Genomic DNA, 112,664 nt, shown 5'->3' on the forward strand with positions numbered 1-112,664 from the left:
ACGGACGCACCTTCGTGAAGATCGACCGCTGGTTCCCGTCGAGCCAGACGTGCTCGGCGTGGGGAGTGGTCGACGGGCCGAAGCCGCTCTCGATTCGAGAGTGGACGTGTGCAGCGTGTGGTGCGGTCCACGACCGCGACCTCAACGCCGCAATCAACATCCTCGCCGCCGGACGGGCGGAGAGACGAAACGCCCGTGGAGGGACCGTAAGCCCTGCCGCGTAGCGGAAGGCAGGTCCCGGTGAAACAGGAACCCACCGAAGCGGCACGACGTGCCGCTGTAGGAATCCCGGTCGTTCACGGCCGGGGGGACGTCAAGTGAGCGATTCCAGCTGCCCGAAAACAGGGTCGTCGCCGCTATCGAATCGTTATCCTCGCGTCATGGCTATGCGCAACGGTGTCCGGAAACTGACCCGCTACGCGCCGGTGCTCGTCGCCGGTGCGCTGTTGCTCGGCACCGCGGGGGTTGCGGGCGCCGAACCCGTGCGTGGCCCCGATGTCGCGTCGTGGCAACACCCGAACGGCATCTCGATCGACTGGTTCGCGGTGCGCAATGCGGGGCAGGACTTCGCGATGGTCAAGGCGACCGAAGGTCTCGACTACGTCAACCCGTTCTTCGTGCAGGACTGCGTCACGATGCGCCTCGCGCACCTGGCGCGCGGCGCGTACCACTACGCCGATCCGACGCAGTCGCCCGAGGCGCAGGCCGCGTTCTACGCGACGATCGTGCTCGGCATGAACGGCCCCGGCGACCTGCCGCCCGTCCTCGACCTCGAGCACAGCGGTGGTCTCGCGCCCGCGCAGCTGATCGACTGGACGCACCGGTACCTGAATGCTGTGCAGTCGCTCACCGGCAGGCAGCCGATCATCTACACGTATCCGCAGTTCTGGCGCACCGCGATGGCCGACACGCACGAGTTCAGCCACTACCCGCTGTGGATCGCCGACTACAACGGGCAGAACACGCCCGGTCCGCTGCCGGGCGGCTGGAACACATGGTCGTTCTGGCAGTACACCGATTCGGGCCAGCTGCCCGGCATCGGCGCGCCGGTCGACCTCAATGTCTACAGCGGAGCGCAGGGCGACTTCACGAGATACTCGAACGGTCCGGTGTGACAGCCGGTTCCGGGCGCGGCCACGGCCGCCCTTCGAGACGTTCGATGTCGCGGTTGAATCGGCGCAGATAGGCAGCGAAGGCGGCACGGTCGTCGTCGCTCCATTCCGCCGCGACGCGTTCGACCCCATGCACATTGCGCTCGCGGTCGACCTCGAGTCGCACGCGACCCTCGTCGGTGATGCGGAACTTGCGCGCGATCCCGCCGTCCGGATCGGCGATGCGCTCGACCAGCCCGGCGGAGAGCATCGCGGCCGTCTGCCGGTTGAGCGTCGACGAGTCGAGCCCGAGCGCGTCTGCCAGTTGCCCGATCGACATCGGTCCGGCGATCAGGATGCGGCTCAGGAGCGTGTAGGCGCTGCGCTCGAGGTGTTCGCCGTCGCGGTGCGGACGCGGGTTGTACAGGTTGAGGTGCCGCCCGAGCAGCATCATCTCGAACTCGATCGACTCCACTGGTGTGGTCATGCGGCCCTTCCGGAAATCGGGCTGAGCGGACTTTTGGTGCATAGTACACGTGTTGTGCACTATGCACCTCGACTGTACTGTGCATAAAAGTAGGTCTTTTCTCTCTTGTGTTCTAGTCATCGAAGGAGTCCCGGTGGACGGTTCGACACGAGTGCGTCCCGGGGCGCTGGTCGGGGTGCTGGCGTTCGCCGGCATCGTGGCCGCGCTCATGCAGACGCTCGTGGTTCCCCTGATCGCGCAGTTTCCCGAACTGCTCGACACGACGGCCTCCAATGCCACCTGGATCGTCACGGCCACGCTCCTGTGCGGCGCCGTCGCGATGCCCGTCACGGGCCGTCTCGGCGACATGTACGGCAAGAAGCGTGTGCTGCTCGCGTGCACCGTCCCGCTCGTGGTCGGCTCGGTGCTGTGCGCCCTCGCGTCGTCGTTGCTGCCGATGATCGTCGGACGCGGATTGCAGGGGCTCGGCATGGGCATCATCCCGCTCGGGATCAGCGCGCTGCGCGAGTTGCTGCCCCCCGAGAAGCTCGGCACCGCGATCGCGATGATGAGCTCGTCGATGGGCATCGGCGGCGCGCTCGGCCTGCCCGTCGCCGCCGCAGTCGCCGAGAACGCCAGCTGGCGTGCGCTGTTCTGGGGCACCGCCGCGCTGTGCGTCGTCATCGCCCTGCTCGTGCAGTTCGTCGTGCCGTCGACGCCCACCGCCACCGAACGCGCCCGCTTCGACGCTGTCGGCGCGGTCGGCCTCGGCGTGGCCCTCGTGTGCTTCCTGCTCGCCGTCTCGAAGGGCGGCGACTGGGGCTGGGCGAGCCCCACGATCGTCGGGCTGTTCGTCGCGACCGTCGTCGTGCTCGGGCTGTGGGGTTGGTACGAGCTGCGCCGCACCGATCCGCTCGTCGACCTGCGCGTCACCGCGCGTCGGCAGGTGCTGCTCACCAACATCGCGTCGATCGTCGTCGGCTTCTCGATGTACGCGCAGTCGCTCATCGTGCCGCAGCTGCTGCAGCTGCCCGAGGGCACCGGATACGGTCTCGGCCAGTCGATGCTCGCGATGGGTCTGTGGATGGCACCCGGCGGCATCATGATGATGGCCGTCTCGCCCCTCGGCGCCAAGCTGTCCGCACTGCGGGGGCCCAAGACGACGCTGCTGCTCGGCAGCCTGATCATCGCGGCAGGCTACGCGTCGTCGATGGTGCTGATGGGCTCGGCGATCGGCCTCGTCGTGGTGGTGTGCGTGTGCAGCATCGGCGTCGGCTTCGCGTACGGCGCGATGCCCGCTCTCATCATGGGTGCGGTGCCGATGTCGGAAACCGGCGCCGCCAACAGCTTCAACTCGCTCATGCGCTCGATCGGCACGTCCGTGTCCGCCGCCGTCGTCGGCCTCGTGCTCTCGCAGATGAGCATCGACTTCGCGGGTCACACGCTGCCGTCGGAGAACGGCTTCCGCACCGGCATGCTCATCGGCTGCGGGGTCGCACTCGTCGCCGCGGCCGTCACCGCCGCGATTCCGCATGCGCGTTCGGTGCCGTTGCATTCGCACACCAGTCCTGCCCCTCGGCCGAAGGCCGACGCGACGGTCTGAGGTCTCATCCGTGGTCGGGCGCGTCCGCCTCCTGCGCGGCGCGCTCGACACGAGCGAGATGGCGCGACCACCAGGCGTCGTCGACGGCGGGCAGGTTCCGGGCCGAGGCTCGCATCCCCACCTCGCCGTCGACCAGCTCGCGCACGATGTCGGCGTGCCCCGCGTGCCGGTGCGTTTCGGCGATCATGTGCACCAGGACCGCATGCAGCGTGACGTCCGGGGTGCTCCACGGCTCGATGCGGCCGGGCGCATCGAGGTCCAGCGCCTCGATCGTGGTGTCCGCATGGCGGCATGCGCGCCGGTAGTCCGCCACGATCTGCGCGCGCGACTCGTCGGCCGTCGCCCACAGGTCGACATTGGGCTCCTCGCTGGTGAGCCACCCGGGCGGATCGGGCATGGGACGTCCGAACGACTCGCCGAAGTACCCGATCTCGCACCCTGTGAGGTGTTTGACCAGCCCGAGCAGGTTGGTCCCCGTCGGTGTCATCGGACGGCGGATGCCGAACTCGGACAGTGCGTCCAGCTTCCACGCCACCGCGTCGCGGCCGTGCTGCAGGTAGCGGCGCAGATCGTCTTTCGGTCCGGTCATGGCTGCACCCAATCAGATCCGCGCCGCGAAATCACTCTCCGATGCGGCCGCCCGGCTTCCACGCGACGACCACCGCAGGTCGCGGCTGCGCGTCGCCGCCGTCCGGCCAGTGCGACGCCGGCGCGTCGGCGGAGGCGTCGTCGAGCTCGCCGGGATGCTGGACGCACACCACGACCCGATCGTCGGTCACGATCGGCCCGCATGTCTCGGCTCCCTTCGGCACCGTCAGGAACTGTTTCGTCTCACCACGATTCGGGCCGTCGAGTACGACGCTGAACAGTCCGTCGTTCGACTTCAGCGCGTTGCCGTCGGTCGAGATCCACAGGTTGCCGTGCGGGTCGAAGGCGAGATTGTCGGGGCACGAGATCGGGCTGACCGCGCTCTTGTCGAAGCCCCCGAAGTAGGTGTCCGCTGCCTGCGGGTCGCCGCACACGAGCAGCAGGTTCCAGTCGAAGGTGGTGCCCGCGTGGTCGTCGACGAGCTCGAGTACCTGCCCGTTCTTGTTGCCGTTGCGCGGGTTCGCCTCGTCGGCGGGGGCCTTGCCCTCGGCCCCGCGGTTGCTGTTGTTGGTCAACGCGACGTACACGCGGCCGGTCTTCGGGTTCGGCTCGAAATCCTCGGGGCGATCCATCTTGGTGGCGCCCACCTCGTCGCCCGCGAGTCGCGTGAACACCGCGACGTCCTCGGCGCTCATGCCGTCGACGAGCGACTCGCCGCGGCCGTCCTCGCCGGTGCGCAGCAACGGGATCCACTCGCCCGAGCCGTCGAATGCGCCGTCCGCAGGTAGCGCGCCCGTGCCGTCGATCTCGCCCGCCGAGTTGCCCGTGAGCTTCGCGACGTACAGGGTGCCGGCGTCGAGCAGCGTGAGGTTGTGCCGCATCGCCGACGCGCTGCCGCCACTCTGCATCCGCCGGCTGGACACGAACTTGTACATGTAGTCGAATCGTTCGTCGTCGCCGCTGTACGCGACGACGGTGCCGTCGTCCGTCACGTGGATCGTCGCGGCCTCGTGCTTGAACCGGCCCAGCGCGGTGTGCTTGACGGGTGTCGACGCCGGGTCCCACGGATCGATCTCGACGACCCAGCCGAAGCGGTGCACCTCGTTCGGCTCCGCCATGATGTCGAAACGTCTGTCGAAACGTTCCCACTTACGTTCGGACGCACCGCCTTCGATTCCGTAGCGGGCGAGTCGCTCGGCCGCGGCCGGGTCGGCCACGGACTCGGCGTTCGCGAAGTACTGGTTGAAGTTCTCCTCGCCCGACAGCACGGTGCCCCACGGCGTCAGTCCGCCCGAGCAGTTGTTGAGGGTGCCGAGCACCGTGCGCCCCTCGGGATCCGCCGACGTCTTCAGCAGCTCGCTGCCCGCGGCCGGGCCGGTGACGGTGAACGGTGTCGCCGCGGTGATCCGGCGGTTGTATCGCCCGAACTCGGGCGTGAGCGTGCCTCCGTGACCCTTGACCTGGACGACCGAGAGGCCGTGCGCCGCAAGGGCGATTGCGAACTGCTCGCGCGTCGGGTTGTCGGCGTCGTAGCCGGTGAACATGAACGGCTCGGTCGTGTACTCGTGGTTGACCACGAGGAGAGAGGTGTCGGGGCTACCGTCGATCGGCAACAGACCCGCGAAGTCGTTGTTGAAGCCGAACTGCTTCTCCTGGGCGACGGCGCTCTGGTGCGCGAAGTCGAAGGCGGGCGCATCGGGCAGCACCGCGTCACCCCACCGGATCACCACGGCCTGCTCGTAGCCCGCGGGCACGACCACGGCGTCCTCGGTGTTGGGCGCGACCGCGTCGAATGCGGTGCCGCGCGGAATGTCTCCGTTCTCGCCGCCGCCGGGCGCGGTGGCCTGCGCGTCGTTGTCCGAGCACGCCGCGAGCACGCTGCCCGCACCGACCGCGAGCACCGCCATCGCACCGCCCCGCAGCACGCTGCGACGCCGCAGCGCCGTGCGCGCGAGGTCGCGGAAGTACGTGCCGTCCGACGTGTTCGGCACCGCGTGCGCACACGCGTCGCCGCACTTGTAGCGGCACGTGACCGACTGGCGCGACGACTGCCCGTCGTGTGTGACGAACAGCGATAGAGGATCGAGAACGCTCACCTGATGACTCCCGAGTTCTGCGAGTAGCGACTCGGGCACCATAGGAATGCCGATCGCCCCCGAGGCGTCCATTGCGTGAACGCTCGGGGGCGACGAGGTGACAGCTGTGCCGCCTGCTACGTGAGCGCGATGGCGGCGTCGGGTTCGAGCACGCGGAAGGTGAACGATTCCTCGATGTAGAGGTGGACGGCCTCGGCGTCGTGGTGGCTGTAGCCGACCGACAGGTCCTCGCCGACGTCGAGCACGAAGTCGCCACCGCGCTCGCTCACGACGACGGCGCCGGTGACCCCGGGCACGCGCAGGATCTTGCCGTCGAGGATGTGCTCGAGATGTTCGAACAACGGGTACCCGCCGTGCTCGGTGGTCTCGACGATGCGGGTGTATCCCTCGACGGACAATGCGAGCGTGTACGGACCGTCGATGCCGTTGCCGCGCAGCACGTTCACCGCGCGGGCGACGATGCCCGGGTACTGCTTGCAGTCCTGGCCGAGCGTGAGCGGCTCGTACGGCGACACCTCGGTGAGGCCGACGATGCCCGCGTCGTTCCACCCGTGGAAGACCGAACTGTTCTCGATCTCCGCGGCCTGGCGGGCGGCCCGCGCGAGGTCGTCGAACTCGGGATCGGAGGCTCCGCGCTGGATGTCGCCGATCTCGTGCCGGGACACCGTGAACGGCACCCGCACCTCGACGAGCGGCTGCACGCGCCGCTGGCGCACGCGCGCGTCGGTGTTGGTGATGTTGGTGGGCAGCGTGTCGAGCACGGTCGTGCGGCCCAGGTCGACGGCGCTGCGCCGCCACCCGCCCTCGCCACCGTCCCAGTCGACGAACTTGCGTGCCGCGAGCAGCGGGGTGAGACGTTCGCGGGCCTCGTCGTCGATGGCGCTCCACGCGAGCGTCGGGATGGGCGCGTGGTCGCGCAGCAGGTGATTGGAGCTCACGTCACTCACTGTCCTTTCAAGCTTCCGATACCGAGGCCGCCGGCCTCGGGGGTGCGTTCGGGCCCCGCACTGCTGCCCGTGTCTTCGTTGGCCTCAACGTACTCTTCGGGGTCCTTGTCGGACGTGTCCACCGTGGCCCTGCTCGGATGTTCGGCGAAGTACGCGGCGAACCTCCGTCCGAGTGCCTCACGCAGGCCCGACGGCGCCGTGCGGCGGAAGTTCGCGAGACCTTCGCGTTCCTCCTCCGCCCTGTGCTCGTCGTTCGCGAGTCGCGCCCGGTCGACCGCCGCCCACCACTCGTCCGACCCGACGTCGACGTTCTCGGCGTCGCGCACGCCGTCGCGGATGTCGTTGTGGTCGCCGATGGCGTCGAGCGTCTCGTCCTCGGGATCCTCGCCGACCCGCAGCAACTGCGGGTAGAAGATCTCCTCTTCGGCGACGGCGTGCACGTCGAGGCGGTCGGCGAGCGGACGCCACACGCGCTCGAGTTCGGCCGTGCCTGCCTGCGTGGTGGTGCGGGTCGCCCGCAGGTCGTCGAGCACCGCGAACTGTTCGCGAAACCACGTGTGGTCCTCGAAGATCAGATCGGTGATGTCGCTCATGCTCCCGACGGTAGCGGCTGCGCGGGCCGCTGGGGGGTCATCTGCTCGTCTACCCTGACGGCATGATCGACCCCGCCTCCGACCGAGCGATTCACGCAGTCCTGTTCGACTTCTCCGGCACGTTGTTCCGGCTCGAGGCGAACGATCGGTGGGACGCGCTGTTCACCACCGCGGAGGGGTCGTCGCTCGATGCCGACGAGCGGTCGCTGGTGATGACGCGCATGACCGCGCCGGTCGGCTCGGACGTCCCGATGGACGCCGAGCAGCAGCGCGCGTGGGAGCGCCGCGATCTCGATCCCGCGATGCACCGGGCTGCCTACCTGCACGTGCTCGAGTCCTCGGGTGTCACCGACGCAGCCGCGCGGGACGCCCTGTACGCGCTCGCCGTCGACCCCGACGGGTGGACGCCCTATCCGGACACGGGCGAGGTGTTGGCGCGCCTGCACGCGCGTGGCGTGCGCGTCGGGGTGCTGAGCAACATCGCGTTCGACGCCCGCGCAGCGTTCGCGTCGCGCGGTTGGGACCGGTTCGTCGGGGCGTTCGTGCTGTCCTTCGAGGTGGGCGTGGTCAAGCCGGACCTCGCGATCTTCGAGATCGCGATGCGTGAGCTCGGAGTCACCCCGGAACACACCCTGATGGTGGGCGACAGCGCGCACGCCGACGGGGCCGCGACCGAACTGGGATGCGCGTTCACCCAGGTCGACCCGCTGCCGACGGCGCAGCGGCCGACCGCCCTGCTCGACGGCGTGCGTGCGTACGTGCCGATCGGATAACGACTCCACCGATTTCCGCGGTGGCGTGACGCGTCGTTCGCCACGATGAGCGCATGACGTGGAAGCGGCTCGCGGTGCTGTTCGCAGGGCTGCTCGCGCTGTTCACGTTCGCCGGCCCCGCGCAGGCCGCACCGCCCGCCCCGTGGTTCGCCGACTCCGCCGGCTCCGCCGTCCAGGTCGTCGAGGTCGACGGGCACGGCGACGGCACGGCGTCGGTGTCCCTGTGGGTGCGCTCGCCGCTCGGCTGGTCGCGGGTGCTCGGTCCGGTGCCCGGCTTCGTCGGCTCCGACGGCATCACCGACGGCCCGGCGCGCGACGGCGTGCCCGCGACGCCCGCCGGGGTGTTCACGCTGGACTCGGCGTTCGGCACCGACCCCGCGCCCGGCGGCGTACTCCCGTACCGGCAGGTCGACGGCGACGACTGGTGGGTCGGCGACGCGGACAGCGCGGCATTCGACACCCATCAGCGGTGTGCGCCGGGCACGTGCGGCTTCGACGAGTCCGCGAGCGAGAACCTCGCGATCCCGCAGTACGCACTCTCGGTGGTGATGGGCGTGAACCCGGAGCACACGCCCGGCGCGGGCTCCGCGTTCTTCCTGCACGTCTCCGACGGCACGCCCACCGAGGGGTGCGTGGCGATCGCGAAGGAACCGCTCACGCAGATCGTGCGGTCGCTGCTCCCCGGCGCGGTCGTGGCGATCCGCAGCTGAGGCTGCTGCCCGGTCCGCGAGTCAGGACGCCGTCAGCAGCGGCCACAGTCCGTCCCCGCCCGCCGCGAGTGCCGCACGCGTGAGCCGCTCGTCCCACTCTCGCGTCGACCCGTACTCCGACCGCCACGCGAGCGCGCGAGTGGTGTACCGGTGCAGCGCGTGTTCGCGCGTGAACCCGATCGCGCCGAACGCCTGGTGAGCTGCCCGCGTGACCGTCGAGGCACCGTGTCCGGCAGTCGATTTCGCGGCAGCGACCGCAAACGTCGTGGTATCGGTGCCGAAGCCGTCGCGTAGTGCGGTCGCCACCGCCGCGTCGACGGTCGCCTGGACGAGGGCGGTCTCGGTCGCGATGTCCGCGGCCAGGAACTGCACCGCCTGGAAGCGCGCGAGTGGGCGGCCGAACTGGGTACGGGCCGTCGTGTGTTCGACGACGAGTTCGAGGATCCGGTCCAGTGCGCCCGCGACGGCGGCGGCCCGCGCGAGTGCCCCCTTCAGTCGGAGCTCGCCGACGAGCGTGGCGTCGATCCGGGTGGCCGATTCCAGCGCCGCGGCGTCGACGTGCAGGTGATCGCGCGGTTCGCCCGCGTAGTTCTCGGCGTCGGTGACGCTCACGGAGGCGCGCGGCAGATCCGCGACGTGCCACTGCGAATCATGCTGGAACACAACGACGATACGGTCGACGTCGCGGGCCCAGGGGACACTGCGAGCCTGGAAACCGCCGGGAGTTTCCTCGGCCACCGCGACGGTGCGGATGCCGTCGCTCGGTGCGACCGGCAGACGGGCCGCCGCGAGGAGCGGCAGTGCCAGCAGGTCGTTCTCGGCGAGGGGAAGGCTCACCGCGTGTGCGCCCGCGGCGCCGAGCAACACTGCCGCCTCGTCCCACGTCGCGCCGCTGCCGCCGACCGACTCGTCGGCCGTCAGCCACGTCGCGCCGACCTCGTCGAGTGTCGACCACAGCGTGCGGTCGAGCCGCGGGCTGTCGTCGGCCGCGCCTCGGGCGAACAGGCCGTCCAGCATGTCCGCGAACTCGCGGTGCCGGGTGCCGCCTCGAGCGCTCATCACCGCATCCCCAATCCCCGCGCGATCACGCCGCGCAGAATCTCCGTCGTTCCGCCTCGCAGAGTGAAGCCCGGGCGCTGCATGACCCCCGCACGCACCATGGCATCGAATTCTTCGCCGTCGAACCGTGTTTCGCCGTGCATCTCGTCGGCGAGCTCGGCGACGTCGCCCTCGGTTTCGGTGCCGAGCACCTTGACGACCGCGGCCGCGAGGTCGGCGTCCTCGCCGCGCGCCAGTGACCCCGCGACGGCCGACGACATGTGATGCAGCCCGTACATACGGCCGATCAGCCGGCCGATGCCCGGATCGGCCGGGACATGATCTGCGGCCGCCTCGTCACACAGGGCACCGAGCAGTGCGAACGTCGACAGGAACCGTTCGGGCCCGCTGCGCTCGTAGCCGAGCTCCGACGTCACCTGGACCCAGCCGTCGCCGATGGTGCCGAGCACGAGCTCGTCCGGCACGAACACGCCGTCGAGGATCACCTCGTTGAAGTGGTGCGCCCCGGTCATCGACAGGATCGGCCTGATCGTGATGCCCGGCGAATCGAGCAGCACCACGAACTGGCTCAGCCCGTCGTGCCGGTGCGCCGGGTCGAGGGGCGACGAACGCGCGAGACAGAAGAATCCGTCGGCGTGGTGCGCGCCGGACGTCCACAGCTTGGTGCCGTCGATGCGCCACCCGCCGTCGACACGGGTCGCCTTCGTTCGCACGCTCGCGAGGTCCGAGCCGGATTCGGGCTCGGACATCCCGATGGCCCAGCAGATCTCGCCGCGCGCGATGCCGGGCAGGAAGCGCTGCTTCTGTTCCTCGGAGCCGAACTTCAGCAGCGACGGCGCTGCCTGCCGGTCGGCCACCCATTGCCCGGCGACCGGTGCACCGACCGCGAGCAGTTCCTCGGTGACGACGAACCGTTCGAGGAAGCTGCGGCCGTGCCCACCGTACTCGCGGGGAATGGTCATGCCGATCCAGCCGCGCTCGGCGAGGGCCTTGGTGAACGCCTCGTCGCGTCGCGTGAGCCACGAATCGACCGCGGGAACGAAAGCGCCCGAGTCGATCTGTTCGCGCAGGAACTCGCGTACCTCGGCGCGCAGGCCGTCCAGTCCGTCCGGTGGCTCGGTCGCGGGGGGAACAAGTCGTGTCATCGGCTGCCGTCCTTCTGTGTCGTCATGCCCGTGTACCCCCCTGTGTCGTCCCCGTGTACCCCACGAGGCTCAAGGCGAGATACCGGTATCGTTCGGCGATGTCGTCGACGGTGTCGGGACCCTCGGGCGAATACCAGTACGCGATCGAGTTGCACATCGCGACGATCGCGCGCCGCGCGTCGTCCGGGTACGGGGTGCGGAACACACCGGTCCGCACCCCGTCGGCGACGGCGGTGCGCAACGGATCGATCGACGCGTGCTGGCGCTGCTGGTAGTCGGCGAGATGCGCGGGTTCGAGATTGCGCACCTCGGTCTGTACGAGCCGGCTCTGCTGCTGGTGCAGCGTGCGGAATCGCACCAGCCCGGTGACGACTGCGCACAACCGGGCGTCGGGTTCGTCTGTCGCACGGTCGAGTTCGGCGGTACACACGTCGACGAACGTCGCGAGCCCGTCGTCGAGGATCGCCCGCAGCAGATCCTGCTTGCTCGCGTAGTAGTAGTACAGCGCCGACAGGCTCACGTCTGCGTGCTGCGCGATCGCGCGGATCGATGCGCCGCCGTATCCGCGGTCGACGAACTCGCGGCGGGCGACGTCGACCAGCTCACGCTGCCGGGCGCCGATCGTTGCTGTGCTCACGAGTGCTCCACGAGTGCGGCGACCTCGCTCTTGACGAGCTTGCCGGTCGGTGTCCGGGGCAACGAGTGCACGAAGACGACCTGCCGCGGACACTTGTAGTGCGCCATCGTGTTGCGACAGTGCGTCATCAGTTCGTCGGCCAGCGCCTGCGTCGGCGCGGCGCCGTCGGCAGGATGTACGACGGCCGTCACCACCTGGCCCATCTCGGGATCCGGCGTGCCGATCACGGCGACGTCGTGCACGAACGGATGGAAGCCGAGTGCGTTCTCCACTTCCTGGGGGTAGATGTTGACGCCGCCCGAGATGATGGTGAACTTGGCCCGGTCGGTGAGGAACAGGTAGTCGTCCTCGTCGAGGTACCCGATGTCGCCGGTCGTGTTCCATCCGGGCCGTGTCGGGTGTCGAGCCTCCGCGGTCTTCGCCGGGTCGTTGTGGTACTCGAAGCTGTAGTCGTGCCGCTCGAAGTACACGAGCCCGATCTCGCCGCGCGGAAGCTCGTTTCCCGTCTCGTCGCAGATGTGGGCGACTCCGGTGGAGTCCGGTCCGCTGCGACCGACACTGCCCGGCTTCCGTAGCCACTCGGCTGGAGAGATGTTCGTGCCGCCGCACGATTCGGTCGACGAGTAGTACTCGTAGAGGACTTCGCCCCACCACTCGAACATTGCACGTTTGACGTCCACCGGACACGGCGCGGCCGAGTGGATCGCGACCCGCAGCGTCGACAAGTCGTATCGTGCGCGCACGTCCGCGGGCAGTCGCAGCATTCGGACGAAATGCGTGGGGACCCACTGACTGTGGGTGACCCCGTACTTCTCGATCGTCGCAAGCGCGTTCTCGGCGTCGAACCGCGACACCATCACCACGGTCCCTCCCAGCGCGAGCGCGCCTGCCCCGTAGCGCAGCGGCGCCGCGTGGTAGACGGGCGCGGGTGAGAAGTACACACTGGCGGCGTCGAATCCGAACCGTCGACGCATCAGCTCGGTGACGTGTGGGCCTGGCTCGTCGGCGACACCGGCGCCGTTGAGCGCGGGTTTGATTCCCTTGGGCCGTCCGGTGGTTCCGGACGAGTAGAGCATGTCGGTACCGCGTGGTTGGTCCTCGGGCTCGTCCTGCGGCATCGTCGCGAGCTCGGCCGCGTAGTCGCGATGTCCGGCGACCGCACCGGAGAATGCGGCACGGACCCGCACGCCCGGAGTGTCCGCGACGATCTCGGCGGCGAGTTCGGCCAGTGTCGCGGAGACCAGCAGAACCGATGCACCGCAGTCGTTCACGATGTAGCTGATCTCGGGCGCCGACAGATGCGTGTTGACGAGCGTGACGTACATGCCGGAGCGGACGGCTCCCCAGTAGATCTCGTACACCGTCGGGTCGTTCGTCGACAGTACCGCGATGTGGTCCCCCGGCCCGAGCCCGTGCGCGCGCAGCCAGTGGGCGCAACGGATCGCGCCGTCCTCCAGCTCGGCGTAGGTGACGACGCGGCCACTGTGCGCGTCGACGACGGCGGGCTTGTCGGGCGTTCGTGCCGCGTGGATTCCCGGATACATGTCGCGGCCCCTACAGGCCCGCGCTCTTGGCGACGATCGTCTTCATGACCTCGCTCGTGCCGCCGTAGATGCGGGTGACGCGTGTGTCGGCGTAGAGCCGGGCGACGGGGTACTCGGTGATGTACCCGTAGCCGCCGTGCAGCTGGAGGCACTTGTCGATCACGCGGCCCGCCATCTCGGTGCAGTGCAACTTCGCCATCGCTGCGTCGGACACCGTGAGCTCGCCGCGGTCGAGGAGTTCGAGGCAGTGATCGACGAATACGCGCGCCGCGGTGGCGTCGGTGACGCACTCCGCGACGACGAACTTCGAGTTCTGGAAAGACGCGACGGGCTTGCCGAACACACTGCGTTCCTTGATGTATGCCGTCGCGTGTGCGATCGCGGCCTCGGCCTGCGCGACGCTGTTGAGCGCGATGCTCAGCCGTTCCTGCGGCAGATTGTGCGTGAGATAGCCGAATGCGTCGCCCTCGGTGCCGAGAAGGTTCTCGACCGGTACCGCGACGTCCTCGAACACGAGCTCGGCGGTGTCCTGCTGATGCAGGCCGAGCTTGTCGAGCTTGCGGCCGACGCTGAAGCCCGGGCTGTCGGTGGGCACGCAGAGGATCGACAGGCCCGCGCGGCGGTTGTCCGGGTCGAAGGGCGCGGTGCGGCACACCGTGAGCACGAGGTCGGCCGTCACACCGCCGGTGATGAACGTCTTGGCACCGTTGACCACGTAGTGCGTGCCGTCGGCCGACAGCGTGGCCGAGGTCGAGATGTTCGCGAGGTCCGAGCCGGTGCCGGGCTCGGTCATCGCGATCGCGGTCATGAGCTCGCCCGACGCGAACTTCGGCAGCCAGCGCTGCTTCTGTTCGTCGGTCGCGTACTCGAGCAGGTACGGCAGGATCAGGCAGCAGTGCACGGTGTACGAGCCGAACGAGACACCGGCCCGCGCAACCTCTTCGAACACGATCGCCGAGTACGCGAAGCTCTTCTCGCCCGCGCCGCCGTACTGCTCGGGTACCTGGATCCCGAGGATTCCGAGCTCGCCGAGGCGCAGGAAGAAGTCGCGATCGGGGCGCCCGAGTTCGTCCCACTTCTCCCGCTGGGGAACCACTTCCTTCTCGATGAAATCGCGTACCATCGAACGGAACTCGTCGTGCTCGGCATGGAAGATCGTGCGTTTCACGTGGGTGCTCCTGTCGGCAGTTCGGGGACGATCGGGAGGGGGCGGGTCAGCGCCCGGTGAAGTCGCCCGTGCGCTTCGACAGCATCGCGTCGAGCGCCTCGCGGTGATCGTCGGTGTGGTGGGAGATCGCCTGCAGCGCCGCAGACAGTTCGAGAAGCCCTGCGAGGTCCTGCTTCTCGGACTGGCGCAGCAGCTTCTTGGTCATCCGCAGGGTGTGCGGCGGGTTGACGGCAACACGCCGGGCCAATGCGTAGGCGGCGTCGAGGAGGCCGTCCGGCTCGGTCACCTCGGACACGAGACCCCACTCGAGCGCCTTGTGTGCGTCGATGCGGTCCCCCGTGAACGCCATCTCGGCCGCACGCGCGGGCCCGATCACGCGTGGCAGGAACCACGCGCCGCCGTCGCCGGGGATGATGCCGAGCTTGACGAAGCTCTCGGCGAAGAACGCGGTGCTCGAGGCGATCCGCATGTCGGCCATGAGTGCGAGATCGCAGCCGGCGCCCACGGCGGGGCCGTTGACGGCCGCGACGACCGGCACCTCGCAGTGGTACAGCGCGAGCGGAATGCGCTGGATGCCCGAACGATAGCCGTCGCGCAGTTCGCGCGGGCTGCCGCCGAACATCCCCGCGCGATCGGCCATGTCCTTGATGTTTCCCCCGGCCGAGAACGCCGAGCCGGCGCCCGTGAGGACGACGACGCGCGTGTCGGGGTCGGCGTTGACGTCGTCGACGAGCTGCACGATGCGGTCCACCATCGCGGGGCCCGAGATGGGATTGCGGGCGTCGGGCAGGTTGAGCGTCCACGTCGTGACGTGACCGTCGGTGGTGGACAGGACGGCACTTTCGGAGCTGGACATCGGCGCCTTTCGATCGGTCGCGCGGCGTGGTGCCGCTCACTGTTCGAACGATCGTTAAGTTAGCCGCGCCGTGGCACGCCGTCCAGAGGCGGCGCGAGTGGCAATCGCTGTCGGTGCGATAGGCGAAACCTCTGCGTACCCGGCCGGCACTGCGTACCCGGCCGGCGCTGCGTACCCGAATGCCTGACACGCGAGCACGAGCCGGGCACACTCTTCCTATGGGCGAACTCGTCTACTCCGCACTGGCGTCGCTCGACGGCCACACCGCCGACGTGTACGGCGGATTCGACTGGGCTGCACCCGACGCCGAGGTCCACGCGTTCGTCAACGAATGCGAGCGCGACGTCGGCACCTATTACTTCGGTCGCCGCATGTACCACACGATGGCCGTGTGGGAGGAGATGGACGTCGCGGACGAACCCGCCCCGGTGCGGGAGTACGCCCGCATGTGGCGCGGCGCCGACAAGGTCGTGTTCTCGTCGACGCTGCCCGAGGTGTGGACGCCGAACACCCGCCTCGAACGGCACTTCGATCCCGATGTCGTGGCGCGCGAGGTCGCGGCGTCCGACCGCGACGTGTCGATCGGCGGGCCGACCGTGGCCGCCGCAGCCGACGACGCGGGCCTGATCGATCGATACCGGCTGTTCGTGATGCCGGTACTCGTCGGCGGCGGCCTCCGGGTGTGGCAGGGCGTGCGACGGCACGACCTCGAACTCGTGGGCCACCGTTCGTTCGCGAGCGGCGTGGTGTTCCTCGACTACCGTCGCGTGCGGGCCTGAATCACAGGACCTGCGACAGGAACTGTTGCAGGCGTTCGGTCTCCGGCTTCTCGAACAGCTGCTCCGGCTTGCCGGTCTCCACGACCGCGCCGTGGTCCATGAAGAGCACCGTGTCCGACACCTGACGTGCGAAGCCCATCTCGTGCGTCACCACGACCATCGTCATGCCGCCACCGGCGAGATCGGCCATGACCGCGAGGATGCCCTTGACCAGCTCCGGGTCGAGCGCCGAGGTCGCCTCGTCGAAGAACATGACCTGCGGCTTCATCGCGAGCGCCCGCGCGATCGCGACACGCTGCTGTTGACCGCCCGACAGATTGCCGGGACGCGAATCGGCCTTCGCGGTGAGCCCGACGAGCTCGAGCTGCTCCAGCGCGAGTGCGCGCGCCTCGTCCTTCGACATGCCCTTGAGCTTGCGCGGTGCGAGCGCGACGTTGTCGGCGACCGTCTTGTGCGGGAACAGGTTGAAGTGCTGGAACACCATGCCGATGCGTTGACGCAATCGGTCGGGATCGTCCTTCGACACCGACTTGCCGTCGAGCAGGATGTCGCCCTGGTCGGGTTCGTGCAGGCGGTTGAGGACGCGCAGCAGCGTCGACTTGCCGGAGCCGGACGGCCCGATGACGGTGACGGCGTGGCCGGCGTCGACGTGGATGTCGACGCCGCGCAGCACCTTGTTCGCGCCGAACGCGAGGTGCAGGTCCTTGCCGGTGAGCGAGACGGATTCGGTGGCTGCGACGGTCATCGCGTCAGCCCCTTTCCACGACGATCGACTGTTCGACCGGATCGAGCGCGCCGGAGCGGTCCTCGCGGCCGGTGCGCAGCCGGTTGTCGATGTAGTTGACGAGGTGCGTCAGCGGGATCGTGAGTACCAGGTAGAACAGGCCGGCGGCGACGAGCGGCGACAGATTGCCGGTCTGCGCGTTGAGGTCGCGGCCGACCGCGAACAGTTCGCGCTGGCTCACGAGCAGGCCGAGGAAGTAGATCAGCGACGAGTCCTTGATGAGCGAGATGAACTGGTTCATCAGCGCAGGAAGCACGCGCCGCACGCCCTGCGGGATGACGACGAGCGACATCGAGCGCCGGTAGCTGAACCCGAGGGCGCGGGAGGCTTCGAGCTGGCCCGGTTCGACGCTCTGGATGCCGGAGCGGAAGATCTCGCCGATGTAGGCGGACGCGAGCAGCGCGAGCGCCGCCGCGCCGAGCCAGTACGGGTTGTTGCCGGTGATGCCCTTCACGACGGGGCCGACGCCGAGGCCGACGATGAGGATGATGACGACCGCGGGCAGTCCGCGGAAGATGTCGGTGTAGATGCGTGCGGGCCAGCGCAGCCAACGGGTGCGCGAGATGCCCGCGACCGCGAGCAGCATGCCGATGATCGTGCCCGCGATGCCCGACGTGAGCGCGAGGATCAGCGTGTTGGGCAGGCCCGTCTTCAACAGGTCGGGGAACGCCCGCTTGTAGAGCTCCCAGTCGAAGAAGGTGTCGCCGAGTTGCTGCAGTGTCGATTTGGGTGCGGCCGCCGTGGTCGGCTGTCCTTGGTCGTTCGCGGCATTCTCGGCCGCGATCGCCGCGAAATCGGGTAGCTCGGGCGCGGGTGCCGCCTTGCTGCCGGGCTTCCAGCCCTCGGGAAGCTCACGCGGCACCCAGTCCGAGTACAGCTGGGCCCACGTGCCGTCCGCGATCACCGCGTCGAGCCCGGAGTTGAGCGCGTCGATGAGCGGCTGGTTCTCCTTCGCGACCGCCCACCCGACGTAGTTGTTGACGCTGAACGTGTTCTGCACGATCGACGTCGGATCCCCCGGTGCGATGGCACCTTCCGCCTGCTGCGACGGCGCCACCCACGCGTCGATCTGTCCGGACTTCAGGTTCGCGTACGCGGTGGCGTAGTCGGGGAACTTGACGGCGTCGAGGTGCAGGGTGTTGACGACGTAGTCGTCCTGCACGGTGCCCTGCACGACGCCGATCCGCGTCGACGCGTCGAGTTGGTCGAACGCCTGGATCGCGCTGCCGTCGGGCACCACCAGGGAGAAGTAGCCGAAGTCGTAGCCGTTGGTGAATCCGACGGTGTTCCGGCGTTCGTCGGTGGTGGTGATCGACGACGAGCCGACGTCGAAACGCTTGCCTGCCACCTGCGCGAGCAGACCCGCGAACTCGGTGCCGACGAAATCGACACGCAATCCGAGCTTTTCGCCGATCGCGCGAAGTACCTCGTTGTCGTACCCGGTGAACTGGTTGTTCGAGTCGACGCAGATGCTCGGCGGGGCGTCGGACAGCGTGCCGACGGTGAGCACACCCGGCTCGACGAGGCCCAACCGGGACGTGTCGATCTGATCGAGCGGCGTCGTGTCGGGCGTCGTGTACCGGTCGGGTTCCGCCGCCGCGGCTCCCGAGTCGAAATTGGGTGGCGTCGCTTGCGCCGACGCGAGACCGGGTGGCGCACACAGATCGGACACCGGCGCTTCGGCACCCTGGTCGGTGCCGGAATCGCTTCCGCACGACGCGAGGGTGAACGCGAGTAGCGCGGCGGCGACGAGCGCGACGACAACGCGCAGGCGTGATCGGACCCGCGCGCGTGCCCGGGCTGGTGAAGACATGGAGAAAAGCGTATCGCGCGCCCTGGCTCCTCCTGGCGATAAGGATCAGCCCGATCGCGCGGTGCGAATCTTGCGTGAGCTACCTCTCGCGAATATTGTTTGTCATACAACAAACTGTGCTGCGAACGAGGGAGACGTCGTGGGTGTACGCGGGAGTCGCGAAGGCGGGCGGCAGACGCGCCGCGCGTTGCTCGACGCGGCCACCGGGCTCTTCCTCGCCCAGGGCGTCGGCGTGTCCGTCGCGCAGATCGCCGCGGCCGCGGACGCGTACCCGAACCAGGTCACGTACTACTTCGGGTCCAAGGAGAGCCTGTTCGTCGAGGCCGCGTGCGCGGCCGTCCTACGCGCAGGCCAGGCGGCCGAGGATGCCGCGGCGCATGCCGACACCGTCCGCGACTACACCGAGCAACTCGTCGGCTCGCTGCTCGGGCCGGCCGCGCCGAGCGTCGAACTGTTCACGTCGGCGATGCTCCTCGCGGGCCGCAAGCCCGAGTTGCGGCAGCGCATCACCGACACTCTCCGCACGCTGCACGTGCGCGGCGAGGCGGCGCTGCTGCGCACCCTCGTGCGCACCGGCTGGAAGTTGCGTACCGACATCGACGTCGAGGCGAAGGCATTCTGGTCGGCGATCTTCGGCCTCGTGATCCAGAAGGCCGCCACCGGCGAGAGTTTCGGCTACTCGCTCGAAGAGGCCGTCGCCGTCATCTTCGCGGGCCTGCAGATTCCCGACACCGTGCTCGACACCGCGCTCGGGTCCGCCTCCTGAACCCGCCCCAGCTCTCCGCAGACACCGAAAGGCACGACATGACCGACACCTTCAGCAGCCGGCGGGTCACCCACCCGCAGCCCCACGCGACACACACGGTGCTCAACCAGTCGACACCGCGCGTCGACGTCGACGAGTACGGCGAGGACATCGTCCTGCGCGAAGCGGTCCAGCGCCACGACGGGGCGTGGGGCGAGGCCGAACTGCACGAGATCGGCACCCTCGTCGGCAGCGCGCAGTTCCAGCACGACGCGCAGCTCGCCAACACGCACACCCCCGAGCTGCACACCTTCGACCAGTGGGGGCACCGCGTCGACGAGGTCGAATACCACCCGTCGTACCACCGGATCATCGCGGCGGCCGTCGCGCACGGTGCGCACACCCGCTCGTGGGCGGATCCGCAGCCCGGCTCGAACGTCGTGCGTGCCGCGGCATTCATGAAGTTCGGGCAGATCGAGGCGGGGCACGCATGCCCGGTGTCGATGACGCACGCCGTCGTCCCATCGCTCGAGCTGCAGCCCGACGTCGCCGCCGACTGGGTGCCGCGGGCGCTCTCGCGTGCGTACGACCCGGCGCTCGGCGCGGGCGACAAGCAGTCCGCGATCTTCGGGATGTCGATGACCGAGAAGCAGGGCGGCTCGGACGTGCGCGCGAACACCACCGTCGCGCGGCCTGCGGGCAGGGGCGGTCCGGGCCAGGACTACCTGCTCACCGGGCACAAGTGGTTCTGCTCGGCCCCGATGTCCGACGCCTTCCTCGTGCTCGCGCAAGCCGAGGGCGCGGGCGGCGAGGGCCTGTCGTGTTTCCTGCTGCCCCGCGTGCTGCCCGACGGCACCCGCAATGTGTTCCGCATCCAGCGGCTCAAGGACAAGCTCGGCAACAAGTCGAACGCGTCGAGCGAGATCGAGCTCGACGGCACCGTCGCCACGATGGTCGGTGAGCCCGGCCGCGGCGTGCGCACGATCATCGAGATGGTCGCGCGCACGCGGCTCGACTGCATCCTCGGCAGCGCCGCCGGTATGCGGCAGTCCGTCGCGGAGGCCGCATGGCACGCACGGCACCGCTCCGCGTTCGGCGGTGTGCTCGTCGAACAGCCCGCGATGACGGCGGTGCTCGCCGATCTCGCGCTCGAATCCGAGGCCGCGACGGTCACCGCGATCCGGCTCGCCCGCGCGCACGACGAGGATGCGTCGGACCAGGAGAAGGCGTTCCGCCGGCTCGCGACCGCCGTCGCGAAGTACTGGATCTGCAAGCGCGGGCCGCACCACGCGTACGAGTCACTCGAGTGCCTCGGCGGCAACGGCTACACCGAGGACTTCCCGCTCGCGCGGCGGTATCGCGAACAGCCCGTCATGGCCGTGTGGGAAGGCTCGGGCAATGTGATCGCGCTCGACGTGCTGCGCGCGATGACCCGTGAACCCGAGTGCGTCGCGGCGTTCGATGCCGAGCTGTCGCTCGCGCGGGGTGCGCACTCGGTGCTCGACGCGCACCACGACCGCGTGCGTCGTCAGCTCGGCGAGCTCGCGACGTGCTCGCCGGTCGACGCGCAGCGCCGTGCTCGGGTCGTCGTCGAGTCGATGGCACTCGCGCTCGAAGCATCACTGCTCGTGCGCTTTTCGCCCGCCGCGGTGTCCGATGCGTTCGTCGCGGCACGGCTCGGCGACGACCGAGCGTTCGAGTACGGCGCACTGCCCACCGGACTCGACCTGGACGCGATCGTCACCCGCGCCTGACCCGTGAGCACTTGACGAGTCCAGGTACGCCTTTTTCACTCACGGGACGGTTCAGCTCAGGCCGGACAGCGGCGGTGGCGTGAACTCGTCCCGCCATTCGATCGCCTCACGCAACTGGGTGAGGTCGTAGTCGGGGCCGCCGGTGCCGACGGTGAACAGTGACACTCCCTGGTCGACCAGGGCCTGCGCACCGTCGACACCCGGCCACGACGTCGAATGCACGATGGCGGCGGGATCGCGGCCGACGTCGGCGCAGCGGTCCGCGAGGATGCCCGCCTTGCGTTCGTGTTCGCCGAGATCGCTGAAGCTGTGCCAGATGTCGCCGTGACGCGCGACGAGCGGCAGCGTCTTCTTCTCCCCGCCGCCGCCGATCAGGATCGGAATGTGCCTCGTCGGTGCGGGATTGAGCTTGTCGAAGCGGCTCGTGATGCGCGGCAGGTATTCGCCGAGCAGATCGAGCCGCGAACCCTTCGTGCCGAAGTCGTAGCCGTACTCGTCGTAGTCCTTCTCGAACCAGCCCGAGCCGATCCCCAGGATCAGCCGGCCGCCGCTCATGTGGTCGACGGTGCGCGCCATGTCGGCGAGCAGCTCGGGATTGCGGTAGCCGCCGCCCGTGACGAGCGCGCCGATCTCGACGTTCTCGGTCTGTTCGGCCCATGCGCCGAGCATGGTCCAGCATTCGAAGTGCGCGCCGTCGGGGTCGCCGTAGAGCGGATAGAAGTGGTCCCAGTTGAACACGATGTCGACGCCCAGATCCTCGGCGCGCAGGACCGCGTCGCGGATCAGGCCGTAGTCGGGCGCGTGCTGCGGCTGGAGTTGGACACCGATGCGGACGGGACGGCTCATTCGTTCTCCTCACAGGCAGGTCTGTCGGCCGTGCTGGCCTCCCCCATCCTGCGCGCGTCGCCGCCGGTGCGCCACCGACTCGGCTCACGCGCCCCCGGTGAGTGTCGCGAGGACGCGAGCGACGTACTGCTCGACGGCGTCCGTCGTGACGCCGAGCCCGGTGAGTGTTCCGTCTTCGTTTTCGTTCTCGAGCAGCGCGAGGAGCACGTGCTCGGTGCCGACGTAGTTGTGGCCGAGTCGTAGCGCGGTCCGGAAGGTCAACTCGAGCGCCTTGCGTGCGTCGGCGTCGAACGGGATCAGCGCGGGCGGCTCGCCGACGCGCGGCGGCAGTGCGACGAGAGCACGCTCGCGCACCGCGTCGAGCGTCGTACCGCCGTCGACGAGGGCCTTCGCGGCGAGCCCGTCGGGGTCGACGATCAGGCCGAGGATCAGGTGGTCGGGCGTGATGGTGTCGTTTCCTGCGGCACGCGCGGCATTCTGGGATTCGACGACGACATTGCGGGCACGGGGCGTGAAGCGTGAGAAATCTTGTGCTCCTTCGCTTCCCTTCGCGACGAACCGCTTCTGCGCGGCCTGCTTGCTCACGCCCATCGCCTGTCCGATGTCGGTCCAGGACGCCCCGGAGCGACGGGCCTGGTCGACGAAATGGCCGATGAGGTGGTCTGCGACGTCGCCGAGGTGTTCCGCGGTGAGCACCGCATCGCTGACGCGCTCGAGTGCGTCGTCGTGGACGGATTGGATGGCTTCGATGAGGTCGCCGAGCCGGACTTTGCCGGTGGCGGGCACGGGATCGGTCATGCGTCAACTTTAGGTTGACGAATCCCGCTTCGTCAACCATCAGTTGACGACACGTGTCACCCCCGTGCGTGAAACACGCGTGCGGGGACTCGCACAGTGCTCACGGCGGCGATGCCCCGGCGCTCACGGGGGTGATACCCCGCCCGCGTGGTACATCGCGCGCAACACGAAAGCGGCTTCGGGACCCACGATCTCGCCGACGAGCGCCAGGAATCGTGCCGTGAACTCGGGCCCGTGTGCGGAGGTGGTGTCGGGTTCGTCGCCGTCGGCGAGCGGATCGAGGTGGTGCGCGAGCTCGTGCAACACGACGAGTTCGCGGAACGCCCACGCGGTGCCACCGCGATGCTCGGGCACGGCGATCGTGGCACAGTCGCCCTCGTAGTGGGCCGCGGCGGAGCCGGCCCGTGCACGCACCCGCACCGGGACGGCTGCGCGCGGCCACGTCGCGCGCACCCACCGCAGCGCGAGCACCTTGTCGACGTAGTCCTGCACCGAGTCGATCGACGCGAACTTGCGCTCGATCGGAAGCGTCACGTGCGAGCCGAGCACCTCGACCGTGCGGAGGCCGCGTTCGTCGGCGCGGTCGAACATGGTGCGCACCAACTGTTCCGCGTCGTACACTGCCGAACGTCCGCTGTCGCGGGTACGCCGCGCCATCACTTCTCCCGCAACTGCCTGCGCGCCCCCGGCAACTCGTCGGCCGGCCCGAGCCGCGCGGTGCGCGCCGCGCGATCGCCTGCCCGGCGCGCGTGCGACGAATGGCCCGCACTCGCCCGAGTGCCGCGCCAGCTGCCGCGCGCATCGGAGTGTTCGCGGTAGTAGTCGCGTAACTCGAGTTGCTTGTCGCGTAGTGCGAGCGCGGTCTCCTGTGACGTCTCGGGCGCGGCGGTGGCCTGCGCCTCGGTCTCGGCCTTCGCGTCGGCGAGCCGCGCGCCGATGCGCGCGGCGTAGGCCGTCTGGAATTCGAGCCGGGCCGTGACTCCCGCGACGGGGCGATGCTCGAGGCGCACGGTGCGTCGCCGCCGGTCGACGACGCGGCGCGGTGTGGTCTCGGAGCGGTACGCGCCGGACTTGACGTACGCGTCGGACGCCCGAACCATCTGGATCAGCAGGCTCGAGTACAGCCGTTCGCACACGTCGAGGTCGGACGCGAACCCGTACGCGAAGATCGTGGTGGACGTCTGGGTGATGTCGCACTGCACGTCGTTGGCCGCCGCGATCGCGATGTAGAGATGCGCGTACGTGCGCAGTCCCTTCTTGCCGGCCTCGCCGATGTGCACGACGCGCTGTGTGGGCGTCTGCCGCCGCTCGCGGCCGCGCGTGTGCGACCGCGCGACCGCCAGGTCGATCGACGACGCCGTCGCGAGCCGCTGCGCCGCCGCCATGAACGCTTCGGCTTCGTGCTCGTTATCCGTCGACTCGGCCTGGCGCAACAGCCCGCCGATCCGCGTGAGCAGCTTGTCGGAATCCACTCCCGCGAGGCTACGCCGGGGCTGTGACCGGAGAACGTAGCGTGCAAGCCCGGTCCTTCAGGGCCGGGTTAGCGCATCAAGTGTGTCGGTGGTCAGGAATAGGGTTTGCCTGTGCAGTTGCGATACCAGTTCCGCGTCTATCCGACGCCCGGCCAGCAGAACATGCTGGCCCGGTCGTTTGGGAGTGCGCGGGTGGTATTCAACGATGCACTGCGCGCCCGGCAGGACGCATACGAGACCGGGGTGAAGCTCTCGGACACCGACGTACAGAAACAGGTAGTCACCGCAGCGAAGAAGACTCCACAGCGGGCGTGGCTGGCCGAGGTGGCGTCGGTGGTGCTGGTGCAGGCCTGCCAAGATGCGCGGCGCGCCTATCGGAACTGGTTCGACTCGATGTCGGGGAAGCGTAAGGGCCGCAGGGTCGGGGCGCCGCGGTTCCGGTCTCGCAAGGACAACCGGCAGGCGATCCGACTCACCCGCAACGGCTTCACGATCCGCCCGAACCGGAAGCTGTATGTCGCGAAGATCGGCGAACTGAAGGTGGCATGGTCGCGCGACCTGCCGTCCGACCCGTCGTCGGTCACGATCATCAAAGACTCTGCCGGCCGGTACTTCGCCTCGTTCGTCGTCGAGGTCGACCAGGCGCCGCTGCCGGAGATCAACACCGAAGTGGGTATCGACCTGGGGCTCACCACGTTCGCTGTCCTGTCGAATGGCAAAACGATCACGTCGCAGAAGTTTCTGCGACGCGCGGAGCGCACGCTCCGCAAGGCTCAGCAGAACCTCTCCCGCAAGGAGAAGGGCAGCAACAACCGGGCCAAGGCGCGCCTGCGTGTCGCCAAGGCACACGCCAAGGTGGCCGATTCGCGTCGCAACTTCGCGCACCAGCAGTCCACGGCGATCATCCGCGACAACCAAGCGGTGTACGTCGAAGACCTGGCGGTGTCCGGGTTGGTGCGAACACGGTTGGCGAAGTCGGTACACGACGCCGGGTGGGCGATGTTCACCACCATGCTCGAGGAGAAAGCCGCACGATATGGGCGGACCTTCGTGAAGATCGACCGCTGGTTCCCGTCGTCGCAGCTCTGCTCGGCGTGTGGAGTGGTCGACGGGCCGAAGCCGCTCTCGATTCGACAGTGGACGTGTGCAGCGTGTGGTGCGGTCCACGACCGCGACCTCAACGCCGCAATCAACATCCTCGCCGCAGGACGTGCGGAGAGGTTAAACGCCTGCGGAGGGACCGTAAGTCCTGCCGCCTAGCGGAAGGCAGGTCCCGGTGAAACAGGAACCCACCGAAGCGGCACGACGTGCCGCTGTAGGAATCCCGGTCGTTCACGGCCGGGAGGACGTCAAGAGTTTGGTGAGAAACACCTGGATCTCGTGCGGAGGTATCGACGTGCCGATCGCGAACAGCGCGGCGAGCGATTCGCGCAAGGTGTCGAGGTCGTACATCTCCCATCGCGTCGGCGCGCCGGGTGCGGGCATCATCAGGTCGTCGCCGTTCGGGCGTGCGAACCGGAATCCGCCTGCCGCGACGAGATTGTCGAGCACTCCGTTCGCATTGCCCGCGAACGGGATGCGCCGCATGGTGTCCGGAATGTGCTGGTAGAAGCCGGGGAAGAAACGAAAGCCGTGCTCGCCCGGCAGGTCGCCGCGGCCGCCGGCTCCGGTGCCGCCGACGGTGATGCTGCGCGCCTTGCCGCCGAGCGCGGTCGGCTCGTGCACGGTCACGTCGAACCCACGCTCGGCGAGTTCGTGCGCCACGGTGAGGCCGGCCATGCCGCCTCCGAACACGGCAACGGAGCGCCGGGTCGAGGGTGTGGGCGCCGTCGCGCGGACAGTGCCTGCCGTCGCAGCGAGCAGCCCCGCGGCGCCCATCCCGGCGAGCACCGTGCGCCGCGGCAGTGCAGTGGTGGAGTGCGGATTCCGCGTGTCGCGCATCGAGCCCCCTGATCGTCGCGTTCTGACAATGAGTGTTGTCAGTCGACAGGTATATCCCGGATCCGCCGATCGCGAGCGCATTTCGCGGCAATCTCTCCGAAGAACGGACGGGGCGCGATGCCCCGCGTCCGGCGGGCGACAACGCACCCGCCTGTTCAACTGCGTTTCCCTCCCGGTTACCTCGCGGGCGGTTGTCCGTACAACTGCGGCCGCGACAGTGCTGGACATGACGCAGCAGCGGTACCGGCAGATTGCCGACGCGCTCGAACGCGAGATCGCCGGGCTCGCGCCCGGCGCCCGCATCGAGAGCGAGTTCGCGCTCGGCGCGCGCTTCGGTGTCGGACGCTCCGCCGCGCGCGCCGCGGTGCAAGAGCTCGAACGACGGCAGCTCGTGCGGAGGATCCAGGGCGCGGGCACCTTCGTCGGGCGGCGCATCGACTACGTCCTCTCGCGCGAGCGCAGGCCGTCCTGGCACCACACGATCGAAGCGGCAGGCGCGCGGGCCCGATCGGTCGTGCTCGCGCACAGCACCGAGCCGGTCGACGCCGCGGTCGGCGAACTGCTCGAGCTGCCCGTCGGCGCCCACGCCCATCGCATGGAACGGCTCAGCCATATCGACGATCTCGTCGCGAGCTACGGCATCGAGTGGGTGTCCTCGGACGCCGTGCCCGACCTCGCCCGCGGCATGCGCGTCGAGGAATCGCTCGACGAGGTGCTGCGACAGATGGGGTCGGTGCGCGCGGTGCGGGCGTGGTGCCGCACCGCATCCGACATCCCCGGCCGCGTCGTCCAGGACCACCTCCAGCTCGTGACGGCCGTGCCGGTGTGGGTGGTCGAGAGCGTCAACCGCGACGTCGCGTCGGGGCGTCCCCTCACCTACAGCAAGGCCTGGATGCGCGGCGACGCCGTACGCGTCGTCATGGAGATCGACGATCCGCACTCCTCCGATCAACCGAAAGGGGTTGACCAATAGTGACTTTCGCAGGACTCACGCGCGAACGCGTGACCGAGTTGCTCGCGCGTGCCACCGAAGACGAACTCGTCGAGGTCGCCGACCGCGTCCTCGCCGACCCCGCCCTCGACGACCGAGCCGAGTTCATCGTGCTGACCCCGCCCGAGCTCGGCGCGATCTCCGCGCGGGTGCGCGAACCGATCGCGCACGACCAGTTCTTCCTCGGCGACGTCCTCGCGTGCCGCGCCGAGGTGTCGCTCGCCGGTGAGCGTGGCTGGGCGATACGGCTCGGCGACGAACGCGCCGCCACACTCGCGGCGGCGATCTGCGACGCCGCTCTGCACGCCGACAGGCCGGCGGCGCCGCTCGTCCTCGATCTGTGTGTGCGTGTCGAGGAGCGGCTGCGCACCGAGGACCGCGATGAATGGGCACGCATCGCCCCCACGACCGTCCGATTCGAGGAGCTGTGAACACCACCTCTCCGGTCGCAGGGCCGACCGAATCCCACGCCGCCGGCCTCACCCCCGCGGTCGCGGGCAGCGTGTATCGCGCGATGCTCGAAGCGCTGTCGCGGCCGGGGACGCGGGTCACGCTGCCGCACAGCGGCTTTCCTCCGGTGTTGTTGCCGGTGCTCGCGCTCGCCGATCTCGAGACTCCGGTGCACCTCACCGCCGCCGGCACGCCGTGGCGCGACGTCGTGACGACCGCGACCGGCGCACCGCACGTGTCGGTCGCCCGCGCGCGATTCGTCACGGCACTCGAGGCCCTCACGCCGGAGACCGTCGTGGCCACCCATCCCGGCACCCCGCTCGCGCCCGAGGCTGCGGCACTGGTGATCGCACCCGTCGAATCGCTCGACGACGGCCCGGCACTCACCTTCCGTGGCCCCGGAGTCGACGGCGTCCGCACGGTGTTCGCCGCCGTCGACGCGGCCGTCTGGCCCGCGCGCGACGAGCACGCCGCCTTCCCGGCGGGAATCGACTTGCTGTTCGTCACGCCCGACGGCGACGCGCTCGGCGTGCCACGCACGACGCGCATCGCACGAAAGGAGAACTGACATGGGGTATTCGGGAGCACGTGGGGGGCTCGACGCGATCCTCGCCGCAGAGGCGCTGGTGCGCGGTGCCCGCGAGCACGACCCCGCGCCGCCGATCACGACCGAACAGGTCACCGGACGGATGCGCCTCGCCGTCGATCGCGTGATGGGTGAAGGAAGCCTCTATCACGAAGAGACCGCGGCCGATGCGCTGCGCCAGGCGGAAGGCGACGTGATCGAGGCGACGCACCTCGTCCGCGCACACCAGTCGACCCTCCCGCGGCTCGCGGTGAGCGAGCCGGTCGACCCCGACGACATGGTCGTGCTGCGCCGTGTCGTGCCGGCGCACCGCACGCCGGACGGGCCGCAGTTGCTCGGCCGCACGAGCGACTACACCGGGCGCATGCTCGACCGCACCGACACGCCTGCGCCACCACCGCCCACGGCGCCACCTGTCGAGCGCACCGAATCGGAGCGGCACCCGCGACGGTTCTCGGAACTGCTGCGCGACATGGACCTTCTCGTCGACAGCCGGCCCGGCAGTGACGCCGCCGAGCCGGTGCCGTTCGACCTCACCCGCCATCCGGCGCGACCGCCCGCACCCCGGTCGGCGGTCCTCGCGAGCATGGCGCGTGCCGAGACGGGTGCGCTGATCGGCACGTGGTACCGGTCGATCCGCGGCACCGACGGCAACATCCACGAGGTGACACTCGGTGAGGTCCGGCACGGCCGGGTGCCGCTGCGAGTGTGCCACCCGCACACCGGAACCGCCGTCGAGGTCGGAGAGGTCCGGGTGACCGAGTGCGAGGCGATCGAAGACCTCGACGGGCCCGACGAGGACCGCGGCCGCTTCGACGTCGGATACGGGTTGTGCTTCGGACACAACGAACGCAAGGCGATCGCGATGGCGAATCTCGACATCGCGTGCCGCAGATTCGGTGATCGCGACGGTCTCGAACAGGTACTGCTGCTGACCACCGACGGTCTCGACTCGTGCGGCTTCCTCGAACACCTCAAGCTTCCGCACTACGTGACATTCCGCTCGATGATCGACCGCAAACGCGCCGTCCGCAGTGCGGGCGACGCCCCGCCGCGCGTCGACGAATCTCTCGGAAGGACCTGCTGATGACCGCCCCCGCGCACACGATCGCTGCAGCGGAAAACCGCACGACCGCAGACATTGTCGCCGCCCACACACGCGACGCCCGCGGAATACTCGACGAGGGCTCGAAGCGTGAGATCCGGCGCGCGACACTCGCCGCCGTGTGCGTGCCGGGGTACCAGGTGCCGTTCGGATCCCGCGAGATGCCCGTGGCCCGCGGGTGGGGCTCGGGCGGGCTGCAGGTGACGCTCGGCCTGTTGGGGGCGGACGACGCCGTCAAGGTCATCGATCAGGGCGACGACGACGGCGTCAACGCGACCAACCTGCGCCGGCTGATCGTCGACAGCGAGGGGAGCGAGCAGACGCAGGACACCCGCGAGTGCACCGTCGTGCAGAGCCGCCACCGCATCCCGGAGGAGCCGCTGGCCGACGGCCAGACTCTCGTGCTCCAGGTTCCGGTGGCCGAACCACTTCGGGGCGTGGAGAAGTCGGTGCGCGAGTGCGCCCGGATGCACGCCGAGGCCGACTACTCGATGATGTGGGTGAGCCTGTACGAGGATCTCGTGCGCAACGGTGTCGTCACCAAGACGACCGGGTACCCGGTGCTCGTCGACGGCCGGTACGTCATGGTCACCACGCCGATTCCGCGCTGGGACGTCCCGCGGTTGCACGGCGCGGCGAACCTGACCCTGTTCGGGGCGGGCCGGGAGAAGCGCATCTTCGCGGTGCCCCCGCACACCGACGTCGCGCCGCTGACCTTCGACGACGTGCCGTTCGAGGTCGAAGGAGTATCGGGACAGTGCTGTGTGCGTTGCGGTTCCGCAGACACCTTTCTTGTCGAAGCATCGGGCGGTGCGCTCGCGTGCAGCGACGTCGAGTGGTGCACCCGCGTGCGGGACGGGGACGCGGATCTGACGCGGCACCACGCGTGTGCCCCGCTGCGGTTCCTGCCCGATCCGTCCGCCCGGGTCCGCGTCACCGTCGCGGACGTGCGCGAGCGCCGCGATCCGGGTACCCGCTCGGTCCCGGTGGTGGCCGACGGGTGGACACTCGCCGCCCGTGGCCTCGGCAAGATCCACGGCCCCGGCGACGAGCGTGCCGTCGTGGGCACGGGGCCGGCCGCGGGCACTGCGATCAGCCCGCTCACCGGCGCGGTCGTCGCGGCCTGGGACGTCGACTTCGACGTCGCGCCGGGCGAAGCACTCGGGGTGATCGGCGAATCCGGCTCGGGCAAGTCCACCGTGCTGCGCTGCCTCGTCGGCGAGGAACGTGCCACGACCGGCGCGATGTACCTCGCCGGGGTCGACGCCGGGCAGCGCGATGTGTTCGGACTCGACGACGCGTCGCGTCGTGCGCTGCGCATCGACACGATCGGCCTCGTGCACCAGAACCCGGCCGACGGCCTCACGATGCCGGTGTCGGCGGGCGGAAACATCGCGGAGCGGCTGACTGCCGCGGGGTGGCGCAACTATCACGAGATCCGCGACCGCGCAGCATGGTTGCTCGAACAGGTCGAGGTACCGCTCGACCGCATGGACGACCCGGTGCGGACGTTCTCGGGCGGTATGCGCCAGCGCGTGCAGATCGCCAAGGCGCTCGCGACCGACCCGGGCGTGCTGCTGCTCGACGAACCGACCACCGGCCTCGACGCGTCCGTCGCGGCGGGCGTACTCGATCTGCTCCGTACCCTGCTCGCCGAACGTGACACGGCGGCCGTCGTCGTCAGTCACGACTTCGCGGTGATCGAAGCGCTCACCGACCGCTCGCTCGTGATGAACGTCGGGCGCGTCGTCGAGACGGGGCTCACCGACCAGTTGTTCCAGGATCCGCACCATCCCTACACGCAGCGGCTCGTCGCGGCCGCCCGTCGTTGATCCCAGCAGTCAGGAGCCACCATGAATCACATTCTGGCCGTGCGTGATCTGCGCAAGCAGTTCACGCTCCACACGATCGACGGTCGCACCGTCACGTCGTTGCGCGGGGTCGACGTCGACGTCCGCGCCGGCGAACATGTCGCGCTCGCCGGGCCGTCGGGTGCCGGTAAGTCGAGCCTGCTGCGCTGCATCCATCGCAGCTACCTGCCGGACTCGGGATCGATCCAGCTCACGACACCGGACGGCACCCTGGAGCTCACGGGGCTCGCAGACCGCGAGATGGCCCGTGTGCGCGGGCGCGAACTCGGCTACGTGGCGCAGTTCCTGTCGGCCCCGCCGCGCACCGGCCCGTGGGAGGTGGTCGCCGCGGCCGCGCGCAGGCGCGGGCTGAGCGGCGACGCGGCACGCGACGCGGCGGCCGACTCGCTGCGCCGTCTCGCGCTCGACGAGGCGCTGTGGGACGTGGACTGCAGCGTCCTGTCCGGTGGGGAGCGCCAGCGGGTCAACATCGCGGCAGGCACCGTCGCGCCGCCGCGACTGTTGCTGCTCGACGAGCCGGTGTCGGCACTCGACCCGGACAACCGCGAGCGGGCGCTCGAGCTGATCGCGTCGCTGTCGGCGCGGGGCGTCGCGGTGCTCGCGGTGTTCCACGATCTCGACGCGATCTGCCGCCTCGCGTCGCGTGTGTTGGTGTTCGCCGACGGACGGATCGCGGCCGAGGGTGCCCCGTCGGACGTGTTGGAGGTGGCGGCGTGAGCGTGGACACCGCAGCGACGGTCGCACCGGGCGCGGCGTGGTCGCTCGGCGAGCCGCCGAACGACTACGTGCTGGGCAATGTGCGGGCCGTGCTGCCGGACCGGGTGCTCGACGACGCCCGCGTCGTGGTGCGCGACGGCCTGATTGCCGCCGTCGACACCGGACGTGGGCGATTCGACGTCGACGGCGCCGGTGCGTTCTGCCTGCCCGGGCTCGTGGACGTGCACTCCGACGGGCTCGAGAAGGAACGCATGCCTCGGCCGGGCGCCGAGCTGCCGTGGCTGTTCGGCGTCATGTCGTTCGAGGGCAAGTTGCGCGCCGCAGGCATCACGACGGTCTTCCACGGCGCGTCGTTCTCCGACCGCGAGGCGGTGGCGACGGGGCGCAGTGTCGGCGCGGCGCGGGAGTTGTGCGGAGCTGTCGCGGAATGGAGCAGGCCGACCACCTGCGAAAACGGTAACAATACGAACGTATGCATGGTCGATCATCGGATCCTGCACCGGCTCGACGTCCGTTCCAGGGCCGGCCTCGACGCACTGCGCGAACATCTCGCGGCCGCCGTCGGGGCAGGCGACGTCACGCCGGAAACGCCGGCCGCCGTGTCCCACGAGGACCACACCCCCGGCATCGGCCAGTACGCCGACCGCACGTACTACGAGCGCCACGTCGCGGGCCTCCACGGCCTCACCGCCGACCAGGCGCGCGAACACGTCGACACCATCGTGCGCACCCGCGAAGCGAACCTCGCGGTGCGCGACGACGCGATGGGCTGGCTCGCCGACCGCGCCGTGCACGGCCTCGCGCGCGTGTTCGGACACGACCCCGAGTCGTCCGCCGAAATCGCCGATCTGGCGGCCCGCGGCGGGCACGTCGCCGAGTTCCCCACGACCCTCGACGCCGCCCGCGCGGCACGTGCTCGGGACATGTCGGTCGTCATGGGCGCGCCCAATGTGCTCCGCGGCGGGTCGCACTCGGGCAATGTGTCCGCCGCCGAGCTCGCGGCGGAGGGACTGGTGACGGCGCTCGCCTCCGACTATCTCCCGTCGTCGCTGCTCGGCGCGGTGTTCACGCTCGCGGCGCGGGGCGCGGTCCCGCTGCCTCGGGCCGCGGCGCTCGTCACCTCGGGGGCCGCTGCCGCCGTCGGCCTCACCGATCGCGGCACACTCGCCGAAGGGCTGCGTGCGGACCTCACGCTCGTGACGTACGAGCGCGAAATGCCTGTTGTGCGGGCAGTTTTACGCGACGGAAGCAGATGACCGGAGGTACGCATCGTCGCCGCACGTTCGCTCTGTGTTCATACGCGATTGCCGGCCAATTCGTCTGCAATCGCGATCCTTCCTCCCGGGGAGAACATCCACCAGCAGGCCCGGCGGACACGCGGGCCCACTCAACAGAGGAACGAGACCGTTCATGTCCAGCATCATTCGCCGCCACCGCGCAGTGGCGCTCGCTGCACTCGGCTGTGCGGGCATACTCGCCGTGTCGGGATGCGGCCAGAGTGCCGCGGAGAACTCGGGCGATCCGGAGACGCTCGTGTTCGCATCGATCCCGTCCGAGGAATCGACAAGCCTGCAACAGGAATTCGGCGTCGTCACCGACGTCATCGAGAAGGAGACCGGCAAGAAGGTCGAGTTCTTCAACGCATCCGACTATGCGGGCGTCATCGAAGCACAGCGGGCGGGCAAGGTACAGATCGCTGCCTACGGGCCGTTTTCGTATGTCACAGCGAAAGACTCCGGCGTCGGGACGGTCCCGGTGGCCGCGCCCGTCGATGCCGAAGGTGAGCAACCCGGGTATCGGTCGTACGCGATCACCAAGCCCGGCTCGGGCATCGCGTCACTCGCCGACATGCGCGGCAAGACGGTGTGCTTCGTCGACCCCTCGTCGACGTCCGGCTACCTCTACCCCACGGCGGGGCTGACGGAGGCCGGCATCGACCCGAAGACGGACATCACCCCCGTGTTCGCGGGCGGGCACGACGCGTCCGCTCTCGCGGTCGCGAGCGGGCAATGCGACGCGGGCTTCGCGTACGACTCGATGGTCGACGTGAGCCTGCCGCAGAAGGGCCAGCTGACACCCGGGGACGTCGAGGTGATCTGGAAGTCCGAGGAAATCGCGGGCAGCCCCCTCACCGTCAGCTCGTCGCTGTCGCCGGAACTGCAGGAACGGCTCACCGAGATTCTGCGAACGAAACTCACGATCCCCTCTCTCGTCGACGCCGGATACTGTGCGAACGCGGAATCATGTGCGCTACCGGAGGATTCGAAGTACGGCTATGTCGCAGTCGAAGACGCCGACTTCGACGGCGTGCGGAAGGTGTGCGACGTGACGAAGGCAGACTCGTGTCAGTGACCCCGCGTGGCCTCGCGCACGCAGCCTCGCACGACCGCGCAGGGTCGGACATCCACGCAGGGTCGGACATCCACGCAGGGGGACACCATGCCCATCACGTGCCCGAGCCGTCGGTGCACCTGCGCGGCGTGACGAAACAGTTCGGCGGCACCCGGGCGCTCGACGCCGTCGACCTCGACATCTACCCGGGCGAGGTCGTCGCACTGTTGGGGCTCTCGGGATCGGGTAAGTCGACGCTGCTGCGCATGCTCGACGGCCTGCACGTCCCGACCTCCGGCACGGTGACCGTGCTCGGCACCGACGTCGCACACGCACGTGGCCGCGCGTTGCGCGCGCTGCGGCGCGACGTGGGGTTCGTGTTCCAGCAGTTCCATCTGGTGCCGAGCGCGAGCGCGCTCGAGAACGTGTGCACGGGTGCGCTCGGCGCGCTCCGCGGCCCGCGTTTCGGGCTCGCAACCTACCCGCGCACCGTGCGCGCACGGGCCATGGAACAGCTCGACCGGGTCGGTCTCGCGCACATCGCATTTCAGCGTGCCGACACCTTGTCGGGCGGACAGCAACAGCGGGTGGCCGTCGCCCGTGCACTCCTGCAGCGTCCCCGCATCCTGCTCGCCGACGAACCGGTCGCATCGCTCGATCCGGAATCGTCTGCGCAGGTGATGGACCTGCTCACCCGCGTTGCCCGGGAGGACGACCTGACTGTTCTGTGCAGCCTGCACCAGGTCGAACTCGCGCTCTCGTTCGGGCACCGCCTCGTAGGTCTGCGCTCGGGTCGCGTCGTACTCGACCGCCCGGTGCCGACCATCGACCGGGCCGAGACGATGCGCATCTACCAGGACGTCGCCGCGCCGGAGCTCGTGTGACACGCGGGGCCCTGCTCGAGCCCGGACCCAGGCACGCCGGTCCGCCCGAGCGGACCGTCCCAGCGCCCCGGCCTGCCGCGCTGGGGGTCGCCGCAATCCTCGTCGCCTTCGCCGCGGCCGCAGTGTGGTCGATCGTCGATCTGCGCATCAACGTCGCATCCCTCGTCGACAGCGCCGACAATGCGGCTGCGTTCCTGTCCCGGGTGTTCCCGCTCGACTTCCCGCCGGTCGGCGACATCGCGCGGATGACCGGCCAGACGCTCGCGATCGTCGTGTGTGCCACCGCGCTGTCGGTCGTGCTGAGCTTCGCCGTCGCACTGCTTGCGGCACGTAACACGACGCCGTCGCCCAGCGCCCGGTGGGGTGCACGTGCGCTGATCGTGATCGCCCGCGCCGTACCGGATCTCGTACTGGCGATCGCATTCCTGCGCATGTTCGGTCTCGGCGCCCTCGCCGGTATCCTCGCGCTCGGTATCCACTCCGTCGGAATGGTCGGCAAGCTCTATGCCGACGCGATCGAGGACACCGGCGCCGGACCTCGCGACGCCCTTCGTGCGGCGGGCGCAACCTGGTGGCAGCAGATCACCGGAGCCGTGGTGCCCCAGGCGATGCCGTCGTTCGTGGCGACCGCGCTGCATCGCTTCGACATCAACCTGCGGACGTCCGTCGTACTCGGCTACGTCGGCGTCGCGGGCATCGGCATGGAACTCTCGGTCGCGATGCGCACACTCGACTACTCGCGTGGCATGGCGCTCGCGCTTCTCGTCGTCGTGCTGTGCATCGCCGTCGAACTCGTGTCGGGCGCTGCCCGCACCCGGCTGCTCGGTCGCACACGCAGCGGGCTCGCGTGGGTGCGTGCGCCTCGCGCTCCGCGGCCGGCGGCCGTGCGCCTGGCCGACGGCAGGTTCCGGGTCAGCCCGCCGTGGAGCGCCGCCCGCATCCGCCGCACCCTGTACGCGGCGGGCGGCATCACCGTGCTCGCCGCGGCCCTCGTGTACGTGGACGTCGACTTCGGCCGCGCCGCCGCCGGACTGCGCGATCTACCCGCCACCGCCGGACTGTTCGTGCCGCCCGGCACGGGCGGGATGTGGGGCGAGCTCGTCGCCGAACTGATCGTCACCGTACAGATCGCGCTCGCTGCAACACTTCTCGGAATTGTCCTCGCGATTCCCGTCGGCTGCCTCGCAGCGCGCACTGTGTCGCCCTCGCCGGCCATCGCGACCGCCGCACGCGTGTTCATCGTATGCGTACGCGGCATCCCCGATCTCGTCGTGGCGATCGTGTTCATCGTCGTCACCGGGCTCGGCGCGACGGCGGGTGCCCTCGCGCTCGCGGTGGGCGCGGTCGGGCTCACCGGCAAGCTCGTCGCCGACTCGCTCGAGGAGACCGACGTGCGCGTGCAGGACGCCGTCGCCGCGTCGGGCGCGCGCCGCGGTCAGGTATTCGTCGCGGCGACGCTTCGGCAGAGCGCACCCGCGCTGATCGCGCACGTGTTCTACCAGCTCGACGTCAACATTCGTTCGGCGACTCTGCTCGGCGTCGTCGGTGCGGGTGGCATCGGCTTCTACCTGCTCAACGCCACCCGCGTACTGCAGTTCGACGTCGTCACCACGATCGTCGCGATGATCTTCGCGGTCGTCGTGGCCGTCGAAGCCGTTGCGCTGTGGATCAGAAAAGTACTTGCGTGAAAGGACTCTCGTGACCGGATCGTTTCTCACCGACCGCGACACCGAGCAGGTGGACGTCGCACATGCCGCCCTGACCGCGGCGTCGACCGCCGCGCTCGACGCGTATCGGGACGCAGTCGCCCGGTATCCGCGTGCGCGGCTCCGGGCAGTCGAGAAGGTCGGCGCCGACGGCACCGACACCATGTTCGTCGACGTCGTCGTCGAGGACGCGATCGTCGCCGCCGCGACGGCGCTCGGCGTCAACGTGCTGTCCGAAGAGCGCGGCTGGGTCGACGTCGGTTCGGCGGTGTCGCTCGTCGTCGATCCCGTCGACGGCTCGGCGAACGCCGCCGCGGGTGTGCCGCTGTCGTGCTTCAGCGCCGCGGTCGTCGTGGACGGCGAGTTCACCGAGGCGATGACGACGTGGCTGCACACCGGTCAGTCGTGGTGGGCGTCGCGAGCCGGCTCGGCCTATCGCACGAGCGGGTGCCGCACGGTCGGCGACGCGGCGGTGTCCGTCCTTCGCCCGCACGAGCGCAACTGGGACGCGTGGACGCGAGTGACCCGCGCTGCACAGCGGATCCGCATCCTCAGCTGCAGCACCCTCGACTCGGCGTTCGTCGCGACCGGCGCCGTCGACGCCTTCCTCGACGCCGGCAGTGACACGCACCGGCTGATGGACGTCGCGGCGGCCGTCGTCCTCGTCGGAGCATCCGGAGGCGTGGTTCTCGACGCATTCGACCGGCCCATCGCATTCGACACCGACCTCACCCGCAGATGGAGCACGATCGTCGCGGCCACCCCCGAACTCGGCGAGGAGTTGCGCGCGCTCGTGCGCGGCGAATGAGGGCTGTCCCTATTGCGATCAGGCAGATGCAAAAGCTGGCAAATGTCCGATTTCTCTTCGAGGATGCTGATCGGCCCGCGGTCCGAACCGTGGGCCGTTCGTACAGCTCACCGAAGATGAAGGATTCGCATGGGTCGCCTGTTTCGTGCCGGATGTGCAGTGGCACTAGCTCTGTCGCTCGGGGCGGCCGCCGCATGTAGCACCTCGTCTACGGCTGATGGTCTCGCCCTGGACGGCCCTCTCCCATCCCAGATACCCGCGGGCACCAAGCTGGTGATCGCGGACCAAGGCGAGCGTCAACAGGTTGCACTCGAGGCATCCGGTCGGCTTGCCTCGCTCCCGTTCGAGCACGAGTTCGCCACCTTTCAAGGGGCTCCCGCGATTCTCGAGGCCTTTCGGGCCGACGCCGTGGACGTAGCCTGGGCAGGCGAGATCATGGCGGTGCAATCGTTGGTCGCCGGCGACGACGTCCAGGTCGTCGCAGCGTTGCAGACCGACAACAGCCTCAACCTCGGGGTCGCCCCAGGCGCTCACATCACCACACTGGATGATCTGCGCGGCCAGCGGATCGGCTACGCCGAGGGCACGTCGCAGCAGGCGTTCGTACTGCGTGCGCTCGACAAGGCCGGGCTGACCGTAGACGATGTCGTGCTCACTCCGATGGCGCTGCCGGACTTTCCGGACGCACTGCGCTCCGATCAGATCGACGCCGCGCCGATGAGCGAGCCCGTGTTCTCGCGGTACATGCAGACCCCAGGAGCCACCGCGCTTCCGTTCGGCGAGATCGCCGACCTCAGCGAGGGCCTCTCCTACCTCTATTCGACCAAGCGCGCGCTCTCCGATCCCGCAACCGCAGCCGCAATCCGCGCGTACGTGTCGGCGTACGTCGAAGCGGTGGATTGGGCCAACGACCACCGTGACGAGTGGATCGACGCCTACTTCGTGGCGAGCCAGGGACTGACGGTCGCAGACGGCGAACGCATTCTCGCCGCAAGCGGGACGACGAGTTTTCCGCACCTGGACGAGGACCTCGTAGCCGTCCAGCAGCACACCATCGACGTCATCGACGACGCCGGTGAGCTTCCCCGGCCCGTCGAGGCGTCCGATGCATACGACCTGCGGTTCGACGAGGTGGTCACCGCCGCGGTGGCCGAATCCGGCGCCCGTCACTCCCGAGACTGAATCGAGCGGACGACATGACAGTGGACACGAAGAAGCGACAGCTCAATCTCAACGCATTCATCTATCCGACAGGCCATCACGAAGCGTCGTGGCGGCATCCGGACAGCACTCCGGAACGCATCTACGACGTCCGATACTTCCAGGATCTGGCGCGCACCGCGGAAGCCGCGAAGCTCGACGCCGTCTTCTTCGCCGACGGGCCGGCTCTCCGCACGGAGGTCCGCTACCGGCCCGACTACGGGCTCGAACCGATCACGACTCTCGTCGCGATGGCCACGGCGACCAGTCACCTCGGACTCATCGCCACCGCGTCCACGACCTACTACGAGCCGTACAACCTCGCGCGGCTGTTCTCCTCGCTCGACCACATCTCGGGCGGGCGTGCAGCCTGGAACATCGTGACCACGGCCACCGATGCCGCGGCCGCGAACTTCGGTCTTCGCGATCATCCCGACGTCGCCGAGCGATACGCGCGTGCGCGCGAGTTCGTCGAAGCAACGGTGAAGCTGTGGGACTCGTGGGAGGACGACGCGGTCGTCGTCGACAAGCGAGCGGGCGTGTATGCCGACCCCGACAAGATCCACCGGATCGACGTCGAAGGCGAATACGTCAGTGTCAGGGGCCCGTTCAACTCGGCGCGATCGCCCCAGGGGCGGCCTGTTCTGGTGCAGGCGGGCTCGTCCAACGACGGTCGTGATTTCGCGGCTCGCTACGCGGAGGCAATTTTCACGGCCCACCAACAGGTATCCGACGCCCAGGCCTTCTACAGCGATATCAAGCGCCGTGCCGGCGAGTTCGGGCGAGACGCGGCCCATCTCAAGGTTCTTCCCGGCTTGAGCCCCTTCATCGGCCGCACCGAAAGTGAGGCGCGCGATCTCCAGCGGCAGTTCAACGAGCTGACGATCGTCGAGTACGGCCTCGGTCAACTCGCGAAGATGGGCCGCATCGACGTCTCGGGACTCGAGCTCGACGACACGGTGCCGGTCGAACTGTTCGCAGGATCCGGTGACATCACCGACAACAATCCCAGTCGACGCCTGGTGTTCGCCAAGATCGTCGAGCGTGAGCGGCCGACGCTTCGTCAGTTGCTGCACAAGCTCGCCGGTGCCCGCGGGCACAACGTGGTCGCCGGCACCCCGGTACAGATTGCCGACATCATCGAGGAGTGGTTCACCCACGGCGCTGCCGACGGGTTCAACATCATGCCGCCGCAGTACCCGCAGGGCCTCGAGGCGTTCGTCACCGGCGTCGTCCCGATCCTGCAGGAGCGCGGCCTGTTCCGCGAGGAGTACTCGGGCACTACATTGCGCGACCACTACGGACTGCCACGGCCCGACAGCCAGTACTCACGTGAATTCGTCACGGCTGGTACAGCATGACCGCGCAACGAGAGGACAGCTGATGAGCACGCCCGCCGTCGACGCGCGGCGTTTCGGCAGCGGACTCGCAGGCGACGGCGAGCCCGACCAGACAGTCGCTCGCGATCCGGACCCCGAGCTCCGGCCGCGCAGTGCCCGCAGCCGACTTGCCCCGGGGCGGCCGATCCGATTCGGGCTCGCGATCGGGCCCCTGCTGCTCCTGGGACTGTGGGTTGCCGCCTCGGCGTCCGGCCAGCTCGACCCGAAGACTCTCTCCGCACCGTGGACCGTCGTGACGACCGCCTGGGAGCTGATCGACGACGGTCGGCTGCAGAGCAACCTGCTGACATCTGTCGAGCGGGCGTTGATCGGCGGTGTTCTCGGAGTCGTCTTCGGTGTCGTGCTCGCCTTGATCTCGGGTCTCTCGCGGATCGGCGAGGCGTTGGTCGACGGACCGGTGCAGATCAAGCGGTCGATTCCGACGTTGGCGCTCATGCCGCTGGCCATTCTGTGGTTCGGAATCGGCGAAGAGATGAAGATTCTTCTCATCGCGCTGTCGGTGTTCGTGCCGATCTACATCAACACTCATGCTGCGTTGCGCAGCATCGACGCGCGTTACGTCGAACTGGCGGAAACGCTGGATCTGTCTCGTGGGCAGTTCGTGCGGAAAGTTGCTCTGCCCGGCGCGCTTCCGGGATTTTTCACCGGGTTGCGCATGGCCGTAACGGTCGCATGGCTGGCCCTCGTCGTCGTCGAGCAGGTCAACGCGACGAGCGGCATCGGCTACCTGATGTTCCAAGCACGCAACTACGGACTCACCGACATCATCATCGTCGGCCTCGTCGTGTATGCGGTTCTCGGATTCGGCAGCGATCTGCTGGTCCGTTCGGCAGAAAGGAGAGCGCTCGCATGGCGCAAGACGATCGGGAGCTGACCGTTCGTACGTCGAACCTCAGCCGTGGATTCGACGGCCGTGCGGTCCTCCGCAACATCGATCTCGAGATCCGTGCCGGTGAGTTCGTTGCCCTGCTGGGACGTAGCGGCTCCGGAAAAAGCACGCTGCTGCGGGCGCTCGCAGAACTCGATCACGGTGTTCCGGGTTCGGGGACGATCGAGGTGCCGAAGCGTCGTGCGGTGGTGTTCCAGGACTCGCGCCTGCTTCCGTGGGCACGAGTGCTCGACAATGTCGTTCTCGGCCTCGGCGGTTCCGACGCGAAGGAGCGCGCCGCTGCCGCGCTGGCGGAAGTGGGGCTTGCTGGACGCGAAAAAGCATGGCCCAACGAGCTTTCCGGCGGCGAACAGCAACGCGTTTCCCTCGCTCGGTCGTTGGTGCGCGAACCCGATCTCCTATTGGCGGACGAACCGTTCGGTGCTCTCGACGCGCTGACCAAGCTGCGCATGCACGCGCTGCTTCAAGAGTTGTGTGCAGTCCATCGGCCGGCGGTTCTGCTGGTCACTCACGACGTCGACGAGGCGATCGCATTAGCCGACCGGGTGTTGGTTCTCGACCATGGGGTACTCGCTGTCGAGTTGCAGATCGACCTGCCCCATCCTCGCGCCGAGCGCGTTGTCGAAACAGCGGAGTACCGCCGTCTCCTTCTCGCGGCGCTCGGCGTCGAGCGCGCGGCCTGACCCGCGGGTCACCGACGGTCGATCACCGGCGCGACGCGACCGGTGCGAGCTCGTCGATCAGCGCCTCGACCCGCTGCCTGATCTCGTCGCGGATCGGCCGCACCGCGTCGACGCCCTTGCCTGCCGGATCGTCGAGGGCCCAGTCGCGGTAGCTCACACCCGGGAAGACGGGGCACGCGTCGCCGCAGCCCATCGTGATCACGACGTCCGACTTCTCGACGGCATCGGCGGTGAGGATCTTCGGGTTCGCGGTGGAGATGTCGATGCCGACCTCGGCCATCGCCTGTACCGCAGCCGGATTGACGTGCTCGGCGGGAGCGCTGCCCGCCGAGCGGACCTCGATCGCGTCGCCTGCGAGCGAGGCGAGGAAACCGGCGGCCATCTGGGACCGGCCCGCGTTGTGCACGCACACGAACAGGACCGACGGGCGCCGCGCGTCGTCGGCGGTCCCGGAATCGGTGCGGGAGAAGCGTCGTCGCAAGGCAAGTGAGACGTACACGAGGGCGACGAGCACCGGGACCTCGATCAACGGACCGACGACACCGGCCAGCGCCTGACCGGAGGTGACGCCGAAGGTGGCGATCGCGACGGCGATCGCGAGTTCGAAGTTGTTGCCCGCCGCGGTGAATGCGAGGGTCGTGGTGCGCTCGTAGCCGAGCCCGATCGCCGCCCCGACCAGGTATCCGCCGCCCCACATGATCGCGAAGTACGCGAGCAGGGGCAGCGCGATACGGACGACGTCGACCGGGTGCGACGTGATCTGTTCGCCCTGCAGGGCGAACAGCACCACGATGGTGAACAGGAGGCCGTACAGTGCCCACGGCCCGATCCGCGGCACGAATGTGTCCTCGTACCACGCACGGCCACGCCACTTTTCGCCGAGACGCCGCGTCAGGAAGCCGGCCACGAGGGGGATGCCCAGGAAGATCAGGACGGATTTCGCGATCTGCCACGGCGAGACGTCGAGGGTGGTCTGTTCGAGTCCCAGCCAGCCCGGCAGCACCGACAGGTAGAACCATCCGAGCACCGCGAACATCACGACCTGGAATACCGAATTGATCGCCACGAGCACGGCCGCCGCCTCGCGGTCGCCGCACGCGAGATCGTTCCAGATCACGACCATCGCGATGCAGCGCGCGAGACCCACGATGATCAGGCCGGTGCGGTACTCGGGGAGGTCCGGGAGCAGCAGCCACGCGAGCGCGAACATCAACGCGGGGCCGAGAATCCAGTTGAGAAGCAACGACGACACGAGCATCCGGCGGTCGCCGGTGACGGAGCCGAGCCGGTCGTAGCGCACCTTCGCCAGCACCGGGTACATCATGATCAGCAGTCCGAGCGCGATCGGCAGCGAGATGCCGTCGATCTCGACGACGCTCAGCGCGTCGCCGAGGCCCGGAATCAAGCGGCCCAGCAGCAGTCCGGCCGCCATCGCGACGCCGATCCACACCGGCAGGAAACGGTCGAGCGTCGAGAGCTTGCCCACCACCGCACGGTCTGCGGCACGAGTCGTCACGACAGTGCCTCCACGCCTGGACCCTCGAGCGCGCATACGGAGCCGGGCACCCCGTTCGGCTCGGTGTCCAGCACGGCGGCCAACTGGTCGAGCGCCGACGGCACGACGCGGTAGTACACCCACGTGCCGCGGCGTTCGCACTCCAGCAGTCCGCACTCGCGCAGCACCTTGAGGTGATGCGAGATGGTCGGTTGCGACAGGTCGAATGCGGGGCTGATGTCGCACACGCAGCTTTCGCCGCCCTGGTGGCTCGCGATCAGGCTCACCATGCGCAGCCGTACCGGGTCGCCGAGCGCCTTGAACATGCGCGCGAGGTCGGCGGCGCGTCCGGCCCCCAGTGGTTGATTCGACATGTCTCGATATTGACAACCATCGAAGCAATCGTCAAAAGTTCCGTTTCAGACGCCGCTGGGCAGGGCGGTGGTGAGTACGCGCAGCATCCGCTCTTCCCATCCGGGCCCGACGGTGCTCGCGCGCGCGAGCTCGGAGATGTAGCCGCCCACCACCGCGTCGATCACGGTGTCGGCGAGGCCGCGGTCGATGTCGTGACCGGCCGCGAACAGTGCATCGACGATTCGGCCGCGGTGTGCAGTGAGGATTCTGCGGAACAGGGCGCTGAACTCCGGGTCTTCGTCGATCAGGAGCGACGCGAAGCCGCCGGGGCCGATGCCGTCGTCGATGGCCGCGACCGCGCTGCGGACGATCCACGTTGCCCGCTCACGATCGCTCGAATCGGGTGCAGGAGGCTGCTGGCGGGTGAGCGGTGCCAGTGCTGCAGCGAGCAACTCGTGGCGATTGCGGAAGCGTCGGTAGATCGTTGTCTTCGCGACCCCGGACTCGGCGGCGACGGCCTCGATTGTGACGGCGCGCGCGCCGTGGGCGCGCAGCAGGTGCAGTGCGGCGGCGGCTATCCGGTCGTCAGCGGGGGTTCGTCGAGCGTCGGCCACAGGGGAATACAACCACAGCCTTCGGCGCTACACTAACCGTAGCGCTACGCTACACGTAGCGTAGCGCAATGGGTGTGAACCCGAGACGAAAGGAGCAGGAGATGACACGAGCGGCCACGGACAGGCCCGGCGCGTCGAGCGCGGGGACTGCTGCACAGCGCGGCACGGTCCAGGCGACCACGAGCCGTTGGCGAAGGTTCCCGCTGCCGTTCACCGGCTACGTGCTGATGCTGTTCGGTTTCGCATGCCTCGGCATCTCGGTTGCGATGCTCGCGAGCGGCATCGAGGTCGGCATTCCGCTCGCGGTCGCGACTGTCGTGCTGTACGCCGCGGGCTTCGGCTGCTTCCTCCTGCGCAGGCACCTGATCCGTCACCCGGCCGGCCCGGACGAGCCGCGCATGAGTGTCGACCCGATGAAACCCGCCGTCGATCGCCATGACGTGGTGCGCTATCTCGCGCGCTACCGCGGCGCTGAAACGAGCTCGTAGATCGTCGCATCCGACACGACGGCCGTACACACACACACCGACGCCCCCCACCGCAGTGCGACAGGGGGCGTCGGGATGCGCGAGCAGTGCGGGATTACCGCGCCGGCTCGAGCTCGCGTTCGTCGGTCTCGGCGACCAGGTCTTCCGGTTCGGGCTTGCGCCGCCCGGTGATCGCCTCGTACGCGACGAGCGCAACGAGTCCCACGACACCCCAGATCGCGAGCGTCAGGGCGTGCGAGCCGACGCCGGTTCCCCCGAAGTAGAGGATCGAGCGAGCGGACTCGACAGCGGCGGGCAGCGGCAGCACGTCGTGCAACCAGCGGAACAGACCCGGGACCATGTACACCGACACGCCGCCACCCGAGGCGGGCACGCCGAGGAACATGAACAGGGTGACGATCGGGATGACCGAGATGATGCCGATCATCCGCACGAGCACCGAGCTGAACAGCGAGATCGCGAAGATCGCGAGCGCACCGATCCCCCACAGCGGAAGGAAGTGGCCGCTGACGGCGCCGATGATCGGGCCGGCGATGAGCCACACGACGGCCGACATCACGACCGACCAGATCGCGGCGATCGGCAGGTACTTGCGCAGCCGGGCGAGGTCGGGTGCCGCGTTGGTGAGCACCATCGCGAGCAGGAAGCCGGCCATGATCCAGCCGATCGCCAGGTACATCGACACCGTGCCCATCGTGTCCTCGGAATCGAGCGGCACGACGTCGGTCGTCTCCATCGGGAAGCCCTGCTGACCGGCAACCTGCTCGAACGTGCGGGCCACCAGCTGCTGCTGGCCCATGCCGCCCGCACCGGCCGTGATCAGTTCGGCGTGCGGCGTCTGCGCCGACGGCAGCACGTATGCCGCGACGGCCGAGCGGTCCTCGACCGCGGCGCGTGCGTCGTCGACAGACGTCGACGGCGTGAACTCGAACATGCCGGTCATGCTCTCGCCGAGCCCGGCCGCGGCCTGTTCGGCCTGCGCCGCGTCGGCGGCCACCACGGTGACCGGGACGTCGTGCGGCATCGGCTTGTACATACCGGACGTCATGAGGCTCGCCATGAGCGCCACCATCGCCAGCGGGAACGCCGCGAGGATCGCGTAGCGAACCGGCGTGCTCGGCGGCGTGCTGCCGCCCGTGAGCGACGGCATCGTCATCGCGGGGTCGCCTGCATCCGGGTTCCGCTTGCGCTTGAGCGCGTCGATACCCATCGTCAGCAGGATCGCGACGACCGCGCCGATCGCGAGGACGAGCAGATGCTTGCCCGCGCCGTCGCCGCCGAAGTACAGCACCGAGCGCAGCGACTCGCCGACCGCCGGAGCGGGCAGGAATTCGTACAGCGTCCGGAAGAAGGCCGGGACGGTGTAGATCGACATGCCCATGTTCGACGCCGGGACACCGAGCACCATGATCAGCAGCAAGCCGAGCAGCACCGCGAGCGGGCCGAGGATGCGGGTGAAGAACAGCTGCACCATGCCGACCGCGAACACCGCGAGCCACGCGACGCCGAGCACCTCGGCGGTGTGGCCCTCGATGCCACCGAGGATCGGGCCCGCGATGAGCCACACGAGCCCGCTGACGACGGCCGACCAGCCGGCCAGGATCGGGACGAACCGGCGCAGACGCAGCAGTTCGGGTGCGTTCGAGAGCGCGATGCTCAGCGGCATGTACCCCGCGAGCAGCAGGCCCGTCATCATGAACATCGCCGACAGGCCCGCCATGTCGTGTGACGGCAGCGGCACGAGGTCTTCGGCGTGCACGTCGAGGCCCTGGCCGACGAGGGTCGGCGTGACCAGCGTCGCGACGGACTGTCCTTGCGACGCGCCCGCGGCGCCCGCGGTGTAGACCGACGCGCTCGCGCCGTCTGCCGAGACGGAGACCGCGCCCGCGACCTCGCGGTCCTCGACGAGCTGCCGTGCCTCGGCGTCGTCGGCGACGACCCGCACGTCGACGGCGGAGGCGTCGGCCGACTCGAGTGCCGACGCGACGTCCTGCGCTGTCGAGCCCGCCACGGCGATCGGCATGTCGTGCGGCGACGGGGCGTGCATCGACCCGAGGTAGCCGCTGACCATCATCACGACCATGAGGAACGGGAACAGGAACGCGAAGACGTACCGCCCGATCTGTTCCTTGCGCGCGCGTGCCGCTTCCGCGGCGGCTGCGTCGTCGGTGTTCGTGTCGTCGGTATCTGGGGCCGGCTCGTGCGAATCGGGGTCTTCGTGCACGTCGGGGTCGCCGAGACGTGATTCGGCCACAGGCATCTCCTGGGTTGGGAACGGTCGATGTGCTGGGTCACCGGACTGAGAAGAACGCGGCCCCGCGTACCGGTCGTCGTCGACTACGGCACCTCACAAAATTACGCCACTTGACTTAGAATGGGCAACGTATCGAGTCAGTGGTATTCGTCTCACCGCCGTGCAACGGTGTGGGTCGCCGTCGAAAACTCGGGCGGATTAAGATGATTCGGACAAAACGCGCAACGAAGGATCGACGATGGCGAAGCACGGTGACCGCGCCCGCGAAGCGCTGCTCGACGCCGCCGAGGAACTGTTCGCCACCCACGGCATCGACTCGGTGTCCAACCGCCGCATCGCCGAGCACGCGGGCAATGCGAACCACTCGGCCGTCGGCTACCACTTCGGCAGCCGCGACGGCCTGCTGCGCGCGATGGTCGCCCGGCACACCGCGGGTACGCGCGAGCGTCGCGCCGAACGCGCGGCCCTGTTGCCGGACGAACCGACCTTCGCCGACCTGCTCGGCACCCTCATCCTGCCGGGTACCGAGACGTTCGCGTCGCTGCCGGTGCCCAGCTGGCGCGCACGATTCCTACGCCAGCTCCGCAACACGCCGTCCGCCGAGGCCATCCTCGGATCGGAGGCGGCCGATCCGCTCGCCGAACAGCTCGCAGGCCGCATCGGCACGTTCACCGAACACATCCCCCGCAACACACTGGTCGGCCGCGGCCGCCTGCTCGGCTCGATGATCACCGACGTGTGCGCCGAGTACGAGGCCGGCATCGCGGAAGGCGTGTTCGAACCCGACTGGACCGCAGTCGGCTACTTCCTCACCGACGCCGCGGCGGGCATGCTGTCGGCCGCCGTCACGCATCCTTCCGACTTCCACACGGTCGACTCGCGCGCCTTCATCTTCTGAGCCCCGTTTCCGTCGACTCTCGCGTCGGTGCGGCCCGAATCCACGCCTGCAGGCCGCGCTGCGGCCTGCGGTAGTCTGCCGCGCATGGCGACTGTGACCTTCGACTCCACGACGTGTGTCTTCCCGGGCTCGTCCACCCCGGCGGTCGACGCACTCGACCTGCACATCGAGGACGGCGAGTTCCTGGTCCTCGTCGGCCCGTCCGGGTGCGGCAAGTCGACGTCGCTGCGCATGCTCGCGGGCCTCGAACGAGTCGCGGGCGGGCGCATCCTGATCGGCGACCGCGACGTCACCGGAAGCGATCCCAAGGACCGCGACATCGCGATGGTGTTCCAGAACTATGCGCTGTACCCGCACATGTCGGTCGCCGAGAACATGGGCTTCTCCCTCAAACTGGCGAAGAAGAGCAAGAGCGAGATCCGCGAGCGCGTCGCCGAAGCCGCCGAACTGCTCGGTCTCACACCGTATCTCGACCGCAAGCCCAAGGCGCTGTCCGGCGGACAGCGGCAGCGCGTCGCGATGGGTCGCGCCATCGTGCGTCAGCCGCAGGTGTTCCTGATGGACGAGCCGCTGTCGAACCTCGACGCGAAGCTGCGCGTGCAGACCCGCACCCAGATCGCCCAGTTGCAGCGGCGTCTCGGCACCACCACCGTGTACGTCACGCACGATCAGGTCGAGGCCATGACGATGGGCGACCGGGTCGCGGTCCTGAAGGACGGCATCCTGCAGCAGTGCGCATCGCCGCGCGAGCTCTACAGCAGGCCCACCAATGTGTTCGTGGCCGGGTTCATGGGATCGCCGTCGATGAACCTGTTCACCGTCCCGGTCACCGACGAGGGCGTCCGGCTCGGCGACGCCGTGATCCCGGTGCCCCGCCAGTTGCGCGCCGACAGCGCCGAACGCGAAGTGATCGTCGGCATCCGGCCCGAACATCTCGAGGTCGCGTCGCGCGGGCTCACCGTCGAGGTCGACGTCGTCGAGGAACTCGGGTCGGACGCCTACGTGTACGGGCGCACCACCGACGACGCCGAAGTGGTGGCGCGGGTCGACTGGCGCAACCCGCCGAGCAAGGGCGAATCGGTGTCCTTCGCCGTCGATCCCGCCGCGCTGCACGTGTTCTCGGCGGTCGACGGGCGCCGGTTGAGCTGACGCACCGGCGCATTCAGCCGGAGAGGCGAGTGCCGAACTCGTGGACGACGACCACCGTCACCGGCCACGGGATCAGCGCGTCCACGGACTCCTGCAGCTCGCCCACCGGGGGAAGGTCGGCGGGGGCGAGCACCTCGACGGTGGCGGTGCCGCCCTGCACCGACACGTCCGTCACCTGAGCGCCGTCGGCAGGCGTGAGCCACGTGCGCGCCGCGTCGGCGATCTGGCTCGCCCACAGCGTCGAGAGGGAGTTCACGACCATCGGAGCTGCAACCACGGCGATCGTGACGACCATGGCCGCATAGGTGCGGCCGCGGCGCTGTGCCCGGGCGCCGGCCTCGGCGGGATATCCGGTGAGCCCCAGCACGACGACCGCGGTCACGATCATCGCGACCACATTCGACGCGAACAGGACCAGGGCGCCGACGGCGAGTCCCGGTGCACCGGACCCGAGGCACACCCCGACCACGCCGAGCGGCGGCACGAGCGAGATCGCGATCGCGACGCCGGGCAGTACGTCCCCGACGTCCTTGCGGGCCAGCGCGATCACGCCGACGAGACCGGTGGCGAATGCCGCGACGAGGTCGGACAGCTTGGGCGACGTCCTGCCGACGACCTGCGAGTTGGCGAGGACGTCGGTCGGATTGGGCAGCACCTGTGCGTACACGAAGCCGATGCCGATCACCAGCGCGACCCCGAGCAGCACCGTCGACACGCTGCGCAGCACGAGAGACCGGTCGCCCGACGCGATTCCCAGCCCGGTACCGAGGATCGGCACCGACAGCGGCGCGACGATCATCGCGCCGATGACCGTCGCGGTGGAATCGCCTGCCACCCCGGCGACCGCGATGACGCCCGCCAGGGTGAGCATGAGCCAGAAGGCCGAGCGGCGGCCGGATTCGGCGTCGCCGATGTCGAGCCGCTCGCGCAGTTCGGCGAGTGGGCGGCGCTGCGTCGCGGGCACCACGACGGACATCACGCCGCGGGCCGTCGCGTCGGTATTCCGGGCGGGGTGGATGCGATCGGAATCGTCGGGAGCCATGGCTGTCCTCGAATCAAGGCCCGGTACCGCATGTCGGGTGGTGGGGGCGCTGCGGGTCGCATGCGGTCTGTGTCGTGTGCCACAGTATGCTGCCACTCGACAAACACGTGGGTACGCCCGTTCGACGGCGCGCCCACCGGTGCAGATGGAGAGGGTCCATGGTGCAGATTTCGAAGGTGGCACGCCGCGCGGCGGCGGTCGCCACGGCGGCGTCGCTGGTCACGCTCGCCGCGTGCTCGAGCGACAGCTCGGACGACGCGGCAGGCGAGAACGTCGACGGACGTGGCCCGATCACGTTCGCGATGGGCAAGAACGACACCGACAAGCTCACGCCGGTCATCGACAGGTGGAATGCGGCGCATCCCGACGAGAAGGTCGAACTGGCCGAGCTCGCAGGCGAAGCCGACGACCAGCGCGAGCGTCTCGTGCAGTCGCTGCAGTCGGGCGGCTCCGAGTACGACGTGATGGCACTCGACGTCACGTGGACCGCCGAGTTCGCGGCCAACGGCTGGCTGCAGCCGCTCGACGGCGAACTCGCGATCGACACGTCGGGCCTGCTGCCCGCCACCGTCGACAGCGCCACCTACCGCGACGTCCTGTACGCGGGCCCGCAGAACACCAACGCGCAGCTGCTCTACTACCGCACCGATCTCATGCCGCAGGCGCCCACCGACTGGGCCGGTCTCACCGGTGCGTGCGGGGTCGCGACGGCACAGAACATCGACTGCCTCGCCACTCAGCTCAAGCAGTACGAGGGCCTCACCGTCGCCACCACGCAGTTCGTCAACTCGTGGGGCGGCGAGGTCGTCGCCGACGACGGCAACACCCCCGAGGTCGACAGCCCCGAGGCCAAGGCCGGTCTGCAGGCACTCGTCGACGCGTACAAGGCCAACCAGATCCCGGCCCGTGCCACCGGATTCACCGAGGAGGAGACGAACTTCGCGTTCGTCAACGGCGAGACGCTGTTCGCGTACAACTGGCCGTACATGTACTCCAATGCGGAGGAAGAAGGCTCGGCGGTTGCGGGCAAGGTCGGCGTCGCGCCCATCGCGGGACCGTCCGGCCCGGGTGCATCGACGCTCGGCGGCTACAACAACGGCATCAACGTCAACTCGGAGCACAAGGCCACGGCCCGCGACTTCATCGAGTTCGTCCAGAACCCCGAGAACCAGGCGTCGTTCGCCGACGCGTCGTTCCCGCCGGTCCTGGCGTCGGTGTACGACGACCCGCAGCTGCAGCAGATGCATCCGTACCTGCCCGCCCTCAAGGCTGCGCTCGAGAACGCGGTGCCGCGTCCGGTCACGCCGTACTACTCGGCCGTGAGCAAGGCGATCCAGGACAACGCGTACGCCGCGATCACCGGCCAGAAGTCCGTCGACCAGGCGATGACCGACATGTCGGCGGCCATCACGGCGGCCGCCGGGTAGTACCGCCGCGACAGCGTCGCGGCAACGACCGCTCCACTGGGTAACATGCCAGCGTCTCGGAGAAGCCGGCACGAGACACGCCCGCACGAGAACAAGAGGGGGGCCGACGGTGGACGCGGTCGACACCAGCGCTGACAGCGGCAACGGCGCCGCGGCCGGGACAACACGTCCCGACCGCGGCGCCGGCCCGGATCAGCACAGCCGAAGCATGTTTCGGCGTATCCGCGAGCAGCGCGCGTTCTGGCTGATCGCGCCCACGATGGTCATCCTCGCGGTGGTCATCGCCTATCCCGTGCTGCGCGCCCTGTACCTGTCGTTCCAGGCCGATCGTGGCATCGACGAAGAGACCGGCCGATTCCAGGACGGCGGCTTCGCCGGGTTCGAGCACTACCTCATGTGGCTCACCCAGAACTGCGGCAGCGGGGTGGGCACGTGCCCACCCGGCACCCTCGGATCCGACTTCTGGCCGTCGGTGGGGGTCACGCTGTTCTTCGCGGTCGTCACCGTGTCGATCGAGGCATGCCTCGGCTTGTGGATGGCAACGGTCATGAGCCGCAACTTCTTCGGCCGTTCGTTGCTGCGGGCGAGCGTGCTCATCCCGTGGGCCATCCCCACCGCCGTCACCGCGAAGCTGTGGTTCTTCATCTTCGCGGAGAACGGTATCGCCAACAAGATTCTCGGCACCGACATCGCCTGGACCACCGACCCGTGGGCGTCCCGGTTCGCCGTCATCATCGCCGACATCTGGAAGACCACGCCGTTCATGGCATTGCTCATCCTCGCGGGCCTGCAGATGATTCCGAAGGACGTCTACGAGGCCGCACGCGTCGACGGCGCCTCCACCTGGCAGCGGTTCACGCAGATCACCCTGCCGCTCGTCAAACCCGCGCTCATGGTCGCGATCCTGTTCCGCACGCTCGACGTGCTGCGCATGTACGACCTCCCGGCCATCCTGTCGGGCACGAGCGGTTCGACACCCACCACCACCGTGTCGATCCTCGTGGTCGCCGACATGCGCGCGGGCAACTTCAACAGCGCGTCCGCGCTGTCCACACTCGTGTTCGTGATGATCTTCGTCATCGCATTCGTCATGGTGAAGTTCCTCGGCGCCAACGCCGTACGCACGCAGGAGACGCAGCGGAAGGGGGCGGACGCATGACCGTCGCAGGCAAGCACCGTTCACCCGACATCGACGAGACGCCCGAGGCGCCTGCCGCGGTGCGTCCGCCCAAGCAGCGCTTCGGCCCCGCGGCCCGCACGTACGTCGGTGTCGCGGTCATCCTCGTGTGGGGTCTCGCGCCCTTCTACTGGATGGTCGTCACCGCATTCCGCGACGTCGCGCACACCTTCGACACGACGCCGTGGCCCACCTTCGTCACGCTCGACAACTTCCGCGAGGCCCTCGCGACCGACAAGGGCAACGATTTCCTCGGCGCGATCGTAAACAGCCTGATCATCGGCGCCGTCACCACTCTCGTCGCGCTGCTGCTGGGCGTGTTCACCGCGTACGCGCTCGCGCGCCTCGAGTTCCGCGGCAAGTACGTCGTCACGGGTGTCGTGCTCGCGGCGTCGATGTTCCCGGGCGTCGCGCTCGTCACGCCGCTGTTCCAGTTGTTCGGCGACATCGGCTGGATCGGTCAGTACCAGGCGTTGATCATCCCGAACATCTCGTTCGTGCTGCCGCTGACGATCTACACGCTCACGTCGTTCATGTCGGACATGCCGTGGGAGCTCGAAGAAGCCGCACGCGTCGACGGTGCCACACGCGCGCAGGCGTTCCGGCTGGTCATCCTGCCGCTCGCGGCTCCGGCCCTGTTCACCACCGCGATCCTGGCGTTCATCGCGACGTGGAACGAGTTCATGCTCGCGAGCCAGCTGTCCACCAAGGCCACCGAACCCGTCACGGTCGCGATCGCGCGGTTCACCGGCACCGACGCGTACTCGCAGCCGTACACCGCGATCATGGCGGCGGGCACGCTCGTCACGATCCCCCTCGTGATCATGGTGCTGTTGTTCCAGCGTCGCATCGTGTCCGGTCTGACGGCCGGCGGCGTCAAGAGCTGACATGCGTCGCGGAGCCCGTCGTCAACAGCTCGAACTCCTGATCGGCCTGTTCGGATTCTTCACGGTCGTGGCGTTCGTCGCGGCCGTCGTGCCGATCGTGCGCGGCGAGCCGTCGGTCACGGCGTCGCTCGTGCTGCTGGGCTGTGTCGCCGGTCTCGGCGGCGCGTGGGTGCTGCACCGCCGCACGTGACCTGCGGCAGGCGCCCCGAGGACGCCTGCCGCCCGGATCAGCCTGCCGCGACCAGTTCGTCGCCGTCGTGCGTCGTCCGAGGTGCCGACGGCGCCGCGACCTGTTCGATCCGGCGTGGCAGTGCGAACGCGACCGCGGCGCCCACCAGCGCGAACACGGCGCCGATCCAGAAGGCGACCTGGAAGCCGGCGTCGTCGTAGAACACCGCGCCCTGCAACGTCGCCTGGATCTCCGCCGGGAAAGTCACGATGTGCGAGTTGTTCATGATCGAGAACGCGACGACCGGCAGGATCGCCGGGAAGACCGACTGCGCCACGCCCACCATCGACGCCGAACTCGCCTGCAGCTGCGGCGGCACAGCCTCGATCAGCAGGTTCGGGATCGACGCGTAGCCCATGCCCATACCGAACCCGAACACGGCGCACACGATCATCACGACGGCCGTCGTCGTGTGGAACTGGGCGATGAGCGCGAACGCGACGGCGTTGAGCACGAGCCCGGCGACCAGCAGCGGGCGCGGCTTCGCGTTGCGGCCCACGAGAGTGCCGACGAGCAGGCCGCCGAGCACCACAGCGGCACCGATCGGCACCTGGTAGAGGGCGAATCCTTCCGCGTCGACGCCGAAACCGTAGCCGAGCCCGAGGATCGCGGGCGTCATGACCATCATCGGCAACAGGATCGTGAACAGGCCGGACGACCCGTACACCATGCCCGACGCGATCGTCGTGACCAGGACCGGGCGCTTGCCGAGCACGTCCAGGTCGATGAGCGGTTCCGTCAGCATCCTCGCGGAGACCATCCAGCCGCCGAGGAGGACGATGCCACCGACGAGATATGCGAGCGTGCCCGCGTCGGTCCAGCCCCAGCTCGGGCCGAAGCTCACCGCGACGAGGATGCCCGCGATGCCCGCGCCGAGCAGCACCGCGCCGACCAGGTCGATGCGTGAGCGCAGCCGCACGCCCGATTCCGGCGTCGTGAACTGGATGAGCACCCCGAGCACGGCGAGGCACACGACGAAGAACCAGAAGATCGCGCGGAAACCGAAGCCGTCGAGCAGCCAGCCGGTGAGGAATGGGGCAGCGATCGCGATCAGGCCCATGCCGCTGGTCGCGATGCTGACGGCGAGTGCGACGGTGCGCGGCGGGAACACGTCCCGGATCAGGGAGTAGCTCAGGAACAGCGTGGGGACCAGCAGGCCGGCGAGGCAGCGCCCGACGATCATGAGGGCGTAGGACGACGCGACGGCCGAGACGAGGGAGCCGACGAGCGCGATCGCGACGCAGGCGAGCAGCATCCTGCGTTTGCCGTACATGTCGGCGAGCTTGCCGATCAGTGGCGCCGCCATCGCCCCCACCAGCAGGAATGCGGTGAGCAGCCATGCCCCCTGGGTGGTCTGGAAGTGCGTCGCGATCGACGGCAGTGCCGTCGAGATCATCATGTAGCTCACGGCGAGCAGTTCGAGCAGCAGCACGATCGACAGCAGGGATGCGGCGAGGCGCAGGCTCCAGCCCGCGTCGTCCTCCGGAGCGGGCGTCGGGCTGCCGGTGGCGGTCGTGGCCGCCCGGCGTTGGGCAGACTTCATCGTGAATCCTTTCGGGCGCCGACAGACTTCGTTCGCGCGCCAACAGGCAGAAGGCCCAATCGATTTCGGGCCTAAGGGGGATCTCCGGAGAGCGAGTCGGTGATGCCCGCACATCACACTGCCGGTCATGGCAGTGACACCAGTCATACGTCCGGTGGGCGGGAATTCTGCTCTGCCCGGTCCTGGGTGCCGAAAGTTACGCAGCTCCACCGATATTGAGCGCCCGAGTGCCACAAAGCCGAGCGCGGGGACATCGCGGTGCGGCGGCGCGCGGCCCGTGGCAACGGTGAAAGTCGGGTCACAGTCTGCGCGAAACGCCGTGCGGGCTGCATCGCCGGTGCCATGATCGGCCGGAGCGGACCAGAACTGGGCAGCCGGACCAGGAGCGAAGTGGGTGAGTGCATTCGACCAGGCCAGTCGTTCGGCGAGGGGCGGCGCGACCGTGCGTCGGCCCGGGGGTTCGCGTCACCCTGGTTGGCGTAGGTTCCGCCGCGTCGTCGTCACGCTCGTGGTGCTGTTCCTGGTCTTCCCGATCATGCTGTTCCTGTTCGCGTACGTACGTACCGATGTGCCCCCGCCGTCGCAGACGAAGACCAACCAGATCGCGACGGTGATGGCCGCCGACGGCAGCGAGCTCACCAAGATCGTCCCGCCCGACGGCAATCGCGTCGAAGTCGACCTCGCCGCCGTCCCGCCGTACGTGCGCGACGCGGTGCTCTCCGCCGAGGACCGCGACTTCTACTCGAACCCCGGCTTCTCGGTCAGCGGTTTCGCCCGCGCCGCGCGCGACAACGTGCTCGGCCGCGACAGCGCCGGTGGCGGTTCGACGATCACCCAGCAGTACGTCAAGAACGTCCTCGTCGGCACCGACCGCAATGTGTGGCGCAAGACGCGCGAGCTCGTCGCGGCGACCAAGATGTCGCGGCAGTGGAGCAAGGACGAGATCCTCGGGTCGTACCTCAACACGATCTACTTCGGGCGGGGCGCGTACGGCATCGAGGCGGCGTCGCGCACGTTCTTCGACAAGGGCGTCGGCGAGCTCACCGTCGCCGAATCGGCCGTCCTCGCCGCCATGATCCAGAGCCCGTCGCGACTCGACCCCGACAACGACCTGCCGGGCCTCGTCGCCCGGTGGAACTACGTGCTCGACGGCATGGCCGCGATGGGATCGCTGTCGCCGAGTGAACGCGGCCAGCTCGAGTTTCCCGAGATCCGGCCGGTCGCCGTGCCGGACCCCGCGCCGCCCGGCCCCGAAGCGCTCATCCAGAACCAGGTGATCGCCGAGCTGGAGGCCGAGGGGATCGACCGGCACGAGATCGAGACCGAGGGCCTGCGGATCACCACCACGATCGATCCCAAAGCGCAGCGGGCAGCCGTCGACGGCGCGCGCAGCACGCTCGCCGGCCAGCCCGACGGCTTGCGCAGCGCCGTCGTGAGCGTCGATCCCCGCACCGGCGCGGTGCGCGCCTACTACGGCGGCGACGACGGCGCGGGCTTCGACTTCGCGCAGGCGCCGCTGCAGAACGGCTCGTCGTTCAAGCCGTTCGCGCTCGCGGCCGCGCTCGACCAGGGCATCGGTCTCGGCGCCCCGTTCAGCAGCGCCCCCGTCAACGTCGCCGGCCTCGAGATCACCAACGTCGAGGGTGAGTCGTGCGGCGTGTGCTCGATCGCGGAGGCCACGAAACGCTCGCTCAACACCAGCTACTACCGGCTCATGATGGCGATGGACGACGGTCCGCAGGCGATCGCCGACGCCGCCCACCAGGCGGGCATCCCGCAGGAGATCCCCGGCGTCGACGGCAAGAGCCTCAGCCAGGACGGCGGCGAACCCGAGGGCGGCATCGTGCTCGGCCAGTACCTCACGCGGCCGATCGACATGGCGTCGGCGTACGCGACCTTCGCCGCGTCGGGCACCTACCGGCCGCCGCACTTCGTGCAGAAGGTCGAGGCCGCCGACGGCGACGTGCTCCTCGACCGCGGCGTCCCGGACGCGGACGGCGAGGACCCGAACGCCGGTCAGCAACGGCTCGATCCGGCGGTCGCCGACAGCGTCACGCAGGCGCTGCGACCCGTCGCGGGCTACTCGAAGGGGCACGACCTCGCCGGTGGACGCGCGTCGGCGTCCAAGACGGGTACCGCGCAGCTCGGCGAGAGCGGGCGCAACAAGGACGCATGGATGGTCGGCTACACGCCGTCGCTGTCGACGGCCGTGTGGATCGGCAAGGCCGACGCGACGGCGATCGACGACCGTGGCGGCGCGAGCATCTACGGCTCGGGTCTGCCGTCGGACGTGTGGAAGAAGACGATGGACGGTGCGCTCGCGGGCGGGCCGAACGAGAACTTCCCGGCGCCGGGTAAGTTGCCGGCTCGTGCGAAGGCGGTGCCGCCGCCCACCGAGACCGAGCCGCCGCGCACGGTGCAGCAGGGCCGCACGCCCGATCAGGTGCAGCGAGCGCCCGAGCCGCAGCAACCCGTGCGGCAACAGCCTGCCCCGGAGCCGGAACCGGCGCCTGCACCCGCGCCTGCACCGCCGCCCCCCGCTCCCGCGCCTGCACCCGCACCCGCACCCGCGCCTGCACCGCCGCCCCCGCCGGTGCAGATGCCCGCGCCGCCGCCCGCCGCGCCCGCACCGCCGCGACAGGTGGAGGTGCTGCCCGGCATCGTCATTCCGATCCCCTGACCGTGAGCACTTTGCGAGTCCAGGCACGCCTTTTTCGCGCACGGGTCACGCGCATACGGCGGGACGACAACAACGAAGCGCGGCCGCCGGAGCCCGAGGACTCGGCGGCCGCGCTTCGGCGGTGAATCGGTGTGCGCGTGATCAGTTCGCGCTGATGAACGTCTCCAGCTCGGAGCGAGCGGTGTCGTCGGCCATCTGGACCGGCGGCGACTTCATCAGGTATGCCGACGCGGGGAGGATCGGTCCGCCGATGCCGCGGTCCTTCGCGATCTTCGCGGCACGGATGGCGTCGATGATGATGCCGGCCGAGTTGGGCGAATCCCACACCTCGAGCTTGTACTCCAGGTTGAGCGGGGCGTCGCCGAAGGCGCGGCCCTCGAGGCGCACGTACGCCCACTTGCGGTCGTCGAGCCACTCGACGTGGTCGGACGGGCCGATGTGCACATTGCGGTCGTGCACCTTGCCCGCGAGCGAACCGCTCAGGTTGGACGTGACGGCCTGCGTCTTCGACACCTTCTTGGACTCGAGACGCTCACGCTCGAGCATGTTCTTGAAGTCCATGTTGCCGCCGACGTTCAGCTGGTAGGTGCGGTCGAGCGCGACACCGCGGTCCTCGAACAGCTTCGCCATGACGCGGTGCGTGATGGTGGCGCCGACCTGGCTCTTGATGTCGTCGCCGACGATCGGGACGCCCGCATCCTCGAACTTCTTGGCCCACTCGGGGTCCGACGCGATGAACACCGGAAGTGCGTTGACGAACGCGACGTTCGCGTCGATCGCGCACTGCGCGTAGAACTTGTCGGCCTCTTCCGAGCCCACGGGCAGGTACGACACGAGGACGTCGACCTCGGCGTCCTTCAGTGCCTGCACGACGTCGACCGGATCGGTGTCCGACAGTTCGATCGTCTCGGCGTAGTACTTGCCGATGCCGTCGAGCGTGGGGCCACGCTGCACGACGACGTCGCTCGGCGGGACGTCGGAGATCTTGATGGTGTTGTTCTCGCTCGCGAAGATCGCCTCCGACAAGTCGAAGCCGACCTTCTTGGCGTCGACGTCGAACGCGGCGACGAACTTGACGTCGCGCACGTGGTAGGGGCCGAACTTGACGTGCATCAGGCCGGGGACGGTCGACGACACGTCGGCGTCCTTGTAGTACTGCACGCCTTGGACCAGGGACGAGGCACAGTTCCCCACGCCCACAATGGCCACGCGCACCGCGGTGCTGTTCTCACCCATGGTCGGGCTCTCCTTCTTTCTTGGATGCTGCTGACGATTGCTCGGCGGCGATGAGTTCGTTCAGCCAACGGACTTCTCGCTCGCTCGACTCGAGACCGAGCTGGTGGAGCTGCCGCGTGTAGCGATCGAGCGAACCGCTCGCGCGCTGCACCGCGTCGCGAAGACCCTCGCGACGCTCCTCGACCTGCCTCCGACGCCCCTCGAGGATCCGCATCCGCGCCGCTGCGGGGGTGCGGCTGAAGAAGGCGAGATGAACGCCGAAGCCGTCGTCGGTGTAGTTCTGCGGTCCGGTGTCGGCCACCAGTTCGGAGAACCGTTGCCTGCCGACCGGGGTGAGTTGGTAGACGCGCCGCGCGCGGCGCTTGGCGACACCCGAGGTGGCCCCGGGATTCTCCTCTATCAACCCGTCCGCCTGCATGCGCCGCAGGGTCGGGTAGAGCGACCCGTACGAGAAGGCGCGGAACGCGCCCAACAGGCCGGTCAACCGCTTGCGCAGCTCGTAACCGTGCATGGGCGCTTCGAGGAGGAGCCCGAGAATTGCGAGTTCGAGCATGTTCACCTCCCGATGTGCCCGTGTGATGCGATGGCTGACTATATCGCACCGATATATACGAACATACGTCACGCCGATAGGTGCGACAAGCAGTACCGGTTATGTCCGATGTGCACGGATCGGCAGGTCGGGCCCGGGAAGAGGGTTTCTAGAGCGCGAGGACCGCGACGAGGGCGACGACGCCGACCGCCAAGGCAAGGGCGGCGACCAGCCATGCGACACCGTGTAGTACCCGGCCGGGAGTCACCGGGCGATCCACCGCCGCCGACGGCGCCCGCTGCAGATCGGCGACCACCGAACCGAGCTCGCCGACCGTCTCTGCACCGTGGGCCCTGGCCGTTCGTTCGCGATACTCGTCGCCGTCCAGCTCGCCGTGCGCGTGCGCGGCGTCCAACAGCGCGACGGCCCGCGCGCGATCGGTGTCGCGAGCGCGGACGGGATGCGATCGGATCTGTCGCCGTGCCACACGGTGATGCTAGCCGCGCGCCTCCGAGTGGGGATTGACCAGGCTCACCGGCGGGGCACGCTCCCACGTCGCCCGACGCACGTACTCTGGTTTCCGTGCGGACACAGCGGCAGGTGGTGGACTACGCCCTCCAGCGACGATCGTTGCTGGCGGCTGTGCGTGCCGGTCGCACCGGAGTGGCCGAGGTGTGCGACGCCAACCCCTACCTGCTGCGTGCGGCGAAGTTCCACGGTCAAGGCACCGACGTCGTGTGCCCGATCTGCCGGAAAGAGCAGCTCACGCTCGTGTCCTGGGTGTTCGGCGACAAGTTGGGTACCGTGTCGGGCTCGGCCCGTACACCCGACGAGCTGGTGCGGCTCGCAGCCACCGAGGAGGAGTTCTCGGTGCATGTGGTCGAGGTGTGCCGCACGTGCAGCTGGAACCACCTGGTCCAGTCGTACGTGCTCGGTGCGGTCCCCACGCCGAAGCGCCCCCGTGGCTCGCGCGACCGTCCACCGAAGAGACGCACAGCAAGCGAATGATCCCCGCGCGAAGGACGCCGTGCGAACGGCGACGGTCACCACTGTGCCCAGCAGCCGTGTGGCCTCGCGTATGAAACACAGACCCCCGCTCGAACGACAAGGACCGACGGAGCGTCCGAAACGACTGGAGATAGGTACGTGAGTTCCCCCAACAGTTCCCCGGGTGACCGACCCACCGGACCGCGCAGGCCCAGCGGACCGCCACCTCAGGGACCGCAAGGAGGCTCGCCGTACGGGCGTCCCGCAGGGGGCCCGCCTCCCGGCGCCCGTCCCCCCGGACCGCCTCCGGGCGGTAGGCCGATGCCGCCGCCCGGAGCTCGTCGTCCCGCCCCGCCGCCGGGAGCACGCCCGGGGCAGGGCCAGTTCGGTGGTCAGCCCGGTCGCCCACCGCAGGGCCAGCCGCCCCGGCAGGGCCAGCCGCAGCGCGGCCCTGCCTATTCACAGTCCGGCCCGCCCGGAGGTCGCCCGCCCGCGGGTCCGCCGCCGCGCGGCGGTAACGGTGGTGGCGGCAACGGCGGCGGCCGGGGCCGTGGTTCGGCAGGCAAGCCCAAGAAGAACTCGAGGTGGCGGGTGGTTCGTCGCACCGCGTACGCGCTCGTGGCGCTCGGCCTCATCGTGCCGATCCTGGTGTTCATGGCCGCGTACGTCGTCCAGGACGTCCCGCGTCCCGGCGATCTGAAGACCAACCAGGTCGCGACCATCACGGCAGCGGACGGCTCCACCGAACTCGCACGCGTCGTGCCGCCGGAGGGCAACCGCACCGAGGTCGGCATCGACGAGATCCCCGAGCACGTGCAGCACGCCGTGCTCGCGGCCGAGGATCGCGAGTTCTACTCGAACCCGGGCTTCTCGATCACCGGCTTCGCGCGTGCCGCACGCGACAACGTCCTCGGTCGCGAGAGCGCGGGCGGTGGCTCCACCATCACGCAGCAGTACGTGAAGAACTCGCTCGTCGGCAACGAGCGGGCCCTCACGCGCAAGATGAAGGAGCTCGTCATCTCGTCGCAGATGGCGCGCGAATGGAACAAGCAGGACATTCTCGCCGCGTACCTCAACACGATCTACTTCGGTCGCGGCGCATACGGCATCTCGGCCGCGTCGCAGGCGTACTTCGACAAGCCCGTCGACCAGCTGACGGTCGAGGAAGGGGCGGTACTCGCGGCGTCGATCCAGCTGCCGTCGATGCTCGATCCCGAGACGAACCCCGACGGCGCGCAGGCACGCTGGAACTACGTGCTCGACGGCATGGTCGGCGCCGGCTGGCTCGACCCGGCGCAGCGTGCGCAGGCGCAGTACCCCGCATACCGGCCCACCGCCGATCTCGACGCCGAGCAGCAGACGACGGGCCCCAACGGCCTGATCAAGAACCAGGTGCTCGGCGAGCTGTCCGCGGCGGGAATCAGCGAGGACCAGCTCAACACCGAGGGTCTGCAGATCACCACGACGATCGACGCGAAGGCGCAGGAAGCTGCGGTCGCGGCCGCCCGCGACAATCTCGAGGGCGAAGCCGACACGCTGCGAACCGCGGTCACGTCGGTCGATCCGCACACCGGCGCGATCGTCGCGTACTACGGCGGCGAAGAGGGCAACGGCTACGACTTCGCGAACGCGGGCCTGCAGACCGGCTCGTCGTTCAAGGTGTTCGGCCTCGCGGCGGCGCTCGACCAGGGCATCCCGCTGTCGCAGATGTACGACTCGAGCCCGCTCACGGTCAACGGCATCTCGATCAGCAATGTCGAGGGCGAGAGCTGCGGAACGTGCACCATCGCCGAAGCGCTCAAGCGGTCGCTCAACACGAGCTTCTATCGCCAGATGCTCTCGCTGGACGGCGGACCGTTCGCGGTCGCCGACATGGCGCACAAGGCCGGTATCCCCGACGAGATCCCCGGCGTGGGCGCCACGCTCACCGAGCCCGACGGATCCGGCCCGAACAACGGCATCGTCCTCGGCCAGTACCAGTCGCGCCCGCTCGACATGGCGTCGGCGTACGCGACGCTCGCCGCGTCCGGCACCTACCACAAGCCGCACTTCATCTCGAAGGTCACGACGGCCGACGGCGAGGTGCTCATCGACAACACCGGAGGGTCCGACCCCGAGGAGCGTCTCGACAAGGACGTCGCCGACAACGTGACGGCCGCGATGGAGCCCATCGCCGCGTACTCGCGCAATCACGGTCTCGCGGGCGGCCGCCCGTCGGCCGCGAAGACCGGTACCGCGCAGCTCGGCGACACCGGCGACAACAAGGACGCGTGGATGGTCGGCTACACGCCGTCGCTGTCCACCGCGGTGTGGGTCGGCTCCACCGACGGCAGCGCTCTGCAGACGTCGGGCGGCGCGAGCATCTACGGCTCGGGCCTGCCGTCGGACATCTGGAAGGACACGATGGACGGTGCGCTGCAGGGCACCGACGTCGAGAAGTTCCCGAAGCCGGGTGCGATCGGCGGTCAGTCGGGTGTGCCCGCGTACTCGGCGCCGAAGGCCACGTCCACGGCACCGTCGAGCGAGTTCCAGCTGCCCACCGAGCTGCCGGACGTCGAGGTCACGCAGCGGCCGGTCGAGATCCTGCCGGGCATCACGATCCCGATCCCGGGTGTCGCGCCGCGTGAGCAGTCGCCGGGCACGGTGCCGCAGGGTGGCGACCAGAGTCAGTCGGGCGACACCGATACCGGGACCGGCAACGGAACGGGCAACGGGACCGGCGGTACCGGCGGGACTGGCGGTACCGGCACGGGAACCGGAACCGGAACCGGCCGCGAGGACACCGAGAACAACGGCCTGGTGATGCCGGGCGGCTGACCCAGCCAGGTAACGTCGCCCGCGTGAACGACCACGCCGGGGACACCACGTCAGGGGCCACCGAGTGGTGGCGGGACTCGGAATCCGAGATCTCGCCCGCACCGGTGGCCCCCGACGTGTCTTCGGACGACGAACGCGACCTGCCGTCGCGCACCGACCCGTTCGTGCGCGAGCTGTCGAACACGATCGGCGGCCCGGTCGGCAGGCACGCGCTCGTCGGACGGGCCCGGTTCTTCACGCCGATGCGGGTGCTGATGCTGCTGGCCGTCGCGTTCCTCGCGCTCGGATGGTTCGCGAAGGCGCCGTGCATCCAGCAGGGCCCGGTCGGTGCCGACGGCGCGCTCGGCCTCGACTGGAACGGCAGCCGCCAGTACGTCGCGATGTGCTATTCCGACACGGTCCCGCTCTACGGGGCCGAGCGGCTCGATCAGGGCGCGTTCCCGTACAAGACGTCCTGGCAGGAAGAGCTCTCCGACGGCACGGTGCAGACGCGGTACATGGAGTACCCGGTCGTTTCCGGTCTCTACCAGTACCTTTCGATGCTCGTCGCGAAGCTGTGGCACGCGGCGCCGTGGCTGCCCGGTGCGCTCGAGGTCGTCGTGTACTTCAACGTCGTCGCGTTCGGGCTGTCGCTCGCATGGCTCGTCACGGTGTGGGCCACCGCGCTGTCCGCGGGCAGGCGCGTGTGGGACGCGGCGCTCGTCGCGTGTTCGCCGCTCGTGATCGTGCACGCGTTCACCAACTTCGACGCGATCGCCACCGCATTCGCCGCGACCGGGCTGCTCGCGTGGGCGCGGCGACGGCCGGTCCTCGCGGGCGTCCTGCTCGGGCTCGGTGGTGCCGCGAAGCTGTATCCGCTCATGCTGCTCGGTCCGCTGCTCGTGCTGTGCCTGCGCTCGGGACGCATCAGGTCGTGGCTCGAGACGACCCTCGCCGCGGCGCTCACGTGGGTGCTCGTCAACCTGCCCATCGCGGTCCTCTACCCCGACGGCTGGCGCGAGTTCTTCCGGCTCAACTCCGAACGCGGCGCCGATCCGGACTCGATCTACAACGTGATCACGTCGTTCACCGGGTGGTCCGGTTTCGACGGCACGCTCGCACCCGGCGAGCCGCCGTCGACGCTCAACGCGGTGTCCTTGATCCTCTTCGTGCTCGTGTGTGTGGGCGTCGCGTGGATCGCGCTCACCGCGCCGAGCCGCCCGCGTGTCGCGCAGCTGTGTTTCCTCCTCGTCGCGGGCTTTCTGCTCACCAACAAGGTGTGGAGCCCGCAGTACTCGCTGTGGCTCGTGCCGCTCGCGGTGCTCGCGCTGCCGCACCGGCGGATCCTGCTCGCGTGGATGACCCTCGACGCGCTCGTCTGGGTGCCCCGCATGTACTACTACCTGGGGGTGTCGAACAAGGGGCTGCCGGAGCAGTGGTTCACGTCGGCCGTCGTGGTGCGAGACGTCGCGGTGATCGCGCTGTGTGTGCTGATCGTGCGGCAGATCTACCGGCCGGGGAGCGATCTCGTGCGCGGTCGCCGCGTCGACGATCCGCTCGGCGGCGTCCTCGACGGGACGCCGGACGCGCCGCCCCGCTGGCTACCGCCGATCCTGCGGCCCCGGGCCGATCACTCGGGCCGCAGCCGGGCGTTCAGCGCGGCCTCGGCGTCGGGCCACGCGTCGTCGGTCATGGAGAACAGTGCCGTGGTGCGCCACGACCCGTCGAGCCGCTGACGGTGTTTCGCGAGCAGCCCCTCGAACTGCGCGCCGAGCCGCAGTACCGCACGGCGTGAGCGTTCGTTGAGCTCGTCGACGTGCCACTCGACGCGCACCGCGCCGAGAGTGACGAACGCGTGGCGCAGCAACAGCAGCTTCGCTTCGGGATTGATCGTGGTGCCCTGCGCCGCCGACGCGAGCCACGTGTAGCCGATCGACAGGTTCCGATGCCGCGGCGTCAGGTCGTAGAGCGACGTCGTGCCGAGGACGGCCCCGGTGTGGGCGTCGACCTGCGCGAAGGCGATGCGATCGGTCGCCGCAAGCGCGGCGTCGACGTACGCGGCCGCGGTGGCGAGGTCGGTGACGGGGGCGGCCGACCACGCGAAGATCGCCGGATCGTCCGCCGCGGCGAGCAGCCCGTCCACGTGGCGGCTCGACAGCGGTTCGAGACGCACGTGCCCGCCCGTGAGGGTCGGGGCGCGGAACCATTCGTGATCCGGTGCCGCGTTCATGCGGTGGCCTCCTGACCGATGCGTGGTGCCGGACTGTCCGGTGGTGGTGCGGGCGGCGCGGGTTCGCGGCGCAAGCGGGCGTGCGCGAACACGAAGAACAGCGCCACGAGCAGCGCCGCCTTACCCCACACCCCGAGCTTGACCATCGTCTCGTAGACGTCCACGTCGGTGCCCGTCCCCAGCGCCCCGAAGTACTTGAACACGCCGATGCCCAGCGACAGGTCGGCGACGAGGTAGGCCGCGACGAGGCCCCACGGCACCCGCAGCAACACGAAGAACGGAAGGATCCACAGCGTGTACTGCGGCGAGTGCACCTTGTGGAAGAGCAGGAAGCCGCACAGCATCGCGGCGCTGACCGCGATCCACGGGAACGTGCCGTCGCGCTGGTAGCGACGCCAGCCGAGGCGCACCGCGAGCGCGAACGCCGCCGCCATCAACAGCGGCGACAGGATCGACACGACGGTGTCGTACGTGCCGGACACCGTGGCGTCGGCCTCGGCACCGAACAGCGGCCGCAGCCCCCAGAACCAGATCGAATTGGTCGTGATGTCGGCCTGCCGGTTCTGCTGGAAGGTGAACGACGCACGCCACCCGTCGTACGACGCGATCGCGAACGGCAGGTTGATCGCGACGACGGTGCCGACCGCCGCGGCGCCCGTTGCGATCGCGCCGCGGATGTCGAGCCGTTCGCGGCCGCGGGCGGTCAGCACATACAGCATGAGCGGCAGCACGAACAGGCCCGGATAGATCTTGAGACAGAACCCGACGGCGAGCAGGACCGCCGCGAGCACGGCGCGTACGCGCAGCGGGATGCGCTCGAACGCCATCACGAACACCGCGCCCACCGACGCCGCGACGACCGGGAGCTCCCAGTTGTGGAAGGCGTACAGCACGAGCGGCGGCGTCGCCGCCCAGAGCAACGCCCACGCCCCGGACAGGCGGCCCAGCATCCACGCCGTCGCGAGCCCGAAGACCGCGAGGAGCAACGCCGAATGCAGCAGGAACGCCGCGTCGGTGTCGGCGCCGAGCGCGCCGAGCCACATCAGCATGCCGCTGAGCACCGGGTACTCGACCGTGCCGCCCGTGAGCATGCCGTCGGGGGTGATCCCACCGCTGACGTACGGGAACACGTGCAGGTCGATGTCGCGCCCGATCCACAGCAACTGGATGTCCGAGTAGCACGCGTGCGTGTCCTTGATCTTGTCGAAGATCAGGCTGCGGCCCCACTCGTCGAACGGTGCGCCCGAGCAACGCGCCTTGTTCAGGTAGCCGGCGAGCAGCCACAGTCCGCACACCGCCGTGACGAAAGCCGCGGTGCGCGTACCGGCGAAACCGGACTCGCCCGACCTCCTGAACGCCATGCGCTCCAGCCTATGTGGCGCGCACCGCCGGCGGGACGGTCGCGGTGCGCGTCGCACGGGCCGAGGCCACGGTCACGCCCGGGTGAGTGCCGATTTCGCTGGTCACGGGCGCTTCATGTAGCCTGGACCGGTTGCCGACGCAGGCGACCCTCCTGCCACGGAAGGTCCGTGGCCGTCACGAGTCCACAGGAGGTGATGAGGTCTCATGCGTCATTACGAATTGATGATCATCCTGGACCCCAGCCTGGACGAGCGCACTGTCGCTCCTTCGCTGGATACGTTCCTCAATGTCATCCGCCAGGACGGCGGCAAGGTCGAGAACGTCGACGTCTGGGGCAAGCGCCGGCTTGCCTACGAGATCGAGAAGCACGGCGAGGGCATCTACGCCGTCATCGATCTGAACGCCGAGCCCGACACGGTCAAGGAACTCGACCGCCAGCTCGGTCTGAACGAGTCCGTGCTCCGCACGAAGGTTCTGCGCCAAGACAAGTGATTCGGCTGACGCCGAGTGTGCGCGGCGCAGGCGAACTGTCTGCATCACGCTCTAGTCTCGGTGCCACTCGAACTCCACTACTGCAGGAGGAATCACTATGGCTCAAGGCGACACCGTCATCACCGTCGTGGGCAACCTGACGGCTGATCCGGAACTGCGCTTCACCCCGGCGGGGGCTGCCGTCGTCAACTTCACGGTGGCGTCCACTCCCCGCATCTTCGATCGTCAGACCAACGAGTGGAAGGACGGCGAAGCGCTGTTCCTCCGCTGCAACATCTGGCGCGAAGCGGCGGAGAACGTGGCGGAAAGCTTGACCCGTGGCTCGCGCGTCATCGTGCAGGGCCGGCTCAAGCAACGCTCGTTCGAGACCCGCGAGGGCGAGAAGCGCACTGTCGTCGAGCTCGAGGTCGACGAGATCGGCCCGTCGCTGAAGTTCGCCACGGCCAAGGTCAACAAGGCCAGCCGCGGTGGTGGCGGCGGATTCGGTGGTTCCTCCGGCGGATCGGGCGGAGGGCGCCCGCAGTCGAACAACTCCTACGGCGGAGACGATCCGTGGGGCAGCGCGCCGCAGGCGTCCGGCTCCTTCGGTGGCTCCGGCGGTGGGAGCGACGAGCCCCCGTTCTGATCCGTACCCGATCGGAACATCCAGGAAAGAAGTACACACATGCCTAAGCCGCAGCTTCGCGACAAGGTGATGAAGAAGAAGGTCTGCGCGTTCTGCAAGGACAAGAGCGCCCAGATCGATTACAAGGACACGGCTCTGCTGCGCAAGTTCGTCAGCGATCGCGGCAAGATCCGCGCCCGTCGTGTCACCGGCAACTGCGTCCAGCACCAGCGCGACGTCGCTGTCGCCGTCAAGAACTCCCGTGAGGTGGCTCTGCTTCCTTACGCCGCTTCGGCTCGCTGAGGAAAGGAAGACCAGACATGAAGCTCATTCTCACTGCTGACGTCGAAAACCTCGGTGCGCCCGGCGACACCGTCGAGGTCAAGGACGGCTACGGCCGCAACTACCTGCTCCCGCGTGGACTGGCCATCGTCGCGACCCGTGGCGCGCAGAAGCAGGTCGAGGGCATCAAGCGCTCGCAGGAAGCCCGCGCCATCCGCGGTCTCGACCACGCCAACGAGGTCAAGCAGGCCATCGAGGGCCTCGAGTCCGTCACGCTCACGCGCAAGACCTCCGGCGACTCGGGCAAGCTGTTCGGCTCGGTCACCACGGCCGACGTCGCGGCTGCGCTCAAGGCGGCCGGTGGCCCCGTCGTCGACAAGCGCAGCATCGAGCTGCCGAAGACGCACGTCAAGTCGACCGGCAAGCACTCCGTCGCGGTCACCCTGCACCCCGACGTCGTCGCCAAGTTCGATCTGACGGTCGTCGCCGAGTGACGATCGCCTGACACACGGCTGAAGCCGGGCCCCGCACGCTTTCGGGTGTGCGGGGCCCGGCTTTTTCCTGCTTTCGATACCTTTCGCGACTGTGTGGAGTGTCACTGGGAGTTAACGGCACCCGGTGTCAAATGTGATGCGCGCCACGGACGTGTTTGCCCGTCGTTCACCCAACACGCCCGAGTTGTCAATACTCGGCGACACGCCGGAAACCTGTGCATCCACAGCTGTGTGAACCAATAAAGCGCCGCTGAACTGGCAAAACGAAATTGTGAGATGTGACTATCCTCAGGTTGTCCCCATGGGGTACACATCCCTTCCCAGCACTTTCCCCAATTTATCCACAGTCCTGTGCACAACCTCGTTTGATCACGAGCCAGCAAATCCATAACGTTCTTCTCGGCGAGTCGAACGGCGGCGTGGGCCGCCTCGCGAGGATCCTCGAACGTGTCGGTACCGGCGCGTAGAACGGGCATCGCAGGGCCACACGATTCGCGACGGGAGGGTGACGGATGGCGGTAGTCGACGATCGAGGCCATTCCGAGTACCCCGAGCCCGAGTCGGGTGAGGAATTCGGCAGGCAGCCACCCAACGACATGGCCGCCGAGCAATCGGTGCTCGGCGGCATGCTGTTGTCGAAGGACGCCATCGCCGACGTCCTCGAGGTGCTCCGGCCGGGCGACTTCTACCGGCCCGCGCACCAGTCGGTGTACGACGCGATCCTCGACCTCTACAGCCGCGGCGAGCCCGCCGACCCGGTCACGGTGTCCGCCGAACTCGACCGGCGCGGCGAGCTACGTCGTGTCGGCGGCGCGCCCTATCTCGTCACGCTCACCCAGACGGTCCCCACCGCCGCCAACGCCGGCTACTACGCCGAGATCGTCGGCGAGAAGTCGATCCTGCGGCGTCTCGTCGACGCCGGCACACGCATCGTCCAGTACGGCTACACGGGCGCCGACGGCCAGGACGTCGCCGAGGTCGTCGACCGCGCACAGGCCGAGATCTTCGAGGTCACCGAGCGCCGCACCACCGAGGACTTCGTGCCCCTCGAACAGCTGCTGCAGCCCACCATGGACGAGATCGACTCGATCGCGTCGCGCGGCGGCATCTCGCTCGGCGTCCCCACCGGCTTCGCCGAACTCGACGAGGTCACCAACGGACTGCACCCCGGGCAGATGATCATCGTGGCGGCCAGGCCGGGTGTGGGTAAGGCGCTCGCACTCGACACTCCCCTGCCCACGCCCGCCGGTTGGACCACGATGGGTGACGTCCAGGTGGGCGATCACCTTCTCGACGCCGACGGCAAGCCCACCCGCGTCGTCGCGGCCACAGAGGTGATGGTCGACCGGCCGTGCTACGAGGTCGAGTTCTCCGACGGCACCGTCATCGTGGCCGACGAGCAGCATCAGTGGCTCACGGTGGTCGGCGGTGTTTCCGGGGTTCGGACGACGGCCGAGATCGCCGGATCGCTCGACGCGGTGCACGAGCTGCCGTTCGACGACGGCCGCAAGGTCACCACGGTCCGTGCGGTGGTGAGCGTTCCGGTGCGCTGCGTCGAGGTCGACAACCCTGCGCACCTGTACCTCGCCAGCCGCGCGATGGTTCCCACGCACAACTCGACATTGGGCATGGACTTCCTGCGGTCGTGCTCGGTCAAGCACGGCATGGCATCGGTCATGTTCTCGCTCGAGATGAGCAAGTCCGAGATCGTGATGCGTCTGCTGTCGGCCGAAGCGAAGATCAAGCTCGGCGACATGCGGTCGGGGCGCATGACGGACGACGACTGGACGAAGCTCGCGCGCCGCATGAGCGAGATCAGCGAAGCGCCGCTCTATATCGACGACTCGCCGAACCTCACCATGATGGAGATCCGCGCAAAAGCGCGGCGGCTCAAGCAGAAACACGACATCAAGCTCGTCGTCGTCGACTACCTCCAGCTGATGACGTCCGGCAAGAAGGTCGAGTCGCGGCAGCAGGAAGTCTCCGAGTTCTCGCGTAGCCTCAAGCTGCTCGCGAAGGAACTCGAAGTGCCCGTGGTAGCGATCTGCCAGCTCAACCGTGGTCCCGAGCAACGCACCGACAAGAAGCCGATGGTCTCCGACCTTCGCGAATCGGGCTCGCTGGAACAGGATGCCGACATGGTCATCCTGTTGCACCGCCCCGACGCGTTCGAGCGCGACGACCCACGCGGCGGCGAAGCCGACCTCATCCTCGGCAAGCACCGCAACGGCCCCACTGCCACCATCACCGTTGCGCACCAGCTGCATCTGTCGAAGTTCGTGGACATGGCACGCGGCTGACGCACCTCGTCGAACGGGCGGTTTCTCGACTATCGCGCGAGTGGAAATCTGCGGAACAGCCCGTTCGGCAAGGGAACTGAAGAGTTCACTCCTCGACAGGCGTGGTGTGCGAGAGCATGCAGCGCCAGCCGTCGGCGGTGCGGACGTAGACGTCGGTGGTCCATTCGTCGGCGCCGAAGGTCTCGTCGTCGAACTGTGCGGTGTTGGTGACGCGAGCCGAGCGGACCGCGGTGTCGCCGTACACCCGGATCCGTTCCGTGCCGGCGACGGTGTTCATAGCGGAGTGCGTGAGTTGACCGGACTCGACGAGGTCGAGGAAGGCGGCGACGGTGCCGATGCCGTCACCGTCGACGATCGCCCAGTCGGGGGTGACGGACGCGGCGATCGCGTCGGGGTCGTTCGCGACGATCGCGCGCTCGAACGCGACTCCGGCGTCGTGTACGGCAGCGGCATCGTCCGAGGGTGCCATGCCGTCATGCTGACACCACACGCCGCCGGGTGTGGGCGAAATGGCCGATGACCATGCCCGACGGGTCGAAATCTTGCACGCTGAGAAGGCACGGACAGCGCGTGGGGAGGTGCTTCATGAACGGTCTCGCGGCCCGGCTGGGCGAGCTGCGCGGCGAGCTTCGCGACCTCCGCTCCGCAGCCTTGGATGCCGAGCAGGAGGCGGGTGAGCGCATCGCCCGGGTGGCACCGGAGCATCGCGACGCGGCGGCCAACATGGTGCGCTACTGCGCACTGCGCAGCCGTGACCTGCGCGGTCTGCAGGATCGACTCGCCCAGGTCGGTCTGTCGTCGCTCGGGCGCATGGAGCCGGACGTGCTGCGCAATCTCGACGCGGTCCTCGCGATGGTGAACGCCGCACTCGGCGACTCCACCGACGATGCTCCCGCGGACGTCGACACGGGTGAGGCGGGCGCCGAACTGTTCCGCAAGGCGGCGGCGCTCCTCGGCGGCGCGCCCGACGATCGCAGCACGCGGATCATGGTGACGATGCCGAGCGACGCGGCGACGGATGCGGCCCTCGTGCGGTCCTTCACGGCGGCGGGCATGGATCTTGCGCGCATCAACTGCGCCCACGACGGCCCCGAGGAATGGGCGGCGATGGCGGTACATGTGCGCTCGTCGGGAGAGGACGTGCGCATCGCGATGGACCTCGGCGGCCCGAAGTTGCGCACCGGCCCGATCCGGCCGGGCCCGGAGGTCGTGAAGATCAAGCCACGACGCGACGCGGCGGGCCGGGTGCTCGCGCCGTCGGCGGTGTGGCTGGGACGTGCTCCCCTCCATGCCGACGACACCGCGGTGCCGGTCGCCGGCACCGGGTGGCTGGCGCGGCGCGTCGTGGGCGACCGGATCGACTTCCGCGACGCGCGCGGCAGGCGTCGGCGGATGCGGGTGGTCGAGACGACCGGCACCGGTGTGCACCTGTTGGGTGACCGCACGAGCTATCTCGTGCCGGGCACGGCGATCGGCGTCGGGAACGACTCCACCACGATCGGCCCCCTGCCTGCCACGGAACAGGCATTGCGGGTGAGCCGCGGCGACGCCCTCGTGCTCACGGCGTCGCAGGAACCCGCGGAGCCGACATCCGACGGCAGGCACCGCATCGGGTGCAGCCTGCCGGACGTCTTCGGGGCCGTCCACGAAGGCCACCGGGTGCTGTTCGACGACGGCAAGATCGGCGGCGTCGTGACGTCGGTGTCCGAGAACGAGATCCATGTCGGTATCACGTCCGCGCCGATCGGCGGGACGAAACTCAAGGCGGGAAAGGGAATCAACCTGCCCGACACCGAGCTGCCGATTCCGGCGCTGACCGACGAGGACAAGGCCGATCTCGATTCGGTCGTCGAGCTCGCGGACATCGTGGAGATCTCGTTCGTGCGATCGGCCGCGGACGTGCGTGAGCTGCTCGAGCTGTTGGACGCGCGCGACGCGCCCGAGCTCGGTGTCGTCGTGAAACTCGAGACGGTCGCGGGCTTCGCCGCCCTTCCCGAGGCGCTGCTCGAGCTGATGCGCCGTCCGCGCGTGGGGGTCATGATCGCGCGCGGAGATCTCGCGGTGGAGGCGGGTTTCGAACGTCTCGCCGAGGTGCAGGAGGAGACGCTGTGGCTGTGTCAGGCGGCGCGGGTACCGGTGATCTGGGCGACGCAGGTGCTCGATTCGCTCGCCGACGCGGGCGTGCCGACGCGCGCCGAGGTGACCGACGCGGCGCAGGGCGAACGCGCGGAATGCGTGATGCTCAACAAGGGTCCGTACATCGTCGAGGCGATCGGTGCCCTCGACGACATCCTCCGCCGCATGCACGGGCACCTCTACAAGAAGAACCCGCTGCTCCGACGGCTGACGTCGTGGCGGATCGGCGACTGAACCGGCTCACACCTCGAGCATCGGCAACAGGAACTTGCGGGCGACGGCGGCGACCTGGTCGTCGTCGTGGAGGTCGACGGTGCGGCTGGGCACCATGAGGAACGACGCCGAGATGCGCACCATCATCTCGGCGACGAGGTCCACGTCGAGGTCGCTGGACACGGTGCCTGCGCGCTGTTCGCGGCGCAGCTGGCCTGCGACGAACTCCTGCACCGCGGCGAGGTTGCGGCCGCCGTCGCCCACGATCGAGCCCTGCCCGCCGGGTTCGGCGCCGATCAGTTCGGAGATGAGTGGATTGCCGGAGATCGAGCGAAGGGAGCTCACGAATCCGACGACGACGCGATCGGCGACCGTGGGTGCTTGCGCGATGTCGACGAGGAATTGGTGGAAGTAGCGCCGGAATTCGCGGAGGACGACCTCGTCGACGAGCGCGTCGCGCGTCTCGAATTTGCGGTACACGGTGACTCGGGACAGGTTCGCTTCGCGCGCGACGTCTTCCATCGAGGTGCGCGCGATGCCGCGTCTGCAGAACTGCTCGTATGCGGCGTCGAGGAGCCGCGTGCGTGTCGCGTCATCGTTGTCGGCGACGGGTGTCACGAGGGCACGCTCGAACAGGGTTTTCGGCTGGGACGCCTCGTTTCCGACCTGCTGCGACGGGACCACGCGCTCCTCCTTCGGTCGGGCGGGCCCGGGTTGTCGACCATCACTGGCAGACCGCGGCGCCCGTTGTGCCGCGCACTCATTGTGGCGGTTTCCCTTCCTATTGTGGCCGACCCGTGCTATCACTGCGTAACGACGTTACAAAATCTGTGTCATTGCCTCATGGTTCGAGTTGAACGGGTGATGACGCCAACGAGGGGTGGCGTCCGACGCGGCGCCCCACCGACGAGGGGTAACGGTATGGACGAGATCAACAGGCGGAAGGTACTCGAGGCCGGCGGAGTCGGCGCACTCGGCGCTCTCGGCGCATTCGCATTCGCGACGCCCGCCGCTGCGAGGCCGTGGCGGTGGTCGCCCGCCGGGTCGATTCCGGGTACCGGCAGCGGCGCGGACCCGACACAGGTGTGGGACGAAGAGGCCGACCCGCTCGTCGCGTCGCTGCTCGACCGTGGCGAGTCGGCGCGAGTCAACGAAGTGCTGCGCAACTGGAAGACGAACGCTCAACCGCTGCCCGCCGGGTTGCCCGGTGACGTGCACGATTTCGTCGAACGCGCACGGCAGATGCCGTCGTGGTCGGATTCGGCGAAGCTCGACGCCGCGGTGCGCTTCAACGACAAGCGTGGCCTGTATCTCGGTGTGCTGTACGGCTTTGCGAGCGGCATGATGAGCACGGTCATCCCGAAGGAAGCGCTCGCCGTCTACTACTCGAAGGGCGGCGCGAACATGAAGCGCCGCATCTCGAAGACCGCGAAGCTGGGCTACGACATCGGATCTCGCAACGCATACGCGCCGGACGGGCAGATGATCGTGACGGCAGTCAAGACGCGTCTCGCGCACGCAGGCGTGCGGCACCTGCTGCAAACGTCGCAGACGTGGAATCACATGGCGCCCGAGGATATTCCGATCAGTCAGCGCGACATGATGGTCACGTGGCACAGCCTGCCCACTACCGTGATGCGCACGCTGAAGGCGTGGGAGGTGCCCATCGCACCCGACGAGTCCGAGGGCTTCCTGCATTCGTGGCAGATCTCGGCGCACATGCTCGGCATCGAGGATCAGTACATTCCGGCGACCTGGGACGACGCGGAGTCGCAGGCACGTGAGGTGCTCGACCCCATCCTCGCGCCCACGCCGGAAGGCCTGAAGCTTGCGGACATGCTGCTGGACTTGGGGCAGGGTATCGACCTCACGCTGCTCAGCCGCCCCATCCTGGGGGCGCTCACGCGGTTCACGCTCGGCGACAAGATCGCCGGCTGGCTGAACATTCCACGGGAACCGGTGTGGGACACCCTGCTGAACACGGCGTGGGGTCCGTTCATCAAGGTGCGTGAGGGTCTGCTGCCGCTTCCGTTCGCACCCGACGCGTACTGGACGTTCGACGAGTTGCTCCGCCAGTTCGTGCTGCTCTACATGGGTGAATTGGGAGCGCTGAGCATCGAGATCCCCGAGCACAACAATCCGAATTACCCGTAACGGCTACCGCACCGGTCAGAGAACGGAGGCTGCGGTGGCGGCGGTGATCGGCGCTTCGACGAGCGAGATCGCCACGACGAGCCCGAGCCAGAACGCGGGCGCGAGCAGTTCGAGACCGATCCACACATCGCTCATCGTTCACCTCGCTGGTCGGTGCTCGGGTGCCTCGACCCTAACGCGGGGCGGCCCAGTCGCGGCCCCAGGACGTCGCGGACGGCCGCGCGCACTGCGTCGGCGTCGGCACCGCTCTCGATGAGTGCGGTGGACTGGTGAACGAGGCTGTTGACCAGGTCGGCGACCAGTTCGGGCCGGGGCGACCCGCATTCGACCAGCGCCCCGACGAGTGGAGTGGTGAGCCCGTCGTGCAGCGCGGCGAGCCGGTCCTCGGACATCGCCCCCGGCTCGAGCCGAGCGAGCGTGCCGACGACGGCGTGCTCGCCGTCGACGACGAGTTGCAGATTCGCGTCGACGTACGCGAGCACCTTCTCTTCCGGAGGCACCCGGTCCATCGCCGCGGTGACCCGCTCGTTCCAGCGCGGGAAACGGTCTTCGAGGACGGCCGCGAGCAGGTCGGTGCGCGACCGGAAGTAGTGGTAGACGCTCGACCGCGCGAGCCCGGCCTCTGCCGCCACGTCGGCGAGGCCGGGAGCGCGGTCGGGTGCTTTCGACAGCAGCGCGTACGCCGCGTCGACGAGGGCCCGACGCTGCGCCTCGTGGTGTTCCGCCACCGTGGCGGCCGAGATCTTCGGCATCGGTCTCCTCCCGTGGGCCGGACCGCTGCGTGCCGCGCCCGCGTGCTGTCAGTCCCGGTAGGGGTGCACGGCGCCGTCGACCATCTCGAGGACACGGTCGCAGTGGTGCAGGACGTCGTGGTCGTGGGTGACCATGATCGTAGCGACCCCGGCCTCGTGGGTTTCGCGCGCGAGCAGTTCGACGATCTCCTGGCTGCGGGTGCGGTCGAGCGCCGCGGTCGGCTCGTCGACGAGCAGCAGTGTCGGATTCCCCATCAGCGCGCGGGCGATACCGACGCGTTGCCGCTCGCCGCCCGAGAGCCGGCCCGGCCGCTTGTCCGCCCGGTGCGACATTCCGACCGCGTCGAGCAGCGCGTCCGGGTCGCGTCCCGGGCGTCCGGTGATCTTCGTGACGAGCACGAGCTGGTCGCGTGCCGTGAGCGCGGGAATCAGATTGCCGGACTGGAAGACGAAGCCGATCCGGTCGCGGCGCAGCGCCGCGAGCCGTCGCCGCGACATGCCGCCGAGGACTTCCTCGCCGACGCGAACCGTGCCGCTCGTGGGCGAGGTGAGGCCGCCCGCGACGGCCAGCAGGCTCGACTTGCCCGCGCCCGACGGGCCGACGATCGCGACGAGTTCCCCACGCCGCACCTCCAGGTCGACGTGGTCGAGCGCGTCGACGGTGGTGTCGCCGTCGCCGAACGTGAGGACGACGTCGTCGAGGGACAATCCGGTCGACATCGTCTGGGTGGCGGTGGTGCCGGTGCCCATCGGTTCTCCTGCGTTCATCGGTTCTCCCCCAGCGCTGCGAGCGGATCGACTCGGGTGATGCGTACGATCGCGACGGCCGCGCCGATCAGGCCGAGCGCGGTGAGCAGCAGCGCGCCGTCGACGACGGGGCGCGCCTCCAGTGCGAACGGCATGCCGCCGCCTTCGAGTTGCGAGCCGAGCGCGAGACCGAGTGCGACGCCGACCAGGACGGACCCGACGAGGACGATCGCCGCCTGGATCAGGCCGTCGCGCAACAGGAATCCGGTGGAGGAGCCCATGGCGCGCAGCACGGCGAGCTCGCGGGTGCGCTGCACGGTCCAGATGCTGAAGAACGCACCGACGACGAGCGCCGAGATCGCGTACAGGAACATCTTGATCATAGACATGGTCATCATCTCGGCCGAGAAGCCGGGTGAGGAGTCGTACGACTCCTCGAGGCTCGTCGACGTCGTGCCTGCGGCCGCGTCGCCCGCCGCGAGATCGGGCATTCCGTCGACGCCGCGCAGCGCGACGACGGACGCCTCGTCGTACGCGCGGGGATCGGTCGTCTCGCCCGCACGAGTGCCCGCGTGGATCTCCTGCCATGTGCTCAGCGGCAGGTAGGCGACGTCGACGTGGCCGAAAGTGCGCTTTTCGGAGGTGAATCCGACGACAGTGAGTTCGGTGTCCACGCGATCGAGGACGATGGTGTCGCCGAGCGCGATGCCCTCGTCCTGGAGTGTCGCGCTCACGACGACGTCGTGGTCGCCGGTCAGTCCGTGGCCCTGTGCGGCCTCGGGTTCGAGGAACGAGCCGGGCGTGATGCCGTAGAGCGTGAGGTCGACGGGTGCTCCGGAACCGGTGTGTGCGTTGACGATCGCGTTGCCCATGAGTTCCGCGTCGGCGACGTCCGGGCGCGCCGCCCACTCGTCCGCCTGTTCCCGGGTGACGACCGAGCGCGAGAACGCGGAATCGGTCTTGGTGCCTTCCTCGAATGCGAAGGAGTCGACGGACGACTGCCGCAGCGACGACACGCCGTCGTCGACGAGTCCCGACGACAGCCCGGACAGGATGACGACGAGGATCGAGATGAGGGCGACGACCGCCCCCATCAGGAGGAAGCGGGTGCGCGCGAACCAGAGTTCGCGCAGAGCGAGGAACATGACGCCTCCCGACGTTTTATCGACATGGTGTCGAAATGATATCGACAGTGTGTCGGGAAGCTGCGGCGGGGTGTGCCGGCCGTCGCCGAACGGGCGGTATCGCAGAGAGCTACTCGGGCGATCGTCGCGACATCGCCCGTTCGACGCGATCGTTGTGCAGTGAAACCCTTCGACCAGCCGGTTCGCAGAAAACTGCCAGTCTGTTCGCTGTAACGTTGCCGACGCGTCGCGCGAATTGACTCGTGACGTGTGACGCACCGCCGCCGGTCGGCCCCTTGCGTCCTCGAGCATTCCTACCGGGAGCAGGGACATGACAATTCGAAGCTTCTTCGCGCGACACCGCATCGCGTCCGGCCTGGTGGCGCCCGTCGCGCTCGGCGTCGCAGCGTTGGTCGCGGTGCCGTGGTCGATGTCGTCGGCGCCGAGTACGCACCTCGAAACGGTCCTCACCGCGAGCACCACCGAGTGCTACGACATGGTGACGGTCTCGATCGCCGGCCGCGGCGACACGCCGCGCGAAGGCTCGACGGCGATGCTCGTGGACGCGAACGGCAATCCGCTGCCCGCCGCGATGTCCGGCGACTACGCGAGCAACTGGCTCGATCCGGTCGTCAACGCACCGGGCGGCAAGGTCACCGACGGCTCGTACGCGGCGATGTACATCGCCTACCCGGCCGACATGGCGAGCTACCAGGACGCGGTCGACCAGGGTGTCGCCAACACCCAGTCGGTCATGCAGGCCATCCGCACGTCGTGCCCCGACACGCAGTTCGCGATCACCGGTTACAGCGAAGGTGCCGACGTCGCGCGCCGTGTCGCCCAGAACATCGGCAACCAGCAGGCCGACGAGAACGGCGGCTACGCGATCGTCGATCCGGCGTCCGTCGTGGGTGTCGTGATCCTGTCCGACGCCGGCCGCACCGCGGGCGACGGCACGTTCCCCGGCGCCGAGAATCCGTACAGCAATCCGGACGGCTTCGGCACCGTCTACCAGGACGGCACCACCGCGGTGCCCGGTCAGGGCGCACTCGCCGACTCGGCGGGCGGTTTCGGGGCCCTCGACGGCCGCGTCGCGTCGTTCTGCTCGGACGGCGACCTGTTCTGCTCGGCCCCCGAGAACGTGTCGCTGCTGCAGCTCGCGGTCAACGTGGGCCGTCAGCTCGACGTCGACGCACTCGAGCGCGAGGGCCTGACCGAGGCCACCGGCCCCGACGTCGCGGTCGTGGTCAGCCGCATGGCGTTCGCCGCGTTCGCGGAGATCCAGAGTCAGCCCGGCTGGATGCAGGGCGACCAGACTTTCCTCGAGGTGCTGCTCGAGGTGTCCGACCCGTCGTACACGGGCCCCGACACGACGGCCGCCGTCACGAAGCCTGCCGCCGACTCGATCTCGGGCGACGAGGCGTCGCCGCTCGCGTACCTGCCGGAGAAGATGTTCAAGGAGATCGTCGGCCTCATCGCGACCAACCAGAACACGATCCCGGTGGTCATGAGCGATCCGTACCAGCTGACCCTCGGCCCCGACACCGGGCACCACTTCGACTACTGGCGCGACGCGGACGCCGCGAACGGCAAGGAGCTCACGTCCGCCGAGTACGCGGCCGCGTGGCTCACGCATCTCGCGCAGCAGGCGCAGGACGGCAAGAAGATCGACACGGCGTCGAAGCCGGACGCCGCGAGCATCGCCGCGGTGCTCGACGCGACCACGACGGCCGAGCCGACCCCGGCCGCGCGCGCGTCCACGCCGGTGACCACCACGACGACGAAGACGCCGCAGTCGACGCCGAAGTCGGCCACCAGCAGCACTTCCACCACCACGCCCGCGCCGACGTCGAGCGAGGAGGCCGCCGCGCCGAGCAGCACCACTACTCAGCCGTCCACGACCACGACTACGACGGCCCCGACGACCACGACGACGACGCCGGTCAAGCCTGCCGGCTGACCGTCACACGCCGGTCTCCCCGTCGATGCGTTCGCGGAGGAGATCGGCGTGGCCGCAGTGCCGCGCGTACTCGCTGATCATGTGCGAGTAGATCCAGCGCAGTGACACCTCGCCGCCCGGGAAGCTGCCCGTGTGGTCGAGACCGAGAGTGGCGCAGTTGCGACGCGACTGCGCCACTTCGTCGTTCCACCGATCGAGCGCAGTGCTCAGCGGGACGTCGGGCGACACCGCGAAACCGCCGCTGTGCCCGGCGCCCTCGGCCGACGGGTACACCGGCGGCACGTCCTCGCCGTGGAGTACACGCCGGAACCAGTTGCGTTCGACCTCGGTGAGATGCTGCACGAGCCCTTGCAGCGTCATGGTCGACGGCGCGGCCGACGCCGTGCGGGCCTGCGCGTCGTCGAGACCGTCGCACTTGCGCGCAAGGGTGGCCCGATAGAAGTCGAGCCACCCGTCGAGTGTCGCGCGCTCGCCTGCGGTGGGCGGGGGCATGTGGCGTTCGGTGGTCATGGCGGCAGGATGCCAGAACACACCGACGCGAGGGCGCGGGTCAGGCCGCCTGGACGCCTCGCGAACGCAGTTCCCGCAGCGCGGTACGCAGTCCGCGGCGCTTGCCGGTTGCGGGGTCGACGACGCTCTCGCGCAGACCCTTCCGGATGCCGAAGCGCAACTCCGACGCGGTTTCGGGTGCGTCGTCGGCGGTCGCGGTGAGCAGTGAGTTGGGCACCGCGAGCTTGGCGATCGTGCGGAAGGTGAGCATGTACTGGTGCGCGAGCGAGCCCGTCGTGTACGGCAGGTCGTACTTCTCGCACAGCGCCCGCACCCGTACGGCGATCTCCTCGTACCGGTTGCTCGGCAGGTCCGGGAACAGGTGGTGTTCGATCTGGTGGCTGAGATTGCCGCTCATGAACCGCATGACCGGACCGGCGTGGAAGTTGGCCGATCCCAGCATCTGTCGCAGATACCAGCGCGGCTGGTCCTCGTCCTCGTACTCGGCGACGGTGAACTTCTCGGCGCCGTCGGGGAAGTGGCCGCAGAAGATGACGCCGTACGCCCACAGGTTGCGCACGAGATTGGCTGTCGCGTTCGCGGTCATCGTGGTCTTCCAGTGCCTGCCCGCGAGGGCGGGGAAGATCACGTAGTCCTTGCCCACCTGTTTGCCGACCTTGCGGCCGATGACCCGCAGGTCCTTCGCCACCGCGGCGAGTGGCTTGCGACGCGTGCGCACCTTCTCGACCTCGACGTGGTGCAGCGCGACACCCCACTGGAAGAATGCCGCGAGAATCGCGTTGTAGAGCGGGTTTCCGATGTTCCACCATTCCCAGCGCTGGTCGCGGGTGACGCGCAGGATGCCGTATCCGACGTCGTCGTCCATGCCGACGATGTTGGTGTACTTGTGGTGCACGTAGTTGTGCGAGTGCTTCCACTGCACGCTCGGGCAGGTGGTGTCCCATTCCCACGACGACGAGTGGATCTCGGGGTCGTTCATCCAGTCCCATTGGCCGTGCATCACGTTGTGGCCGAGTTCCATGTTCTCGATGATCTTCGCGAGCGACAGCATCGCGGTGCCGGCGACCCATGCGGGCTTGCGGTGGCTCGCGAACAGCAGTGCCCGCCCGCCGACGGCGAGGCCACGCTGGAATGCGATCGTGCGCCGGATGTAGCGGCGGTCGCGTTCGCCGCGCGACGATTCGACGTCGCGTCGGATCGCGTCGAGTTCGGCGCCGAGCGCCTCGACGTCGGCGTCGGTGAGATGCGCGTACTGGTCGATGTCGGTGATCGCCACCGGTACCTCCTAGAGGTCGAGGGTGCACTCGCCGGACACGGTGCTGATACAGGTCTGGATACGTTCGCCTTCGCGGTGTTCCTCACCCGAACGCAGGTCGCGCACATAGCCTTCCGCGAGGGGGACGACGCAGGTCTGACAGATGCCCATGCGGCAGCCGAACGGCACCTGGATGCCCAGGTTCTCCCCTGCCTCCATGAGTGTGGTGGCGCCGTCGATCTCGGCGGTCTTGCCGGACGCGCGGAAGGTGACGGTGCCGCCTTCGCCGCCCCGGTCGGTGCGGGCGATGGTGAACCGCTCGACGTGCAGTTGCTCGCGTAGGCCCGCCTCGGTCCACACGCGTTCGACGTCGTCGAGCAGCTGCGCGGGTCCGCACGCCCAGCATTCGCGTTCGGCCCAGTCGGGGACGCGTTCGTGCAGCCGGGTGAGGTCGATCTTGCCCATCGTGCGAGTCAGCTGGAGATCGAGCCGGAAACGGTCGTTGCCGCGGTCGAGGTGCTCGAGCTCGTCGAGGAAGATCACGTCGTCGCGTCCCGGTGCCGAATGCACGTGCACGATGTCGGCGTCGTGTCCGCGCAGCCGCAGCGACCGCAGCATCCCCATCACCGGCGTGACGCCGCTGCCCGCCGTGACGAACAGCAGCTTCGCGGGCGGTGGTTCGGGCAGTGCGAAGTCGCCCTTCGGCGCCGCGAGCCGGATGACGGTCCCCGGTTCGACGCCGTCGACGAGGTGCGCCGACAGGAATCCGCTCGGATTCGCCTTGACGGTGATCGAGATGAGTTCGTCGTCGGTGTCGGCGACCGAGGTGAGCGAGTAGGAGCGCCAGTGCCAGCGGCCGTCGACCTGCAGTCCGATGCCGACGTACTGGCCGGGCTGGTACTGCCGCGGGAAACCCCAGCCGGGCCGGATGACGACCGTGGCCGAGTCCGGTGTCTCCTTCCGGACCGACTCGACGCGTCCGCGCAGCTCCCGCGCCGACCACAGCGGGTTGACCAGGTGCAGGTAGTCGTCGGGTAGCAGCGGTGTGGTCGCTCGGGCGACCAGTCCGCGCACCACATTGACCGCGGGATTGCGGGCCTGGACGTCGTGTGCGGGCCGCTTGCTCCAGCGCAGCAGGGACATGCACCTCTCCCGTCGTCGGCCGTGTGGGGTTCAGTGCACGATCGTACGCTGACTCTGCGTTCCGGCCGTTTCGGCAGCGTGCCCGAGCCGGTCGAGCGGCATCACGACCATGTTGTTGTCGACGGGCTGACGATCCCGGCCGAGGCCGTCGACCACGGTGCGGTAGTCGCGGCCGACGAGCACGGTGTGGAACCGTTCGTGGAAGTGCCCGTGCCACAGCCTGTTCGGGCGGACGGCGTCGACGACGCGGCGCATCGTCGCGCGGTGTTCCTCGGTGGGGGCGATCGCGTCGTCGGGATATCCACGCCGGGAGTGCTCGAGGCCGGGGATCGTGACGCCCGCGGGGCAGTCGTGGCTGAACATCGCGTCGGCGTGGCCACCCGCGACGAGCGCCCGGACGTCGGCGTCGCTGAGCGATTCGTCGGGCCACCACGAGGTGCCCTCGACGCGCAGCAACCGGTCGAGCGAGACGGCGCCGCCTGCGGCGACGCACTGCGTGTCGCCCCACGTCCACCGGAACCCACGCGGCAGGTGCACGATGTGTTCGCGCAGGTGGCGCATGCCGTCGTCCGCGATCGGCACGCCGAGCAGATAGTCGAAGTCCTCGTGGTTGCCGTCGACGAACCCGAGCGTCATGCCGTGCGAGGCGAGGGCGCGGTCGAGGCGGTCGAGGTAGTCGTCGCGGAACCGGTACCCGAAGTCGCCCAGCTGGACGAGCACGTCGGTGTTGCGGCGCGCGGCACGGTCGATCACGTCGACGGCGTAGTCGGCGTTCGCGTGCCAGTCCCCCGCGACGGCGACCCGTGTGGGGGTGTCCAGGAAACCGGTGCTCATTCGGGACTCCTCGAGGGCGGCGCTGCCCTGCACTGTCGATGGTAGGCCCGCGCCCACGTGGGGTGCTACGTCCGCACACCGGATGGGTCAGGTCACCGCTCCGGGGCGGTCGCGTGCTCCACCAGCGCGGCCGCGACGTCGCGCAGTTTGCGGTTGGTGTCCTGCGACAGCTTGACGAGCACGTCGAACGCCTCGTCGGCACCGCACCGCCGCTGCACCATCAGGATGCCCTTGGCCTGCTCGATCACGGCACGCGTGTCGAGCGCGGCCCGCAGGTGTGCGTTCTCCTGCGCGAGCGCCGTGCGGGCCTGCACGTAACTCGGGATCGACGACGCGAGCGCACGCAGCGTGTGGATCTGGTCCTGGAGGGTCGCGGGATCGTCGGTGTGCGCGGTCTCGGCGAGCCGCGTGAAGGTCGTGTCGATGTCGGTGATGTCCTCGGCCTCCTTGACCAGCGCGGAGATGGTTCCGTCGGTCTCGACTACGGGGCGGAGCGTGAAATTCCAGACGCGACGCTCGAAGCCGCCGGTCGCGAGGTTCGGGACGTCGTAACGCTGGACCCACAGGTGCTGGGGCCGCTTCACGCGCAGTACGCGCTCGAAGCCCTCGTGCACGCGGTCGGCGCCGTCGGACGCGGGGTCGTCGGGGTTGGCCGGGAATGCGTCGAAGGCGTTCCGGCCGAGGATCTCGGAGCGGGGCACGCCGAGTGCGCGCTCGTGCTCGGGCGTGATGCCGAGAACACGGAACGAACGGTCGAGAACGACGTGTGGAGGGGCCTCGGACGACGCCGCGGGGGCGCGTGCCGGGTCCAGGTGTACCTGGTCGGTCATCGTGATCACCCGATATCTGTGCGAGGAACCAGTCGGTTTCGCCGATGCTGTGTCATCGACCGTACGCCCTGGACAGCGCGTTTCGGGGCCGAGCGAGCGAGAACGCCGGAGCGGTTCCCGTCACACCGCGAGCACGTCAGAACGTCCAGCCCATGACGGCGGGCCGGTCGGCGTCGAATGCGACGTCGAGCGCGGCGAGGGTCGCCGGATCGGTGTGCAGGCGGTGCGCAGCCGCGAACTGCCGCGGCCGGTGGGTGCCGAGATACAGGCTCGCCAGTACCTCCAGGTCTAGCCGCACCGCCGGCGCCGCGTCGGTGCGGGTGACCTGCGCCGTTCCGTTCTCGACCCGCAACCGGAAGCGGCCGCCCGCGGCCCGGAAGTCGTCGTCGACCTCGAGGACGGTGTCGAGATCGCCGAGATACGTGCGGGCCTCGAGCGCGGCGGGGACGTCCATGATCCGCAGCCACAGGTCGTCGACGGAGGCCGTCGTCCGGACCAGGCGGTAGTCCGTGAGGAGCATGCGCAACGACGCGTCCCGATGCTGGGCGGCCTCGATCGTGTGCGTGAGGTCGAGCCCGCACACCGCGCGCCACAGCGCTGCGTACGCGTCCTCGGTGACGGCGACGAAGTCGTCGATGCGCGCGGTGCGCCGATGCTTGCCCAGATAGCGGTAGGCGACGTAGCCGTCCGGGTGCAGCAGGAAGAACAGCGGCGTGCCGTCGCGCCTGCGGGTGTCGGGGTCGCCGAACATGAGGTCCCAGAACGCGGGCGGACGCGCCTGGGCGCCGGGCGTCACACGCTGCCACCGGTCGTAGATGCCGGGCAGCCGGGTGCGCGCGGTGTCCGGATCGGCGATCTCGACGCCGCCGGGATCGGGCACCTCGTCGCGGAAGGTCGCGAACCGGCGGTCGAGGGTGATCGACGACTTGACCGTCGCCGGGCCGTAGCCGAACCGGCCGTAGATGGTGGCCTCGCTCGCGACGAGTGCCGCGAGCGGCGCGCCCGTCGCGGCGATGCGCTCGTGCAGGGCGGTGAACATCGTGCGCAGCACGCCGCGCCTGCGGTGCGTGGGCGCGACCGACACCCAGCTGACGCCGCGCGCGTCGACCTGGCCGCCGCCCGGGACGGTGATCTGCATCGGCATGTGCAGCGCGACGCCCACGGGCGCGTCGTCGACCGTCGCGAGCACGATGTCGCCGGGGTCGGTGACGGTGCGGATGAACGCTTCGCCTTCGCGGCTGGTGTGTTCGCCGAAGGCGACGGCGTCGAGGAGCTCGGCCGTCTGCCAGTCGTCCGCGGTCGCGGTGCGCACGTGCACCGATCGCTCGGTGTTCATGATCCGGGATGCTAGTCGCGCGTGGGTAGCGTGGGGGCCGATGAGTGACGCTCCACCCCGGCACCCGACGACCGTGACCGACTGGTCCGACCACCGCCGCAGGGCTCACGTGCGCGCCACCCGCTTCGGCGCGTCGTGGCGTCCTCCGGTGCTCAGGATGCTCGCCCGCGCCGCGGTCGTCGTGCTCTTGCCGGTGCTCGTCGTCGCGAGTCTCTACTGGAACCTCGACGTCCGGCCCGAGGCCGAGCGGCTGGCCCACACCGAACCGCAGATCCACTCGATCGCCGACGCCGCGGCCCCCGCCGACTCGCGCACCGCCGTCGTCGACCTCGTCGGCCTCGGCAATCTCGACGCCGCACCCACCGCGCGCACACTCACGTCGTTCACCGAGATCGGCCAGGTGTGGGCCGTCCAGTACGACAACGCCGGTATCGACACCCGGGTGATCAGCGATCTGATCGCCGAGCGTGCCGGCGACGCGGCGGTCGACCACATCGTGCTGTCGGGACACAGCATGGGCGGCGTGATCGCGCTCGAGGTCGCGCGGCACCTGTACCACGACACCGACATCGTGCTCACCGGCGTCGTGCTCGATTCGACCCCGCTCGACCTGCACTCGGTGCGGCCCGAGAGCCGCGACGCGGGCGAGGAGATGATGCGCTGGGTCGGCTGGCTGCCCGGCGCGCGCGAGAGCCGCAGCCTGCGGCTGCTCGTCGAGGTGGCCGCGCGCAAGGACCGTTTCCTGGACGGCGGTCTCTTCCGCGACGGCACGGGCCTGCTGCCCGACGTCGACCTCCGGCAGCTGTACGACGTGCTCGGCGAGGTGGGCCGCGACAAGATCATGCGGCAGGACGTCGCGAGCAACAGCCTGATCGAATCGCAGTTCGCGGCGATCGTCGCGTCGGGCGCGTCGCGCAACCTGGGTGCGCTCACCGAGCCGGTCGGTGACAAGCCGCGCCCGGGGGTGGTGTTCCTGCGGCCGCGGCACGCCGCCGCCGACCGGGTCGTCGACGTCGACCACACGCAACGCACGCTGTTCGACGTCGTCGGCGGTTCGAACGGCACATTGCGCGTCGTGCGGATGGACGGCACCGGACACGCCAACCCCAACCAGGCGCCCGGCGCCTACAACACCGCGATCGAACGGCAGGTGGTGCCGTACCTGCGGGCGAACCTGCGGGAACCGCGGCCGCTCGCGCTCGCGGAAGCGCCTCGATAGTGCTCTCCCCAGGGTGCCCCGATAGGCGATAGTGGGAACGGCGCCGCGAGGCGGGAAGGGAGCGGCACGTGGGCGACGACACGGTGCAGAGCGAACGATCCGGCGAGGCGGCCGAGCTCGCCCGCACACAGGCGCGGCTCGCCGGCATGGACACCGCGGAGGTCGTCGACTTCCTCGGCCGCATGAACCGCGGCGACCGTGCCGTCGCATTCCGGTTGCTGCCGAAGGCCCGTGCCGTCGAAGTGTTCGAGGACCTCGATCCGTCGGTGCAGGGCGAACTGATCGAGGCCCTGCAGGACTCGACCACCTCCGAGCTGTTCGCCGCGCTCGACCCGGACGACCGCGCGCCTCTGCTCGACGAACTGCCCGCGGGCGTCGCCGCCCGGCTGCTGTCCGGGCTGCCCCGCACCGAGCAGGCGTCCACGACGGCGCTGCTCGGCTATCCCGTCGACAGCGCGGGCCGGCGGATGTCGCCGGAGGTCGCGTACGTGCCCGAGGGCATCACCGCGGGCGCCGCGCTCGAGCGGTTGCGCGCGATGGGCGAGCAGGTCGAGACGATCTACATCGTCCCGGTCCTCGGCCCGGGCAGGCGCGTCGAGGGTGTCGTGTCGCTGCGCAGGCTGCTCGTGTCCGATCCCGCGACACTCGTCGACGACCTCATGTCGGACGCGACGACGGTGCGCGCCACCGACGACCGGCAGGAAGCGGCCAACAAGGTGCGTGCGGGTGGCTTCGTCGGTGTGCCCGTCGTCGACGCCGAGGACCGGCTGCTCGGCATCTTCACCGTCGACGACGCGATGCGCGTGCTCGAGGCCGAGGACGACGAGGATTCGGCGCGCGTCGGCGGTAGCGAGCCGCTGCGCAGGCCGTACCTGTCGGTGCCGGTGTTCGGGCTCGTGCGGGCCCGCATCGTGTGGCTGCTCGTGCTGATCGCGGCCGCGACGCTGACGGTGGGCGTGCAGTCGCACTACGAGGCCGAACTCGACCAGGTCGTCGCGCTCGCGCTGTTCATTCCGCTGCTGATCGGGACCGGTGGCAATGCCGGCTCGCAGGCCGCGACGACCGTCGTGCGCGCGATGGCCGTCGGTGACGTGCGGCCCGTCGACGTCGCACGCGTCGTGGGCCGCGAGATCGCGACGGGTTTTCTGCTCGGCGCGACCCTCGCCGTCGTCGGTGTCGGGCCTGCGATGGCTGTCGCAGGCGTGAAAGTGGGCCTCGTGCTGGCGATCACGGTGGTGTGCGTGTGCACCCTCGCGACCGCCGTCGGTTCGACGGTGCCGATGACCGCGAAACGCATCGGGATCGACCCCGCGATCGTGTCGGCGCCGTTCATCTCCACGTTCGTCGACACGACCGGGCTCGTCATCTACTTCTCGGTCGCCAAGGTCGTGCTCGGCATCTGACCCGTGAGCACTTTGCGAGTCCAGGTACGCCGGTTTCACTCACGGGGTGTGGGCTTCGACCGGCCGCCTGCCGCGAGCATGCGCCCGGGTAACGGCTTGCCGAGCGCACGCGACGCGCATGCCGCGGCGTCGAGCACGCGGCCGAGGTCGATGCCGGTGGAGATCCCGCTGTCCTCGAACATGTACGCGAGTTCTTCGGTCGCGATGTTGCCGCTCGCACCCGGTGCGAACGGGCAGCCGCCCAGTCCGCCCACCGATGCGTCGAACTGGCGCACCCCGAGACCGTATGCGGCCCAGGCGTTCGCGAGTCCCTGACCGCGTGTGTCGTGCAGGTGCAGGCCGAGGTCGGTGCCGGGCGCGCTCTGCAGCACGCGGCCCAGGACGTCGAGGGTGCGGCCGGGTGCTGCGGTGCCGATCGTGTCGGCGACCGACAGCGAATCGGCCCCGTCCGCGACGGCACGGCGCGCGATCTCGGCGACACGCGACGGCGGGGTCGGGCCGTCGAACGGGCAGTCGAACGCGATCGCGACGATGACCTCGAGGTGCCCGCCCGCCTCGTGTACGAGCCGGGCGATCGGGGCGATCAACTCGACCGACTCGGTGCTCGAACGGCCGACATTGGCCTGCGAGTGACCGTCGGACGCCGACACGACGTACTCGAGGCGGTCGACGCCCGCCGCGAGCGCCCGGCGCACGCCGCCGAGACCCGCGACGAGCGCGGAGAACGACACGGACGGCCACCGGTGCAACTGTGCGGCAACGGCTTCCGCGTCGGCGAGGGACGGCACCGCGCGAGGCGACACGAAAGACGTGGCCTCGATGCGGCGCACGCCGGTCGCGGCGAGCGCGTCGATCAGGTCGATCTTGGCCTCGGTGGGGATCGGATCCTCGATCTGCAGGCCGTCGCGCGGCCCCACCTCACGGATGTCGACGTCTGGGATGCCTGCGCTCATGCGATCGTCCCCGCTGCGCGCAGCCGGGCGAGGGTGTCGGCGTCGTAGCCGAGGATCTCGCCGAGCACCTCGTCGGTGTGTGTGCCGGGTGCGCTCGCCCCGCCGAAGCGGATGCCGCCCGCGGTGTCGCTGAGCTTGGGCACCACGCCGACGCCCTTCACCGGTTCGGGGTCGTACCCTTCGTCGCCGGGCATCTTCGACGGGTCGTCGTGGTCGACGAACATCTCCCGCGCGTTGAACTGGGGGTCCACCATCACCTCGGCGACCGTGTTGACCGGGCCGGTGACGACGTCGAACTTCTCGAGCACCGCCACCAGGTCGGCCGCGTCGTACTGCGCGGCCCACTCGCCGATCATGTCGTCGAGTTCGTCCTGCCGGTCGCCGCGTGCGTTGTGGTCGGCGTAGCGGGGATCGGTGCCGAGCTCCGGTCTGCCCATCGCGGCGGCCAGGCGCATCCACAGCGTGTCCTGGTTGGCGGCGATGATGACCCACAGCCCGTCCTTGGACTTGTAGATGTTCGACGGCGCAATCCGCTCGAGCCGGGTGCCCGACGGCTGCCGCACGTGCCCGGCCTTGTGGTAGTCGGGCACGGTGGATTCCTGGATCGCGAGCGACGCCTCGCTGAGCGCGGCATCGACGATCTGGCCGCGACCGGTGCGCTCGCGGGCGTACAGCGCGGCGAGCACGCCCTGGAAGGCGAACATGCCGCCGAGGCTGTCGCCCAGCGAGAGCGCGATGCGCGGCGGCGCCTGGCCCGGGAAGCCGTTGAGGTGACGCAGGCCGCTGATGCCCTCGGCGACCGACGCGTAGCCGGGCCGTTCCGAATAGGGCCCGGTCTGCCCGTAGCCGGACACGCGGGCCAGGATCAGGCGCGGGTTGAGCTCGCCGAGCACCTCGTAGCCGATGCCCCACCGCTCGAGCGTGCCGGGCCGGAAGCTCTCCACCACGACGTCCGCGGTGCGCGCGAGCTCGAGGAAGATCTCCTTGCCCGCGTCGGTGCGCAGGTCGAGGCTGATGCAGCGCTTGTTGCGCGCGTGCACGCGCCAGAACAGCTTCTGGCCGCCCTGCCCCCAGTCGCGCAGCGGATCGGGACGGTCGGGAGCTTCGATCTTGACGACGTCGGCACCCATGTCGCCCAGCAGCCGGCCGCAGTACGGCCCCGCGATGAGGGTGCCGAGTTCGAGTACGCGGAGCCCGCCGAGCGCGCCTGCGGCGCCGCCGGCGTCTGCGGGAGTCTGGGAGGTCGTCATCTCGTGCCTTCGTGTGGGGCGGGCGGATACCGGCGGCTCGGGTGCAACCCGATAATCGGACGCTCACGTCCGGGTGGTCGTAGTCAACAGGATCGCCGCGAACGGGTCAAGAGTCGTTGATCACTCGATAATCGGACGCTATCGTCCCGATATCGCTCACTCTGGAGTGCCCGCCGCCCTGCACATCCCGTGTTCCGGCCGGCACCTGCTTCTCGGAAGGAGTCCGAATCGTGCCGTACTACCGACGCCTGGGTGAAGTGCCCGACGAGCGTCACGTGGCCTTCACCGCCGCGTCGGGCGAGCAGTGCTTCGAAGAGTTCATCGGCGAAGAGGGATTCTCCGGCACCGGCTCGCTGCTCTACCACGTGGGCGTGCCCTCGAGTCTGGTCGACTCGCAGCCGTGGGATCTGGGCGATCAGCGTCTGCGCGCGAACGATCCGCTGAAACCGCGTCACCTGAGGCTGCCCGAACTGTTCCCGGACGGGGTGACCGGTCGCGACGCGGTGCGCTCGCGCGTCACGGCGCTCGCGAACTCCGACGTGCGCCTCGCGTATGTCGTTGCCGACGCCGAATCGCCGTTGTACTGCAACGCGATCGGCGACGAGATCGTCTACCTCGAGGCCGGCTCGGCGCGCGTCGACACGATCTTCGGTTCGCTCGACGTGCGTCAGGGCGACAATGTCGTCATCCCGCGCGCCACGATCCATCGTTGGATCCCGACGTCCGGCGAGCTGCGCGCGTATGTCGTCGAAGCCGCCGGGCACGTGCGCCCGCCCGCGAAGTACCTCACCAGGTACGGGCAGTTCCTCGAAGGCTCGCCCCTCAACGAACGCGACATGCGCGGTCCCGAGTCGATCCTGTTGGCCGACAGGGCAGATCGCGAACGCGACACCGACGTCTACGTCAAACATCGCGGCGACGGCGGCGTCAGCGGCTCGGTCGTCACGTACGACCACCACCCGTTCGACGTCGTGGGATGGGACGGCTGCCTGTACCCGTATGCGTTCAACTACCGCAACTTCTCCCCCGTGACGGGCAAGGTGATCCAGCCACCGTCGACCTATCAGATCCTCGAGGGCGACAACTTCGTGGTGTGCAACTTCGTGCCGCGCAAGCTCGAATACCACCCGCAGGCGATCACGGTTCCCTACTACCACTCCAACGTCGATTCCGACGAGGTGATGTTCTACTACGCCGGCGAGACCGCGGCCCGCAAGGGCACCGGGATCGGCAACGCGTCGATCACGCTGCACCCCGCGGGATACACGCACGGGCCGACGCGCAGGGCGTACCTCGATTCGGTCGGCGCCACCGAGAGCAGGGAGATGGCCTTCATGGTCGACACCTTCCGTCCGCTGCAGGTCGCCGAGGCGGCGCTCGCGTGCGACCAGCACGACTACGCGTGGACGTGGTCGGGACGGCACGGCGCGAAGGAGGATCGCGCATGAGCGGCGTGCGGCGCGAAGCGCTGGTTCTGCACCTCGAAGAGGCGCCCCAGGCCGTCGAGACGTACGGCTTCGCGGGCACCCAGGGTGTCACTCTCGAAGGGCAGCTGCTGCGCACCGATGCGTCGTCGGACACGCTGTTCGTGTGCATGCACCCGACATCGACCTTGCAGCTCATGCCGATTCCGACGGCGATGGCGGAGCGCGGCATGCACGTCCTGTGCGCGGCGAGCCGGTATCCCAAAAACGACTCGGCACTCGTGTTCGAGAAGGTCCTGCTCGACCTCGGAGGCTGGATTCGTTGGGCGCGTGAGGAAGCGGGCTACGGCAAGGTCGTCCTGATGGGCTGGTCGGGCGGCGGCTCCCTGTCGTTGCTGTACCAGGCAGAGGCCGAGGATCCCACGATCACGCGCACTCCCGCAGGCGATCCCGTCGACGTCGCGGGCGCGGGCCTGATCCCCGCCGACGGTGTCGTGTTCATCGCGGCGCACCTCTCGCGTGCCGAGACGCTCACCGAGTGGATGGACCCGTCGGTGCTCGACGAATCCGATCCGTACACGCGGGACGCCGAACTCGACATCTACGCCGCCGACCCGCGGCACACGCCGCCCTACGACGCCGGCTTCGTCGAGACGTTCCGACAGGCGCAGCGCGACCGCAACCACCGCATCACCGCATGGGTGCGTGGCGAACTCGATCGGCTGAAGGACGCGGACGGCCCCGAGATCGAGCGGCCGTTCATCGTGCATCGCACGATGTGCGACGTGCGCTGGCTCGATGCGTCCCTTGACCCCAACGAGCGCAGGCCGGGCTGGTGTTATCTCGGCGATCCGCGCACCGCGAATGCGGGTCCGGTGGGCCTGGCACGGTTTTCGACGCTGCGTTCGTGGCTGAGCCAGTGGAGCCTCGCGGACTCGCGGGCGCGCAGCGTGCTCAACGCGCCGCGCATCACCGGTACCCCGGTGCTGCAGATCGAGAACTCCGCCGACGACGCCGTACCCGCGACACACAATGCGATCGTGCGCGCCGCACTCGGCACCGCCGACAAGAGCTACGAGCTGATCCAGGGGGCCACCCACTACTACAAGGGTCAGCCCGAGCATCTCGAGCGGTGTGTCGACATCATCGACAGTTGGTGCCGTGCACGCGAACTGCTCACCTCACCGGCCCCTGCTGTCTCCCGCACGTGAGCAGTGCGGGTGCGCGGACGGTCCGTTCTGCACGGGTTTCGGCTGCGTTGCGCAGGTTTCGGTAGGCCGCACCGTGTCTGTCGGCACCACAAGGTGTGCTCGGTAACGGAGCCTGATCAGTTCTCGAGCAATTCCTGACTGATCGCGTCGGCGGCACGTACGACGACCTCGTGCCGGGCCTTGACGTCGGCGGTGCGTTCGGTCGGTGTGTAGACGGTGAGGCACGCGACGACGCCGTCCATCGAACGGATCGGGACGGCGAGCCCCGACATGCCCGCGGCCTCTTCGTCCTTGGTCATCGCATAGCCACGGCGGCGGATGCGGCCGAGTTCGGGCAGCAGCGGATGGTCGGGATCGCCGAGGATCTGCAGCTGCTCGTCGGGTTCGAGGTGGGCGAGGATGACGCGGCCGCCGACGGTGTCGGCGAGGTCGTAGCGCAAGCCCGGCGGGTAGGAGATCTGCACGAAGTGTTCGCGATTGGCGACGCGATGCATCGACAGCGTCTGGCCGCCGTCGCGCAGGCTGAGCACGACGGTCTCGCGCAACTCGTCGACGAGGACCCGCATGTGCGGGTGCGCGGCGTCGCGGACGGCCCACTCGACGTGTTGCGCGAGCGCGAACAGTTTGGGCCCGAGCCGGTAGATGCCCTCGTTGCGTTTGACGAATCCGCGCTGTTCGAGAGTCGACAGCAACCGATACGCGACGGTGCGGGACAGGTCGAGTTCGCGCGCGGCCTCGGCGATCGACAGCGAACCACGCTGGCCCAGGAACTCGAGCACCTCGAGTGCCTGGTCCGTGGTCTTGGAAACCTCGACCATGCCCATCCCTCCGAAAACATCCGATTATCGGATGCTAGTCGGCGGGTGTCGCCGCGACAACGAGGGGCGCTGCTCGCGCGGCGAGAGGGTCCTCACAGGTCGCGCGCCTCGATCGTGCCGTCACGGATCGCCTCCACGAGTCGCGCGTGATCGGCGAAGGTGCGGTCCGCGTACGCATCGGCGAACTCGGTGATGGCGTGGTCGAAGTTGGCTTTGCCGCCCAGGTAGCCGGCGATCGCGAATCGATTGCCGCCGCGCGCGTGCGCGAACGCGAGGGTGCGACCGCACAGTTCGCCGTACAGCGCGAGGCCGTCGGGCCGCAGTGCCTCGACGACCACCGAACCCTTGCCGTCGCGTAGCTGCCGCACGTAGTAGTCGCGGTCGACGCCCTCGATGTCGGGACCGGTCTGCCAGCCGAGGAAGATGTCGCTCGCCGCCTGGAGCAGGCGCTGCCCTGTCACGACGCGTTTGCCCTGGCTGCGGTGGATCGGCCCGGCGACGTACGGCGCGAGGACCGACGGCTGCGCCTCCTTGATCTGCAGGATCAGCGGGTCGTCGGCGTCGGCGCCCCGGAAGAGCGCGACGAGCGTGCGGGTACCGACACTGCCGACCCCGACGACCTTGCGAGCGAACTCGACCGGCGTGTACGCGTCGAACAGCAGCCGCCGGTCCGACTGCAGCGTGCGCCGGTAGTCGTCGAATCGCGCATGCATCTCGCGCTTCAGCTTCGCGAACTGGCGGTCGGTGGCGATCTCGTCGAGTGGGACGAGCAAGGGCGGATCGCTCTTGAATCGGGGCCTGCCGTCGACCACGGTGGTGAGCTTGCGCAGCGCCTGCAGGCTGTTGCGATTGCGGGCCTTCGCGAGCGCCGCACGCGTCGATTTCTCGCGGGACGTGTCGAGCCGCTCACCGATCTGCTTCAGCAGCGCGTCGACGTCGATGCGCTGGTACCAGACCGCGAGATGGCCGAGTCGCGCCGAGTCGCGCATCGCGTGCCGGTAGGCGTGCGCCGTCGCGAGCGCGGCGGCGCGGCACTTGCGGTCGGAGATGCCGTTGACGCGACCGGAGACCACGACACTCGCGGCGAGCCGCATGACGTCCCATTCGAAGGGTGCGCGGTGCGTTTCGTCGAAGTCGTTGACGTCGAATGCAGTTCGTCGCTCAGGCGTCTGGAAGAGTCCGAAATTGCTCAGGTGGGCATCGCCGCACGCCTGCACCTCGATGCCGCTGTGCGGGGTCTTCGACAGGTCGTCGGCCATCGGCAACGCTGCCCCTCGCAGAAAAGCGAACGGGCTCACTGCCATTCGCCCGTACCGGATCGGGACCAGCTCGGGCAGCCGCGACGCGTCCTGGGACCGCAACAACTCGAGCGGATCGGTGCGATCGGCCTCCGGGCACAGGTGCGCGGGGCTCGAACGCCCAGCCGTCTTGCGTCGCTTCCGTCCGCGCGCGTAGTGCTCCGCTGCGTCCGTCTCGTCGCGGGGCCGGGTCTTCGCCGTGCTCGTCGCCATGGGAGCTCCTCGTGTCCACGGGCCTCCTGCCCGACTCTAGGGCTTTACCCGGACCCGGCGTGCGGATACCGCGGCGCCGCTACGCTCCAGGGGGAGCCGTGGCAGGAGAGGAACCGTGGCATGAGCTTCGTCGAGGTCGTCGAAACCGTCGCCGACTGCATCGACGGCGCAGGCGTCGCCGTCATCGCACTCGGCGCCGTCGTGGTGGCCGTGCGCACGCTGCTGCGCGCGTACCGGCGCGAGGCCCGTGTGTACCCGAGTATGCGGGTCGAGCTGGGCCGCACGATCCTGCTCGGGCTCGAACTGCTGGTCGCAGGCGACATCATCCGCACCGTCGCCGTCACGCCGACCGTCGAGAGCGTGGGGGTGCTCGCGATGATCGTCGCGGTGCGTACCTTCCTCAGTTGGTCGCTCGAGCTCGAGATCAGCGGTCGCTGGCCGTGGCAGCAGAAGCCGGACCCCGGCGCACCGGACGACGGCGAGAAAAGCGCATCGCGTCGTCCGTGAGCTTGCCGTAGCGCAGCGTCAGCATGTCCCGGAAGTAGTTCATCCGCAGCCGCCACGGCGCCCGCGAACCCTGCTTCGGCAGCTCGTCGAGTGCTCGCAGCACGTAACCGGCGTCGAAGTCGAGGAACGGCTCCTCGCGCACCGACGCGTCGCGTTCGGGAACGAAGGTGTCGTATCCGTGCGCGTCCATGTGCGCGAGGACGCGGCAGAAGTACTCGCTCACCAGGTCGGCCTTGAGTGTCCACGACGCATTCGTGTAGCCGATGACGTACGCGAAATTCGGTAGGCCGCTGAGCATCATGCCCTTGTAGGCCATCGTGTGGGTGAGATCGACCGGCTCGCCGTCGACCGCGAACTCGATACCACCGAAGGCGATCAGGTTCAGGCCCGTCGCGGTGATCACGACGTCCGCGTCGAGCGTGCGACCCGACTCGAGCGTGATGCCCGTCTCGGTGAAGGTGTCGATGCGGTCGGTGACGAGCTCGACGTCGCCCTTACGGATGCTGCGGAACAGATCTGCGTCGGGGACGACGCACAAACGCTGGTCCCAGGGGTCGTAACGCGGCGCGAAGTGCGTGTCGACGTCGTAGTCCGGTGGCAGCAGCGGCTGCTGGACCTTGCGGATCGCCTTCCGCGCTAGGGCCGGAAAACGCTGGCACAGTTGATAGGTCGCGACATGGACGATCGAGTTCTTCAGTCGCGTCGCCCGATACGCCGTGTGCGCAGGCAGATACCGCGCGAGGCGCTGTGCGAACTTGTCGCGCGCGGGCAACGGCACGATGTAGGTGGGCGAGCGCTGCAGCATCGTGACCGACTCCGCGTCGCCTGCCATCGACGGCGCCAGCGTGACGGCGGTCGCGCCGCTGCCGACGATCACGACCTTCCTGCCCGCGTAGTCGAGGTCGTCCGGCCAGTGCTGCGGGTGCACCACACGCCCGGCGAAGCGATCGATGCCGGGGAACTCGGGCAGGTAGCCCTGGTCGTACCGGTAGTAGCCGCTGCAGCACATCACCGTGTCGGCCGTGTACTGCACGGTGGTGGCCGCGCCGTTCGTCTCGTCGGTCACCTCGGCCGTGACGGTCCAGTGGTCGTCGGTCCAGTCCATGCGGGTGACCCGGTGCCCGTACCGGATGTGGCGGTCGACGCCGTACTCGGCGGCGGTGTCGCGGACGTACTCGAGGATCGACGCGCCGTCCGCGATCGACTTGTCCCCCGTCCACGGCCGGAATCGGTAGCCGAGCGTGTACATGTCCGAATCGGAACGAATGCCGGGATAGCGGAACAGGTCCCATGTTCCCCCCATCGCGGCGCGGCTCTCCAGGATCACGTACTCGCGGTCGGGGAAGGACGTGTGCACGTGGCACGCCGCGCCGACGCCGGACAGTCCCGCGCCGACGATCAGGACGTCGACATGTCGCGTCTCGGTGGTCGTCATGGCAGCCTCCCGGGTCGTCGTACGGACGTCCACGGTACGCGCGGGTCAGGTAACGGTGGCCCCGGCGCCTCCACGCGACACGAAGCCGATCAGATTGCCGAACGGGTCGAGTACCTGGCACAGCCGTTCGCCGGTGAAGATCGTCTTCGGTCCGCGATGCACCGTGGCGCCGCGGGACGTGCAGTCGGCGACCACCGTGTCGACGTCGTCGACCTCCCAGTACGCGACCGGGCCGTCGGTTCTCGACGGCTTGTTGTACTCGTCCGACACGTGCACGGTGAGCACGGCGGGACCGACGGAGAAACGTGCAAGACGACCGAGCATCGAGTCCGGGCGTTCGTCGGGTCGCTCGCCGAGCAGACGCGCGTACCACTCGATGCCCGCGTCGAGGTCGTCGACGAAGTAGAAGACGTTCGAGACCGGACGCAGGGCACTCATACCCGTATCGTGCCACCGTGAGCACCTCGCGCGGTGAAACTCTGCACACGGCGACGGCACCCGAACCGGCGGGCGACGCCGGTCTCGGAGCCGCGATCCGGGCGCGCCGGCTCGAGCTGGGCCGCACCCTCGTGCAGGTCGCGCGGGACACCGGCCTGTCGCACCCGTTTCTGAGTCAGATCGAGCGCGGCCGCGCGCGGCCGTCGATGCGGTCGCTCTATCTCGTCGCAACGGCCCTCGGTACGACGCAGCAGACTCTCCTCGCACGCGGCGTGTCGACGACACCGGCGGGACGGGTGCGGACTCCCGGCGGCGATCAGGGTGTGCACGCCGCACGGCTCGTCGATCGCGCGGAGGGGGCCGCCGACGTCACCGAGATGGTCGTCACGACCGAACGGTTCGAGGAGTTCTTCCGGCACACGCGCCGTGAACTCGTGTACGTCGTCGCGGGGGTGGTCGAGGTCGAGCTGCACGAGGCGGGTGCGTCGGAGTTCCACACGCTCGCCGCGCGCGAATCCGTCGTGTGCCCCGGCGGCGTCGACCACCGGCACCGCCGCGTCGGAGGCGAGCCCGCGGTGGTGCTGCTCGTGCATTCCGGTGGCAGCGCCGACACGGATTGACCGAAGGAAAATCCCGCTGCCCCAGTGGGTTCTCCGGCCGAAGCGTGTTCACACAACTGTCGACGCGGTTAACCGGACGGCAACACCGGGCCTTCCATACTCGTGGATGTTGATCGGATCAACATTCCATGCCAGGAGCACCGTCGTCTGCACCGAGCCGTCGACGCCGCACGTCAGGAGGCCGTCGATGTCCGGTCGTGTTCGAGAACAGGGTCGTGTTCGACCGCACGCACCGTCCATGCACGACGCGTCGCCCGCGCCCGGGCAGCAGGTGCTCGGCTTCGAACGCACCGACCTGGTGTATCCGAACGGCACGCACGCCCTCGACGCCGTCGATCTCACGGTGCGCGCAGGCGAATTCGTCAGCGTTGTCGGTCCGTCGGGCTGCGGGAAGTCGACATTGCTGCGTATCGCGTCGGGCCTCGAGTCGGCATCGGGTGGGTACGCGCAGGTGGGCGCCAACCGCATCGGTTACGTGTTCCAGGACGCAACGCTGCTCCCGTGGCGCTCGGTGCGCGACAACGTCGCGCTGCTCGCCGAACTCGACGGCGTGCCCAAGGCCGAGCGGCTGCGCCGGGCCGACGACGCGATCGCCCTCGTCGGCTTGCGCGGGTTCGAGAAACACCTGCCGCACATGCTGTCCGGTGGCATGCGCATGCGAGTGTCGGTGGCCCGCTCGCTGACCCTCGACCCGGAGCTGTTCCTGTTCGACGAGCCGTTCGGCGCGCTCGACGAGATCACCCGCCAGCACCTGAACGACGAGACGACCAGGCTGTTCGCCGACCGCCGCTTCGCCGGACTGTTCGTGACCCACTCGGTGTCCGAGGCTGTCTACCTGTCGACGCGCGTCGTGGTGATGTCGGGTAGGCCGGGGCGCATCGTGCAGGACATCGAGGTGCCCTTCGACTTTCCGCGCGAGCCGTCGTTGCGGTACACGGCGGAGTTCACCACGCTCGCGGCCAAGGTCTCGGAAGCACTGCGGGAGGCGCACGCATGAGCAGTGAACTGACCGATCTCGAACGGACAACGCAGGATCCCGGAGCGGGCCTGCTCGCGGACGCGCCGGCCCCGGGCCCGAGGGCGACCTCTCCGCGCCGCTCGCTGTTGCCGGTCCTGGGCCCAGCCGGAGTGTTCGCGCTCCTCGTCGCGGCCTGGTACGCCGTCACCTACCTCGTGCTCGATCCGTCGCGCCGGTTCCTGATGCCTGCGCCGCACACGGTCGTCGTCGACGGCGTGTTCGGCAAGAACATCTCCGAGATGCTGGAAGCGCTCGGGCGCACCACAGGTGTCGCGCTCACCGGCCTCGTGATCGCATTCGTGCTCGGTGTCGCGTGGGCGATTCTCATGTCGCAGGCGCAGTGGGCCGAGACGTCGCTCTTTCCGTATGCGGTCGTGCTGCAGTGCATTCCGATCCTGGCGCTGGTGCCGCTCATCGGATTCTGGTTCGGATTCGGCTTCTCCGCGCGTGTGCTCGTGTGCGTGCTGATCGCCCTGTTCCCGATCGTGTCGAACACCCTGTTCGGTTTGAAGTCGGTGGACAAAGGTCATCGAGAGTTGTTCGCGCTGCACAAGACCCGACGCCTCACCCGGTTGAGGAAGCTCGAGATGCCGGCCGCGCTGCCCGCGATGTTCGCCGGGCTGCGGATCTCCGGCGGGCTCGCCGTCGTGGGTGCCATCGTGGGCGACTTCTTCTTCAAGCAGGGTGCGCCCGGCATCGGCATCCTGATCGACAACTACCGCTCGCGGCTGCAATCACCCCAACTGTTCGCCGCGATCATCCTCGCGTCGCTGCTCGGCATCGCCGTCTTCGCATTCTTCGGCTGGCTGTCGAATCGCGTCGTCGGCAAGTGGCACAACCCGAAGCAGTAACCCCCACCCTCTCGCCTCCCCGTCGCTGTCCCACGAACAGGAGCCCCCATGTCCCGTGCTTCCTCGTCCCGTCGCACGTCCTTCGTCCGTAGAGGCGCGGTGGCCGCGCTCGCGGCGTCGACCGGCGTCGTCCTCACCGCGTGCTCGGGTGGCGCGTCGAGCGAGCCGTCCGGATACGACGGCCCGATCGGGGCGGTCGACCTGTCCCAGTCGTGTCCCGAGACGATCGTCGTGCAGACCGACTGGAATCCCGAGGCCGAACACGGCGGCATGTACCAGATGCTGGGGCCGGACCCACAGATCGATGCGGGTGCCAAGCGTGTGAGCGGACCCCTGTTCGCGAGCGGCGAGTACACCGGTGTGGACATCGAGATCCGTTCGGGTGGACCGGCGATCGGATTCCAGTCGGTGACATCGCAGATGTATCAGGACACCGACATCATGCTCGGCTTCGTCGACACGGACCAGGCGATCATGAGCGCGGGCAGCAACCCGACGACGGGCGTGTACGCGGCACTCGAGAAGAGCCCGATGATGATCATGTGGGATCCCGCGTCGCATCCGGAAGCGCGGTCGATCGCGGACCTGAAGGGCACCGACGCGAAAGTTCTGTACTTCGAGGGCGAACCGTACATGGACTACCTCACCGGCACCGGCATCCTCGACCCGAACCAGGTGGACGGCAGCTACGACGGCACGCCCGCGAACTTCGTCGCTGCCGGTGGCACCAACGGTCAACAGGGCTTCGCGAGCTCCGAGCCGTACGTCTACGAGAACGAGGTCGAGGGCTGGAAGAAGCCCGTCGACTACCAACTCGTGCACGACGCGGGCTACCCGACCTACAAGTCGCCGCTCGCGGTGCGCAGCGGCGAGCTCGACGGCTACGCGTCGTGCCTCGAGCAGCTCGTGCCGGTCATGCAGCAGGCGATGCTCGACTACTTCGCCGACCCGTCGACAGCCAACGCCGTGATCCTCGACGCCGTCGAGCAATTCGACACCGGATGGGTCTACGGGCAGGGCAACGCAGACTACGCGATCGACACGATGCTCGAACAGGGCCTCGTCGGCAACGGCACCACACCCGCGATGGGCGACTTCGACACCGAACGCGTGCAGCGGCTCATCGACATCACCCGGCCGGTCTTCACGAAGCAGGGCAAGGACGTTCCCGCCGACCTGACCCCCGAGCAGGTCGCGACCAACCGGTTCGTCGACACGTCGATCAGCTTCCCGGGGCAGTGATGGCAAGCGCACCCGTCGCGATGGCGCCGGTGTCGGACGCCGGCCGGCCGCCGTTCAGGGCGGCCGACGTCGAGGCGCTCGTACACGACCTCGCCGGCATCCTCGGTGAAGGCGGCGTGAGCACCGCACCGCGTGCGCTCGCCCGCGCATCGAAAGACGGCTCGGGGATGAGCCCGATCCTCACGGCGCAGCAGCCGCTCGGCGCGCCGGACCTCGTGTGCTGTCCGAAATCAGCGCACCAGGTTCCGGACGTCGTCCGCGCCGCGGTGCGCCGCGGGGTTCCGATCACGACGCGCGGCAAGGGCACCGGAAACTACGGACAGGCCGTGCCGCGCTACGGCGGTCTCGTGATCGACATGACCGGCCTCACGACGATCAGCGCGCTCGGCGACGGATACGTCACGGCGGAGGCGGGTGCTCGCATGATCACCCTGGAACGCGCCGCGTGGGATGCGGGGCAGCAGTTGTGGATGTATCCGTCGACGGCGCAGTCCACTCTCGGTGGGTTCGTCGCGGGTGGCTCGGCGGGCACCGGCACGATCGTGCACGGGCGTAACCACATGGGCTTCGTCGACTCCCTCGACGTCGTATACGCGCACGACGACGCCGAGATCGTGCATCTGGCGGGCGACGACGCGCAGCCGATGGTGCACACCTACGGCGTCGCCGGCATCATCGTGCGCGCCACGGTGCAGCTCGAGCCGCTGCAGGACTGGCGCTGCGTGTATGCGAGTTTCGCGTCGCATCACGACGCTTTCGCCGCCGCGGTACACGTGCGCGGGGTGTCCCCGCAGCCACGACTGTGCTCGGCCGACACCGTGACGATGTCGGCGCATCTTCCCACCGACGACGCGATACCGCGCGGACGTGCCAGCCTGCGCACAATCGTCGATTCGGCGGTGGTCGACGAGATTTCGGGCATCGTCGAGGCATGCGGAGGCCGCGTCGAGGCGGTGCGCTCGGGTCTGCAGGACACGCTGCGGGCGAGCATGCTCTCGTACAACCACCCGACGTGGTGGATGCAGAAGGCGGAGCCGGACACATGGTTTCACATGGAGGTCCAGGGCGACGCGCTGGTGGAACGACTCGACGAGGTCGAAGCGGTGTACGAGGACGGCATGCTGCACCTCGAGGTCGGCTACGGGCACATGTTCGGCATGCTCAACGGCCGCTACCGCGATCCACAGCAGGTGTACGACGGCGTCGCGCAACTCGAGGCGCTGGGTGTGGCGGTGCATTCGCCGCACCAGTCGTACGTCGACCGCGACGCCGACCGCATCAGAACGCTGGCGGCGCAGACCGATCCGCGTGGACTGCTCAATCCGGGCCGGTGGCTGTCGTGACAGTGGGCAGGACATGACGACCCGTTCGCGGCGGTACGTCGAGCTGACCACCGTCGAAGCGGCGACGGTACTGGGCCGCGACTCGATCCTCGTGATCCCCACGGGCGCCGTCGAACCGCACGGTCCGCATCTGCCGCTGGCGACCGACCTCGTGATGGCCGACGCCCTCGCCGCCGAGGTCGTCGCGCGTGGCTCGGCGGCGGGTCACGACGTGTGGCTCATGCCCGCGCTCGCTTACACCAAGTCCGACGAGCACGCGCGGTTGCCGGGCACGATGTGGCTCGGTGCCGACACGGTGCTGCGGGTGCTCGTCGACCTCGGGCGCTCGATCGCGGCCACACCCGCCCGGCGCGTGATGTTCGTCAACTGCCACGGGGGAAACTCCGCGCTCCTCGAGGTCGGGCTGCGCGAGCTGCGTCGACGCTTCGACCTGCAGACCTTCCTGTATTCGGGGCCGCCGCGGGCCGGCGAGAGCGAACGCGGCTTCGGCATTCACGCGGGCCATGTCGAGACGTCGATGATGCTGCACGTGCGGCCCGACCTGGTCGACATGACGAAAGCTGCACGCGCTGTGCCCGATTCGATCGCCGACTTCGAGTACGTGGGTTTCGGCAAGCCGGTGCGATTCGGGTGGCTCGCCGACGACTTCTTCGCGTCGGGCGTCGTCGGCGATCCCTCCGGCGCCACCGCCGACGCGGGCGCGGCCTACTTCGAGGACAACGTCGGCACCGTGGTGTCCGCACTCGACGAGATCGCGATCTTCGATCCCGGTCGCGTGCGCTGACGCTCAGCGCGCGGTGCGCACACGCTGCGCGTCGGTCACGATGGCGCGGGTGAGCGCGCGTTCGGGGGCGGTCTGCTCGCGCCGTGACGGCGTGAGCAGCACGAACTCGGTCGGCCCCGGATCGGGCAGGCCGGGCGTCGGGTGCAGGTCGTCGGGCAGCAGGCTCTCGCTGTGCACGAGATAACCGAGGCCTGCGCGCACCGCGGCGCGCAGTCCGAGGTGGCCGTGCGCGGTGCACGTGATGCGGTACGCGAGCCCGGCCCGGCGCAGCGTGGTGAGCGCCGCGTCGCGGGTGAGGCTCGGCGGCGGGTAGGTGACGAGCGGGATAGGTACGCCGGGGTCGGGGACGGCTCCTGCGGGTCCCGCCCACACCAGCCGGTCCTCGAACACCAGGCGGCCGTGCCGTTCGCCCGGCCGACGCTTGACGAAGGCGAGGTCGAGCTGGCCTGCACGCAACCGGTTGTGGATCTCGTCGCTCAGCCCGATCGACAGCTCGAGGTCGATCGCGGGGTGGCTCTCGCGGAACTCGTACAGGATCGACGGCAGCGCCGCCGACACCAGATCCTCCGACACGCCGAACCGGATGCGACCCGACAGCTCGGCGTCGCCGAAGTACTGTGCTGCGCGCTGCTGCGCGTCGAGGATCTCGCGCGCGAACGTGAGCATCGCGGCGCCGTCGGGGGTGAGCGTGACGGAGTGCGTGTCGCGTGCGAACAGCTCGCGGCCCACCTGCTTCTCGAGCTTCGCGATGTGCCCGCTGACGGTGGGCTGGCGCAGGCTCAGCTGCCGTGCGGCCGCGGTGAAGCTGCCGTGGTTCTCCACGGCGAGGAAACTGGCGAGCAGAACAGGGTCGAACACGGCACCCAGCTTATCGCGATACGCGATAGCTGATATAGGTATTATCGCCGCTTTCGATAGCGTCGGCCGGGCTAGCGTCGATGCGTGAAGACACCGAAGCTCGTGCAGACAGTGGGCCGTTACCTCGACGGATTCGTTCTCGCCATCTTCGGTGCCGTGGTGCTCGCGAGCATCTTCCCCGCGACCGGCGCCGCCGAGGACGTCCTCGCATGGGCCACCAAGATCGCGATCGCGCTGCTGTTCCTGCTCTACGGCGCGCGCATGTCGCCCGCCGAGGCGTGGCAGGGCGTCAAACACTGGCGCCTGCACTCGGTGATCCTCGCGATCACGTTCGTCGCCTTCCCGCTGATCGGGCTCGCGCTGCGCGTGCTCGCACCCACCGTGATCTCCGACGACCTGTACACCGGCATCCTCTACCTGTGCCTCGTGCCGTCGACCGTCCAGTCGTCGATCGCGTTCACGTCGATCGCGCGGGGCAATGTCGCGGGCGCGATCGTCAGCGCGTCGTTCTCGAACATCATCGGCGTCTTCGTCACGCCACTGCTCGTCGTGCTGCTCATGAGCACCACCGGCGACGCGCACATCGACGCCGGCTCGGCCGTCGCGATCCTGCTGCAACTGCTCGTGCCGTTCCTCGTCGGCCAGGCGCTGCGGCCGTGGGTCGGCGGCTGGGTGCAGCGGCACGCGAAGCCCACCAAGATCGTCGACCGGGGCTCGATCCTGCTCGTCGTCTACGCCGCGTTCAGTGAAAGCATGAACGAGGGCATCTGGAGCACCGTGTCGGTCGGCCAGATCGTCGTGCTGTTGATCGTGTGCGCCGTGCTGCTCGCGGTGGTGATGGGCCTGAGTTCGGCCGTGGGCACGCGGCTCGGCTTCTCGCTCGAAGACCGCATCGTGATCCTGTTCTGTGGGTCGAAGAAGAGCCTCGCGTCGGGCCTGCCGATGGCGGCGGTGCTGTTCGCGGGTGGCCCGGTGGGCCTGATCGTGCTGCCGCTCATGGTGTTCCACCAGCTGCAGTTGATCGTGTGTGCGATCGTCGCGCAACGTCTGGGCGCTCGCCCCGACCGCACTCTCGTGAGCACTTGACGAGTCCAGGCACGCTTGTTTCGCTCACAGGGGGACGTGGAGCGAGCGCCGCACGTGCGACGCCGCCACGAGCCGGCCGGCTTTGAACACGTACCGATCCGCGGGCGCCGACGCGATCGCGTCCTCGAGTCCGTCCGCGCGCACGGCGAGCAGATCGGCGACGGCGCCCTCGTGCGGTCCCGCGTCCGGCAGGCCCATCACGGCCCGCGCACCGGTCGACACCGCGTGATACGCCTCGGCGGCCGTGACGTGTCCGGCCGTCACGAGCAGCATCGCGGTCTCGAGTGCGTCGCTGCGGCCGAGCGGATTGAACGGGTCGCGCACGTTGTCGCCACCCGCACCCACGACGACGCCCGCGTCGAGCAGGGCCCGCACCGCGGTGAGGCCCCGCGGTGTCGACACCGGGTGCTGCCTGCCCTGCAGGTACAGATTGGTGATCGGCAGCGCGACGACGCCGATCCGGCTGTCGCGGACCTCGGCGATCACCCGCTCGAGCGTCTCGGCGTCGAGGACGCCGAGGCTCACGCAGTGCCCCGCCGTCACCGGCATGTGTGCGGGCCAGTCGCGCACCGATTTTGCCAGTTCCTCGAGCGTCAGGACGTCGGGGTCGAGTTGTTCGTCGGTGTGCATGTCGACGCCCACACCGCGGCGCTCGGCGACGCGCAGCAGCCGCTGCAGATCCGACGACGGCGCGGGCGTGTGGTGCGGTGACCCACCGACGAGATCGACGCCCGCGTCGAGGGCCGCCTCGAGCGCGGCGTCGCCCACGTCGTACGGGCACAGCGCCACCAGTTGGATGTCGATCGCGGTGCGCAGCCGCTCGCGCACCGCGACCAGCGCCTCGACGCCGCGCAACGGGTCGTCGCCGACGAGCAGGTCGACGTGCGAGCGGATCGCGGTGGTCCCGTTCGCGAGCGCCGTGCGAGCGGCACGCTCGGCGCGCACCGCGATGCCGTCGGCCGTCAGGTGTTCGCTGTGCGCGCGCCACGCGTCGATCGCCGACGCGAGATCGCCCATCGGCGGCCGGATCTCGTCCCACGAGAACGCCTTGTCGAGGTGTGCGTGCGGTTCCGCGGGCGCGGGCAACAGCACGTAGCCGGTGAGGTCGAGTTCGCCGGCCGCCGCGGCCGAGCGCGAAGGATCCCGCACGTCGACGACGCGTCCGTCCGCGAGCGCGACGTCGACCACCGCGCCGCCGGGCACGCGCGCATTCCGTAGAACGCAAACCGCGCGGCCGTCGGCGGTGCGGTGGTCGGTCGTGTCGCTGTCCATTCCTGCACGCTAGGCGCCGCGTGTTTCACACACGTGTCGCACGGGACACGTGCGTGAATCGGTGAGGATATCGACCTGCGTCAGTGCGCGACGGTGAAACGCGTGTTGCGGTGCTTCGGTTCGACGATCTCGTCGACGAACGCCAGCGCGTAGTCGGTGCCGGAGATCTCCGAGACGCCGTTGTCGTCGAACGCCGCGATGTCGCCGCTCGTGCGGTAGCTGCCGGTGGTCTCGCCCGGCGCGAAGCTGCCGAAGGTGATCGCGGGGCTCAGGTAGAACCACTCCGCGTCGCTGTCCGCCTCGGTGCGCAGCCATGCGAGGACGTCGGCGTGCGCGAGTGCCTCGCCCTTGAACGCCTCCGGGAACTCGGGGGTGTCGACGACGCGGGGGCCGTCGGAGGAGGTGCGGAGGCTGCCGGCACCGCCGACGACGGCCAGTCGTGCACCACCCTCGGTGACCGCCCCGACGATCGCGGGCATGTGTTCGACCAGCTTCCGGCCGTCGACGTCCTGCCCGTGTACCGCGAGTACGACGACATCGTGGTCGGTGGCGAGGGAGCGGACGAGGTCGGTGTCGGAGAGACGGCCCTGCAGGTAGTCGACCCCCTCGAGCGGCGCGGTGGGCGCAGTGCGCGACACCGCGGTGACGCGCAGACCGCGGGCGGCGGCACGTGCGGCGATGTGGCCGCCGGCGTATCCGGTGCCGCCGAAGATCACGACGGACGGGGCAGAGGTAGTTGCAGAATCACTCACACAGGTAAATTTAGGCCAGAAGTACCCGGAGGTCATGGTGAGAGGCGGCCGAATCATGGTAGATAATCGACACGACGGTGTGCGTCGCGTCTCGTATCTTCCCGCCGCCGACGACGTCGAGGTGTACACGCTGCGGGAGCTGATCGCCCGTGCCGGTCCCGACGAGTTCGCCGACACGCAACGCCTCGACTTTCATGCACTGCTCGTGGTGGACGGCGGCGAGGCGCAACACGTCGTCGACTTCGCGCAGTACTCGCTGCGCCGCGGGTCGGTGCTGTGGATCCGGCCGGGCATGGCGCAGCGGTGGGGCGAGATGGACGCCCTCGACGGGCACGTCGTGCTGTTCCGGGACGGGCTCGTCGCGCCACGCGTCGACACGCTCGCACAGGTCGGTTGCCAGTACGCGCCCCGGTGGTGGCAGCTGCCCGACCGAACGTACGACCGGATCTCGGCGCACGTCGCGAACATGCACCATGTCGCACACTCGACGCTGCCCGACGAGCTGCGCCGCGCGACCAGCGGGCACCTGCTGTCGGCGCTCGTGCTGGGTCTCGCAGGCACGCTCGGCGCCGAGCCGACCGACGCCTCGGTCACGGCCTCGCCCGTGTTCACCGAGTTCCGTAATGCAGTCGAGGAGAACTACATGCGACTGCACGCCGTCGCCGACTACGCCACGCTGCTCGGCTACTCGTCGCGGACCCTCGCGCGCGCAACCCGGGAATCGGTCGGTAAGAGCCCGAAAGCCGTTCTCGACGAACGTATCCTGCTCGAAGCGCGACGACGTCTCGCACACACCGATATCCCGGTCGCGCGGATCGGCGCTGCACTCGGCTTCCCGGACGCGTCGAACTTCGGGTCGTGGTTCACGGCGCGAGCCAATACGACGCCCTCGGCGTTCCGGCGCCGCGGATGAGCCGCCGTTCCGAGTCCGCGGATGAGCTGACGTTCCGACGCCGCGGGTAGGGTCGCGCTCCGTGCGCACCGTCTTCGATCCCGCCGCGATGCGCGGCTCCGCGTTCTACCGTCTGCTCACCGCGTCCGTCGTGCCGCGGCCGATCGCGTGGGTGTCCACGCGCTCGCGCGACGGGGTGCTCAACCTCGCGCCGTACAGCTTCTTCACGGTCGCGTCGAGCAAGCCGCCGATCCTGCAGTTCACGTCGCTCGGGCACAAGGACAGCTGGCGCAACATCACCGACACCGGCGAGTTCGTCGTCAACATCGGGACCGAATCGCTCATCGACGTCATGAATGCGTCGTCGGCCGAGTTCGCACCCGACGAGGACGAGTTCGCCGAAACCGGGCTGACGCCGCGGGAGAGCACCGTCGTGTCGGTGCCCGGCGTCGCGGAAGCGCCCATCTCGTTCGAGTGCGTGCGGCACCTGATCCTCGAGGTCGGCAACGGATCGGTCGTGATGGGCCGTGTCGTGTCGGTCAGCGTGCGCGACGACGTCCTCGCAGGCGACGGCCTGCCCGACTTCGCGCGTCTCGCGCCGCCGTCACGCCTCGGGCGGTCGGAGTGGGGACTGCCGCCGGACACCGTCGAACGCGTACGGCCGTAGCGGCCCGCTCTCGGCCGGATTCCTACACGCGAGAACTCCGTCCCGCCACAATGAACAGTGGCGAGAGGAGATGCGATGCCGAATCCGATTCTGGTGACAGGAGCCACCGGCGGCCAGGGTGGCGCGGTGGTCGACGCCCTGCTGGCACGCGGCGTGCCGGTGCGTGCGTTGTCCCGCAGTGTGTCTTCGGGCCGCGCCGACGCGCTCGCGGAGGCAGGCGCCGAGGTCGTGCAGGGCTCGTTCGACGATGCGGAGTCGTTGACGCGCGCGATGACCGGGGTGTCGGCGGCGTTCGCGCTCACGACACCATTCGAGCAGGGTGTCGACGAAGAAGTGCGGCAGGGCCGCACGATTCTTCGCGCCGCGCTCGACGCGCAACTGCCGCACCTGGTGTTCAGTTCCGTCGCGGGCGCCGACACCGACAGCGGAGTTCCGCATTTCGAGAGCAAAGCCGTCGTCGAGCGGGAACTCGCACAAAGTGGTGTGCCGTACACGATCTTGGGCCCCACCTACTTCTACGACAATGCGCTCGGCGACGCCGACGATCTCGAGGCCGGCCGCCTCCCACTTCCGTTGCCGATCGACCGCCCGCTGCAGCAACTCGCCCGGCAGGATCTCGGTGCGTTCGCGGCGCGGGTGCTCGTCGACCCCGCTCCGTACACGGGCCGCCGCATCGAGCTCGCGAGCGACGCCCCCACCCCGAACGAGATGGCCGCGGTGCTCACCGACGTCCTCGGGCATGACGTGCGTGCGGTGCCGGTGCCCCTGCGCGACGTCCGTGACACCGACATGCACGCGATGTGGTCGTTCCTCAACGGGCCCGGTTACCGCGTCGACCTCGACGCTCTGCATCGCGAGGCCTCCGACGTGCCGTGGACCTCCTTCCGTGAGTGGGCGACCGCGACCTTCCATCGAGCCGGACACCGCGGATGACGACCGCGACCGCGCGGTTCGTCCCGGCCACCGACCGCACGACCCTCGTGCTCGAGTCGATGACGAGCAGCCACTCGTTCCCGTTCGCGGGCAACTTCCGACTCGAGGACTACGCGCACGGACTGCTGCTCGTCAACAACGAGGACGTCGTCGAGGCGGGTTCGGGATTCGACCGGCATCGGCACGCCGAAATGGAGATCGTGACCTGGATCGTGAGCGGCAGTCTGGTGCACCGCGATTCACTCGGGAACTCACTCGTACTCACTCCCGACGCGGCGCAACGGATGTCCGCCGGGACCGGGATCACGCACTCCGAGTACAACGACTCGTGGACCGTCGCCGGCGACCGGCATCGGGACCGGCTGCACGTCGTGCAGATGTGGATACCGCCGGACACGCCCGGCCTCACCCCCGAATACCAGGAGCTGCCTACCGACGCAGTCGCCCCCGACGCCGGGCTCGTGCCCGTCGCCACCGGGATGCCGCGTCGTCTCGACGCGACGCCGGGCCGAATCCACAATCGGTACGCCACCTTTCACGCGGCCCGCCCGGCCATCGGTGTGCACGTGGCGGTGCCCGACGCGCCGTTCGTCCACGTGTTCGTCACGCGCGGTCGGCTGAGTATCGGCACCTCCGAGGTGGACGGTACGACCGAATTGGGCCCGGGCGACGCGCTGCGCCTCACCGGGCGCGGAGTCGGCCTCGTCGCGCTCGAGCCGTCGGAGGTGCTCGTGTGGGAGATGCACGCCCACGCGTGAGCGGCTACGACCGGGGCCGGTGATCCTCGTCCTCGGGAGGCACCGCCCCACCTTCGTTCGCCCACCGATCGAGCTGCTTCTGCGCCGGCTGCTGCTTGGTCTTGTCGCGCCTGCCGATGTGCATCCGATGCATGGCGTCCTTCAGTTTGCCCATCTCGAGCCTCCCACGCGGTAGTCGCGGTGCCGGTCCGCCCCCATCTTGCCCCGCGTCGGCCGCGAGTGTCCGGGGATTGCGCGGCGTTGCCGGTCACGGGTGGGGGAGAGTGACCGGCTCGGTGCACGAGGCGGGCACGTCGACCAGGGAACACTCGGCCGGTGGGCGCGTGGGCAGGTAGTCGCTCGCCACGCCGCCGCGCTGCGTGATGTCGGTGTACGTGGCGACGGCATCGGTAGCCCTGCGCTGCAACGACGGGTCCCCGAGCGCGTCGACGGTGTAGAGGCCGAAGCGCGGTGCGTAACTGCCCCATTCGTAGTTGTCGGTGAGGCTCCAGTAGTTGTAGCCGACGACGTCGATGCCGTCCTGCTTCGCGCGCTGCACCCAGTACACCGAATCGGCGAGTGCGTCGCTGCGCGTGTATCCGTCGGGTCGCGGCTGTCCGTTCTCGGTGGGCATCCCGGTCTCGACGACGTACAGCGGCAGGTGCGGGTAGGTGCGCGAGTAGTGCCGCAGCGCGTAGTAGATGCCTTCGCTCTGCAGCGGCGCCGTCCACATCTCGCCCGTGAGCGCACCGATCGCGCCCGCGGGATTCGCGGCCGTCGCACCGTAGTAGTAGTCGAGGCCGAGGAAGTCGAGCCGGTCGGCGACGCGGTTCAGGAACAGGCTGTCGAGCGCGGGCTCGGCCGCGGGGATGTATGCGACATTGCTCGTGACCTGCGCGTCCGGCTGTACACGGTGGATGTGCTCGTAGATGTCGCGATGCACCGCGACGAGACGGTCGATCATCGCGGGCGCGTCGCCCGGCGGCAGCGCGCCGTGCCGGATCTCGTTCGCGATGTACGCGGTGGGCTCGTTGACCGTGACCCACACCGGGTCGAGGTGGGCGT

The 112,664-nt window shown here is 69.0% G+C and carries 109 protein-coding genes and 1 pseudogene (1 of these 110 running past the window's edge); 59 read left to right on the plus strand and 51 right to left on the minus strand.

Features of this window, described 5'->3' with window-relative positions; genetic code table 11:
* Positions 1 to 224, plus strand: a 224-nt coding sequence (locus tag HCA44_RS15695) for a zinc ribbon domain-containing protein (RefSeq protein ID WP_169650046.1), incomplete at its 5' end; no start/stop codon positions are given.
* Between the two features lie 156 nt (positions 225 to 380).
* The gene (locus HCA44_RS15700; RefSeq protein WP_169650048.1) at positions 381 to 1,115 is read left to right on the plus strand and encodes a glycoside hydrolase family 25 protein; all 735 of its coding nucleotides are present in this window, start codon (positions 381 to 383) and stop codon (positions 1,113 to 1,115) included.
* Here HCA44_RS15700 and HCA44_RS15705 read toward each other — a convergent pair.
* Positions 1,087 to 1,578, minus strand: coding sequence for a MarR family transcriptional regulator (locus HCA44_RS15705; RefSeq protein WP_169650050.1), 492 nt, complete (start codon positions 1,576 to 1,578; stop codon positions 1,087 to 1,089). The two genes, HCA44_RS15700 and HCA44_RS15705, sit on opposite strands and share 29 nt — an antisense overlap.
* A gap of 61 nt (positions 1,579 to 1,639) precedes the next feature.
* Here HCA44_RS15705 and HCA44_RS15710 point away from each other — a divergent pair, with 61 nt between their 5' ends.
* Positions 1,640 to 3,160: an MFS transporter gene (locus HCA44_RS15710; protein ID WP_169650052.1), complete on the plus strand. Its 1,521-nt coding sequence runs from the start codon at positions 1,640 to 1,642 to the stop codon at positions 3,158 to 3,160.
* A gap of 4 nt (positions 3,161 to 3,164) precedes the next feature.
* Here HCA44_RS15710 and HCA44_RS15715 read toward each other — a convergent pair whose 3' ends face one another.
* From HCA44_RS15715 to HCA44_RS15730, 4 genes are all read right to left on the minus strand, one after another.
* Positions 3,165 to 3,749 (minus strand): DinB family protein, encoded by a 585-nt coding sequence (locus HCA44_RS15715; protein WP_169650054.1) that lies wholly within the window; start codon positions 3,747 to 3,749, stop codon positions 3,165 to 3,167.
* 31 nt (positions 3,750 to 3,780) lie between these two features.
* The gene (locus HCA44_RS15720) at positions 3,781 to 5,886 is read right to left on the minus strand and encodes a PhoX family phosphatase (protein ID WP_169650254.1); all 2,106 of its coding nucleotides are present in this window, start codon (positions 5,884 to 5,886) and stop codon (positions 3,781 to 3,783) included.
* A 74-nt stretch (positions 5,887 to 5,960) separates the two neighbouring features.
* Positions 5,961 to 6,782 (minus strand): family 1 encapsulin nanocompartment shell protein, encoded by an 822-nt coding sequence (locus HCA44_RS15725; protein ID WP_169650056.1) that lies wholly within the window; start codon positions 6,780 to 6,782, stop codon positions 5,961 to 5,963.
* Between the two features lie 5 nt (positions 6,783 to 6,787).
* Positions 6,788 to 7,384 (minus strand): hemerythrin domain-containing protein, encoded by a 597-nt coding sequence (locus HCA44_RS15730; protein ID WP_169650058.1) that lies wholly within the window; start codon positions 7,382 to 7,384, stop codon positions 6,788 to 6,790.
* 62 nt (positions 7,385 to 7,446) lie between these two features.
* Here HCA44_RS15730 and HCA44_RS15735 point away from each other — a divergent pair, with 62 nt between their 5' ends.
* Complete coding sequence (locus HCA44_RS15735) at positions 7,447 to 8,157, plus strand: HAD-IA family hydrolase (RefSeq protein WP_169650060.1); 711 nt, start codon at positions 7,447 to 7,449, stop codon at positions 8,155 to 8,157.
* Between the two features lie 53 nt (positions 8,158 to 8,210).
* The gene (locus tag HCA44_RS15740) at positions 8,211 to 8,867 is read left to right on the plus strand and encodes a hypothetical protein (RefSeq protein WP_169650062.1); all 657 of its coding nucleotides are present in this window, start codon (positions 8,211 to 8,213) and stop codon (positions 8,865 to 8,867) included.
* A 21-nt stretch (positions 8,868 to 8,888) separates the two neighbouring features.
* Here HCA44_RS15740 and HCA44_RS15745 read toward each other — a convergent pair whose 3' ends face one another.
* From HCA44_RS15745 to HCA44_RS15770, 6 genes are read right to left on the minus strand one after another with little or no spacing between them, the layout of a single operon-like run.
* Complete coding sequence (locus tag HCA44_RS15745; protein ID WP_169650064.1) at positions 8,889 to 9,926, minus strand: acyl-CoA dehydrogenase family protein; 1,038 nt, start codon at positions 9,924 to 9,926, stop codon at positions 8,889 to 8,891.
* Positions 9,926 to 11,071, minus strand: a complete 1,146-nt coding sequence (locus HCA44_RS15750) for an acyl-CoA dehydrogenase family protein (RefSeq protein WP_169650066.1) — start codon at positions 11,069 to 11,071, stop codon at positions 9,926 to 9,928. The genes HCA44_RS15745 and HCA44_RS15750 overlap by 1 nt, the downstream gene beginning before the upstream one ends.
* Positions 11,072 to 11,093: 22 nt before the next feature.
* The gene (locus HCA44_RS15755; protein ID WP_346764746.1) at positions 11,094 to 11,708 is read right to left on the minus strand and encodes a TetR/AcrR family transcriptional regulator; all 615 of its coding nucleotides are present in this window, start codon (positions 11,706 to 11,708) and stop codon (positions 11,094 to 11,096) included.
* On the minus strand, positions 11,705 to 13,252 hold the full coding sequence (locus tag HCA44_RS15760; RefSeq protein ID WP_169650067.1) for an acyl-CoA synthetase: 1,548 nt from the start codon (positions 13,250 to 13,252) through the stop codon (positions 11,705 to 11,707). Before HCA44_RS15760 ends, HCA44_RS15755 begins: the two co-directional genes overlap by 4 nt.
* 10 nt (positions 13,253 to 13,262) lie before the next feature.
* On the minus strand, positions 13,263 to 14,420 hold the full coding sequence (locus HCA44_RS15765; protein ID WP_169650069.1) for an acyl-CoA dehydrogenase family protein: 1,158 nt from the start codon (positions 14,418 to 14,420) through the stop codon (positions 13,263 to 13,265).
* Positions 14,421 to 14,466: 46 nt separating this feature from the next.
* Positions 14,467 to 15,276 (minus strand): crotonase/enoyl-CoA hydratase family protein, encoded by an 810-nt coding sequence (locus tag HCA44_RS15770; RefSeq protein ID WP_169650071.1) that lies wholly within the window; start codon positions 15,274 to 15,276, stop codon positions 14,467 to 14,469.
* Positions 15,277 to 15,494: 218 nt separating this feature from the next.
* Between HCA44_RS15770 and HCA44_RS15775 the strand changes: the two genes are divergently transcribed.
* Positions 15,495 to 16,055, plus strand: coding sequence for a dihydrofolate reductase family protein (locus tag HCA44_RS15775; RefSeq protein ID WP_169650072.1), 561 nt, complete (start codon positions 15,495 to 15,497; stop codon positions 16,053 to 16,055).
* A 1-nt stretch (position 16,056) separates the two neighbouring features.
* On the opposite strand, the gene HCA44_RS15780 is transcribed toward HCA44_RS15775, so the two are convergent.
* Positions 16,057 to 16,800: an amino acid ABC transporter ATP-binding protein gene (locus HCA44_RS15780; protein ID WP_169650074.1), complete on the minus strand. Its 744-nt coding sequence runs from the start codon at positions 16,798 to 16,800 to the stop codon at positions 16,057 to 16,059.
* 4 nt (positions 16,801 to 16,804) lie between these two features.
* Entirely contained in the window at positions 16,805 to 18,652 is a 1,848-nt protein-coding gene (locus HCA44_RS15785) for an ABC transporter substrate-binding protein/permease (protein ID WP_169650076.1), read from the minus strand.
* A 139-nt stretch (positions 18,653 to 18,791) separates the two neighbouring features.
* Here HCA44_RS15785 and HCA44_RS15790 point away from each other — a divergent pair, with 139 nt between their 5' ends.
* A complete protein-coding gene (locus HCA44_RS15790; protein ID WP_346764747.1) occupies positions 18,792 to 19,418 on the plus strand; it encodes a TetR/AcrR family transcriptional regulator C-terminal domain-containing protein in 627 nt (208 codons plus the stop codon).
* 38 nt (positions 19,419 to 19,456) lie between these two features.
* Positions 19,457 to 21,151: an acyl-CoA dehydrogenase family protein gene (locus HCA44_RS15795; protein ID WP_169650080.1), complete on the plus strand. Its 1,695-nt coding sequence runs from the start codon at positions 19,457 to 19,459 to the stop codon at positions 21,149 to 21,151.
* Between the two features lie 51 nt (positions 21,152 to 21,202).
* Here the strand turns inward: HCA44_RS15795 and HCA44_RS15800 are convergent, their stop codons facing one another.
* The 4 genes from HCA44_RS15800 to HCA44_RS15815 form a co-directional block, all read right to left on the minus strand.
* Positions 21,203 to 21,997: an LLM class F420-dependent oxidoreductase gene (locus HCA44_RS15800; protein WP_169650082.1), complete on the minus strand. Its 795-nt coding sequence runs from the start codon at positions 21,995 to 21,997 to the stop codon at positions 21,203 to 21,205.
* Positions 21,998 to 22,081: 84 nt separating this feature from the next.
* Positions 22,082 to 22,795, minus strand: a complete 714-nt coding sequence (locus tag HCA44_RS15805) for a Clp protease N-terminal domain-containing protein (RefSeq protein ID WP_169650084.1) — start codon at positions 22,793 to 22,795, stop codon at positions 22,082 to 22,084.
* Between the two features lie 123 nt (positions 22,796 to 22,918).
* Positions 22,919 to 23,452 (minus strand): TIGR04338 family metallohydrolase, encoded by a 534-nt coding sequence (locus HCA44_RS15810; protein WP_169650086.1) that lies wholly within the window; start codon positions 23,450 to 23,452, stop codon positions 22,919 to 22,921.
* Positions 23,452 to 24,267, minus strand: a complete 816-nt coding sequence (locus tag HCA44_RS15815) for a DUF2786 domain-containing protein (protein ID WP_169650088.1) — start codon at positions 24,265 to 24,267, stop codon at positions 23,452 to 23,454. Before HCA44_RS15815 ends, HCA44_RS15810 begins: the two co-directional genes overlap by 1 nt.
* Positions 24,268 to 24,378: 111 nt before the next feature.
* Here HCA44_RS15815 and HCA44_RS15820 point away from each other — a divergent pair, with 111 nt between their 5' ends.
* A complete protein-coding gene (locus tag HCA44_RS15820; protein WP_169650090.1) occupies positions 24,379 to 25,527 on the plus strand; it encodes an RNA-guided endonuclease TnpB family protein in 1,149 nt (382 codons plus the stop codon).
* Positions 25,528 to 25,608: 81 nt separating this feature from the next.
* On the opposite strand, the pseudogene HCA44_RS15825 reads toward HCA44_RS15820, so the two are convergent.
* Positions 25,609 to 26,208: pseudogene (locus HCA44_RS15825) on the minus strand (FAD-dependent oxidoreductase); the annotation flags it as partial.
* 226 nt (positions 26,209 to 26,434) lie between these two features.
* On the opposite strand from HCA44_RS15825, the gene HCA44_RS15830 reads away from it, so the two are divergent.
* The 15 genes from HCA44_RS15830 to HCA44_RS15900 all read left to right on the plus strand — a co-directional run bounded on the left by HCA44_RS15830 (position 26,435) and on the right by HCA44_RS15900 (position 41,829).
* Entirely contained in the window at positions 26,435 to 27,181 is a 747-nt protein-coding gene (locus tag HCA44_RS15830) for a GntR family transcriptional regulator (RefSeq protein ID WP_169650092.1), read from the plus strand.
* Complete coding sequence (locus HCA44_RS15835) at positions 27,181 to 27,630, plus strand: phosphonate C-P lyase system protein PhnG (RefSeq protein ID WP_169650094.1); 450 nt, start codon at positions 27,181 to 27,183, stop codon at positions 27,628 to 27,630. Before HCA44_RS15830 ends, HCA44_RS15835 begins: the two co-directional genes overlap by 1 nt.
* Positions 27,627 to 28,217 carry a phosphonate C-P lyase system protein PhnH gene (gene phnH / locus HCA44_RS15840; RefSeq protein WP_169650095.1) on the plus strand — a complete coding sequence of 197 codons (591 nt, stop codon included), beginning with the start codon at positions 27,627 to 27,629 and terminating at the stop codon, positions 28,215 to 28,217. The genes HCA44_RS15835 and phnH overlap by 4 nt, the downstream gene beginning before the upstream one ends.
* A 1-nt stretch (position 28,218) precedes the next feature.
* The gene (locus HCA44_RS15845; protein WP_169650097.1) at positions 28,219 to 29,322 is read left to right on the plus strand and encodes a carbon-phosphorus lyase complex subunit PhnI; all 1,104 of its coding nucleotides are present in this window, start codon (positions 28,219 to 28,221) and stop codon (positions 29,320 to 29,322) included.
* Entirely contained in the window at positions 29,322 to 31,172 is a 1,851-nt protein-coding gene (locus HCA44_RS15850) for an alpha-D-ribose 1-methylphosphonate 5-phosphate C-P-lyase PhnJ (RefSeq protein WP_169650099.1), read from the plus strand. The genes HCA44_RS15845 and HCA44_RS15850 overlap by 1 nt, the downstream gene beginning before the upstream one ends.
* A 21-nt stretch (positions 31,173 to 31,193) precedes the next feature.
* Entirely contained in the window at positions 31,194 to 31,928 is a 735-nt protein-coding gene (locus HCA44_RS15855; protein WP_169650101.1) for an ATP-binding cassette domain-containing protein, read from the plus strand.
* Entirely contained in the window at positions 31,925 to 33,184 is a 1,260-nt protein-coding gene (locus tag HCA44_RS15860) for an alpha-D-ribose 1-methylphosphonate 5-triphosphate diphosphatase (RefSeq protein ID WP_169650103.1), read from the plus strand. Before HCA44_RS15855 ends, HCA44_RS15860 begins: the two co-directional genes overlap by 4 nt.
* A 154-nt stretch (positions 33,185 to 33,338) precedes the next feature.
* Positions 33,339 to 34,280, plus strand: a complete 942-nt coding sequence (locus HCA44_RS15865) for a phosphate/phosphite/phosphonate ABC transporter substrate-binding protein (protein WP_169650105.1) — start codon at positions 33,339 to 33,341, stop codon at positions 34,278 to 34,280.
* Between the two features lie 68 nt (positions 34,281 to 34,348).
* A complete protein-coding gene (gene phnC / locus HCA44_RS15870) occupies positions 34,349 to 35,143 on the plus strand; it encodes a phosphonate ABC transporter ATP-binding protein (protein ID WP_346764756.1) in 795 nt (264 codons plus the stop codon).
* Positions 35,140 to 36,831: a phosphonate ABC transporter, permease protein PhnE gene (phnE, locus tag HCA44_RS15875; RefSeq protein WP_346764748.1), complete on the plus strand. Its 1,692-nt coding sequence runs from the start codon at positions 35,140 to 35,142 to the stop codon at positions 36,829 to 36,831. Before phnC ends, phnE begins: the two co-directional genes overlap by 4 nt.
* 10 nt (positions 36,832 to 36,841) lie before the next feature.
* The gene (locus HCA44_RS15880) at positions 36,842 to 37,657 is read left to right on the plus strand and encodes an inositol monophosphatase family protein (RefSeq protein ID WP_169650106.1); all 816 of its coding nucleotides are present in this window, start codon (positions 36,842 to 36,844) and stop codon (positions 37,655 to 37,657) included.
* Positions 37,658 to 37,930: 273 nt separating this feature from the next.
* Positions 37,931 to 38,839 (plus strand): ABC transporter substrate-binding protein, encoded by a 909-nt coding sequence (locus tag HCA44_RS15885; RefSeq protein WP_346764749.1) that lies wholly within the window; start codon positions 37,931 to 37,933, stop codon positions 38,837 to 38,839.
* 14 nt (positions 38,840 to 38,853) lie between these two features.
* Positions 38,854 to 40,218, plus strand: a complete 1,365-nt coding sequence (locus tag HCA44_RS15890) for an LLM class flavin-dependent oxidoreductase (protein ID WP_169650110.1) — start codon at positions 38,854 to 38,856, stop codon at positions 40,216 to 40,218.
* Between the two features lie 22 nt (positions 40,219 to 40,240).
* Positions 40,241 to 41,131 carry an ABC transporter permease gene (locus HCA44_RS15895; RefSeq protein WP_169650112.1) on the plus strand — a complete coding sequence of 297 codons (891 nt, stop codon included), beginning with the start codon at positions 40,241 to 40,243 and terminating at the stop codon, positions 41,129 to 41,131.
* Entirely contained in the window at positions 41,107 to 41,829 is a 723-nt protein-coding gene (locus tag HCA44_RS15900; protein ID WP_169650113.1) for an ABC transporter ATP-binding protein, read from the plus strand. The genes HCA44_RS15895 and HCA44_RS15900 overlap by 25 nt, the downstream gene beginning before the upstream one ends.
* A gap of 22 nt (positions 41,830 to 41,851) precedes the next feature.
* On the opposite strand, the gene arsB is transcribed toward HCA44_RS15900, so the two are convergent.
* The 3 genes from arsB to HCA44_RS15915 are packed head-to-tail and all read right to left on the minus strand — an operon-like array spanning position 41,852 to position 44,292.
* A complete protein-coding gene (gene arsB, locus HCA44_RS15905; protein WP_346764750.1) occupies positions 41,852 to 43,345 on the minus strand; it encodes an ACR3 family arsenite efflux transporter in 1,494 nt (497 codons plus the stop codon).
* Positions 43,342 to 43,698 (minus strand): metalloregulator ArsR/SmtB family transcription factor, encoded by a 357-nt coding sequence (locus tag HCA44_RS15910; RefSeq protein WP_206038236.1) that lies wholly within the window; start codon positions 43,696 to 43,698, stop codon positions 43,342 to 43,344. The genes arsB and HCA44_RS15910 overlap by 4 nt, the downstream gene beginning before the upstream one ends.
* 45 nt (positions 43,699 to 43,743) lie before the next feature.
* Positions 43,744 to 44,292, minus strand: coding sequence for a TetR/AcrR family transcriptional regulator (locus tag HCA44_RS15915; RefSeq protein ID WP_169650117.1), 549 nt, complete (start codon positions 44,290 to 44,292; stop codon positions 43,744 to 43,746).
* Positions 44,293 to 44,393: 101 nt separating this feature from the next.
* Here HCA44_RS15915 and HCA44_RS15920 point away from each other — a divergent pair, with 101 nt between their 5' ends.
* Complete coding sequence (locus HCA44_RS15920; protein WP_169650119.1) at positions 44,394 to 44,780, plus strand: hypothetical protein; 387 nt, start codon at positions 44,394 to 44,396, stop codon at positions 44,778 to 44,780.
* 94 nt (positions 44,781 to 44,874) lie between these two features.
* Here HCA44_RS15920 and HCA44_RS15925 read toward each other — a convergent pair whose 3' ends face one another.
* Positions 44,875 to 47,034 (minus strand): ABC transporter permease, encoded by a 2,160-nt coding sequence (locus HCA44_RS15925; RefSeq protein ID WP_206038238.1) that lies wholly within the window; start codon positions 47,032 to 47,034, stop codon positions 44,875 to 44,877.
* A 238-nt stretch (positions 47,035 to 47,272) separates the two neighbouring features.
* On the opposite strand from HCA44_RS15925, the gene HCA44_RS15930 reads away from it, so the two are divergent.
* Together HCA44_RS15930 and ugpC are read left to right on the plus strand one after the other, a co-directional pair.
* Positions 47,273 to 47,932, plus strand: coding sequence for a helix-turn-helix domain-containing protein (locus HCA44_RS15930; RefSeq protein WP_169650121.1), 660 nt, complete (start codon positions 47,273 to 47,275; stop codon positions 47,930 to 47,932).
* Positions 47,933 to 48,016: 84 nt separating this feature from the next.
* Positions 48,017 to 49,081 carry a sn-glycerol-3-phosphate ABC transporter ATP-binding protein UgpC gene (gene ugpC, locus HCA44_RS15935; RefSeq protein ID WP_169650123.1) on the plus strand — a complete coding sequence of 355 codons (1,065 nt, stop codon included), beginning with the start codon at positions 48,017 to 48,019 and terminating at the stop codon, positions 49,079 to 49,081.
* A gap of 13 nt (positions 49,082 to 49,094) precedes the next feature.
* On the opposite strand, the gene HCA44_RS15940 is transcribed toward ugpC, so the two are convergent.
* Positions 49,095 to 50,057, minus strand: a complete 963-nt coding sequence (locus tag HCA44_RS15940) for a TIGR00341 family protein (RefSeq protein ID WP_169650267.1) — start codon at positions 50,055 to 50,057, stop codon at positions 49,095 to 49,097.
* 224 nt (positions 50,058 to 50,281) lie between these two features.
* Here HCA44_RS15940 and HCA44_RS15945 point away from each other — a divergent pair, with 224 nt between their 5' ends.
* From HCA44_RS15945 to HCA44_RS15960, 4 genes are all read left to right on the plus strand, one after another.
* Positions 50,282 to 51,550, plus strand: coding sequence for an ABC transporter substrate-binding protein (locus HCA44_RS15945; protein ID WP_169650124.1), 1,269 nt, complete (start codon positions 50,282 to 50,284; stop codon positions 51,548 to 51,550).
* Positions 51,551 to 51,758: 208 nt separating this feature from the next.
* Positions 51,759 to 52,709 carry a sugar ABC transporter permease gene (locus HCA44_RS15950; RefSeq protein ID WP_169650126.1) on the plus strand — a complete coding sequence of 317 codons (951 nt, stop codon included), beginning with the start codon at positions 51,759 to 51,761 and terminating at the stop codon, positions 52,707 to 52,709.
* Positions 52,706 to 53,614 (plus strand): carbohydrate ABC transporter permease, encoded by a 909-nt coding sequence (locus HCA44_RS15955; protein WP_169650128.1) that lies wholly within the window; start codon positions 52,706 to 52,708, stop codon positions 53,612 to 53,614. The genes HCA44_RS15950 and HCA44_RS15955 overlap by 4 nt, the downstream gene beginning before the upstream one ends.
* A gap of 1 nt (position 53,615) precedes the next feature.
* Positions 53,616 to 53,804 (plus strand): hypothetical protein, encoded by a 189-nt coding sequence (locus tag HCA44_RS15960; protein WP_169650130.1) that lies wholly within the window; start codon positions 53,616 to 53,618, stop codon positions 53,802 to 53,804.
* A 37-nt stretch (positions 53,805 to 53,841) separates the two neighbouring features.
* Here HCA44_RS15960 and HCA44_RS15965 read toward each other — a convergent pair whose 3' ends face one another.
* Entirely contained in the window at positions 53,842 to 55,386 is a 1,545-nt protein-coding gene (locus HCA44_RS15965; protein ID WP_169650132.1) for an MFS transporter, read from the minus strand.
* Between the two features lie 442 nt (positions 55,387 to 55,828).
* On the opposite strand from HCA44_RS15965, the gene HCA44_RS15970 reads away from it, so the two are divergent.
* A complete protein-coding gene (locus HCA44_RS15970; protein ID WP_346764757.1) occupies positions 55,829 to 58,066 on the plus strand; it encodes a transglycosylase domain-containing protein in 2,238 nt (745 codons plus the stop codon).
* Between the two features lie 141 nt (positions 58,067 to 58,207).
* Here the strand turns inward: HCA44_RS15970 and HCA44_RS15975 are convergent, their stop codons facing one another.
* From HCA44_RS15975 to HCA44_RS15985, 3 genes are all read right to left on the minus strand, one after another.
* A complete protein-coding gene (locus HCA44_RS15975; protein WP_169650133.1) occupies positions 58,208 to 59,302 on the minus strand; it encodes an inositol-3-phosphate synthase in 1,095 nt (364 codons plus the stop codon).
* Positions 59,295 to 59,855, minus strand: coding sequence for a PadR family transcriptional regulator (locus tag HCA44_RS15980; RefSeq protein WP_169650135.1), 561 nt, complete (start codon positions 59,853 to 59,855; stop codon positions 59,295 to 59,297). Before HCA44_RS15980 ends, HCA44_RS15975 begins: the two co-directional genes overlap by 8 nt.
* A gap of 148 nt (positions 59,856 to 60,003) precedes the next feature.
* Positions 60,004 to 60,321 carry a DUF1707 domain-containing protein gene (locus HCA44_RS15985; protein WP_169650137.1) on the minus strand — a complete coding sequence of 106 codons (318 nt, stop codon included), beginning with the start codon at positions 60,319 to 60,321 and terminating at the stop codon, positions 60,004 to 60,006.
* A 95-nt stretch (positions 60,322 to 60,416) separates the two neighbouring features.
* Between HCA44_RS15985 and HCA44_RS15990 the strand changes: the two genes are divergently transcribed.
* The 3 genes from HCA44_RS15990 to HCA44_RS16000 all read left to right on the plus strand — a co-directional run bounded on the left by HCA44_RS15990 (position 60,417) and on the right by HCA44_RS16000 (position 65,353).
* Positions 60,417 to 60,842 (plus strand): DUF5318 domain-containing protein, encoded by a 426-nt coding sequence (locus tag HCA44_RS15990; protein ID WP_169650139.1) that lies wholly within the window; start codon positions 60,417 to 60,419, stop codon positions 60,840 to 60,842.
* A gap of 300 nt (positions 60,843 to 61,142) precedes the next feature.
* On the plus strand, positions 61,143 to 63,638 hold the full coding sequence (locus tag HCA44_RS15995; RefSeq protein WP_206038239.1) for a transglycosylase domain-containing protein: 2,496 nt from the start codon (positions 61,143 to 61,145) through the stop codon (positions 63,636 to 63,638).
* Between the two features lie 89 nt (positions 63,639 to 63,727).
* Positions 63,728 to 65,353 carry a glycosyltransferase family 87 protein gene (locus tag HCA44_RS16000; RefSeq protein WP_346764758.1) on the plus strand — a complete coding sequence of 542 codons (1,626 nt, stop codon included), beginning with the start codon at positions 63,728 to 63,730 and terminating at the stop codon, positions 65,351 to 65,353.
* On the opposite strand, the gene HCA44_RS16005 is transcribed toward HCA44_RS16000, so the two are convergent.
* Together HCA44_RS16005 and HCA44_RS16010 are read right to left on the minus strand one after the other, a co-directional pair.
* Positions 65,248 to 65,847, minus strand: coding sequence for a GNAT family protein (locus tag HCA44_RS16005; RefSeq protein ID WP_169650142.1), 600 nt, complete (start codon positions 65,845 to 65,847; stop codon positions 65,248 to 65,250). The genes HCA44_RS16000 and HCA44_RS16005 overlap by 106 nt on opposite strands.
* Positions 65,844 to 67,208, minus strand: a complete 1,365-nt coding sequence (locus HCA44_RS16010; RefSeq protein ID WP_169650144.1) for a glycosyltransferase 87 family protein — start codon at positions 67,206 to 67,208, stop codon at positions 65,844 to 65,846. The genes HCA44_RS16005 and HCA44_RS16010 overlap by 4 nt, the downstream gene beginning before the upstream one ends.
* A gap of 205 nt (positions 67,209 to 67,413) precedes the next feature.
* Between HCA44_RS16010 and rpsF the strand changes: the two genes are divergently transcribed.
* The 5 genes from rpsF to dnaB all read left to right on the plus strand — a co-directional run bounded on the left by rpsF (position 67,414) and on the right by dnaB (position 71,381).
* On the plus strand, positions 67,414 to 67,701 hold the full coding sequence (gene rpsF, locus HCA44_RS16015) for a 30S ribosomal protein S6 (protein WP_169650146.1): 288 nt from the start codon (positions 67,414 to 67,416) through the stop codon (positions 67,699 to 67,701).
* A 97-nt stretch (positions 67,702 to 67,798) separates the two neighbouring features.
* Positions 67,799 to 68,326 carry a single-stranded DNA-binding protein gene (locus tag HCA44_RS16020; RefSeq protein WP_169650148.1) on the plus strand — a complete coding sequence of 176 codons (528 nt, stop codon included), beginning with the start codon at positions 67,799 to 67,801 and terminating at the stop codon, positions 68,324 to 68,326.
* 39 nt (positions 68,327 to 68,365) lie between these two features.
* The gene (gene rpsR, locus HCA44_RS16025; protein ID WP_169650150.1) at positions 68,366 to 68,608 is read left to right on the plus strand and encodes a 30S ribosomal protein S18; all 243 of its coding nucleotides are present in this window, start codon (positions 68,366 to 68,368) and stop codon (positions 68,606 to 68,608) included.
* Positions 68,609 to 68,625: 17 nt separating this feature from the next.
* The gene (gene rplI, locus HCA44_RS16030) at positions 68,626 to 69,081 is read left to right on the plus strand and encodes a 50S ribosomal protein L9 (protein WP_169650151.1); all 456 of its coding nucleotides are present in this window, start codon (positions 68,626 to 68,628) and stop codon (positions 69,079 to 69,081) included.
* 512 nt (positions 69,082 to 69,593) lie between these two features.
* On the plus strand, positions 69,594 to 71,381 hold the full coding sequence (gene dnaB / locus HCA44_RS16035; protein WP_169650153.1) for a replicative DNA helicase: 1,788 nt from the start codon (positions 69,594 to 69,596) through the stop codon (positions 71,379 to 71,381).
* Between the two features lie 85 nt (positions 71,382 to 71,466).
* Here the strand turns inward: dnaB and HCA44_RS16040 are convergent, their stop codons facing one another.
* Positions 71,467 to 71,850 carry a nuclear transport factor 2 family protein gene (locus tag HCA44_RS16040; protein WP_169650155.1) on the minus strand — a complete coding sequence of 128 codons (384 nt, stop codon included), beginning with the start codon at positions 71,848 to 71,850 and terminating at the stop codon, positions 71,467 to 71,469.
* Between the two features lie 116 nt (positions 71,851 to 71,966).
* Between HCA44_RS16040 and HCA44_RS16045 the strand changes: the two genes are divergently transcribed.
* Positions 71,967 to 73,751 carry a pyruvate kinase gene (locus HCA44_RS16045; RefSeq protein WP_206038240.1) on the plus strand — a complete coding sequence of 595 codons (1,785 nt, stop codon included), beginning with the start codon at positions 71,967 to 71,969 and terminating at the stop codon, positions 73,749 to 73,751.
* 6 nt (positions 73,752 to 73,757) lie between these two features.
* Here HCA44_RS16045 and HCA44_RS16050 read toward each other — a convergent pair whose 3' ends face one another.
* Entirely contained in the window at positions 73,758 to 74,366 is a 609-nt protein-coding gene (locus tag HCA44_RS16050; RefSeq protein WP_206038251.1) for a TetR/AcrR family transcriptional regulator, read from the minus strand.
* A gap of 285 nt (positions 74,367 to 74,651) precedes the next feature.
* Here HCA44_RS16050 and HCA44_RS16055 point away from each other — a divergent pair, with 285 nt between their 5' ends.
* Positions 74,652 to 75,884, plus strand: coding sequence for an oxygenase MpaB family protein (locus HCA44_RS16055; RefSeq protein WP_169650159.1), 1,233 nt, complete (start codon positions 74,652 to 74,654; stop codon positions 75,882 to 75,884).
* Positions 75,885 to 76,015: 131 nt separating this feature from the next.
* Here HCA44_RS16055 and HCA44_RS16060 read toward each other — a convergent pair whose 3' ends face one another.
* The 3 genes from HCA44_RS16060 to HCA44_RS16070 are packed head-to-tail and all read right to left on the minus strand — an operon-like array spanning position 76,016 to position 78,528.
* Positions 76,016 to 76,636 carry a TetR/AcrR family transcriptional regulator gene (locus tag HCA44_RS16060; protein WP_169650161.1) on the minus strand — a complete coding sequence of 207 codons (621 nt, stop codon included), beginning with the start codon at positions 76,634 to 76,636 and terminating at the stop codon, positions 76,016 to 76,018.
* Positions 76,637 to 76,684: 48 nt separating this feature from the next.
* Entirely contained in the window at positions 76,685 to 77,404 is a 720-nt protein-coding gene (locus HCA44_RS16065) for an ABC transporter ATP-binding protein (RefSeq protein WP_240945572.1), read from the minus strand.
* Positions 77,401 to 78,528 (minus strand): ABC transporter permease, encoded by a 1,128-nt coding sequence (locus HCA44_RS16070; protein ID WP_169650162.1) that lies wholly within the window; start codon positions 78,526 to 78,528, stop codon positions 77,401 to 77,403. The genes HCA44_RS16065 and HCA44_RS16070 overlap by 4 nt, the downstream gene beginning before the upstream one ends.
* Positions 78,529 to 78,838: 310 nt before the next feature.
* Here HCA44_RS16070 and HCA44_RS16075 point away from each other — a divergent pair, with 310 nt between their 5' ends.
* On the plus strand, positions 78,839 to 80,467 hold the full coding sequence (locus HCA44_RS16075; RefSeq protein WP_169650164.1) for a cutinase family protein: 1,629 nt from the start codon (positions 78,839 to 78,841) through the stop codon (positions 80,465 to 80,467).
* Between the two features lie 3 nt (positions 80,468 to 80,470).
* Here HCA44_RS16075 and HCA44_RS16080 read toward each other — a convergent pair whose 3' ends face one another.
* The 6 genes from HCA44_RS16080 to HCA44_RS16105 form a co-directional block, all read right to left on the minus strand.
* On the minus strand, positions 80,471 to 80,977 hold the full coding sequence (locus HCA44_RS16080; protein WP_169650166.1) for a DinB family protein: 507 nt from the start codon (positions 80,975 to 80,977) through the stop codon (positions 80,471 to 80,473).
* Positions 80,978 to 81,017: 40 nt separating this feature from the next.
* Complete coding sequence (locus HCA44_RS16085; protein WP_169650168.1) at positions 81,018 to 82,253, minus strand: fatty acid desaturase; 1,236 nt, start codon at positions 82,251 to 82,253, stop codon at positions 81,018 to 81,020.
* 9 nt (positions 82,254 to 82,262) lie between these two features.
* Positions 82,263 to 83,375 carry a ferredoxin reductase gene (locus HCA44_RS16090; RefSeq protein WP_169650170.1) on the minus strand — a complete coding sequence of 371 codons (1,113 nt, stop codon included), beginning with the start codon at positions 83,373 to 83,375 and terminating at the stop codon, positions 82,263 to 82,265.
* A gap of 30 nt (positions 83,376 to 83,405) precedes the next feature.
* Positions 83,406 to 84,209 (minus strand): metallophosphoesterase, encoded by an 804-nt coding sequence (locus HCA44_RS16095; protein WP_169650171.1) that lies wholly within the window; start codon positions 84,207 to 84,209, stop codon positions 83,406 to 83,408.
* Positions 84,210 to 84,301: 92 nt separating this feature from the next.
* Entirely contained in the window at positions 84,302 to 85,039 is a 738-nt protein-coding gene (locus tag HCA44_RS16100) for an ANTAR domain-containing protein (protein WP_169650173.1), read from the minus strand.
* Between the two features lie 136 nt (positions 85,040 to 85,175).
* Positions 85,176 to 86,375: a GNAT family N-acetyltransferase gene (locus tag HCA44_RS16105; RefSeq protein ID WP_169650174.1), complete on the minus strand. Its 1,200-nt coding sequence runs from the start codon at positions 86,373 to 86,375 to the stop codon at positions 85,176 to 85,178.
* A 40-nt stretch (positions 86,376 to 86,415) separates the two neighbouring features.
* Between HCA44_RS16105 and HCA44_RS16110 the strand changes: the two genes are divergently transcribed.
* Together HCA44_RS16110 and mgtE are read left to right on the plus strand one after the other, a co-directional pair.
* Positions 86,416 to 87,594, plus strand: coding sequence for an alpha/beta hydrolase (locus tag HCA44_RS16110; protein ID WP_169650176.1), 1,179 nt, complete (start codon positions 86,416 to 86,418; stop codon positions 87,592 to 87,594).
* 68 nt (positions 87,595 to 87,662) lie between these two features.
* Positions 87,663 to 88,997, plus strand: coding sequence for a magnesium transporter (gene mgtE, locus HCA44_RS16115; RefSeq protein WP_346764751.1), 1,335 nt, complete (start codon positions 87,663 to 87,665; stop codon positions 88,995 to 88,997).
* Between the two features lie 35 nt (positions 88,998 to 89,032).
* On the opposite strand, the gene HCA44_RS16120 is transcribed toward mgtE, so the two are convergent.
* Both HCA44_RS16120 and HCA44_RS16125 read right to left on the minus strand, forming a co-directional pair.
* Positions 89,033 to 89,950: a hydroxymethylglutaryl-CoA lyase gene (locus HCA44_RS16120; protein ID WP_169650177.1), complete on the minus strand. Its 918-nt coding sequence runs from the start codon at positions 89,948 to 89,950 to the stop codon at positions 89,033 to 89,035.
* The gene (locus HCA44_RS16125) at positions 89,947 to 91,200 is read right to left on the minus strand and encodes a CaiB/BaiF CoA-transferase family protein (RefSeq protein WP_169650179.1); all 1,254 of its coding nucleotides are present in this window, start codon (positions 91,198 to 91,200) and stop codon (positions 89,947 to 89,949) included. The genes HCA44_RS16120 and HCA44_RS16125 overlap by 4 nt, the downstream gene beginning before the upstream one ends.
* A 230-nt stretch (positions 91,201 to 91,430) precedes the next feature.
* Between HCA44_RS16125 and HCA44_RS16130 the strand changes: the two genes are divergently transcribed.
* Both HCA44_RS16130 and HCA44_RS16135 read left to right on the plus strand, forming a co-directional pair.
* Positions 91,431 to 92,648, plus strand: a complete 1,218-nt coding sequence (locus tag HCA44_RS16130) for a homogentisate 1,2-dioxygenase (RefSeq protein WP_169650181.1) — start codon at positions 91,431 to 91,433, stop codon at positions 92,646 to 92,648.
* Positions 92,645 to 93,835 (plus strand): alpha/beta hydrolase, encoded by a 1,191-nt coding sequence (locus tag HCA44_RS16135; RefSeq protein WP_169650182.1) that lies wholly within the window; start codon positions 92,645 to 92,647, stop codon positions 93,833 to 93,835. Before HCA44_RS16130 ends, HCA44_RS16135 begins: the two co-directional genes overlap by 4 nt.
* A gap of 116 nt (positions 93,836 to 93,951) precedes the next feature.
* On the opposite strand, the gene HCA44_RS16140 is transcribed toward HCA44_RS16135, so the two are convergent.
* Both HCA44_RS16140 and HCA44_RS16145 read right to left on the minus strand, forming a co-directional pair.
* The gene (locus tag HCA44_RS16140; protein WP_169650184.1) at positions 93,952 to 94,653 is read right to left on the minus strand and encodes an IclR family transcriptional regulator; all 702 of its coding nucleotides are present in this window, start codon (positions 94,651 to 94,653) and stop codon (positions 93,952 to 93,954) included.
* A 92-nt stretch (positions 94,654 to 94,745) separates the two neighbouring features.
* Entirely contained in the window at positions 94,746 to 96,164 is a 1,419-nt protein-coding gene (locus HCA44_RS16145; protein ID WP_169650186.1) for a DUF2252 domain-containing protein, read from the minus strand.
* A 120-nt stretch (positions 96,165 to 96,284) separates the two neighbouring features.
* Between HCA44_RS16145 and HCA44_RS16150 the strand changes: the two genes are divergently transcribed.
* Positions 96,285 to 96,671 (plus strand): DUF1622 domain-containing protein, encoded by a 387-nt coding sequence (locus tag HCA44_RS16150; protein WP_169650188.1) that lies wholly within the window; start codon positions 96,285 to 96,287, stop codon positions 96,669 to 96,671.
* Here HCA44_RS16150 and HCA44_RS16155 read toward each other — a convergent pair.
* On the minus strand, positions 96,589 to 98,106 hold the full coding sequence (locus tag HCA44_RS16155) for an NAD(P)/FAD-dependent oxidoreductase (protein ID WP_169650190.1): 1,518 nt from the start codon (positions 98,104 to 98,106) through the stop codon (positions 96,589 to 96,591). The two genes, HCA44_RS16150 and HCA44_RS16155, sit on opposite strands and share 83 nt — an antisense overlap.
* 45 nt (positions 98,107 to 98,151) lie before the next feature.
* Positions 98,152 to 98,544, minus strand: coding sequence for a VOC family protein (locus HCA44_RS16160; protein ID WP_169650192.1), 393 nt, complete (start codon positions 98,542 to 98,544; stop codon positions 98,152 to 98,154).
* A gap of 17 nt (positions 98,545 to 98,561) precedes the next feature.
* Here HCA44_RS16160 and HCA44_RS16165 point away from each other — a divergent pair, with 17 nt between their 5' ends.
* The 6 genes from HCA44_RS16165 (at position 98,562) to HCA44_RS16190 (ending at position 104,402) form a co-directional block, all read left to right on the plus strand.
* Positions 98,562 to 99,164, plus strand: a complete 603-nt coding sequence (locus HCA44_RS16165) for a helix-turn-helix domain-containing protein (protein WP_346764752.1) — start codon at positions 98,562 to 98,564, stop codon at positions 99,162 to 99,164.
* A gap of 238 nt (positions 99,165 to 99,402) precedes the next feature.
* Positions 99,403 to 100,161, plus strand: a complete 759-nt coding sequence (locus tag HCA44_RS16170) for an ABC transporter ATP-binding protein (RefSeq protein WP_169650194.1) — start codon at positions 99,403 to 99,405, stop codon at positions 100,159 to 100,161.
* Positions 100,158 to 101,033: an ABC transporter permease gene (locus tag HCA44_RS16175; protein WP_169650196.1), complete on the plus strand. Its 876-nt coding sequence runs from the start codon at positions 100,158 to 100,160 to the stop codon at positions 101,031 to 101,033. Before HCA44_RS16170 ends, HCA44_RS16175 begins: the two co-directional genes overlap by 4 nt.
* A gap of 48 nt (positions 101,034 to 101,081) precedes the next feature.
* Positions 101,082 to 102,275: an ABC transporter substrate-binding protein gene (locus HCA44_RS16180; RefSeq protein WP_169650198.1), complete on the plus strand. Its 1,194-nt coding sequence runs from the start codon at positions 101,082 to 101,084 to the stop codon at positions 102,273 to 102,275.
* Positions 102,275 to 103,618: an FAD-binding oxidoreductase gene (locus tag HCA44_RS16185; protein WP_169650200.1), complete on the plus strand. Its 1,344-nt coding sequence runs from the start codon at positions 102,275 to 102,277 to the stop codon at positions 103,616 to 103,618. Before HCA44_RS16180 ends, HCA44_RS16185 begins: the two co-directional genes overlap by 1 nt.
* Before the next feature lie 13 nt (positions 103,619 to 103,631).
* Positions 103,632 to 104,402, plus strand: coding sequence for a creatininase family protein (locus HCA44_RS16190; protein WP_169650201.1), 771 nt, complete (start codon positions 103,632 to 103,634; stop codon positions 104,400 to 104,402).
* A 3-nt stretch (positions 104,403 to 104,405) separates the two neighbouring features.
* On the opposite strand, the gene HCA44_RS16195 is transcribed toward HCA44_RS16190, so the two are convergent.
* Positions 104,406 to 105,260: a LysR family transcriptional regulator gene (locus HCA44_RS16195; RefSeq protein ID WP_169650203.1), complete on the minus strand. Its 855-nt coding sequence runs from the start codon at positions 105,258 to 105,260 to the stop codon at positions 104,406 to 104,408.
* Positions 105,261 to 105,362: 102 nt separating this feature from the next.
* Between HCA44_RS16195 and HCA44_RS16200 the strand changes: the two genes are divergently transcribed.
* Positions 105,363 to 106,346 (plus strand): bile acid:sodium symporter family protein, encoded by a 984-nt coding sequence (locus HCA44_RS16200; RefSeq protein ID WP_169650281.1) that lies wholly within the window; start codon positions 105,363 to 105,365, stop codon positions 106,344 to 106,346.
* Between the two features lie 24 nt (positions 106,347 to 106,370).
* Here the strand turns inward: HCA44_RS16200 and HCA44_RS16205 are convergent, their stop codons facing one another.
* Complete coding sequence (locus HCA44_RS16205; RefSeq protein ID WP_169650205.1) at positions 106,371 to 107,618, minus strand: amidohydrolase family protein; 1,248 nt, start codon at positions 107,616 to 107,618, stop codon at positions 106,371 to 106,373.
* 80 nt (positions 107,619 to 107,698) lie between these two features.
* Complete coding sequence (locus HCA44_RS16210; protein WP_346764753.1) at positions 107,699 to 108,370, minus strand: NAD(P)H-binding protein; 672 nt, start codon at positions 108,368 to 108,370, stop codon at positions 107,699 to 107,701.
* Positions 108,371 to 108,425: 55 nt separating this feature from the next.
* Between HCA44_RS16210 and HCA44_RS16215 the strand changes: the two genes are divergently transcribed.
* The 4 genes from HCA44_RS16215 (at position 108,426) to HCA44_RS16230 (ending at position 111,620) form a co-directional block, all read left to right on the plus strand.
* Positions 108,426 to 109,283 (plus strand): helix-turn-helix domain-containing protein, encoded by an 858-nt coding sequence (locus tag HCA44_RS16215; protein WP_169650207.1) that lies wholly within the window; start codon positions 108,426 to 108,428, stop codon positions 109,281 to 109,283.
* Positions 109,284 to 109,344: 61 nt separating this feature from the next.
* The gene (locus HCA44_RS16220; protein ID WP_169650208.1) at positions 109,345 to 109,929 is read left to right on the plus strand and encodes a flavin reductase family protein; all 585 of its coding nucleotides are present in this window, start codon (positions 109,345 to 109,347) and stop codon (positions 109,927 to 109,929) included.
* Between the two features lie 75 nt (positions 109,930 to 110,004).
* Positions 110,005 to 110,862, plus strand: a complete 858-nt coding sequence (locus tag HCA44_RS16225) for an NmrA/HSCARG family protein (protein WP_169650210.1) — start codon at positions 110,005 to 110,007, stop codon at positions 110,860 to 110,862.
* Entirely contained in the window at positions 110,859 to 111,620 is a 762-nt protein-coding gene (locus tag HCA44_RS16230) for a pirin family protein (protein ID WP_169650212.1), read from the plus strand. Before HCA44_RS16225 ends, HCA44_RS16230 begins: the two co-directional genes overlap by 4 nt.
* Positions 111,621 to 111,624: 4 nt before the next feature.
* Here the strand turns inward: HCA44_RS16230 and HCA44_RS16235 are convergent, their stop codons facing one another.
* Complete coding sequence (locus HCA44_RS16235; protein ID WP_169650214.1) at positions 111,625 to 111,774, minus strand: hypothetical protein; 150 nt, start codon at positions 111,772 to 111,774, stop codon at positions 111,625 to 111,627.
* Between the two features lie 93 nt (positions 111,775 to 111,867).
* A protein-coding gene (locus HCA44_RS16240) for a family 1 glycosylhydrolase (protein WP_346764754.1) crosses the window boundary here: on the minus strand, positions 111,868 to 112,664 show its 3' portion. It continues 535 nt past the right edge of the window; only the last 797 of its 1,332 coding nucleotides appear in the window; its start codon lies off the right edge, out of view — the gene reads right to left on this strand; the stop codon is at positions 111,868 to 111,870.

Source organism: Rhodococcus sp. HNM0569 (genome assembly GCF_012726205.1).
In the GTDB taxonomy this organism is placed as follows: domain Bacteria; phylum Actinomycetota; class Actinomycetes; order Mycobacteriales; family Mycobacteriaceae; genus Rhodococcus_F.

Excerpts from the sequence above, each read along its gene's own strand:
- HCA44_RS15700 (WP_169650048.1), top strand. The coding sequence starts at position 381 with ATGGCTATGCGCAACGGTGTCCGGAAACTGACCCGCTACGCGCCGGTG.
- HCA44_RS15705 (WP_169650050.1), bottom strand. The coding sequence starts at position 1,578 with ATGACCACACCAGTGGAGTCGATCGAGTTCGAGATGATGCTGCTCGGG.
- HCA44_RS15710 (WP_169650052.1), top strand. The coding sequence starts at position 1,640 with ATGCACCTCGACTGTACTGTGCATAAAAGTAGGTCTTTTCTCTCTTGT.
- HCA44_RS15715 (WP_169650054.1), bottom strand. The coding sequence starts at position 3,749 with ATGACCGGACCGAAAGACGATCTGCGCCGCTACCTGCAGCACGGCCGC.
- HCA44_RS15720 (WP_169650254.1), bottom strand. The coding sequence starts at position 5,886 with ATGGTGCCCGAGTCGCTACTCGCAGAACTCGGGAGTCATCAGGTGAGC.
- HCA44_RS15730 (WP_169650058.1), bottom strand. The coding sequence starts at position 7,384 with ATGAGCGACATCACCGATCTGATCTTCGAGGACCACACGTGGTTTCGC.
- HCA44_RS15735 (WP_169650060.1), top strand. The coding sequence starts at position 7,447 with ATGATCGACCCCGCCTCCGACCGAGCGATTCACGCAGTCCTGTTCGAC.
- HCA44_RS15740 (WP_169650062.1), top strand. The coding sequence starts at position 8,211 with ATGACGTGGAAGCGGCTCGCGGTGCTGTTCGCAGGGCTGCTCGCGCTG.
- HCA44_RS15745 (WP_169650064.1), bottom strand. The coding sequence starts at position 9,926 with ATGAGCGCTCGAGGCGGCACCCGGCACCGCGAGTTCGCGGACATGCTG.
- HCA44_RS15750 (WP_169650066.1), bottom strand. The coding sequence starts at position 11,071 with ATGACACGACTTGTTCCCCCCGCGACCGAGCCACCGGACGGACTGGAC.
- HCA44_RS15760 (WP_169650067.1), bottom strand. The coding sequence starts at position 13,252 with ATGTATCCGGGAATCCACGCGGCACGAACGCCCGACAAGCCCGCCGTC.
- HCA44_RS15770 (WP_169650071.1), bottom strand. The coding sequence starts at position 15,276 with ATGTCCAGCTCCGAAAGTGCCGTCCTGTCCACCACCGACGGTCACGTC.
- HCA44_RS15775 (WP_169650072.1), top strand. The coding sequence starts at position 15,495 with ATGGGCGAACTCGTCTACTCCGCACTGGCGTCGCTCGACGGCCACACC.
- HCA44_RS15780 (WP_169650074.1), bottom strand. The coding sequence starts at position 16,800 with ATGACCGTCGCAGCCACCGAATCCGTCTCGCTCACCGGCAAGGACCTG.
- HCA44_RS15785 (WP_169650076.1), bottom strand. The coding sequence starts at position 18,652 with ATGTCTTCACCAGCCCGGGCACGCGCGCGGGTCCGATCACGCCTGCGC.
- HCA44_RS15795 (WP_169650080.1), top strand. The coding sequence starts at position 19,457 with ATGACCGACACCTTCAGCAGCCGGCGGGTCACCCACCCGCAGCCCCAC.
- HCA44_RS15800 (WP_169650082.1), bottom strand. The coding sequence starts at position 21,997 with ATGAGCCGTCCCGTCCGCATCGGTGTCCAACTCCAGCCGCAGCACGCG.
- HCA44_RS15805 (WP_169650084.1), bottom strand. The coding sequence starts at position 22,795 with ATGACCGATCCCGTGCCCGCCACCGGCAAAGTCCGGCTCGGCGACCTC.
- HCA44_RS15810 (WP_169650086.1), bottom strand. The coding sequence starts at position 23,452 with ATGGCGCGGCGTACCCGCGACAGCGGACGTTCGGCAGTGTACGACGCG.
- HCA44_RS15830 (WP_169650092.1), top strand. The coding sequence starts at position 26,435 with ATGACGCAGCAGCGGTACCGGCAGATTGCCGACGCGCTCGAACGCGAG.
- HCA44_RS15845 (WP_169650097.1), top strand. The coding sequence starts at position 28,219 with ATGGGGTATTCGGGAGCACGTGGGGGGCTCGACGCGATCCTCGCCGCA.
- HCA44_RS15850 (WP_169650099.1), top strand. The coding sequence starts at position 29,322 with ATGACCGCCCCCGCGCACACGATCGCTGCAGCGGAAAACCGCACGACC.
- HCA44_RS15855 (WP_169650101.1), top strand. The coding sequence starts at position 31,194 with ATGAATCACATTCTGGCCGTGCGTGATCTGCGCAAGCAGTTCACGCTC.
- HCA44_RS15865 (WP_169650105.1), top strand. The coding sequence starts at position 33,339 with ATGTCCAGCATCATTCGCCGCCACCGCGCAGTGGCGCTCGCTGCACTC.
- HCA44_RS15890 (WP_169650110.1), top strand. The coding sequence starts at position 38,854 with ATGACAGTGGACACGAAGAAGCGACAGCTCAATCTCAACGCATTCATC.
- HCA44_RS15895 (WP_169650112.1), top strand. The coding sequence starts at position 40,241 with ATGAGCACGCCCGCCGTCGACGCGCGGCGTTTCGGCAGCGGACTCGCA.
- HCA44_RS15900 (WP_169650113.1), top strand. The coding sequence starts at position 41,107 with ATGGCGCAAGACGATCGGGAGCTGACCGTTCGTACGTCGAACCTCAGC.
- HCA44_RS15910 (WP_206038236.1), bottom strand. The coding sequence starts at position 43,698 with ATGTCGAATCAACCACTGGGGGCCGGACGCGCCGCCGACCTCGCGCGC.
- HCA44_RS15920 (WP_169650119.1), top strand. The coding sequence starts at position 44,394 with ATGACACGAGCGGCCACGGACAGGCCCGGCGCGTCGAGCGCGGGGACT.
- HCA44_RS15930 (WP_169650121.1), top strand. The coding sequence starts at position 47,273 with ATGGCGAAGCACGGTGACCGCGCCCGCGAAGCGCTGCTCGACGCCGCC.
- ugpC (WP_169650123.1), top strand. The coding sequence starts at position 48,017 with ATGGCGACTGTGACCTTCGACTCCACGACGTGTGTCTTCCCGGGCTCG.
- HCA44_RS15940 (WP_169650267.1), bottom strand. The coding sequence starts at position 50,057 with ATGTCCGTCGTGGTGCCCGCGACGCAGCGCCGCCCACTCGCCGAACTG.
- HCA44_RS15945 (WP_169650124.1), top strand. The coding sequence starts at position 50,282 with ATGGTGCAGATTTCGAAGGTGGCACGCCGCGCGGCGGCGGTCGCCACG.
- HCA44_RS15950 (WP_169650126.1), top strand. The coding sequence starts at position 51,759 with ATGTTTCGGCGTATCCGCGAGCAGCGCGCGTTCTGGCTGATCGCGCCC.
- HCA44_RS15955 (WP_169650128.1), top strand. The coding sequence starts at position 52,706 with ATGACCGTCGCAGGCAAGCACCGTTCACCCGACATCGACGAGACGCCC.
- HCA44_RS15960 (WP_169650130.1), top strand. The coding sequence starts at position 53,616 with ATGCGTCGCGGAGCCCGTCGTCAACAGCTCGAACTCCTGATCGGCCTG.
- HCA44_RS15965 (WP_169650132.1), bottom strand. The coding sequence starts at position 55,386 with ATGAAGTCTGCCCAACGCCGGGCGGCCACGACCGCCACCGGCAGCCCG.
- HCA44_RS15975 (WP_169650133.1), bottom strand. The coding sequence starts at position 59,302 with ATGGGTGAGAACAGCACCGCGGTGCGCGTGGCCATTGTGGGCGTGGGG.
- HCA44_RS15980 (WP_169650135.1), bottom strand. The coding sequence starts at position 59,855 with ATGCTCGAACTCGCAATTCTCGGGCTCCTCCTCGAAGCGCCCATGCAC.
- HCA44_RS15995 (WP_206038239.1), top strand. The coding sequence starts at position 61,143 with ATGCCGCCGCCCGGAGCTCGTCGTCCCGCCCCGCCGCCGGGAGCACGC.
- HCA44_RS16005 (WP_169650142.1), bottom strand. The coding sequence starts at position 65,847 with ATGAACGCGGCACCGGATCACGAATGGTTCCGCGCCCCGACCCTCACG.
- HCA44_RS16010 (WP_169650144.1), bottom strand. The coding sequence starts at position 67,208 with ATGGCGTTCAGGAGGTCGGGCGAGTCCGGTTTCGCCGGTACGCGCACC.
- rpsF (WP_169650146.1), top strand. The coding sequence starts at position 67,414 with ATGCGTCATTACGAATTGATGATCATCCTGGACCCCAGCCTGGACGAG.
- HCA44_RS16020 (WP_169650148.1), top strand. The coding sequence starts at position 67,799 with ATGGCTCAAGGCGACACCGTCATCACCGTCGTGGGCAACCTGACGGCT.
- rpsR (WP_169650150.1), top strand. The coding sequence starts at position 68,366 with ATGCCTAAGCCGCAGCTTCGCGACAAGGTGATGAAGAAGAAGGTCTGC.
- rplI (WP_169650151.1), top strand. The coding sequence starts at position 68,626 with ATGAAGCTCATTCTCACTGCTGACGTCGAAAACCTCGGTGCGCCCGGC.
- dnaB (WP_169650153.1), top strand. The coding sequence starts at position 69,594 with ATGGCGGTAGTCGACGATCGAGGCCATTCCGAGTACCCCGAGCCCGAG.
- HCA44_RS16040 (WP_169650155.1), bottom strand. The coding sequence starts at position 71,850 with ATGGCACCCTCGGACGATGCCGCTGCCGTACACGACGCCGGAGTCGCG.
- HCA44_RS16045 (WP_206038240.1), top strand. The coding sequence starts at position 71,967 with ATGAACGGTCTCGCGGCCCGGCTGGGCGAGCTGCGCGGCGAGCTTCGC.
- HCA44_RS16055 (WP_169650159.1), top strand. The coding sequence starts at position 74,652 with ATGGACGAGATCAACAGGCGGAAGGTACTCGAGGCCGGCGGAGTCGGC.
- HCA44_RS16060 (WP_169650161.1), bottom strand. The coding sequence starts at position 76,636 with ATGCCGAAGATCTCGGCCGCCACGGTGGCGGAACACCACGAGGCGCAG.
- HCA44_RS16065 (WP_240945572.1), bottom strand. The coding sequence starts at position 77,404 with ATGAACGCAGGAGAACCGATGGGCACCGGCACCACCGCCACCCAGACG.
- HCA44_RS16070 (WP_169650162.1), bottom strand. The coding sequence starts at position 78,528 with ATGTTCCTCGCTCTGCGCGAACTCTGGTTCGCGCGCACCCGCTTCCTC.
- HCA44_RS16075 (WP_169650164.1), top strand. The coding sequence starts at position 78,839 with ATGACAATTCGAAGCTTCTTCGCGCGACACCGCATCGCGTCCGGCCTG.
- HCA44_RS16080 (WP_169650166.1), bottom strand. The coding sequence starts at position 80,977 with ATGACCACCGAACGCCACATGCCCCCGCCCACCGCAGGCGAGCGCGCG.
- HCA44_RS16090 (WP_169650170.1), bottom strand. The coding sequence starts at position 83,375 with ATGTCCCTGCTGCGCTGGAGCAAGCGGCCCGCACACGACGTCCAGGCC.
- HCA44_RS16095 (WP_169650171.1), bottom strand. The coding sequence starts at position 84,209 with ATGAGCACCGGTTTCCTGGACACCCCCACACGGGTCGCCGTCGCGGGG.
- HCA44_RS16100 (WP_169650173.1), bottom strand. The coding sequence starts at position 85,039 with ATGACCGACCAGGTACACCTGGACCCGGCACGCGCCCCCGCGGCGTCG.
- HCA44_RS16105 (WP_169650174.1), bottom strand. The coding sequence starts at position 86,375 with ATGAACACCGAGCGATCGGTGCACGTGCGCACCGCGACCGCGGACGAC.
- HCA44_RS16110 (WP_169650176.1), top strand. The coding sequence starts at position 86,416 with ATGAGTGACGCTCCACCCCGGCACCCGACGACCGTGACCGACTGGTCC.
- HCA44_RS16120 (WP_169650177.1), bottom strand. The coding sequence starts at position 89,950 with ATGAGCGCAGGCATCCCAGACGTCGACATCCGTGAGGTGGGGCCGCGC.
- HCA44_RS16125 (WP_169650179.1), bottom strand. The coding sequence starts at position 91,200 with ATGACGACCTCCCAGACTCCCGCAGACGCCGGCGGCGCCGCAGGCGCG.
- HCA44_RS16135 (WP_169650182.1), top strand. The coding sequence starts at position 92,645 with ATGAGCGGCGTGCGGCGCGAAGCGCTGGTTCTGCACCTCGAAGAGGCG.
- HCA44_RS16140 (WP_169650184.1), bottom strand. The coding sequence starts at position 94,653 with ATGGTCGAGGTTTCCAAGACCACGGACCAGGCACTCGAGGTGCTCGAG.
- HCA44_RS16145 (WP_169650186.1), bottom strand. The coding sequence starts at position 96,164 with ATGGCGACGAGCACGGCGAAGACCCGGCCCCGCGACGAGACGGACGCA.
- HCA44_RS16150 (WP_169650188.1), top strand. The coding sequence starts at position 96,285 with ATGAGCTTCGTCGAGGTCGTCGAAACCGTCGCCGACTGCATCGACGGC.
- HCA44_RS16155 (WP_169650190.1), bottom strand. The coding sequence starts at position 98,106 with ATGACGACCACCGAGACGCGACATGTCGACGTCCTGATCGTCGGCGCG.
- HCA44_RS16160 (WP_169650192.1), bottom strand. The coding sequence starts at position 98,544 with ATGAGTGCCCTGCGTCCGGTCTCGAACGTCTTCTACTTCGTCGACGAC.
- HCA44_RS16170 (WP_169650194.1), top strand. The coding sequence starts at position 99,403 with ATGCACGACGCGTCGCCCGCGCCCGGGCAGCAGGTGCTCGGCTTCGAA.
- HCA44_RS16175 (WP_169650196.1), top strand. The coding sequence starts at position 100,158 with ATGAGCAGTGAACTGACCGATCTCGAACGGACAACGCAGGATCCCGGA.
- HCA44_RS16180 (WP_169650198.1), top strand. The coding sequence starts at position 101,082 with ATGTCCCGTGCTTCCTCGTCCCGTCGCACGTCCTTCGTCCGTAGAGGC.
- HCA44_RS16185 (WP_169650200.1), top strand. The coding sequence starts at position 102,275 with ATGGCAAGCGCACCCGTCGCGATGGCGCCGGTGTCGGACGCCGGCCGG.
- HCA44_RS16190 (WP_169650201.1), top strand. The coding sequence starts at position 103,632 with ATGACGACCCGTTCGCGGCGGTACGTCGAGCTGACCACCGTCGAAGCG.
- HCA44_RS16205 (WP_169650205.1), bottom strand. The coding sequence starts at position 107,618 with ATGGACAGCGACACGACCGACCACCGCACCGCCGACGGCCGCGCGGTT.
- HCA44_RS16215 (WP_169650207.1), top strand. The coding sequence starts at position 108,426 with ATGGTAGATAATCGACACGACGGTGTGCGTCGCGTCTCGTATCTTCCC.
- HCA44_RS16225 (WP_169650210.1), top strand. The coding sequence starts at position 110,005 with ATGCCGAATCCGATTCTGGTGACAGGAGCCACCGGCGGCCAGGGTGGC.
- HCA44_RS16230 (WP_169650212.1), top strand. The coding sequence starts at position 110,859 with ATGACGACCGCGACCGCGCGGTTCGTCCCGGCCACCGACCGCACGACC.
- HCA44_RS16235 (WP_169650214.1), bottom strand. The coding sequence starts at position 111,774 with ATGGGCAAACTGAAGGACGCCATGCATCGGATGCACATCGGCAGGCGC.